The organism is Bacillus sp. AFS018417 (assembly GCF_002560985.1).
Lineage (GTDB): Bacteria > Bacillota > Bacilli > Bacillales > Bacillaceae_G > Bacillus_A > Bacillus_A rhizoplanae.
The window spans coordinates 1-115,343 of record NZ_NTTM01000014.1 but is presented as its reverse complement, the minus strand read 5'-3'; the positions used below and the strand labels follow the sequence as shown (position 1 = coordinate 115,343).

Here is a 115,343-nt window from a genome sequence, read left to right as displayed (position 1 = left end):
ATCCTCCTTAACTATTTTAAGTAAAAATAGAAAACCGACATTATCCACTCCTTACGACATGTCGGTTCTTCAAATAAATTTTCTATAATGTCTTTTAAACCAATTATTTCTCGTACTGCTTCATAATACGAGCTAACTCATCTTCTACCTGCTTATCTCTATTCATATTCGCAAACTCTTCATCTAACGACTTTTCTTTTTTGTATATTTCACCGCTTGCTTCTGCTTCCGCTTCCAGTTGAAGAGCTTTTTCCTCCATACGGCTTAAACCTGCTTTTGCTGTATTGGAATCCAATCCAGACATCGCCTTATTAATATTCTTTTGCGCATTCGCTGCGTTCACTCTTGCAACAAGCGTTTCACGTTTGTTCTTTAATTCCGTTAATTGCTTACGCATCTCTTCTAACTTTGCACGAAGATTATCAGCTGCCAGCTTATTTTGTTCATAACTCGCTTTATACTCATTCATCTTTTGTTCTGCAGTTTTCTTTTCCTCTAAAGCACGGCGCGCAAGATCAATGTTGTTTGCCTGTACAGCCATATGCGCTTGCTCCTCGCGTTTCGTTACGAGTGCAGATTGTTCTTCGTATAATAATTTGAACTTTTTCTCAAGTGCGATTTGAGCAGCTACACTCTTCTCCGCTTCCTCTACATCTTCTTGCATATCACGTAAATATTGATCTGTCATCTTAATTGGATCTTCAGCCTTTTCAATCAATGCATATACATTTGACATCGTTAAATCGCGCAATCTTTTAAACATAGACATAAAAAAATCCCTCCTATGAATGAAATAACAATTCAAATTCAATTGCAGTCAACACAAAATGAAAATATTACTATAAGGTAAGAATATTCACTTTTTCAAAATCATGTGTTTATTATAACAAAATCAACAGTAAAAGCCCGATTGATGAGGACTTTCCATTAGTAGGGGATGCCCCCCACTAATGGAAGTTTCACTTTATACTATTTCGTCGCTTCCCTTAAAGATTCACGCAACACAAACTTTTGCAATTTCCCGCTTGCATTACGCGGCAATTCTTTAGCAAATACGTAATGACGAGGGCGTTTATAATCGGCTAATTCATCACTTTCCTTACAATAACGATCTAACTCCTCTGCTGTTAATGACTCGTCTTTCTTCACAACTACCGCTACTACACGTTCTCCCCATAATTCATCTGGTTCTCCAAGTACAGCAACATCTAGAATACCATCATGGCTATGCAAGAAGTCTTCAATTTCACGCGGATAAACGTTCACACCGCCGCTAATTACCATATCATCAACACGATCCGCCACGTATAAATAACCATCTTTATCGAAATAGCCAAGATCACCGGAATGATACCAACCTTTATACATTGCTTTTTCATTTGCCTCTTCGCGGTTATAGTATCCAGCCATCATAGTTGGTCCGCGTAAAATAATTTCTCCAACTTCGTAAGGCTCAAGTACATCGTCTGGTTCTGATGGTTCATCTTCCTTTGACTTCACGATGCGCAATTCATGGCTAAAGCAAGGTGTCCCTGCTGATCCTGCTTTTGTAAGTTGATCTTCTTCTACAAGAAACGCTACAACAGGTCCAAACTCTGTCATCCCATAAATTTGCACAAGATCGATATAAAGACGTTCTTTACATTCTTTCACAAGCGCCGGCGCCATTGCTGCTCCGCCGTAAACCCCTATCTTCATTGAGGTTAAATCATATTTTGTTAAATCTTCTTGCAGCAACATGTTCCACATTGTCGGTGCTGCAAAGAACGTTGAAATTTTTTCTTCTTGAATTGTTTCTAACACTGTTTTCGTATCAAAATGATGTAGAATAACATTTTTCCCGCCAACTTGAATACGCGGCAGAAAACCAGCGTTTAATTCACCACAGTGATATAGCGGCGCTACAATTAACCCGACGCTATCACGTGTATATTTTAAATAATACGTACAAATCATACTATGCTCAGCCATGTCCCGGTGACGATGCAGCACTCCTTTTGGATTCCCAGTCGTACCGCTCGTATATAGCATAGAGCAATAGTCCATTTCATCAACTTCAATGTCGATTGGTTCTGCCTTTGCTTCGTTTACTTTTTCATGATAAGAAGCCGCATAAGATGGCACATCATCTTCAATGCACCAAAATGAAGTATGCGGAAAATCACGTTCAATCATAGAAATTGTTGATTCAACTTCTTTTTCAAACACAACAACTTTAGAGGAAGCATCTTGCAATATGTAGGAAACTTCTTTTGCTTTTAAACGGAAATTGATCGGATTAAAGATGGCGCCAATCTTCGTACAAGCTAGGTAAACGGTTACAAATTCATGTGAATTATATAAGTAAACGGAAACGCGGTCCCCTTTTCTTACTCCTTCTGCAAGTAGCGCATGTGCGGTTTTATTTACCACCTTATCCCACTGTTTATATGTCCAGCGAATGTTTTTTTCAGGTTCTACTAACGCTTCTTTTTGTGGATATTTTTGCACAGCTAGATCAAAAATTCTGCCAATAGTCATATACATGTCGCATCTTCCCCCTTAAAGTTTTCATAATTTTATGATTTCGTTCACAATTAGACATCTCCTGCTAATTTTTACTTCTTTTTTTTGATTATTCTCGACAGCGTTTTACATAATAAAGTGAAACTTCCCTCAGTGGGGGTTTTCTTCATCCCCCACCTAGCTTCTTCGCCTCTCTCTCAATCTTGAGGTAGGGGTCTTACTGCCCGCGAATAGCGGGATAAAGTGAAGCTTCCCTCAGTGGGGGTTTTCTTCATCCCCCACTGAGGGTTAGTTGAACCAATCGGGCTTTTACGGGCAGTTATCCCCCACCTAGCTTCTTCGATTTTCTCTGAATCTTGAGGTGGGGGTCTTACTGCCCGTTAATGCGGGATAAAAAAAAGAAACTGCCAAACTGGCAGCTTCTTATCCGAATAACTCTTGTAAAATTTTAAGTTTATCTTCTGTATACTTCACATAACCATCATTATACGATTTTGGATCTTTTGGGTTAGCAAAGTGTGTAATGGCACCCGTCTTTGGATGAACAAATTTACTTGATGCACCGCAGCCAAGACCAATGATAGACTGCACTTCTTCCATAATAACAATGTTATAAATGCTTTCTTGACTTGGCATTGCATAACCAACGTTTTCTAAGTTACCTAAAATATTCTTTTGACGATATAAATAATACGGTACGTAATTATGCTCTTTCGTCCACTCTTCTGCTTCATGCATCATCGCTGTAATCTCTTCACGGCCTGCCACTTTATATTTACGCTTATTTTGCGTCATTTCAGAAGCACGCTTAAAGGATAATGTATGCACCGTTAACGATTCTGGCATAAGCTTTTCTGTTTCTGCTAGTGTATGTTTAAAGATGTCTAATCCTTCACCCGGAAGACCGATAATCAAATCCATATTAATATTGTTCATACCCATTTCGCGAGCAAGATGGTACTTTTCAATTGTTTCTTCTACTGTATGATGACGTCCAATTGCTTTTAGCGTTTCTTGATGATACGACTGTGGATTAATACTAATTCGGTCGATATTCCATTTATTTAACACCTCTAACTTCTCTGGTGTAATTGTATCTGGACGTCCTGCTTCTACCGTTACTTCACGAACTTGTTTGACATCTGGGAACGACTCATACATTTCTTCATACAGCATGTCCATTTCTTCTGCTGTAATACTTGTTGGCGTACCGCCGCCATAGTAAATCGTCGTTACTTTCACGCCTTTTTCTTTTAAAAACTTACCAATTTCACGAACTTCATAATGCAAGCCGCCTAAGAATGAATCAACAGATCCTTGGCGTCCATTAATCGCATAAGCTGGGAATGTACAGTATGCACATTTTGTTGGGCAAAACGGAATACCAATATAAATACTTACTTCTTCTTTTAAACGATATAAATCTGGCACAACAGCGAGTTGGCAATCAACAATACGCTGCATAAGCTCAATTTTCTCATCATGAATTAAATAACTTTCACGAAGTTCGTTATGCGCTTCCTCTTTTGTCATACCGCTTTGCAACATTTTATGAAGAAGCTTCGTTGGGCGCACACCTGTTAAGATTCCCCACTTTTGCTCCACACCTGTTAACTGCTGGAGAACAGACAGATATACATAAGACACGACATGCTTCACTTGCTTCATACGTTCTTTTTCTTCCGTAAAGGACGATAAATCTTTAGAAAACGTTTCTTCATACAAGTTTCCTGTCGCGATTTCCGTTAAACGAGCAGAAGCTGTCACATTTCCTTCTATATTTATATCAACAATGATATTTGCATCTTCTTTTTCAAATGCTACCGTACTTTCTTCAAAAAATAAGCCGCTAATATTTTGCAGCGGACGTAAAAAACGATCATCTTGTAACGTTTTAATTGAAATTAACAACAATCATCACCTTTTCTATTTTCAAACTTCCTTTAGTTTACTTGAAGGCTAATAGGAGGTCAATAAAGAACTATTGGGGATGGGACTTCTAATTTTTAGGAACATTTTAAACTAGATGAATACAAATTGAAACACCGGAATAAAACCTTTCTTTTAGGGTGGGCGAGAGCGTCTGGCCATGCTTAGAAGCGGTCAGGGCCTTTTTCTGCCTGTATTGCTCCACAATCGCGCCCTTTAATGGAATAACTTTTTTTAAAATGATTTTAGGTAAACCATCTTTATCGTTTGACAAAGGCTAAATTTGCCATTATCATCAACTCAAACTTATTTACGGGGAGAGGTAAAGATGAAAATTTATGTTGATGCAGATGCTTGTCCGGTAAAAGATATCATTATCTCTGAAGGTACGAATGCTGAAATTCCTGTTATCCTTGTTACTAGTTTTTCTCATTTTTCTAATAAGGAACAACCATCAGGAGTGGAAACCATTTATGTTGATTCTGGAGCAGATGCTGCGGATTATCGGATTATGAAGTTAGCAGAAAAAGGAGATATAATCGTTACGCAAGATTATGGTCTTGCTTCGCTAGGTTTAGCAAAAGGGTGTGCAGTACTTCACCATAATGGGTCTAGCTATACAAATGAAAACATTGACCAATTATTACAAACACGTTATTTGAGTGCAATGGCTCGAAAAAGCGGAAAGCGTACAAAGGGGCCAAAACCATTTACATCAGAAGATAGGGAGAAATTTAAGGGGCTTTTTAAAAGAGCGATTTCACATTAAAAAAGAACCGTTCATTTCTAAGAAAAACCTAGAAAAATAAATTGTCCAAATATTAAACTAACCTGTCCCGTTAGCTTAAGTACAGTTCTTCACAATCTTCTCTATTTACTTTAACAAAATTTCCCTAATTCTCTCATTAAGTGTTATTCCACAAAAGGGCCCTTAACAAACGGGCGCAATTCTTGTTGCAGAATTGCGCCCGTTTGTTGAATAAAGAGTCTAATCGTACAGTGGATATCTATATATTTTTTACTCCGATTATTAAAAATAAGTGATAATATAAGCTGTTATTACAACATATTGCCACTTTCAACTTAGTTGTCATTAGAATGTTGTTCTACAAAATCAAGGATTTTAGCATTAACTTCGTTAGAGAACTCACCATTGATTGCGTGAGATGCATTTTTCCAGTTAACTATATCGATATCTTTAACATATTTTTTCCCAGTTTCAACTGCTTTTGCTGAATCGTGCATTGTACTTTTTTCAGCCATTAATGCAAGAATTGGAACATTGATATTCTTTAAATCCTCTTTAGTAAATAGATCAGGTGCTGGGGTTTTAAGTTTATAATTACGCATACCCGACTCGATTAATTTAGCAATAGGCTCATCGTCATTTGCTTTTGCTCCTCCAGAAACATAGCTTAACATCTTTTCTCTTATAAACTTAGGTACAACAGGTACGGAAGCTGGAATAGATGCAAGAATCATCTTTATGGGCATTTGTGCAAATACAAAGACTGGGTCCAATAAACTAGCCGAAGCAATATGCTCTGGATTATATCTGGCCAAATTCATTGTTGTCCAACCACCAACTGAGACACCCACGATATGCACTTTTTCTAAGCCTAATCCTTCAATCGCTTCATTTAACCATTCTGCTTGTTGCTTTTGGTTTTCAATCACCTTCATTTGCACACTCATACCAGGTTCACCAAGTAAATCTATCGTGTAAACTGGTCTTTCCTCCCTTAGCCCTTCTAAATTCGGTACCCACATTGGAGTAGATGCACCACGGCCAGGGAGTAAGAGTATTGGATCTTTATGTTTGTTTTCCTCTTTAGTAAAGTAATAAGCACGAACTGTGCCATATTTCGTTTTTATATCTTTCGTTTCGTTAGGCTTTGGAAGAAGTGCCATTGATTCATCGTAAGCAATTTGAAAGTCTTCCTTCCCTTCTTTAGATGTAAAGTGACCAATCTTGTTATCATCTCTCTTCATTTTAACTCCTCCTCTTTTGACAAAAATATTGATGAGCTCTATCAATATAATCATCACAATAATCCATTAAAAATTTATCTTCTTCAGGCCAAAACGCACTTTGGTTTAACGATTTAGAAAATGCTTCATAATATATTAGAAAAACCTCAGGTATTCGCCTGAGGTTTTTATTTACCATCTCTTCATTTGTGTATGATTGTTCAAGAACTTAATTGGAAACTGCTTTCGAAAATGTTCTTTAATCATATATTGCACACCGTTTTCATTATTTGAGCGTGTAATCCAATCGGCTGCTTTCTTTAAAGCAATCGGAGCATTGCCCATCGCTACCCCTAATCCAACGCTTTCGATAACATCTAAATCTTCCAGGCTATCTCCAATTGCTACCATTTCTTTTAATTCAATGTCAAGATGCTCTCCCAATAATTGCAACCCGCGTAATTTCGATACATGAGGCGGTAATATTTCGATTTGTTCTTTCCCGCATTCTACAAAATGGACATTTTCAAATGCTTTTTGTAAGGTTGTGAGCGCACGCTGCTTTTCACTTTGAGTCGCAAATGTAACATCAATTTTCGGCGCAGCTACCGGTTGATCGCGAAGTGCATCACCGAGTGAATCTACAAATTGAACCGGGTAAAATAACGGATCAGAAGTTGATAAGACTGTTCGTGCAATTAAATTTGGCGTATGCTGCTGCCGATTTCCAATCGAAAATCTTTCATGAGAAATGCGAATGTTACATTCAAAATGTTCAAGCACCTGTACAATATTAAATGTCACTTCTTCAGATAATCGTTTTTGAATTAACGGTTTATCTAATGAAGATGAAATAAATGCACCGCCATGCGTCACTAATATAGAATTTAATTTTAATGATTTTGCTATTTTATGAGCGGATTGAAAATTTCGATTCGTAAATAGCGTAACATATACACCTTTTCTCTTCACAAATTCAATCGCTTCACGCGTTCCTTTTTGTAATTTCCCATTTGGAAGTAAGAGTGTTCCATCTATATTAAGAGCTAGTAAACGATAAATCATGATGAAGTACCTCCTCTTCTTAGCTGCACTTTTCTATTATTAACTTATGAGACGATACTGTTAATTAGAACGAGTGCGAATTTGTATAATATGTTTGCAATAAAATCATTCAATATTTTTGATTTCTTTCTAGTTAAGGGTATATTCTGTTTGTAGAGGTGATTATATGGGTAACTGCAAAAGGATAATAGCTATTTCCGGAAGCATTCGAGAAGGTTCCTCCAACACCAATATCTTAAAAACTTTAGCAGCGTTTATTCCCAAAAATATTGATTATAATATTTATAACGGAATACAAGACCTTCCTCATTTTAATCCAGATATTGATCGCATTCAGGCACCGACTGTTGTTGAAGATTTTCGAAAGACACTAGCTGAAGCGCATGCGCTCATTATCTGCACACCAGAGTACGCAAAAGGTATACCTGGAGTCTTAAAAAATTCATTAGAATGGCTTGTCTCATCAGCTGAACTTTACAAAAAACCAGTGGCTGTTATAACAGCTTCTCCATCAATTACCGGCGGAGACAAGGCACATGAATCTTTACTACTTACACTAGGTATGTTGGATGTTACTATTGTTCAAAATGGATCGGTTCTCATTCCATCTGTTGGAACTAAATTTAATAATGATGCTACAGTCACAGATGAACAAACAAAGCAAAAACTTATTTCTCTCATTCATGGTATACTGCAAGAATTACATGATTGATTTATAAAACAATTCATTTTAAGCAGCATCCATACGAAAGGATGCTGCTTTACTCATTTAAAGTCTTACGAAAGGAATTTGCTAAATGAAATGGCCACTTTCTTGGTATGAAGGCGATACATTAGACGTTGCGAAGCGATTGCTTGGGCATAAGCTCGTTCACGTTGTTAATGGAGTAAAGCGAAGCGGAATCATTGTAGAAGTAGAAGCATACAAAGGACCTGATGATAAAGCAGCACATAGCTATGGCGGTCGCCGCACAGAACGAACAGAAATTATGTACGGGGCTCCTGCCCATGCTTATGTATATCTCATTTATGGTATGTATCATTGCTTTAATATTATTACGGCACCGGAAGGTATACCACAAGGAGTGTTAATTCGGGCATTAGAACCAGTAGAAGGTATTGAAGATATGAAGCAAGCAAGATACGGGAAAACAGATATTACAAAATCGCAGTTTAAAAACTTAACAAATGGACCTGGCAAGCTATGTAAAGCAATGGGAATTACATTAGAGCAAAAAGGATTGATGCTTACGAGTGATGAGTTATATGTTGAACGAGTTACTCCAGACAATCCCCTTTCTCATACATACGACATTGCTGCGGGTCCCCGCATTAATATTGATTACGCAGAAGAAGCAGTACACTATCCGTGGCGGTTTTACTTTCAAGGTCATCCCTTTGTTTCTAAATGAAATAAAGGGAAACTTCCATCAGTGGAGGTTTTTTCATCCCCCACCTAGCTTCTTCGCTTTTCTCTCAATCTTGAGGTGGGGGTCTTACTGCCCGTTAATGCGGGATAAAAAGGGCACTTCCTAGTTCATCAGGAAGTGCCTCTTTCATATGATTACATGAATGCGTTATATAAGTCTTCAAGCGGCTTCATGATGATTTTATTTAAATCGCCGATTAAGATATTCAGACGTTGCTCTGCCTGCATTAAGTTTGTGATTTTTGCATTTTGTTGTACTAATGCTACAACTGCTTGCGCCTTTTGATTGTCTTCTTCTGTTAATTGCTCACCTTGCATCATTTTTTGTTGAAGTTCCATTTGCATCATACGGAAACGATCAAATAATTGTTTCGCCTCTGCATCTGCTTGCACTTCTGCATAACTTACTTTTAATGCTTGAAAGTCTGGATTTTCTGTAATTGTTTTTTGTAATTCATAAGCAACATCATGCATGTTTTTTGTCATTATATATATCCTCCTTGCAATGTGATACAATATCACACTGTTTATATGTTTTCGATCTTTACATACCCTTCTTACGATATCAGACTATGTATGATATGTGAAGTAAATTCACTTTATGACATTATGAAAACTCCTGCCACTTATCTCCTTCGGATCTTGAAGTGGGGGTTTCTCGTGTATCACCTTCAAGAGATGCTTAACACGAGTGGANNTTTTTTTAAGATGTTATAGGCACCATTCACATCAGCGTTCAGTAGTTTGTTCTCTTTCGTACGATACAAGCTACGTTTGATTCGTTTCTCACATATACATCCCCTTCATTATAACTGCTCTATAATGCTCCAGCAAACGAGACACTAGCCCCCTATCAAAAATACTGCTCATTAGATTTAAAGCAATTGGTATAAGACGCATTTCTTTGAATATTACTCAATTAAACACATGTTTAGTGCTATATAAAAGGAGGAGTTTTTTATGGTTCTCGGAATATTAACATCGCGTTTCCATCACGAGCGAGAATACTACACAGAAATTGCAAAGCGCGCACAATCGTCTCGTACTGTCGTTGTACAGTTTACTCCCTTTAGCATTGATCCGCAAACGGAGCTTGTCAACGGACTTCTCTTTGATACCGATAAACAGGATTGGGTAGAGCAGCAATTCGTCATTCCATCCCACATATACAACCGATGCTCATACAAAGATGAAAAAAATGTTAAAAGGGCACTTCCTATCATAAAATGGCTTCACAGTCGCCCGGATTCATTATTTTTAAATGATGAGCTTCCAAATGAAGCAAATATGTATGAAATTCTTACAAAAAACAAACAACTAGTACCATATGTGCCTGTAATAAAACAAGCAAGTAAAACAACAACGTTACAGCTATTACAAACAAAAAAAGATGTGATTATAAAGCCCTTGCATTCACTTTCAAAACAAAATATGTACCACATTTTTTATCAAAATCGCACGTTTCATGTTACTACATTAGAACGAAATCGCTTTCCAACAAAAACATTCCAAACAAAAGATACGTTTTTACCTTGGTTACAATCATTGCTTCAAACACGTGATTATACAATACAGCCTATATCACCTCACTCAACATCTCCTGTTCATATTCGCTCTATTTTACAAAAGAATAGAGAAGGTACATGGATAGAACAAGAAAAAGTTATTCAAATAGACAACACACCTTATTCTTTCTTATTTCCTCTTACAGAGCAAACAAGATTTACTGCATTTAAAAATTTGCAACATCATCTATCAAAAATTGACCTTACATTATTACAGGATAGTCTACACGTTATTACGAAAGAAACGCCTCGAGCTTTAGAAAATACCTTTTCTCACCTTTTTGAATTAGAGCTCTCTATTGTAATGGATGCAAATGGTGCCGTTTGGTTATGCCACATAGATGCAAAACCTACTTATACAGCCTTTATTCAACATAATACCGATATTGCTGAAAAAGTATACACAGCACCTCTTCGTTATTATCAATCATTACTCCCTTTCAAAGAGAAACAGGAACTGTAAACTGAGGATGGGAAGCCCGCCCAATTGGGCACATACCAGCAGTAGCAGGAGAAATAGGTTATAGAAACTTTCTGTATTACAAAAAATCCGTCTCAACTTCTTGCTGAGACGGATTTTCATATAAGCTGTACAGTTACTTCTGTTTGCTTTTCACATGTAGGACAATATAAAAGATGAAGGCAATATTGCTGCGAATCATGTGCGGACAATCCATCCACTTCCTCTAGCAGTTCTTGGTCCATATAGGCACTATATGGACCAATATAATCGACTGTTTTTCCATAATCTTGGAGTATACTCGTACAAGTAGGACAGGTATAAGCTTTATATTCTAATGCATTACAAAGCGGACATATCGCCATTTTGATTCCTCCAAAAAAGGGACGGTATTCCCGTCCCCTATAGCCATTTTGATTTATTTTTGGAAACCACCTAAATGTTGCTCTGCATAAGATACAAGACGTTTTGTAATTTCACCGCCAACAGATCCGTTTGCGCGTGATGTTGAATCTGGTCCAAGTTGTACGCCAAACTCAGTTGCGATTTCATACTTCATTTGATCTAAAGCCATTTGTGCACCTGGAACTGCAAGACTATTGTTTCTAGCCATGTTATATCACCTCCTTGTATTGGTGTATTCATAGTATGTAAAAGCGTATTCTTTCTATGCAAACAGGACATTTGTAATTTTTGGCATTATTAAATTTTACAAATTTTACAAACTAACATTTCGCATATCTTTCTACGTATCATCCATACTATGATTACAAGCACTCCACACGATGGATTAGTGCCAAATGGGGCAATTCTGGTTCAACTCCAGCTAATCCAACCAAAACTCACACTAAGGAGGACATATCCTATGGCAAACCAAAATTCTAATCAATTAGTAGTACCTGGTGCAACTGCTGCAATCGATCAAATGAAATATGAGATTGCAACTGAATTTGGAGTAACATTAGGCGCTGATGCAACAGCTCGTGCAAATGGTTCAGTTGGTGGAGAAATTACAAAGCGTTTAGTAGCAATGGCTGAACAAAGCCTTGGCGGATTTCAAAAATAAATAGATATGGCAAAAAGGTCTCAAGCATCGCTTGAGACCTTTCTATTTTCTACTGCAGCATTTGTAAAAATTTCTTTGTCCGTTCTTCTTTTGGATGTACCAACACTTCTTCCGGTGTGCCTTGTTCAACAATCACACCGCCATCCATAAAAATAACACGATTCGCAATTTGATGAGCAAAACGCATCTCATGCGTGACAATTACCATCGTCATGCCTTCCTGTGCAAGTTCTCTCATCACCTTTAGCACTTCTTGCACAAGTTCAGGATCAAGCGCTGATGTCGGTTCATCAAATAAAATCACTTGCGGCTCCATCGCAAGCGCACGTGCAATACCTACGCGCTGTTGCTGTCCACCTGAAAGCTGAAATGGATATAAATCCATCTTATCACCGAGTCCAACTTTTCTCAGAAAATACTCCGCTTTTTCTTTTGCCTTCTCTTTTGAAACTTTCTTAACGGTTACAAGGCCTTCCATTACATTTTCACGTGCTGTAAAATGCGGGAATAAATTGTGATGCTGAAACACCATACCTGTTTGAATGCGCAGCTTCACAATATCACGCTTTGTCACATTTTTTGAGAAATCAAGTGTTTCGTCACCGATACGAACTACACCGCCATTAGGGGTTTCTAGTACGTTTAGACAACGAAGCAATGTTGTCTTACCAGAACCAGAAGGTCCAATAATAACAACAACTTCACCTTTTTCTACTGCCATATCAATATGCTGCAAAACGGTGTTATCACCGAAACTTTTTTGTAAATGTTGAATTGAAATCATGTAAACCAAAACTCCTTTTAGCAAGGATTATTTTAAAGTGTAACGCTCTGTTCGTTTTTCAAGAATTTGCTGCACAATAGATAATAAGAAACAAATTATCCAATAAATCAGTCCCGCTTCTGTATACACAACCAAGAATTCATAGTTTGTCGCTGCAATTTCCTGCGCTTTCCGAAACATTTCTGTTACTAAAATCATTGACGCCAGCGATGTATCTTTAATCAAACTAATAAATGTATTGGAAAGAGGCGGAATCGAAACACGTGTTGCCTGCGGTAAAATAACACGGCGCAGCGCTTGCGGGTACGACATACCAATTGTATACGCAGCTTCCCATTGTCCTTTCGGAATCGATAAAATAGAAGCGCGAATAATTTCTGAAGCGTACGCTCCGACACTTAACGAAAAACCAATGATCGCTGCTGGATAGGAATTAATTGTAATTCCTATTGTCGGAAGTCCATAAAAAATAATAAATAACTGAACAAGAAGCGGTGTACCGCGAATAATAGATACATAGATGCGTGCAATCCATTCTAATACGCGATTTCCAGAAATACGGCATAATGCTGTTAACGTCGCTAACACTAAACCAATTATAAATGTAATCAATGCAAGTGGTATTGTAGTGAAAATAGCATCCTTCAGCATAGGCATGAAGGATGCTTTTGTTATATCAGTCCAAACGGATAATCGATCTACATCAAATAAAACATTACTTAGATACATTTTCACCAAACCATTTCTTCGATATTTTGTCGTAAGTGCCGTCTTTTTTCATGTCATCTAAAGCTTTATTTACTTCAGCAACAAGTTTATCGCTGCCTTTACGGAACATCAGTCCACTTTGTGATGCTTCTTTTTCTGTATCAACAATTTTTACTTTCGCATCTGGTTTTGTTTTTAAGTAGTTTAATACAGATAAACGATCATTAATTGTTAAATCAACGCGACCAGAGTTTAATAATTCAACTGCTTGGTTAAAGCCTTCTACACCAACGATTTCTGCACCATTTTTCTTCGCAATGTCAGTAAAGTTACTTGTTAAAGATTGTGCTGCTTTTAAGCCTTTTATATCTTCGAATTTCGCTGGTTTGTCTTTATCTTTCGGAATTACAAGTACTGCTGAAGAAGATACGTATGGTTTAGAGAAATCATATTTCTTTTCGCGATCTGCACGAATCCCAACTTCGTTCGCAATCATGTCAAAACGTTTTGCATCAAGTCCAGCAAATAAGCTGTCCCATTGTGTTTCTTTAAATACTGGTTTCACGCCAAGACGCTTTGCTACTTCTTCTGCAATCTCAACATCAAACCCTGTTAACTTTCCACTTTCATCATGGAATGTGAACGGCGGATATGTACCTTCTGTTCCAATAACAAGCTCTCCGCTCTTTTTAATTTGATCTAACGCATCTTTGCTAGGTTCTTGAGCTGTATCTTTTGTTTGTTTTCCGCAACCCGCTACAACTCCCACAACCAATAATGCAAGTACGAAAAATGAAAGTAATTTTTTCATAATAACAGTCCTCCAAGTATTCTGATAGGAATTTAAGAACAATATTGACTATTGTATTCAATCTTGCAATATTTTTCAATCAAAATGTTCTCACTTAGTGTATCCTATTCGTTCAAAATCAAACAAATACATGGATAAATATAGGAATGAAATTTTATTTAAAGAGGATTCTCAAGCAAAGCAGCTAATACATAATACAATTTTTTGGTGTGTTTTTACAAATGTTATATTATGAAAATGAGAAATTCGTGAAGCATACCTCTATCATGAAAAAGAACTTGCCAGGGCGGCAAGTTCTTCAAGAATCTAATACACAATATCCAATCAGTCCACATAATAACAAAAAGAAAGCAATGTTAAAGGTAACCGATAATTCCTCCATTTGTATTCCCCCTTTATCAAAAAAATATCATATAGACAAAGGAAGAATACGTCCCACTTGTAAACATTATCTTAAAATTTTCCGAACATTCCGTGAACGTTACGCACTTTGACTACCCACAATCTGTGTTTTATACATTTCATAATAACGCCCTTTCTTTGCCATCAACTCTTCATGTGAACCTTTCTCAAGAATCGTTCCGCGGTCCAGTACGATAATTTGATCTGCACTTTTAATCGTTGATAAGCGGTGGGCAATAATAAATGTGGTGCGCCCTTTTTTCACGACTTCAAGCGCCTGTTGAATCATCGCTTCTGTTTCTGTATCAATGCTGGATGTTGCTTCATCCAAAATTAAAATCGCTGGATCAAATGCAAGTGCGCGTGCGAAGGAAATAAGTTGCCGCTCACCTGTTGAAAGCGTACTTCCTTTTTCAGTTACTTCTTCTTGAATGTTGTTTGCAAAGCGTTCCGCTCCAACATCACGCAGCGCCTTCACAATCTGTTCCTTCGAAATTCGTTCTTGCTCTAAACTCACATTTGAAGCAACAGTTCCTGTAAATAGGAATGGATCTTGCAGTACAATTCCCATATGCTCACGAAGTGCTTGTTTTGAGATGGCCTTTATATCATATCCATCAATCGTGATGTTCCCTTTTTGAAATTCGTAAAACTGAAAGAGTACATTCATAATCGAGCTTTTTCCTGATCCGGTATGACCAACTAACGCAATCGTTTCTCCTTGCTTCGCTTCAAAGGAAATGTTTCGCAGAACTTCATCTTTCCCGTTATAGGAAAACGAAACGTTATTAAAACGAACATTTCCTCGTAAACGCGGAACATGCTCTTCCTGCACTGCTTCTCCCTTTTCATCTAACAATTCAAACACACGCTCTGCCGCCACGCGCGCTTGCTCTAAATTTGCTAACTGATTCACCATGTTTGTAATTGGTGAAAATAATCGTGTTAAGTAATCAACAAACGCGTATAGCACACCTAATGAAATCATCCCTGCTGCACTTAATGATGCGCCGCCAAAATGCCAAATCACACCTGTAAACGCAATATTGCGGAGCACCCCTACTAAGTTATGAGAAGTCGCTGCATTTAAACTTAAAATTTTATTTTGATACATATAATACTCTTCATTTAGCTGTTCAAATTCCTGTTTTACTGCACGTTCTTGACGAAACGCTTGAATAACAGGCATTCCTTGAATGGATTCATTGACCGTTCCATTAATATCCGATAACCGTGAGCGCATTTTATGATTGTACACAGATGCATACTTACGGTAAAAAATAGCCCACACACATAAAATTGGAATAAGGATTAAACACATGAGCGCAAGCTTTACATCTAATAAGAACAAGGCAATAAAAATACCAATGATGTAAATAAAACTAGAAAAGAATGTCGATAGTACTGTTACATATAGCTCTCGAATCGCCTCCGTATCATTTGTCACACGAGAAACGATTTTCCCGGCCGGCAAATGATCAAAGTAACGAATCGGCAATGTTTGAATGTGAGAAAACACATCTTCTCGCATAATTTGAATAATTTTATTCGCTGCTTTTTGTAAATAAAATTGTTTTCCGTATGCAAAGAGGGATACAACAAGTAAAAGAGCTAAATATCCGCTGCCAAGTAAGAATAGCCGTTTTATTTCTGGTTGATAAAACGAGAAAATTTCCTCCCCTGTAAGCTTAGTCCCCTTATATACTTGCACCGCTTTCCCTTTCTGAATTGTAATCATATTCCCCTTGACAGAACGCGTTCCTTCAAGGGAAACTTTGTTAGGAATAAAATAGTAGTCGCGGCCAATTTGAACAATGCGAACCTCTTTTCCTTTCTGTTCTCCTGCTTTAAACCGATCGCCTCGCTTATACCAAGCACCGTTATAAAAAACAGTATCGTCTCCTTTTATCGTTTCGTGCCAAGGCTTTTCAATCCCTACGATATGTTCATCAATCATCGTTTTCGCAACAAACGGACCAGCTAATTCAGCAATAACAAAAATAAATAACATCGCTAAAGCTATCCCAATCGTTGCTTTTACTTTCATTGCATATTGAAATAATCGTTTTCCAACGCTCATATTTTCACCTCACCTTCTACTTCTTCCCCTTGTTGCCTTTCAAATTGCTCTGTATACCAACCGCCCTTTTGAATCAGCATGTTATGCGTTCCTTCTTCAATGATTTCACCATCATCCAACACGAGAATCCAGTCAGCATGCTCCGTAGCAGACAGACGATGCGTCGTAATAATCGTCGTTTTCCCACTGCGTTCTTTCCGGATATTTTCAATAATCGCCGCTTCCGTTCTTGCATCAACAGCTGATAACGAATCGTCTAAAATTAAAATTCCTGGATTTTGGATCACTGCTCGTGCAATCGAAATACGTTGTTTTTGCCCGCCAGATAGTGATACACCTTTTTCTCCAACAAGTGTTTCTAATCCATCCGGCAAAAATTCCAAATCTTTCTTGAAAGCAGCGATTTCAATGGCCTTTTGCAACTCTGCTTCACTTGCTTTCGGGTTTCCAAATAAAATATTTTCCCGTGCTGTTTTCGAAAAAAGAATGTGTTCTTGCGGAACATATCCAATCCAGCTTAATACATTATCAATGTGTATATTTTGCAGCGATACACCGGATACTGTAATTTCACCTGTTCCTAGTGGATACTGGCGAAGAAGCTGCCGAACGAGCGTTGTTTTGCCACTTCCCGTTTTCCCAACAATCCCAAGTGTTTCCCCTCTATTTAACGAGAACGAAACGTTTTTCAAATTTAATTTAGAGGATGTTGGATACGAAAAGGATACATCTTCAAAATCAATGCAGTCTGGCTGATGTACACGTGATGGTTTCTTTACATTTTTTACGTCTTGCTTATATGCTAACGTTTCATTTACACGATCAAGTGAAGCATTCCCGCGCTGCATAACGTTTATCAGCTCACCAATCGCAAACATCGGCCAAATCATCATACCAAGGTACACGTTAAACGATACAAGTTCCCCAATCGTTACCTCATTTTTAAATACTAAAAACGCTCCGTACACAAGGCCAATTAAATAACTCATCCCAACAAGCATTTTCACTGTCGGTTGAAAAAGTGAATCAATTTTTGCGACTTTCATATTCTTTGCATACACATCTGTTGTTAACGTATTAAATCGCTTCTCATCTTCTCTTTCCTGTACATAAGCGCGAATGACACGTACACCTGCAATCGACTCCAGCACTTTATCGTTCATATCTCCAAATGCATCTTGTGCAACTGTAAAGCGCTCGTGTAATCTCTTTCCATAAGCACTCACTGCATACGCCATAATCGGAAGCGGCAATAAAGCAGCGAATGTTAACTTCCAACTAATCGAAAAACCCATCATAAGCACAATTGTGAGCATATATAAACTCGAATCAACGAGCGTTAAAATACCAAATCCAGCTGTCATGGCAATTGCTTTTAAATCATTCGTTGCCCTTGCCATTAAATCACCTGTACGATTTCTTTGATAGAAAGTTGGCGTCATCTTCAGCAAATGCCCCATAAATTTGGAACGCATCGTTTTTTCAAGCACAAATGCGCCGCCGAATAAATGATATTGCCATACATAAGAAAGTACATAACCAACAGTTGTTGCTCCCAGTAACATCCACACATAATTCATAATCCCCGCGTTTGTTAAATCCCCAGCTTTTATATCATCAATCGCCAATCCAATTAGTTTTGGCGGAATAATCTCAATCACATTGACAATAAGTAAACAACAAATGGCAATGCTATACCTTTTCCAATGCGTTTTAAAAAACCATGTTAATTTTTGTAATACAGAAAACAATCTAACCTCTCCCTTCCTGTTGCTGTTTAAACATTGACTCATTATCCGCTATCCAGCGTCTCCGTTTTTACCATTCGCACCTCATACTTTTCCATCGTCATTCCTTCCTTTCTTCATTTCATTTATTATTGAAACTATACAAATGTATAGGAACAATCTAAAAAAGAGACAAAAAAAGGCATACCGTCGCTTTGACGATATGCGAAAAACGCATAAAAGCGTACGTCACGACACACGCAACGTACGCTTTCCTTTTCAACTAAAAAGAAGCGTTATTTGTCCGTAGAGGTTGCGTGATGATATTTATTGTTTTCATTGTGTAAAACAACTGAGCCAGTCATATATACGATTACAATCATCACGCACACCTCCTTTTTCTTTTATTTTCCATTTTTAATTGTATAATTTTAAAGACTTTTCTGTCAATTGTTTTTTTATTTTTATGGAAACATAATTATTAAGCAAAAAACGTCCCAGGAATCGCTTTTAAAACTATTTTATTTAGATTTTTTTCAAACCTCATACAATCACCATATACCTCACTCTCATAAAACTCTTGAATCTATGACATGTGAGAAAGTAACATTACTAAATTTAATATAAAGGTGAGTAAAAAATAGTTTCTAACACTATATTTCACACACACTTCCTCTCTATCTTTTTCATATATATATATTAACTTCTGATAGAGAGGTGGTGGTCACATGGCATTCACATTCTCATCAACATTAAACGGCTTAGTAGAAGGCGACAAAATCCGCGTTTTCTCAGCTGGACGTCAAATTGATGGTGTAGGTGTTTTCATCCGCGTAGAAAATAACTTTTTAATCTGGGTTGACAATAATGCTAATATAAACATTACAAGTTTAGATACAATTAGCGTTGCTAAAGTTTCCTAATCACTCATAAAGTGTTCTAACTCCTGTCACCAAAAAGCAAAGTCTATTTCAAAAAGAGTTATTTAAACCTCTTTTTGAATAGACTCTTTTTTTATAATCTGTTTTACACTTTTTATATGACTAATGGTTAGATCATAATCAACGTTAATCCAATATAACCATTCGTTAGTACACTCAATAAAAATCCCCTCTGTACGTGTCTCCCCATCAAATATTTCTATCTTATCTCCTAATGAAAAAAGAGGAGGCAATGCACTCTTTTCTGTTTTTTTACTTAAACTCTTTTGTATATTATGGAGTAGTCTCATACATCGTTCTAAAGAAGCTGCAAGCTCTTCATTTTGCTTTTTTAACTCCTCTATTGGATCTGTCTTCTGGCATACAGGAATTTCCTTCCCACATATAAAGCAGTTTCTCTTAAACCAGCTCTCCATCCGCTATCCCTCTTTACCTCACTACTTATGGGCAGTAAAACTTCCACTAAATTTTTAAGGAAATAAAGCTACCCGTAGTTCAACTAGCCATTAGTGAGGGATGAAAAAACCTCAGTAATAGCAGCTTCGTTTTATCCCTCATTTTATATACATATTATATGATGTGAAGCCTTAAGTTGTTTCATTATCTTAAACATACCCTATTCTCATAATAATCTGATTATGTTTATTTGCATTGACGAATAAAAAACCATTTGTTACCCTTTATTATGTTAACTTTATACATAAATCCTCATTCGTATCTCGGTGAGGTAGAGGTTGCAATTATTAATAGTATGATTTGGAAGATGTGTGGCATCGCTGAACAAATCAGAAAGGAATAGTTGCCGAAGCAAGAAGCACCCACAGCGCTTTCTTGCTGGGACTGCATTGAATAAGTGCAGGACTGTCACAGGCTTTTTGCTTGTGGAGAGCTATCGAGAGGTATGTCCGCGGGTTTCTTAATAAGATTGAAAAGCGCGTGAATATATACGCGTTTTTTTGTTTTGTTTGGAACTTCAAACACATACATATCTCCTCGCTTGACTTGGTTATACTAATTTTGGAGGTAGTTTCTATGCAGCAAAAAAAATGGGGCTTTTGGGTACTTACTGCATTTGTAGTTGGGAATATGGTTGGGGCAGGTATTTTTATGATTCCAAGTACATTAGCACAAACAGCCAGTCCTCTTGGTGTTACATTAGCTTGGTTAACAACAGGATTTGGCGTATTAATGCTAGCTCTTGTTTTCGGTAATTTAGCAATTCGTCGTCCTGATTTAACAACAGGTCCGCAAAGTCATGCTTACGCGCTCTTTTCTTCACAAAAAACAAAAAAAATGGCGGGTTTTAGCATCGTATGGGGCTACTGGGTTGCAAACTGGGCAAGCAACGTAGCCATCATTACATCATTTGCTGGCTATTTATCACTCTTTTTCCCAATTATGAAAGATACTCACGTATTGTTTTCAGTTGGAACTTTCAACATTGAAGTTGGAAAATTGATTACGTTCTCCATTTGCACCATTTTATTATGGGGTACCCATATGATTTTGGCAAATGGCGTAAATGGTGCCGGTAAATTAAACTTTTTAGCAACAACAGCGAAAGTAACAGGATTCCTTCTCTTCATCATTGTTACATTGTTTGCCTTCGAAGCTTCTAAACTTGGACAATGGTATACGCCAATCGTTGATAAAGAAGGTATTTCACACGGACTGCTATCGCAAATAAACTTAGCAGCCTTAACAACACTTTGGGCCTTCATTGGTGTTGAGTCGGCTGTGTTATTATCAAACCGTGCTGTTTCACCAAAAACAGTAAAACGTGCAACTGTTACCGGCTTACTACTAACAGTTGGTATCTATTTAGGAATTACCATCTTAACAATGGGCGTTCTTCATATAGATAAACTACAAGCATCTGAACGACCATTAGCGGATGCGTTAACTGCAGTAATGGGTCATAACGGCGGAAAATTAATGGCGTTGCTTGCACTTACTTCTTTATTTGGATCCATTCTTGGTTGGGTTTTATTAAGCTCAGAAGTACCGTATCAAGCAGCAAAAGAAGGATTCTTTCCATCCTTCTTCACAAAAACGAATAAAAAAGGAAGCCCGATTCATTCGCTTCGTTTAACAAATATTATGTCGCAAGTGTTCCTATTCTCAACACTATCCGGGTCAATTGCCCAGGCGTATACATTTGTTATTACCGTTTCAACACTTGCCTATTTAATTCCATACCTCGTTTCTCCAATCTTCCAGCTTAAGCTTGTTATCACAGGTGAAACATACGAAAATCAAAAGGGTTCTCGTATGGTGGATGGAATCATTGCTGCGATTGCTCTTATTTATGCATTATGGGTTATTAAAACTGGCTCTTCTGATATGAAAACATTCCTGCTTGGCATTGGATTATTTTTAGTTGGATTTGCTTTCTATCCATTAATGAAACGTGACGAGAAAAAAGATAAACAAAACGAGCAAGTTGCCTAGCTAAAGGTAACTTGCTTTTTTATCTTATTAACGGGTAGCAAGAGAAACACTACCCTGCTTATAATAAAGTGAAAGTTCCATCAGTGGGGGTTCTTCCTCCCCCACTGATGGTTAGTTGAACCAATCGGGCTTTTACGGGCAGTTATCTCCCACCTATCTTCTTCGCTTTTCTCTGCATCTTGAGGTGGGGATTTTACTGCCCGTTAAAGCGGGATAAAACAAAGGAGTGATCTCAGTGACAATCGAAACACTTTGGAATGATCGTTTTCAGCAACATCTACAAAAAATCACGATGTACTTTGCGCGTATTGCAAGCGGGCTTATCTATAGCTTCCTTCTACTTCTTTGTGTAGGCGGCTATTATTATGCAAAATTTCTTCGTTCATTTCCATCTGAGTCTGTTGCATTAACCATTGTGACAATTTTACTTACGGTTATACTCACTCGTTCTCCAATTCGAACATTTTTACAAAAACCAGATATCCTATATCTATTGCCAATAGAAGAAAAACTCGCATATTATTTTAAACGCTCTCTTTTGTACAGTTATATCATTCAGCTCTTTCCATTATTATGCGTAGTACTCATCATTACACCTCTCGCGCAGCAATCGTTACATACAACTCCTGCTTTTTTATGCGGAGCCTTTGTCATTCTTGCTTTTATAAAGTGGTGGAATATGTATTTGCATTGGACATATAGAGGAACCGAATCTATTTCACACTGGTTGCTTATCAGGATATTCTGTAATGCAGCCATTACATATACAATGTTTCAATTCACTTCCATTATGATTGTAGGAAGTATACTACTTTTCATAACGCTCTTATTTTTATATACGATTAATAAACGAAAACGGCACATTCATTGGGAATATTTAATAGAGCAAGAAGAAAAAATGGATATGCGCTTTTATCAGTTTATTCATTTCTTTACAGATGTGCCGCAAATAAAACAGCAAGTAAAACAAAGAAAATGGCTGACTGTTTGGATTGAAGGACTACTGTATCAAAAGCGATCTCCTTTTTTATATTTGTATAGTTTATCCTTTTTGCGCGCGAACGGTTACCTTGGCATCTACATACGATTGACTGTAGTAGGATGCATTGTTTTATACTACAGTCCTACGTTCATCGGAAAAGGAATCATTGCGTTATGTATCCTATACATAACCGCTTTACAACTTCGCGCCCTTTGGAATTATTTTTCGGGAAATAGTATTGTAGCATTATATCCAGTTTCACTTAAAGAACGAAAACGCGCTTTTATTACGCTTGTATTTCTAGTAACGATCGTGCAGCTAACGTTCTTTTCAATTATGGTTCTACTTAGTACTGGTTATCTCTTATTTACGTTATTACTACTAGTTGGAAGTATACTGTTTGTTCATTTGATTGTTCTAAAAAAAGCAAAAACATATATTTCTACTTCATAAGTCAAATGATTTACGAAATTCCCCATTCTTATTTAAATCAGCTATATGGCTACTATCGCAAGACTGCGCATAGTAGTCTTTTTCTATTTTTCTAGGCACCAATTCCATAAAACCTTCATATAGATAAGAACAAATTGATCCCCCAAGGGAATGGGAAGAGAAAAGTTCAGTGGGAGATGGAGGCTCACTAACTGATAAAGTGAAACTACCATCAGTGAGAAAAGCGTCACTGATGGAAGTTTCACTTTATTTTCTGTCGAAGCGCCGATATATTTGGTTAAACTTATTTAGTAGCAGTAGTTGGAAGCAAGGAGTAAACATTCGTATCATACGGCACATTATTTTGATACATATAATTTCTAAGAACGCCTTCATTCTGAAAGCCTAGTTTTGTTAGTAATACATTAGATGCTTTATTTTCTGTAAAAACAACCGCTCCAATACGAGTTAATTCAAGCTCATGAAATCCATATGATATAACTTTTAAAGCAGCTTCAGTGGCATACCTTTTTCCCCAATGTTCAGGTAAAAGTACATAAGCGATTTCAGCTCTCTTATGCTCGGAAGACCAGTCATGAAATCCAATCGTTCCAATAATCCCTTCTCTTTCTTTTATTTCAATTCCCCATTTTATTCCTCGTTTTTCTTTGTAGTTATTTAAAAAATTCCTAATTATATTTTTAACCTGTTCTAGATCTGTTAATGGATTTTGCCCGTAGTAACGTAATACATCCTCATTCGAAAAGCAATTCAATATCCCTTGTGCATCATCTTCTATTAGCTCTCTCAAGATTAGTCTTTCTGTTTCTAAAATAGGAAACATTCTCCCACTCCCCTTTTACCCATTAAGTCTTCCCATTAAAATAGTATTATAGTAATTCCCATCCGATAAAACTTTGTCATTTTTCAATATCCCTTCTACTTCAAAACCATATCTTTCATAAAGACTTTTCGCTTTATCATTCGTTTCAAGAACATTCAAAGTGATTTTCTTAATTCCATGTAAGTCGGCCCAATTAACAGATTCTTTTAAGAGGTTCTTTCCAATGCCATATCCCCAGTATTCTTGTAATACGCAGACGCCAAATTCTACTTTATGAGATGTTCTTTTCAATTTGTTCCCTTCACACCTTGAAAAACCTACAATTCTTCCATTCACTTCGGCTACTAAAAATAGATTACTAACACTGTCTGTATCCTCTTTAATGATCTTTTTAAAACCAGCTTCATCTATGTACGCTTCGCCTTTCTCTCTATCTAAGTTTTCTGTTTCGCCATCTATTTGTAATCGTACTTCAGATAAATTTTTTGCATCTTCTTCCATTGCAGACCTAATCATATAACGTATATTACGACTATAAAATTCTTTTGGACTAATCTTCATTACAATTACCTCCTATCCTAACTATTTAACTCTTTTTAAGAAAGCTACTTGTCTCCAAAACAAGCAGCTTTCTCACTATACTTACCCTATCTTCTCTACCTTCTTCTCTTGACGATGATACATATCGACTGCTTTCTTAAATAAGAGAATGCTGCTTATCCCTATTAAACAGAACAATATACTCATTCCCCAAGAGGCAACGATTGAACCAATCATAATGCCCAGCGTTCCGACCATCTTCGCAATTTGAAACACCATCCCGTTAATGGCCATATACGAACTTCTCGCATCATCACGAGCCATATCTGCCCGAATGGATTGGCTCACTGGAACATACATCATCTCTCCAATTGTTTGGAACAAACCTGCTAGTAATAAAATCCATAAACTATTACTTGCTCCAAATAGCGTAAACCCAATTGTATATATAAATAAACCTGTATAAAGTACTTTCCGGTCCTGAAAGTGATTCATGATTTTCACAACAAGAGCTGAAAATAAAACAACTAATACTGTATTCTCAGTAGAGATCCAGCTTAGCATCCGAATCCCTGTTAAATCAAAGTGATTCCCATTCCATAGTGAAAATGTTATCGTTTCAAATTCTTTTTGCAGACGAACTCCAATATAGTTATTAATTTGAAACTCTAGTGATAATGCGCATATGCTTGCCAAACACAATACGATAAATGCTCGATCTTTCACGACAACTCGATAGTTATTTACCATATCTTTTAATACGTTTTTCTTTTCTGCTTTCTTTTGAGCTACATATACTTCTTCCATATAAACTGTAATTAAATACAGTGTTAATAATGCAATACCTGTCAGCAGCATAAATAATTGGAATCGGTAGTGTTCAAAAAGAAGTCCTCCGAAAATTGCACCAATGGCGATAGATAAATTGATTGCCCAGTAATTAATGCTGTACATCATTTTTCGATTTTCCGGTGTACTTACATCAATTAACATTGCTTCTGTTGCTGGGTTCATCACGCCAGAACCGATGCTATTTATAAGTAAAAAGACAAATGTGAGCCAAGGTGAATCTATATAATCTGAGTTCACAACACCCATGCAAGCAATAGAGACTACTTGAATCACCTGTCCAATAATCATAACCTTTTTCCGTCCTAATGTATCGGCAATATAGCCTCCATATAAGCCAACGATAAGTGATGCAATTACATTTAATAACAATAAGAACCCTGCTAATACTGCTCCTAATTTTACGGAAAAATAAATCGCCATAAACGGAAAAATCATCGTTCCTACCGTACGAGTTAAAAAGGATGTAATAATTCTAATTTTAATGTTGCGATGCATAGACCAAAATCCCATCTGTTTCCCCTCCTTCTGTTTCTTCATTTTACTTTGAAAAAGTGGAAGAAAAAGGTTAAAATATTCTGAAGAGTTTCCCCTTTTAGAAAAAGGAGATGTATAACATGAAAATTATGGACCACTATATTCGGCTAAGACTTTCCTTTCCAAATGAACAACATATTCAAAATAGTCTCCAAGAATTGGCTGCCATTCTATTTTGCAGTACAAAAAATGTGAAGATTTTACTAAAAAAAATGAGTGAAGAAAAACTGATTGAATGGATACCAGGAAGAGGCCGTGGAAATAAAACGGAAATTCACTTTCTTCATACATTTGTAGAAGCGATTTTACCGCATGTTGAAGAACTTTTAAAAAATGAGAAGTTAACAGAAGTATTTCTTTTACTCAAAGAACCGCTGCCTTTCTTACTTAAAGAAAAAATAGAAGAACGATTAAATACTTATTTTGGATATACAACTTCAGATGATCTGTATGATGTGCTAAAAATTCCATATAACCGAAAATTACTCCCTATTGATCCAGCTTTTGCTGCTGTGACAACAGAAAGTCATCTTATTAGCCAAGTCGTTGATACATTAGTGAGATATAACGAAAAAACAGACGAAATCGAGCCACACTTGGCACATACTTGGGAAGTAAGCGATGATCAACTTATGTGGACATTCTACCTACGTAAAGGTGCTCGCTTTCATCACGGAAAAACATTATCAGGAAAAGATGTAATCTTCTCCTTCGAAAGATTGCAAGCCGTTCGATCTCCTTTTGACTGGTTAACAGAGGAAATTGCAAAAATAGAAAATCCATCTCCCTTGCAAGTTATCTTTCATTTACGAAAACCAAATCACTTTTTTCTACATTACGTAAGCTCTGTGCAATTATCCATTTTACCGCATGATGTAATGATCCAAAATCACCAGTATATTGGCACAGGGCCCTTTAAAATAAAAAGCCTTACCGAAGACAATATTATTTTAGAAGCATTTCCAGATTATTTTAAAGAGCGGGCACTCCTTGATCAGATTGAATTTTGGTTTATTCCAGAGCGGTCAAAAATACGAACAAATTACGAATTACCAAACATGGGGTGTAAAGAAGAAAAGGCAGTGGAAACAGAAGAAATTGGCTGTATATATTCAGCATTTAACTTTCAAAAAAATGGCCCGCAGCATGATATCTTTTTCCGAAAAGCATGGGCAGAAATACTTGATCCAACGTCGTTAATTCAAGACCTTGGCGGTAAACGTACAATGCCAGCTTATAGCTTCTTTCCCGATAAAAGCCGAAAAATGTATAAAGAAACCTCCTTATATAAAGCGAAAGAATATTTACAACAAAGTACGTATAACGGAGAAATCGTACACATTTACTTCTTTGCGTTTAAAGATAGCGAGCAAGATGCAATTTGGTTACAAAAACGCTGCGAAGCATTAGGAATACACTTACAGCTTCACCCATTTCCAATCACTGATTACTTTAACGAATATATTGTAAAGCAGGCTGATATTATTTTGACAGGAGAAGTTCTCGACGCCAATCTTGAAATGGCCTTCTTACATATCTTTAAAAATAAAAGCTGCTTTGTTCATCGATTTAGACACCCACATTATCAAAAACAGATTGATGAACTGCTCGATCTATTTGTAGCAGAGCCAAATAAAGAAAAACGATATGATTTAATATCTAAAATCGAAAAACTTCTTAGTGACCAGTACCTCCTTGTCTTTTACTACCATGTCTTAAAAAGAAGAAGTTTCCCATCTGCACTACAAAATGTCACCATTGATTCTTTCGGATGGACAGACTTTGCAAAACTATGGATTCGCCCCCATACATAATAAGCGGAGCTAAATAGCTCCGCCATCTTTGCCCTGTAGAGGCAATACAGTAGAATACTTAATCTCTCGCAGTGCTAAACTTGTTTGAATTCTCGTGATACCGAGCATGTTCAACTTACGAATAAAACGTTCCAGCTCGTTTCGATCTCGGTGCACAACTTTTAAAATATAATCATACTCCCCCGTTAAACAATGACATTCTAATACTTCTGGCATTTCGTGCATAGCCTTCTCTAACACTTCTAGCTTCTCCGCTTGATGAATATTTGTACTGACAAAAATAAAGCATAATAAACCAAATCCAAGTTTCTCCTGATTTAAAATTGCTACTTGCCGATTAATAAACCCTTCACTTTCTAATCGTTTCACCCGTGCATGTGTAGCTGGCGGCGAAAGATTAACGCGGCGTGCAACCTCTGCGTTACTAAGCTGCCCTTCCTGTTGCAACACATCTAAAATTTGTATATCTAAATCATCTAACCCTTTGCGAACTACATGTTCCATTTCCAATCTCCCTTTTCGTAACAAACGATTATTCACCAAAACACATTACAACCGCACTTAAAATGAACAATATTCTGTAAAATATCATGGTAACTTTATATTATTTTGAATTTTATCAATTATACAAAACAATATATATGACAAACAAGAAAAATGCTACAATTTACATAGTTTTAAAGTATATATATATCTTACCATTGTGCACAGTGGCTATCTTTCATCAAATGGGCAATGCGCAAGCCCTATTGTAAAGGAGCTAATTCATATGCCTTATGTCATTTTATTACTCATCACAAGCTTATTGTGGGGCGGAAATTTCGTAGTGGGAAAATCTCTTGTTGGGCACGCTTCTCCTATGACACTGACTACTCTTCGGTGGATTATTGCAGTCATTTGTCTTTTCCCGATTGTATGGTGGAAAGAAAAGAAAATTTTCCCGCCGAAAGATGCCATTCTCCCTTTATTTCTTATGGGGGTGACTGGCGTTGTTTTCTTTAACATTTTTCAGTTTTGGGCATTAGAGCATACATCAGCAACAAACGTTGGTCTTATTTCTACATTAAATACAATTTCTATCGCTGTTTGCTCAGCTTTATTTTTAAAAGAGAAAATTAATATATTTCAAATTACCTCTATGGTGATCTCATTTTTTGGAGTTACTCTCGTTCTTTCAAAAGGGAAAATAGATACACTGTTTTCCTTACATTTTAATATCGGTGATTTGTGGATGATGGCCGCGGTATGCGTATGGGGAATCTATTCCGTTTGCAGTAGATGGGCAACGAAAAAAACGACGCCAATGATGTCTACTTTATATTCTGGTATCTTTGGTATCATCATACTCGTTCCTTTTAACATCTCTCATTTTACTATTTCTAACATGAACGCTTCATTCTTAGGATCGATTATGTATACAGGCGTTATCTCAACTGTTTTATGTATGGTTTTTTGGAACATCGGTGTCCAAAAATTAGGTGCGACTACGTCAGGTATTTTTTTAAATTTCAATCCTATTTTCACTGCTATTTTAGCGTTTCTATTATTAGGTGAACAAATGACGTGGATTCAGGTGGTAGGAAGTATGATTGTTATTGCAGGATGTTATTTATTCTCACACTTTAAATCTCATGCGATTTCTAAACAAGAATATACAACTCCGCAACATACAAGCACTCCCCTGGCACGAAGTAACTAAATATCGAGTTTGACAAATCAATCCCGTAGCTTCCTTTTAGAATGAAGCTACGGGATTTCTAATTATATAGAACCCGCATCTAATCTCGTTTACTGATGAAATCTTTGTAAGCGGCAATTTTATGTTCAAGCATCTCATCCGCAGCTTTTAACGTTCTGATTTGTTCCTTAATAGAGTGCTTATGTTCTTCTAAAAGGTTTAATCGCTCTGTTGTGGTATGATCTCCTTCTAAAACTAATGAAGCATACTTCTTTATTTTCGCGATGGGCATTTGTGTTTCTTTTAACTTGATAACAAATTGCAGCCATTTAATATGTGAGTCGTTATATCGTCTGTCTCCACTGGCATCACGAACGGGAATTATAATTTTTTCCTTTTCATAATACCGTAATGTATGTGTGCTTATCCCTAACATTTTAGCCACTTCACCAATAGTGTGCATAAGAAACCTCCACATTAATTTCCTCTTGACTTAGAGTTCACTCTAATCAGTATAATCAGCTCATAGTTCTTTCACAATAAAATTAATTAAATAAAATTCAGGAGGAATTTATATGAAATATACAGTTATTACAGGTGCCAGTTCAGGAATTGGATATGAAACGGCTCTTGCTTTTGCGACTCGCGGAAAAAACTTAATCCTAGCAGCACGCAGAACAGAGGAATTGGAAAAATTAAAATCAAAAGTGGCTGACATTAACGCAGATCTGGATGTTGTCATTCGAACTGTTGATCTATCTGTTACTGCAAATGTTTATGAATTCTACGAAAGTCTTCAGGATTATCAGATTGAGACTTGGATCAACAATGCTGGGTTTGGAAACTTTGCTTCCGTTGGGGAACAAAATTTAAATAAAATTGAGAAGATGCTTCACTTGAATATTGAAGCCTTAACTGTTCTGTCCTCTCTTTATGTACGTGACTATGCAAAGATTGAAGGAACGCAACTCATCAATATTTCTTCTGGAGGAGGATACGTGATTGTTGCCGATGCTGTGACCTATTGTGCAACAAAGTTCTATGTAAGTGCCTTTACAGAAGGGCTAGCACAAGAATTGAAAGAAAAAGGAGCAGCCATGCAAGCAAAAGTATTGGCTCCTGCTGCAACTGAAACGGAATTTGCTAAACGTTCTTTGGATGCAGATGAATTCCAATATGAAGGTGTAATTCCTAAATTTCATACTGCAAAAGAAATGGCTGGATTTATGTTAGATCTTTATGATAGCGAGAAGGTAGTTGGAATTGTGGATGGAGAAACGTATGACTTCGAATTAAGAGATCCAATTTATCCGTATGTGACACGGACAAGAAAATAGTTTTTAAAAATCACCGATTTCCGGTACGTTAAGATGTAGCTTTAAAATAAAGTTTGATTAATTTGATGCTAATAACCTTAATAAAAGAGAAAATATAAAGAGCATGTTATTGAAAAAAGATTGTTCAAAGCATGCTCTTATTTAATGTAATTAGGAATTTTCTTTATAAAAAAGTTTGATCATTTTCAGTTTTAATTGTTCCACAATGGCACCCATTTACTGAAGAGTAACGACCTTATATTGGCCGTTGGTATTGTTGAAGAACAAAAAAGATAAAGATAGAGCTACCTAAAAGGAACAACTACTCTTCAACCTTCACACTGTTTAATAACAACGCCTCAATAAATGATAATTTATTATTAATATCCTCTATAATTTTTGGATCTGCTCATTAATATTTACCTTACTTAATCCTCCGTGGTAACAAACCACGGATTCAATATCTAGGTCTAAATATTTCTTCAAAGACTGTCGAGCAGCCTTTATATCCAAAGTGGTTGGAACATGAATCCCCTCCAGTGTTCCGTTTACACTATACATCGAATCCCCAGCAACAAGCGTTTTACTTTGCTTCAAATATAAACTGATATGGCCAGGAGTATGCCCTGGAGTATGGATAATAAGAATCCCGCCACAATACGGCAGTTCTTGACCGTCAATCAAGGTATCATCCACTTTTCCCTTCGGTGGATTCTCTATATGTCCATCTTTCAAAAGAGGTAAATCCCCCTGGATATAAGGCTTATCTAGTTCGTGAGCATAAACTTTAATATTACTTCCACAATTCTGCAATATTTCAGGAAGACTGCCTATATGATCTATATCCTGATGCGTCAAAATCACGACTTTTAGTTTATCAAACGACACTCCTACCTTATCCATTGCTACGTGTAAATCTTCAATTTGTCCAGGGAATCCAGTGTCTATTAAAACAGCCATTTCCTGATCCCATAAAAGGATTGGATGAATAATATTCCCATGAAATTCAAGGTGCAGCATCTCTACTCCGTTAGAAATTTCCATAACTTTAGTCTCCTTTATAATTAGATTTTATTGCTGTCAAAGAATGGGTTTGATTACACAAGAAGATTGGAAAAATAAAGCTAACCTTGTACTTAAAGTACTATTTTTACTTAGTTCATTAATTATGCATTATTGTACTAACCATCTTCGTTATTTGAATAGCTTAAAGCTTCGATTTGTTTTTAATAAACCCTTTTTCTATTCAAAAAAATAGCCTGACTGCTGAACAAGAAAAATCCTGTATTAAAATACAGGATTTTTGATCAATCTTTTTTTAAAATTATCAAACTTTCTTATAAACGATCAGGCTTTTTTATAAATGACCGAACTTTAATTCAAATCCACATAAGAAGCTGGTGATTCTTAATAGGAGTAATGACAGGGTGCTGTCATTACCCCTATTACACTCTCACACAAAATACTTCTTCAACAAAGGCGGCGTAATAATCGTCGTCAAAATAACAACAATCACAATCGAAGTAAAATTCTCCTTTGCTAATAAATTTGCAGTCAATCCATTTGAAGCAATAATAAGCGCCACTTCTCCTCTTGATACCATTCCCGCTCCAATACTAATAGAAGACCGTAAATCAAATCCTGTTAATCTTGCTCCTAGTCCTGAGCCGACTAACTTTGTTAATATAGCAATAATGGTCATAATGACAATAAACCATATTTGGTTTCCTAATCCTTGAAAGGTAATTTCCATACCGATACTAACGAAAAAGACCGGGACGAAAATTGCATACGCAATTGGCTCAATTTTACGTTCTACTTCATGCTTATACGAAGTTTGTGAAATTGCGATTCCAGCAGCAAACGCCCCAATAATTCCAGCAATCCCCATGACTTCACTGTAATAAGCAAATGAAAAACAAATAATGAGCGCTGCACTAATTAACGACTCTGAAACACGAAGCGGTGACAATATTTTCATAATGAAAGGGACACCTTTCCAACCAATTAGAAAAATCGTAACAAAAAAGATGACTTTCTTAGCGATTACAAGCGTTACACTCACATCTTGTGAACCGAGAAAACTCATCACAAATGCTAACAATATAACAACAATAACATCATCAAATACAGCTGCTCCTAAAATCGTTGTACTTTCCCTCGTATTCATTTTCCCAAGATCTCGCAATGTTTGAACGGAAATACTAACAGACGTAGCGCAAAGAAGTAGTCCTAAAAAAATTGCATGTGCCTGCGACATTCCAAATAAAAGGCCTGCAACATATCCTCCAATAAACGGAAAGATAATTCCCCCTATCGCTACAGCAAAGGACGATGTAAGATTGCGGTTTAATTCCTCTAAATCTGTTTCAAGCCCTGCCATAAACATAAGAAGCAATACACCAATTGCACTTAATTCATCAATAAGCTCAGAACTATTAATAATGCCAAACATAGCTGGGCCAATAACAATTCCAATAATTAATTTCCCTAATACAGCTGGCTGTCCAAGACGAACACTAATATCACCAGCAAGTTTTGTGAAAAGTAAAATAACGGCAAGCTCAAAATAAAATAACATAGTATCTTCTCCTACTTAAAAACGCATTAATTTCTTACAATAGTGTTTACTCAAATATGTCGTTTTATTTGTTATACTTTCCGTTGACGAAATATTCTGAATTATGATAAATTTACTAGTGAAATTACATATTTATCCTAAAAATAACGTACAACTGCACCATTCTCCATTTTATTTATACATAATACTATTTCTACTCTCTACTTAGTGCTCGAAGGGGCTACGTTCAAACTTAGCGGTTGTATCTATTATCCCATTCTAAAGGGAGTAAGATTCCCACTGATGGAAGTTTCACTTTATGGAGAGGAGATTCAAACTTGAAAACACTTTTACGAAAGAAACCCCTTACGACCGAAGCACCACGCCAACTCAATCGAACATTAAGTGCCCTTGATTTAACCTTTTTAGGAATTGGAGCTGTTATCGGAACAGGTATTTTCGTTTTAACCGGTATTGTTGCTGCAAAGCACTCTGGTCCTGGTATTATGCTATCCTTTCTACTCGCTGCCTTTACGTGTGCATGCGTCGCTTTTTGCTATGCTGAGTTTTCATCTTCTATCCCAGTTTCAGGAAGTGTTTATACATATGCTTATATGACGGTTGGGGAAATTGTCGCTTTCATCATCGGCTGGTGTTTAATGCTTGAATATTTGCTCGCAGTTGCTGCCGTTGCCGTCGGTTGGTCTGGTTATTTACAATCCCTACTGCTCGGATTTGGGATAAAACTCCCGGCTATAATCGCCTCTGCCCCCGGTCTAGGAAAAGGAGGCATCATTGATTTACCAGCTGTCCTCATTATACTTTTTATTACCGCATTATTAAGTAGAGGGGTGCGTGAAAGTGCCCGCATGAATAACATCATGGTATTAATTAAATTGGCTGTCATCATCGCTTTTATTGTTGCTGGCGCAAAATATGTAAAACCAGAAAACTGGACACCATTTCTGCCATTTGGTTATGACGGGATTATTACAGGAGCTGCCACTGTATTCTTTGCCTTCTTGGGCTTTGATGCTATTGCAACTGCTGCCGAAGAAACAAAGAAACCGCAGCGCGACTTACCAATTGGGATTATTGGTTCTCTTCTTATTTGTACCGCATTGTATATCATTGTTTCCGTTGTATTAACAGGTATGGTTCCTTACACACAATTAGACGTATCAGATCCAGTTGCTTATGCCTTGAGGTTTGTCGGTGAAGACACGATTGCTAGTTTACTAGCAGTAGGAGCAATGACCGGAATGACAACTGTTATTCTTGTCGTTATGTACGGACAAGTACGTGTCTCTTATGCAATGAGCCGCGATGGATTATTGCCAAAAGCTTTATCTCGCGTAAATGAAAAATTCAAAATCCCTTTAGTAAACACATGGATTATGGGTATCGCCGCTGCTGCACTTGCTGGTTTATTAGATCTACATATACTTGCAAATCTTGTAAGCATCGGTACATTAACAGCATTCACGTTCGTTTGCCTTGCAGTACTTATTTTACGAAAAACACATCCAAACTTACCGAGAGCATTCCGAGTTCCATTCGTTCCTATTTTACCAATTGTTGCAATTTGCTGTTGCCTATACTTAATGTTTAACCTTTCAAAAGAAACATGGATTGGCTTTGGTATATGGTTAACAATCGGTTTATGCGTATACTTTTTCTATTCGAAACGAAATAGTAATCTCCTTATTTCCAAAACACATGATGAAAAAAAAGAAGCGTAAAAAAAGAAAGCTCGCTGTTTCTAGCGAGCTTTCTTTTATGTTCTAAGACTGTTCAATTTACGTAATCAATCACCGGTTAGAAGGTGTACTTTATTTTTGTTTTTCCTTCCTCTTTTTCCAAGTTTCAATACTATCAAAGAAAAAGTTAATAAACAATGTTCCTAGTCCCGCTAATAAAAAAGTGATTAAAAAAAGAACCCACAGACTTTTCTCTTGCAAATATTTATATCCGACTAGGAGCACAACAATAATCCATGTATATTCAAGAATTCTTTTTATGGTTTTTTTTGACATATAATCTGCTCCTTACATACATTATCTATTCTATTGTAACATACTCTCTTCTTCTTTAAAGACCGGTCATGCACGCAGTTATATCCCCAGTCCCTTTTCCTATCAATATTCTGTTCTACTTTTTTTCTTAACCATTTTGGAAATAACCATTCCAATAATAAAAACAAAAACAACTCCTAATATAGGCAACATATACTGATCCACCATAGCGCCAGCCTTCTGCCAATGCGGACCAAGCTTCATTCCAACATAAATATAAAGGGTGGTTACCGGTACCATCGCAATAAATGTGTAGATTGCAAACTGCCAAATATTCATTTTCGCCATACCACATGGAACCGAAATAAGCGTACGTACACCTGGGATAAACCGCCCAGTAAATGCTACCACAGGGCCATATTTTGCAAAGAAATCATCCGCTTTTTGTATTTGTTCTTCTTTAATGAAAAAATACTTCCCATATTTGAGTAATAGCGGACGGCCTCCGTAATATCCGATGGCATACAATGTTAATGGTCCTGTTGTTCCTCCAATTGTTCCCGCTAAAACCGCAATCCAAAAATTCATAGCACCTTCATATACCCAATATCCAACGAGTGGTAATACAATCTCAGCAGGAACAAATTCAAACGTTAAAGCAAAAATAACTCCAAAATATGAGAATTGCTTTAAGTAGTTAATAAAATCTAAAATAAGCTGATCCATCTATCTTTCTCCTACTCTATTAATCCATATTTACCCTGCAAATGAACAGGCGCCATCTTGACAATGCGCTGTAAAATAAACAGAATCACCGCTACATCATCTAGTACACCAAAAAACAATAAAAAGTCTGGAATGATATCGAATGGAAACATAACATATCCACACAAGAATAAGATAGAAAGTACCTTTTTCTTAAATTCCACATCCTTTGATGTAAAGAATTCACATAAAAACGGAATAAATTTACGAACTTGGAAGATTAGACGTATTCTTTTCCACAACTTTCTCATATTCCTTCTCCTCTCTCGGTCTCCTATTACGGCATACAAAAAGGACCTTTACCAAAATGGTAAAGGTCCTAAAAAAGACAATAAGGGGCCCTTACCACGTCTGGTAAAGGTCTCACTAACAACATATTGTTGCTAATAAAGCCGAGGGTTTCTCCCTGTAATGACGACTTTATTATTGAAGTTACTCCCCTTTATATACGTAATTTTATATGGTCATCTTAAAAGTTTTAATAGAAAATGTCAATACTTTCTATCACTGTATTAGTTGATTAACCTAAAACTTTGATGAAAGCCTTTATGTATAAGAAGCCCTCATGGCTAGCATAATATATATATTCATTTTCCTTACATAACAATAATTCTATATAAAGGAGGATATTCTTGTGCATACAATTTGGAAAGGCTCTCTCTCACTTGGGTTATTAAAAATCGGGATTAAATTGTATAGTGCAGTAGAAGAAAAAGATATTAAGTTATTACACCTTCATAAAGATTGTCTTACACCTATTAAATATAAAAAGATTGCTCCCGATTGTTCAGATGAAGAAGTAGAAGAAGCAGAAATTGTGAAAGCTTACGAATACGAACCTCACAAATATATTATTTTAGAAGAACAAGAATTAAATGATTTGAAAAAAGCACATGAATTACGAGCAATCCGCATTCTTTCATTTGTTCAACAAGATGAAGTAGATTCTATTTTTTTCGATCGTTCTTATTTCATTGGTCCTACTCCAGGTTCAGAAAAGGCATATTTATTATTAAAAGAAGCTCTTGAACGAACAAATAAATTAGGGCTTGTCCATATTTCCCTTCGTCAAAAACAACATTTAGCAATCATTCGTAATTTTCACGAAGGTTTAATGCTGCAAACCATTCACTATTCGGATGAAATACGAAACGTTGAAAGCGTTCCAAATCTACCGAAACATGAAGAAACACCTTTGCAAAAGCAAGAGCTCGTTGCTGCAATGAATCTCATTCATCACCTTACAACTCCCTTTACACCAGAAGAATATACAGATGAATATAGAGAAGCCCTCCTTGACCTCATTGAAGAAAAAGTAGAACATCACGAAAAAACCGAAACCATTTTCCAATCTAAAAATATTGTAGATATCATGGCAACATTAAACGCTAGTATTGAACAAACAAAACAACTATCCAAGCAAAAAAGTAAAACTAACAAACGAAAAGCAAAATAAGGTGAAACTTCCATCAGTGGAGGACTTCATTTTACACTGATGGAAATTTCACTATCCAGAAGTAGCGGAATAAATCAGCTTTTCGTACTTCTAAAAAGGAGTACAATTAGGAATCTCTATCCCTGAAGATTGTGCAAGTTTTAACAGGTAATAACACTCTTCCCTTGCCATATGATCTGCCATTCTCGCCGAAAACGAACTTAACACTTGTTCCGATAACTCTAGTTCTTCTAATTCATGAAGAAAACGTGAAAATAAAGTAATCTCTAACGAGACATCTTTTGTAAATTTCTTTAAGGCTGGAAAAGATGTTAATTCTGACCGTAAATAACCAGTCATTTCAACCGCTTTTATATAAAATTGCTCAAAATGCTTTTCGTACGCTTGGCTTTTTTCTTTTAAACGCTTCTCAACAAGATCTAGTTCGCTAGAAATGGACCCTGCATGACCAGCTGCGTCTATTAACCATACGAGATGATAATGTAATTCGTGAAAAAGAGGAGGCACTTTACCCTCCATCAAGTTTTTAAGTACTGTTATGTATTCTTCTACTTCATTCGCCATATGATTAAGAAATGTAGGGGTAAGATGAATGACGATTTTCCCTTCCAATTGCTTACGCAAAATATGCAATTTAAAATTTCTAATTTCATTCGCAGCTTCATTCGCTTCTTTTGCAAATGAAATTAGATTAGCAGTCTGAAGCTTCGTTAACAACTCACCAAATTTTTGCTCAAAATACATTGCCTTTTGAATTTCTTCCTTTTCCTTTGGGGCTAAAGCATCTACCAAAAAGTGTGCGTGATCTTCCAAAACTCTTAACCAAAATTTATGCTCGAATAAGGCACTTTCTTCATAAGCTCGATCCACCATATTCTCCCCCCTCACAGCAAACATTCCCTATTATATATATTCATAAAGCTTTTTCGTATGTGTACTCGGGGCAGAAAAAAGCCCTAGAAGATGTTAAGCTAAATTTTCACTCTTTAATTGTGATTGCAGCTGAATCATATGTTGGTCTGGATCATAAACAGATAGTACTTTTTTCCCCTCTACGTAATCTTCCATTTCTGTATACGTTACATGATAGTAATCTAACTTTTTAAGTAGATTCTCCACCTCACACAATTGCATATTCACTTCTATTTTTGGAAAAATCCCTTCCTCATTCACCGATTGTTTTCTTTTATTTACAATACAACAAATTCGCATCGATCCGATATCATACCATACGCCCGGCAAGTCTAATTGAGGACGCTGTCTACTCGGCTTAAAACCTAATATCCCCTCATAAAAATATAATGTTTTCTTCAAATCTCTTACCTCTAATAAAACAGAATGTACAACCTTGTCCACAATCCAGCCCCCTTTCTTACCTATTAGTTGTTGTATATGAGTCATAAATAGTAATTATGTTCGAATACAATACATAATATCAGTGTTTCATATAGGAGGTGTGCATATTGGATAAATCTGTGAAATCGTATGTACCATTTCACGGTCCTAATGACCCATGTCCACCAATAGGAAAAAAATACTACTTTACTCCGCCGCATTTGTATATGGGATTCCAACCACCAAATTTACCGCAATTCCCGCCAAATGAAGCATTAAAAAAAGGAACTTTGTGGCCTGCCTTATATGATTATTATGAAAATCCGTATAAGAAAGGACGGTGAAATAAATCGTGGCTCAGCAAATGCCAGATGAATTTTATAAATGGATGGAAGAACTGCAGGAACTCGATTTTGTATTAGTAGAGCTCACTTTGTATTTAGATACCCATCCTGATGATGTTGCATCAATTAATCAATTTAATGATTTTTCCTATAAACGTAGATTGCAAAAACAACAAATTGAAGAAAAATATGGTCCTCTTCAACAATATGGAAATAGTTATTCAAAAGCACCTTGGGAATGGAATAAAGGACCTTGGCCATGGCAAATGTAAAGGAGCAAACATATGTGGATATATGAAAAAAAATTGCAATACCCCGTAAAAGTAAGTACCTGTAATCCAAAACTTGCGAAATTTTTAATTGAACAATACGGCGGTGCCGATGGCGAATTAGCTGCCGCATTACGCTACTTAAATCAACGCTACACCATTCCGGACAAAGTCGTTGGTTTATTAACAGACATTGGAACAGAAGAATTTGCACACCTCGAAATGATTGCGACAATGGTATATAAATTAACAAAAGATGCAACACCTGAGCAAATGAAAGAAGCCGGCCTTGACGCTCACTATGCCGATCATGATAGTGCCATTTTCTATCACAATGCCGCAGGCGCTCCTTTTACAGCAACATACATACAAGCAAAGGGCGATCCAATTGCAGATTTATACGAAGATATAGCTGCGGAAGAAAAGGCGAGGGCAACATATCAATGGCTTATTAATATGTCTGACGATCCTGATATAAATGATGGATTACGTTTTCTACGAGAACGTGAGATTGTTCACTCCCTACGCTTTCGAGAAGCAGTGGAAATTTTAAAAGAGGAACGAGATCGACAAATTTATTTTTAAAATATATTAAAAAACGAAGTGACCTCAATTATTAGGTCACTTCGTTTTTTATAAACCCTCTTTTGCTGTTTTGATACATTTCATTAAAATGGTAGTACCTGTGATATTCATTACAATACTTGTTCCAAGTGAAACTGCCCATAATGCAGTTGGTGATGGTACTGTTAATGATAACATTAAGAAAATCAGACCTACTGAAACAAAAATAAATCCTAAAAACTTATTATTCAATTTAAACACCTCTTTTTTTATAGTTTAGCAGTATTTACCTTATAACTATAAGAAATTATTTCATTATTAGTATAATATTTGGCAATTCAAACAAAAACTTGTTCGTGACTCAGTCCACATCTATAACCTTCAATCTTTCTTTTCCGTTCATTTCTACAATCCCCTTCCTCAGAATGATTATTCAACTTAGTGAGTCAATTATTAATTTTTTAAAAATTAACTGTTGCTTTCTAGTCATCAGACCATTAAAATAAAAACATCAATTCGACAAATTATTTGAATTTTCGACAAAAATCATCTAGGAGGATTTTTATAGAATGCGTACAACTTTAAAACCATCCCAAATTCTCTCCATTAGCTTATTGCTATTTGCGATTTTCTTTGGTGCTGGTAATATGATTTTTCCGCCCCTGCTCGGTCTTTCGTCTGGAAAGAATATGTGGGTGTCTATTTCAGGATTTGTGATTACCGACGTTGGTTTATCACTATTAGCAATTGTCGCTGTTGCATTAGCAGGCGGTAGCTTTGGAAAACTTGCAAGCCGTGTTCATCCAAAATTCGCAACGATTTTTTCCATCATTATTTACCTTTCTATCGGTCCGCTTTTCGTTATCCCGCGTACAGGCTCTGTTTCATACGAAATCGGAATTGCACCGCTTTTTCAAACTCACTGGTATTCAATGTTGCTCTTTACAGGAATTTTCTTTACGATTGTATACTTCTTATCGTTAAATCCTTCCAAACTAGTGGATCACATTGGAAAAATTTTAACACCTATTTTACTTATTATTATTGCAGTAATGGCAACAAAAGCGATTCTTTCACCAGCAGGTTCTTTTGCTACTCCTATTGGTGACTATAAAGAAATGCCCTTTTTTAAAGGTTTCTTAGAAGGATTTTTAACATTAGATGCGATTGGAGCCCTTGTATTATCTACCATTGTAGTGAATGCGATTCGTCAAAATGGGGTAAATGATAAAAAAGCAATTACTAAATATACGATTATATGCGGAAGTATTGCAGCTTTGTTCTTAACGATCGTTTATTTCTTATTAGGTTATATAGGAGCATCAAACGCACAGCTCGGCCAATTCGAAAACGGTGGGCAATTATTAGCAGCTGTTATGTACCATTTATTTGGGACAAGCGGTAACATATTATTAAGCTTAGCAATTATTTTCGCTTGCTTAACAACAGCAATTGGTGTTGTTAGTGCATTTGCTAACTATTTTTCAAACGTTTTAACAAATGTATCATACAAAAAACTTGTATTGTGGGTTTGTGTATTTAGCTTTGTTGTTTCTAACTTAGGATTAAGCTTATTAATTAAAATTACATTGCCGGTATTACTTATTCTTTATCCAATTACCATTATCTTAATTTTCGTATCGTTTATTGACAAATATACGAAGAGAAAACCTAGTGTATATATTGGAGCAATGATTGCAGCTTTTATTATAGGTTGTATTCAGGCACTTGATAACATCGCGATGATGCCAGCTGCTATTACATCTATTGCAAATACAATTCCATTTTATGAATTAGGAGTTGGCTGGATTGTTCCAGCGATTATCGGTGGTATTATCGGCTATTTTGTACCACAAACAACAACGCAAGTTTCAACAAATGAATAAGCATCCTTTGAGGGACTTCCTCCCTCACGGATGCTTATTTTTTTATCCCGCCACTTGCGGCTGATAGACGTTTCACTTTATCCCGCATTAACGGGCAGTAAGCGATTCAGAGAAAAGCAAAGAAAATAGTTGGGGGATAACTGCCCGTAAAAGCCCGATTGGTTCAACTAACCATCAGCGGGGGAAAAAGCCTCCCACTGATGGAAGTTTCACTTTACCTTAAAATCTTTTATAATATATGTGCTTTGTTATTTTACGAAAGTATTTCGTTGTACCAGAACGAGATACTTTCTTTTTATTTTTCATTTTTATTTGCTAATTCAAAAACTTGGTGAACGTCTTTATCACCACGACCAGATAAGTTTACAATAATCGTTTGCTCTTTAGATAAAGTAGGCGCAAGCTTCATCGCATATGCTACAGCATGTGAACTTTCAAGTGCAGGAATGATGCCCTCTACTTTTGATAACGTATGAAATGCCGCTAATGCCTCATCATCTGTAATAGATACATATTCTGCACGTCCTGTATCTTTATAATAGCTATGTTCAGGACCAACTCCTTGGTAGTCTAAACCAGCTGCAATTGAATGCGCCTCAGCAATGTCACCATTCTCATCCTTCATCATATAACATTTAAAACCGTGAATAATTCCTGGTTCTCCTGCTGTTAATGGTGCAGCATGCAAACCTGTTTCAATTCCTTTCCCCCCTGGTTCAACACCAACCATTTTTACTTCTGTATCATTATAAAATGGTGCAAACAAACCGATGGCGTTACTGCCGCCGCCTACACAAGCAACGATATAATCCGGGAGACGATTTTCTTTTTCAAGATGTTGTTGCTTCGCCTCGTATCCAATTACAGATTGAAAATGGCGGACAATTGTTGGATACGGATGCGGACCTAATGCAGAACCTAATAAATAAAATGTATTTTCATAATGAGTTGCATAATCTACTAAAGCAGCGTCCACAGCTTCTTTTAACGTGCGTCCTCCTTCTTGTACAGCAACTACTTTAGCCCCCAGTAATTCCATACGAAATACATTTAATGCTTGGCGCTCTGTATCTAATCCCCCCATATAAACCGTACAATCTATTCCAAACATCGCGCATGCTGTAGCTGTTGCAACTCCATGTTGCCCTGCTCCTGTTTCAGCAATAACTCTCTTCGCTCCCATGCGTTTTGCCAATAATATTTGTCCAATTACGTTATTAATTTTATGTGCACCTGTATGATTTAAATCTTCACGTTTCAAATAAATTTTGGCGCCGCCTAATTGCTCACTTAAACGCTTCGCATAATATAACGGATTTGGACGACCTACATACTCCTTTAAATAATATTGAAATTCCGTTATAAATTCTGGGTCATCTTTATACGTATCAAAAGCCTCTTCTAAATGCTTTAATGCTTGCTGTAATGGTTCTGGTACAAAACTTCCTCCATATTCTCCAAAGAAACCTTCTTTCGCTTGTAATAATTCCATCTTTTTGTCCTTCCTTTCAAAGTAAAAACGATGAGAATTTGAGCAATTTCGAGCAAATAAAAAAGCCCTCTACATACCTATTGGTATGTAGAGGGCGATATATTACGATACCGTGGTGCCACCTCTATTGATCTTCTATCCTACTAGAATAAAAGAATCCACTTTTATTGGATACGGAATGTCACATTCGATATCCTCATCCTTGTAACGGCGGAACCCGGGTCGCATACTCCAAGTGTTTCAACGTACCTCTCGTAAGTCCATTCCCTATGATCTGTCGTACTGGTTCACACCAATCCCAGCTCTCTGCAACGCTTCAATTATAGGTACTCCTCTTACTCATCGATTTTTACTATTTAGATTTGATTTTGATTATATATAGCTTGTAAAGCATTGTCAACTAAAACAGAATGACAAGAATCTACATTATTTTAAAATAACAATAGTTCTCGCGATTCGAATACAGCTGGTAAGATAATTTTTTTCATAATTCACCTCATAAATATTAGTTATGAAAATTTATAAAATTCTTGACAACTGAATTTTCTTTCTATATATTAATCCATAACATTAACAGAACATCTTATAAGACAGATAGAATAAACACAATGATTAGGAGTAGTAGAAGAATTCTCATGATGTGCAGAGAGCTGTGGGGTGGTGGAACACAGTCACATGAAACTTCGAACTCGCCTAGGAGTGGAAAAGCTGAACAAAGTAGGATATGTTAGGCTTTTACGGTTAATTTACGTTATAAAATTTAGCATGAATAATGTGCAAAAAGCTGGATTTCCCTGTATGTGAGGAAGTCAATAAGAGTGGTACCGCGGTAGGTTTTAGGCCCATCGTCTCTTCAAAGAGATGATGGGCCTTTTTATATATTTACAACATAGAGAGGAAGGGAAAATCATATGACAAATAAACAAGAAAGTTTAAGACGCACGATAACATCACGGCATATTATGATGATGGCCCTAGGCGGAACTATAGGAGCCGGACTGTTTAAAGGAAGTAGTACAGCTATCGATATGGCAGGACCATCAGTAATTATTGCCTATTTATTGGGAGGAATGATCTTAATGTTTGTCATGAAAGGCATGGCTCACATGGCATTAGAAAACCGACAAGCTAGAACATTTCGAGATTTAATTCAACCCGTTCTAGGTAAATATGCAGGATATTTTTTAGATTGGATTTATTGGAAAATGTGGGTGCTAAACATAGCTGCAGAGTCATTAGTAGCAGCTACATTCCTTCAATATTGGTTTCCAAATATAAAAATTTGGGTTTTAGCTTTCATCGTTTCTATCGCTGTTACTATAGTAAATTTATTTTCAGTAAAACTGTTCGCAGAAACAGAATATTGGCTTGCGTTATTAAAGATTACTGTAATTGTATTATTTATCATATTTGGTTTTATTGTTCTATTAGTTCCATTTCAAACTCATACTGCAATAGGATTTTCTAATCTATCATCACACGGTGGATTTTTTCCAAACGGTATGCATGGATTAATTTCGGCTATGCTAGTCGTAATATATTCATATGGCGGTGCCGAAATGATAGGTGTCACTTTAGCGGAAACCAAAGATCCAGAAAAAGCTATACCAAAAGCTGTAAGAGGAACATTAATTCGAATTATTTCTTTTTACGTTTTACCTTTTTTTATCATAGTCAGTTTGATTCCATGGAATCAAGTAAATGGGGTTCCAGAGAGTCCGTTTGTAATGGTATTTAAAGCTATAGGAATTCCATACGCGGATCACATTATGAATGCAATTATCCTATTAGCCATTATCTCTTCCATGAATGCTGGATTATACGCGTCTTCACGAATCGTATATACACAAGCACAAGATGGACAACTTCCAAAAATATTTACAAAGTTGTCTCGAAAAAAAGTCCCTATTTATGCAATCCTAGCTTGTACATCTTCTTTATATGTAGGGGTGCTTATCTCTATATTCGCCGGAAGCAAAACGTTTAACTATTTAATGGGGTCTCTTGCGTATACAGTATTATGCATTTGGATTATTATTACGCTAGCGTATTTGAAAATTCGCGTGCAACAATGGAAGCAAAATACCTATTCAGCTCGCTATTTTCCTTATACAACATTCGTATCTCTTTTGATTTTAATTTCCATATTAGTAAGTGTAGTTGCTACTACTTCTATAATGGTGACAATTATTACATTTGGTATTTATTTATTGATTACCTTGATTTATTTCAAAGCTTCTTCTCGTTTCACCATGAAACAAGCTGCTTAATGGAGTGGATGTTCCCCGTCAAGGAGCAAAATTCTATTTCATGTTCAAATTAGAATTTTAATTGAGCTCATAGAAACTGAGAAAAAGAAATTTAGAAGGAGATTCATGCATCCGAAAACAGAACATACGTTTCGTTTTATTTCAATCATATTAGTTATGAGCAATTTGTTCAAATTTCAAATGGCTCCTGTGGTATCGAATCCAGAGGTGGGAGTCTTACTTCCCTAAAGTAGCTGGATAAACTCACGAATAGAGAGAAAACATGCAAAAGCAGCTGGATTCATCCAGCTGCTTTTTTTCACTTTCTACAAATGGCCTTCCTCATCAACAACACAGTACTGCATTTACATCGTATGTTTAAACGCAAACAATTCTTCTGTTGCTATAGGTTGTTTCTCTTCTCTCTTCTCCTGATTTGTACTCTCTCCTAGCTTTGCCTTCGCTACTGCATCCTGTATACATTTTACAATTATATTTCCTGAAAAAATGGTTAATCCAAAAAATGTAATAGGTACAAGTGGAATCCACAGATGAACTGTTAAAGACCGAAAATAGACCCCAATTAACCCTGACCATTCATGAGTATATGAATCCACTCCCTCATAAAAAATAACAGTTCCTCCAAAGAATAAACCCAATAAACCGAGATGCAGCAAAATAATAAGCGTTTGCACGAATTGCTGCATAAATACAATCACAAAAGTTGAATACAAGTGCGGAAAAACATGTTTCATGATAATGTGTCGTTTACTGCCTCCTAAAATTCTAGCAGCATCAATAAATTCTTCTGTTAATAACTTACGAATTTCATTAGCAATGTATAAAGAAATTGTCGGAACCGCCAACGCCGTTAATAAAATAATTTCAAACGAAGCTCGTTCAAAAAAGGTAGAAGTTGCTTCGCCATTGTGAAATGGAATTGCATAACGTAGTAAAAGATCCGCAATCATAACCATTGGAATGATTGTAAAACTATCAAAAAAAGCTTCTAATTTTGTAAATCCCCGCTTTATGTATGTTCCAAGAAAAACACCGAAACAAATGCCAAATGCTATGCGTAATAACGCAATAAATACAGATACACCGATTGTCCACTTTGCACCTTCAATGACTAAATTTAATAAGTCAAATCCTTTGTCATCTGTTCCAAGCCAAAACTGAAATGAAGGCGGAAATGGAGGTACTTCAGGTGTTCCGTCTTTATCGAACTGAATGGACACTTTTCGAATATTCCCATCATTAAAAAGGGTGTTTCCAACGCTTAATAGAACAAGTATAACAATAAATGATACACTCACCCAAAACCGTTTATCACGCTTCATATATTGCCACATCTTATAGCCTCTCTTTCATTGCATTAGGCACGAAATAATGAAACAACTTAAAAATAATAAAAATAGGTATATATAGAAGCAACAAACTCACCGTAAAAACAGGAATACCTGCTGCAAAATTAACACCTGTGGCTTCCCTTACAAATACAAACATGCCATACGTATTAAACAGCCATTCAATAATGTACAAATTTGATAGCATAAACCAAATATTTGTTTTTGCAAAAAAGAGCGTACTTAATAACACATTGCGTAATACGTGATGATTTAAAATATAAAGCTTGTTTAATCCCTTTGCCTTTGCAAACAGTACATAATCTTTTTCAAGTTCTGTTTCAAAACGCAGTAATACTAGTTTTACAAACATAATCGTTGTCGGTACACTTAAACAAATGATTGGTAATGCTCGAATAGATCGCTCCCCAATCCCCGAAATACTTACAGCTAAAATACCTGTTTGTTTAAAAATCCAAATGACAAAAATTTGCGAACCAACGATGAGAAGAATATCTGGAATAGATTCAAGAAAGAGTAAAAATGATTTGATTTTTTCTTGAACACTCGTGCTGCTGCGTAAAATAACATAAACAATTAAAAAAGCAAGCAAAAGTGAAATAAAAAAAGAAGCTAAAAAGATAACCATCGTTTCTTTATAATGAACAAATAATTGAGGAAATAGCGGTCTTGGCTGCGGATCTTTACTAATTGGTAAATACGTCATCGACGACATATGTAACAAATTATTACAAACCATTTTTACCGTCTCTATATATTTATGAAAATCTATTTTTAAACCTTGAAACAAACCAGGCAACGCTCCTAAACAAATAATCCCGATAATTGATAAGAAGAATTGCACAAGCACTTCCGAACTATGTATGAAAACCTTCTTTACCATACCCCTGCCCCCATCCGTTTTCTTCCATTTTATATACAGTTTTTATAATTGTAAATATTTTCTGTAAATTACAGATAATAGAATTACTAAACTAATGTATTTTATTTTCATTCTTTTTCTCTATGAAAAACCACCTATTATGTTCCACACTTAACCTTACATTATTTAATCTAAACCTTACAAAAATGTAATTTTGCTGTAAGATAAAACGATTTGTCAGATTTAATCCCCCCCTTATACTGGCAATTACAGAGACAAAAACGACACGAAAAGGTGAAAATGAAATGGTATAACAGTAAAAATTGCTCCTGGTCAAGATAAGCAAGCTGTACAAGATGCAGTTGTAAAATCATTAAATGATGCTAAAAAACCAGAGCACACAGGGAAATTCAAAGTACCAGATCCACAAGAAGCATTAAAAGAGATTGATAACTTCACAGGTATCTTAAAAAGCGTATTCGGTGGTATTGCAGCCATTTCACTATTAGTTGGTGGTATCGGTGTTATGAACATCATGCTTGTATCTGTCACAGAGCGTACACGTGAAATCGGAATTCGTAAAGCACTCGGTGCAACGCGCGGAAAAGTATTAATGCAATTTCTGATTGAATCTTGTATTCTAACAGCATTAGGCGGCTTTATCGGATTTATACTCGGCATCTTCTTTGCATGGATCGTATCAATATTTGCCGCATGGCCACTCGTTGTCTCAGTAAAATTAGGCTTAATCTCGGTTGGACTGTCTATGTTAATCGGTATTGCATTCGGCTTACTTCCAGCAAACAAAGCTGCGAAGCTGGATCCAATTGAATGCTTACGATATGAATAAAAAAGGTTGCTATATATGGCAGCCTTTTTTCTAGATTTGTGTAGTCTTTGCATATATTTTTCGTTTTTCCTCTCTACAAATCATCAAAGAAAAAAAATCTATTACACTAAACTACCACCAAAATAGATAGAAAATTTCTAATATGTAAATAAATTTTAATATTCTTTTTTATAACAAAGAATTATAATTAGTTGATGTAAGCGTTGCACTAGCTTCAATTAGCGATGAAGGAGTATATAAAATGAATCAACAACCAAATTTACGTGAACATAAGCCTAAAAAAAGCAATAAAAAATTAAAAATTGTCGGGTTTGTTATTGTATTATTTTTAATTATCGGGGGAGGTTACACTTGGTTCTTAGTGAATAAAGCATCTTCCGCTGTTCGAAATGCCGCTCATGATTTAGCGCGCGGTGATAAATCCAAATTACGTGAACAAGCTGTCAAACCCATTTCTAATAACGTATCTGTTTTAATTATGGGGATTGATGAAAACCAAGGACGTGAAAAAGAGTACGCTGGCTCATTTCATACAGATGCGCTGCTACTCGCAACTTTTAATAAGGATAGTAAAACAGTAAAACTAGTAAGTATTCCACGTGATACATACACATCCATTCCAATAGAGAAGAAAAAAGATAAAATTGCACATGCATATGCATTTGGTGCTGTGAAAAACGGAAAAGATGGTGGCCCTCAAGCTACTATTGACGCAGTAGAAAAACTATTTAACGTTCCTGTCGATTATTTTGTAAAATTTAACTTTAAATCTTTCATTAAAGTTGTCGATGATTTAGGGGGAATCGACGTAGATGTACCCGTTACGTTTACAGAACAAGATAGTAACGATACAGCTGGTGCAATTCATCTCGAGAAAGGGTACCAGCATCTAAATGGAGAACAAGCTCTTGCTTTAGCAAGAACACGCAAAATCGATAGCGATGCTATGCGTGGTCAACGCCAACAACTTGTCATTGAAGCTACTGTAAAAAAACTAGCGAGTGCTGGTTCCATAACAAAAGTAGGAAAAATCATTGATGATATTAACGGAGACTTTAAAACAAATTTCTCATTTGATGATATGTTATCATTCTACAAATATGGTATAGGGTCTTCAATTGAAAAAGTACAACTAGCTGGCGAAGACTGCTATATGGCAGCAGATAAAGTCTGTAAACCTACTTATGCTCCAAAACATACGTATTACTACATGCCTGATCAAAAAAATATAAAAGACATAACAAAACAACTTCGTGATCACCTTGGACTTCCTGCTGATACAAAACCTGTAGCCCAAGATGAAGATAAAAATCAAAATCAAGACCAAGAGGATAAAGAACAACCTACATCAAAGAATCCAACAAGCCAATCAACAAATAATAATTAATGTAAAAATAAGTCCTATGAAAATAGGACTTATTTTATATGAAAAAGCGAGGTTAGCATACTACAACAACATATCCATCCAAATTTTAACCGATGTTGCAACAATTAATATCGCTAATATCCACTGCAATATTTTTTGATTCATTTTTTTACCGACACTCGCTCCGATAGGCGATGCAAGTAAACTTGCAATGGCAATGATTATAGATGGAAATACAACTACTTGTCCTGTAGAAATTTTTCCAACCATAATACCTATAGAAGAAATAAAAGTAATCGCTAATGAAGTCGCGATTGTCATACGTGTAGGCAATTTGAGGATGACAAGCATAATAGGTACTAAAAGAAAAGCTCCTCCTGCTCCAACAATCCCTGAAGCAGAACCTACAATAAAAGCTAAAACACTAGCTAACCACTTATTATACGTAAGTTCATCTAAAGGGAGATCATCACGATTCTTTTTCGGCACAAACATCATAATGGCTGCAATTGTAGCTAAAATCGCATACACAACATTTACTTGGTTCTCATCTAATACCTTTGAACCAAGACTCCCTATAAAACTTCCTATTAAAATACTCGTTCCCATATATAGCACTAATGTTTTATTTATATAACCACTTTTACGATACGCCCATACACCTGCAAAAGTCGCAAAAAACACTTGTACAGCTGTAATTCCACTTACTTCATGTGCTGTATACCCAGCAAATCCTAATAACGCTGGAATATACAAAATCATGGGATAGTTAATAATGGCACCACCAATGCCGACCATTCCTGAAATAAATGAACCAATAAAACCAATGATAAAGAGCACAACGATAAGGCCAAGGCTCATGTTCATTCTTCCCCCTTTTGAAAAGAAGGTATCCTATTCATAGAATACCCTCATCAATTTCTTTATTTCGATACGTACAACTACCCATTAGAGATTTAAAAGGGGGTGAATTTAAATAAACAAGTTCACATTTCCTTCAGACGCATCCGCTAAATATGCTGCAACTCCTGCAAATTCGACATCTTCCATAATTTCTTCTTCTTTTAGTCCTAATAAATCCACTGTCATTTGACAAGCGACTAGCTTTATTCCTTGTTCTTTCGCCATATCAATTAAATCTGGCAGTGGCATTGCATTATGTTTCTTCATGACATGCTTAATCATTTTCGGTCCCATACCTGCAAAATTCATTTTCGATAACCCCATCTTATCTGCACCGCGGGGCATCATCTTTCCAAACATTTTCTCTAAGAAATTTTTCTTTGCTTTTATCGGCTCATCTTTACGAAGCGCATTCAACCCCCAAAATGTATGGAAAATGGTTACTTCTTGATCATACGCTGCTGCACCATTTGCGATAATATACGCTGCCATCGCTTTATCGTAATCTCCGCTAAATAACACAATTGTTGTTTTTTTCTTTTGTTCCATATTGAATCCTCCCGTCATTACATATACCCGTATAGGTAATTAAAAAATCCGTACAAAGTCCTTTCACAACTGAAAGGACTTTCTGTCTTCTGTTCATCTATTTCATAACTACTCTGTTTTCCCTTCCCAAGCTAACATTCCACCATTCATATTGATAGCTTGGAAACCCTGACTTTCTAAAAATTGAACTGCTCGTGAACTTCTACCACCAGAATGACATACAATCACATACTCTTTATTTTTATCTAACTCATGCATGCGAAACTCTAATAAGCCAAGTGGAATATGAAGTACTCCTGGAATTTTCCCTTCAGCAACTTCTTCTACCTCACGCACATCAATCATGTTTACCGTTTCATTACTCATAAGTTTATGTTCTAATTCTTTCGCAGTAATTTCTTTCATTCTTCATACATCCTCCTTAACTCCAAGCATTCATACCACCTGAGACATTTATAATATGTTTAAACCCTAGCTTCTTTAAAATTTTTGTTGCTTGTTTACTTCTCATTCCACTTTGACAAATTACAATTACTTCTTTGTTTTTATCTAAGCTATTTGCTTTTTGTACTAATTCATTTAATGGCATATTCCGAAAACCTTGAATATGATTGCCTCTAAATTCCCCTGGTGTACGAACATCAATCAATTGCTTATTCTTTTTCTTGATCTCATCTTTTAGTGCTTTTCCGCTTATATTTTTTACTCCCTTAACAGGTAAAAAACGAGAGATAACAAACCAAGAAATAAGCGCAATAAAAACGATGTTCAATGCTACATTCGTACTCATACAACATCCCCTCCGTTCACTTTAAATCGCAAATCCATACTCGTCATGCAATCTCTTATTATTTACACGGACATTTTGTTAAGCTATAGCTTTGTATATGAAAGCCTTTCTTTCTCAAAAAACGTATACTCAAATTTCGATCTAACGTATTATTGACAATAAGATGAATCGGGCTATCTGGAATCTCATGATAATATCTCGCTAAATATGCGTATGGTATTTGAATAGACTCGGGAATGCTTTCCTGACTGCTTTCATTATAATCACGTGAATCTAAAATAACTTTATTACCATATTTTACAGTTCTAGGATGTGAAATGCATGGAACACCTAAGATAGGAAAGTAACGTCTAAAAAGTATACGGGCAAAAACAATCATTAACGCAATACCTATATAAAACATGTTTATCATTATCCCCCTATTTTTAAATTCATTTAGCTCCATACATTTCTCAATATACACATTGAATTCCGCAATAAGACTCTTATTTTTACGCTTTCTTAATCCAGAATTTTAGAACACCGTCTTCTTCAACATGTTGTAATACTTCATGTCCACCTGTTTGTGCCCATGCTGGAATATCTTTTATAGAACCTTTATCTGTTAAATGAACCTCTAGCACCTCTCCAGATTGCAGGGCATCCATCGCTTTTTTTGTTCTTACGATTGGCATTGGGCACGCTAATCCTTTTGCATCTAATACTTGTTTTACATTCATTTTATATACCTCCAGTAGTATATTTAATTTTAAATTTGTTTCATAATAGAAGATAACTAGAATCTCATGTTATTCATGTACTGCACAGCGATTTGGCCCTATTTCCATTTCACGCTGTTCTTCTTCATTTGGATTGATTTTCCCCATATTCGTTTGACGAATTTCTTGATATGCATTCGGCTGTGGTGGTAAGTTTTCTGTAACTGTTTTACGAAACTCTGCCTCATCCTCAATATTTAATCCTGCATTCTGTACAAATAAATCTTTCAATTTTGCGCTAACTACGCCTTGTTCATCCAGTTCACTCACTTTAGAATAATGAGCTGGTAAAACCATTAACTCTTGAGATAGTTCTTTGTAACGTTTATATAAAGTAGTACGTAAATCACTTACCCAGTCTTCTGCCTTACCCGCAAGATCTGGGCGACCGATGGAATCTACAAATAAAATATCACCTGATAGAAGATAAGAATTATCTACGATAAATGACGTACTTCCAATTGTATGACCTGGTGAATAAATTGCTTGAATGTCAATTTTTGTTGTTCCAACTGTAATGACAGTTCCTTCTACAAGCGGCTCATAAGAAAATACGACCTCTTCTGCATCTTTTGGTGGTAACCAATACGTAGCGTTTACCTTCTCAGCTAACTTACGACCGCCAGAAATATGATCGGCATGTAAATGTGTATCCATAACATTCGTAATCACAACACCTTGTTCTTTCACAAAACTTTCATAAGCTTCGATTGTGCGTACAGAATCAATCACTGCCGCTTCACCATTCGAAACAACCATATACGATAAACAACCTTTTCCGACGCGATTGAATTGATAAATGCTACCGCCATCTTTTAAATTACCTACTTTAATTGGTTTAACATACTCACTCCAGGCTTTCATACCACCAACTAAATAATAGACATTCTCTATGCCAGCTTCTACGAGTTGTTCAGCAACAAACATAGAAGACCCTTCTTTCGCACATACAACAAGAAGATCTTGATTTTTTGGCAATTCAGCCAAAATACCGTCTACACCTTCTAATAGATCAAAGTATGGCTTATTAATAGATGCCACTTGCTTTCCTTCAATTTTCCAATCCACATAATCTGCTTCATTACGAACATCTAAAATAAACAGTTCTTCAAACAACACCTTCTCAGCAACATCTTTCGCTTGTAATCCTACAACACCCATTACCTTACCCCCTACGGTATATTTTTATTTAAAAAAATAAAAAACTCTTTATTCCTGCTCCAAATTACCTTGCCACTGCGACATACCAGGGACTACATTTTTCACATTCAAGAAACCTTGTTTTTCTAATAACTGACATGCTAGATCACTACGGTTACCTGTGCGGCAAATGACATAAATCGGTTTTGTTTGATCAAGCTCACTCCATCTTTCTTCTAAATCACCTAACGTAATTAATACAGCTAATGGAATGTGACCAAAAGCAAATTCAGCTGGTTCCCGTACATCTAACACAATGCATTCTTCTTGAGATGTTAACTTATTTTGTAGTTCTTCATTTGTCATTGTATGAGGATACTTAGCCTCTTCCTTCATTTCCTCTTGACGTGCTTTTCGTAAATAATGCTTCAAAACACTGTTCTCGTCTTTCGTACCGAGATATTGATGTCCTACATTTTTCGCCCAAGCTTGAATATCAGCTATCGATCCTTTATCTGTCGCTTCCACTTCAATTACTTGGCCCTCTTCTAATGTATCCATTGCTTTCTTCGTCCGAACAATTGGCATCGGGCATGCTAAACCTTTACAATCCAATGTAGTATTAACTTGTATACTCATGTTTCATTCCTCCTGAAACTATTATCATACATATACCTGTACGGGTATATTAAAATTATTTTTAAAATCTGTCAATAAATTGACAGATTATCTACTTTTTACAAGTAGTTGTACAGCCTCTTTGATTACATCTTCATTAGATGTATCACCTTTTTCAAATTGCTCGCGAAGGCATTTTTCCAAATTCGTTCCGACAATTAATCCAATGGTACGATCCATCGCAGAGCGTGATGCAGTCAGTTGTGTAATCACTTCTTTACAATCTTTTCCCTCTTCCATCATGCGAAGCACACCACGAATTTGTCCTTCAATTCGCTTCAAACGATTTTTCATATCTTGACCATATTCCAATGTATGAGCACCTCCATACTTTCATTTGTTTTATGTTAAAAGTAAAGTGTTTATTTAACCTTATACACGTATATTATACCCTAAGGGGTATTTTGTAAACCCCTCTTTTTTATTTTTTTGTGATAAAGTGAAACTTCTATCAGTGGGGCGTTCTTCATCCCCACTGATAGTTAGTTGAACCAATCGGGCCTTTACGGGCAGTTATCACTTATAATAAACAAGCTTAAGTTATTCATGCGCAACGCGGTTTGGCAAAACTGTCGCATACAATTTAAAACCACCATCAACATTCTTTACTTCATATCCATTTTCCATTAAAATACGTGCCGCTACATAACCTCTCATGCCAAGTTGACACGTAATATAGATTTCTTGATTTGTTGGAATTTCATGCAGTCGATCGCGCAATTCATCCAATGGAATATTCACAGATCCTTTTATGATTCCTTGTTTTAATTCATGCGGTTCTCGTACATCAATTAAATATCCGCCTTTTTCAACGATGTCATCAATTTCATGCCATTGCACTGTATCAACAAGTCCTTCAATCATATTGCTTGCTGCATACCCCACCATGTTTACAGGGTCTTTAGCAGAAGAATACGGCGGTGCGTATGCTAATTCTAAATCAGGTAAATCCATAACCTTTAATTTTGCTTTCATTGCTGTTGCAATGACATCGATGCGTTTATCTACACCATCGCGGCCTACAGCTTGTGCTCCGTAAATTTCTCCTGTTTCCTTGTTAAAGATGAGCTTTAGTAAGATCGGATACGCATTTGGATAATACCCCGCATGAGAGTTTGCTTGTACGTGAACTACCTCATAGGGTATCTCTAAACGTTGTAATACTTTTTCATTCACTCCTGTTGAAGCTACTGTCATTTCAAACACTTTTGCAATGGATGTACCCATCGTTCCTTTATATATAGACTCTGCACGGCCATGAACAATATCCGCTAATAGACGCCCTTGACGATTTGCCGGCCAAGCAAGTGGAATCATTGTTTCCGTTTCCGTCACAAAATCTTTTACTTCAATCGCATCTCCAATCGCATAAATAGACGGATCAGAAGTTTGCAATGTTTCATTTACTTTAATTGTCCCTCGAACTCCTAGTTCCAGTCCTGCATCTTTTGCCAAGCTGCTTTCAGGTTGAACGCCGATAGAAAGAATAATCATATCCGTATGAATTTTTGTACCACTTTTCAGACGAATAACTGTTCCATCTTCTTCGAATGCCTCTACCCCATCTTCTAAAATGAGCTGAACGCCATGCTTTGTCATATGTTCGTGAACGTATGCTGCCATTTCATAATCAATCGGCGGCATTACTTGATTGTTCATTTCAACAAGTGTTACATCAATGCCTCTTTCTCTCAAGTTTTCAGCCATTTCAACGCCGATAAAGCCTCCGCCAATTACAGTCGCATGACGCGGTTTATTTTCATCAATATATCCTTTCATACGATCTGTATCAGGTACATTTCGTAATGTAAATAATGCTTTCGCTGTTTCAATTCCTGGAATTGGCGGAACCATCGGCTTAGAACCCGGTGAAAGAATTAAAACATCATAAGATTCTTCGTAAGTTTCATTTGTAACTACATTTTTCACAACAATTGTTTTTTCTTCTTTATTAATTTTTATTACTTCGCTTAAAATGCGAATATCTAAATTAAAACGCTTTGACATTTTTTCAACTGTTTGCACTAACAACTTTTGTCTTTCTTGAATGACTCCGCCAATATAATAGGGCAGTCCGCAGTTTGCAAACGAAATATATTCTCCACGCTCAAACATAATAATCTCATTATCTTCACTTAAACGACGCAGACGTGCTGCAACTGACGCACCCCCAGCAACTCCGCCAACTACAAGAATTTTTTTACTCATCCTTCTTTTCCTCCTTCATATATGGTTCAATCATTTTCACTTTTTAATTACATATACCCGTATAGGTATATAATAAACATAAAAAAACATTAATGCAATATTTCCATCTCGATATTTCCATTTGTTCACAAAATAGAAATAAAGTTAAGAACTAATTATCGACATAATTTTTGTAATATTCTGTTCATATTCTGTTCATATTTCTATTCTAAAATTTTCCTGAAATTAAAAAAAGGAGGTTATACATGTGATTAATCGTCCTTTACACAAACTTGCTCGCTTCATAAGTAGTCCAAAAGGTGCCAAAATAGTTTTAATTGCTTGGATTCTTGCTATCGGCGTTTTAAGTTTCATCGCACCATCAGCCAAAAAGTACGCAACAAGTAGCGGTGAAGGAAGCATACATGAAGATACGCCGTCTGCTGTAGCGCAAAAGATATTAGACGAACAATTTCCATCTAAAGATGGAGCAGTCGCCCTACTTGTTTTTCATGGAAAAGACGCAATCACTGAGGCCGATCGTGCAAAAATCTCAGAAATTAGCAAATGGCTTTCCTCAGATGATAAACCGAAAAATGTCGCAAGTGCCTTACCATTCCACCAACTCCCCAAAGCCACACAAGATAAAATGTTTTCCAAAGATAACACGACTATTCTTTTAAATATTGCGCTAACGAAAGATTTAGAATCGGATCAAATTTATGAGACATTAGAGCAAATTCGAAACCATGTGAAACAAACAGATATAGGAGATTTACAGTTTGAGATTACAGGTCCAGCTGGAATTGCAGCGGATACGATTACGCTGTTCAAAAACGCTGACTTCGTATTAATGTTTGCAACAATCGGATTAATTCTCATTATATTAATCATCATTTATCGCTCCCCATTGCTCGCTGTCATTCCATTAATCATTGCTGGTATCGTATATGAAGTAGTCGATCGCATTTTAGGATTAGCAGGACAAAATGGATGGTTCATCGTTGAAAAACAAGCTCTTTCCATTATGATGATTCTGCTCTTTGCTGTTTTGACAGATTATTGTTTATTCATCTTAGCTCGTTATAAAGAAGAGCTAAAAAAGACGAGTTCGAAGTACGATGCGATGCAAGCTGCATTAACGCAAGTAATGGAACCTATTTTATTCAGCGGCGGAACGGTGCTGGTTGCGATGCTTACATTGTTCTTTGCTGTTTTTAATGCATATCATAACTTTTCCCCAGTATTTTCAGTTGCCATGGTGTTCATTCTTCTTGGAGGCATCACACTCATTCCCGCTCTATTTGCACTAGTAGGTCGAAAAGCATTTTGGCCTTTCATTCCAAAAGTAGCCGAAAAAGAAGAAAAGTTAAGCGGCTTCTGGACAAATGTAGGCACTTTTGTAAAGAAAAAGCCTTCCATCACAGCAAGTATACTGTTAATTATGCTCATTCTTGCTTCACTGAACGTTGGATCTATGAAATATTCATTTAATTTAATGAAGTCATTTCCAAATGACATTTCATCGCGGCAAGGTTTTGAAATCTTAGAGGAAAACTTTCCACCAGGACAATTAGCACCTGTGACTGTCATTTTGAAATCAGATAAAGAAATTGCATTAGACCAACCATTTGTTGAAAAATTAGCTTCATTATCAAACTCAATCAAAGAACTAGATGGGGTAAATACCGTTACACCTGAAATCACTTCAGGATTATCCGCACCAAATTCGAATTTGCCAAAAAATTTCTTATCAGAAGAAAAGCATGCCATCAGACTGCAATTGACCTTGCAAGACAACCCATACGATAAAGCAGCTTTAAATACAATAAGTACGCTCCGAGACAATAGTAAGGACTTGTTAACGAAAAGTGGCTTCGATTCAGAGCAGTATTCCTTGCATTATAGCGGGCAAACAGCACAGCAATTAGATGTGCAAGCTTTAAATCAAAAAGATACGATCGTGACGTTCTCGCTCATTTCCCTTTTCATTCTCATTATGCTGACATATCAATCACGATCTATCATTATCGCGTTCACAATGATGATAACAATGTTACTTTCTTATTCAGCAACGCTAGGACTAGGTTGGATGATCTTTCATTATATTTTAGGTTATGACTCGATTAGCTATCGTCTACCGGTCTACACCTTTGTATTTCTCATTGCATTAGGGGTGGACTATAATATTATGCTCGTATCCCGAATCAAAGAAGAGGCACAAAAACATGAATGGAAAGAAGCTGTGGCACGCGGGGTTGCTTTAACAGGGGGCGTCATTTCATCAGCAGGTATTATACTCGCAGCTACATTCGGCGTACTCATTACGCAACCACTTCAGGAACTCTTTCTGTTCGGTTTGACGATGACAATGGGGATTTTAATTGATACATTCCTTGTTCGTGGTATGCTGCTCCCTTCGATTCTAATTTTTTTCAAGCCAAACCGTTCCAAGCAAATTTCTTCAATTCCAACAGATTTGAAATAAACTAATGGTTCATCGTTTAAATAAAGTGAAAAGTGTGCTATCAAATTTGCTGACAGCACACTTTTCGTTTTATTCGCAATTGTAATAACGTGTTCATCTTCTGTTCATAAACATTTCTTATTCTACAAACGTAGAACTCCGTCAGTTTTTTCTTCCTCCCCACTTCTCTTCTTTATTTTTTCAAAATTTCAAGGTGGAAGTCTTACTGTCCAAAGATAAAGTGAAACTTCNNCCCCACCTATCTTCTTTGCTTCTCTCTCAATCTTGAGGTGGGGGTCTTACTGCCCGTTAATGCGGGATAGAAAAATGAATTAGAGGTGAAATACTATGCGATCATTATATTCAAGATTTGTCATTATATCGATTTTTATTATGTTAATTAGTAGTGTTGTAGCATTTTTACTTACAAATGTATATTATCATGTGTATTTAAAACCATATAACAGTGAGAAAATTTTAAAGTATGCAGAAGAAGTAAAGCATTTATATGAAAAAAATACAGAACTTAATAAAGATGATTATTTACAATCTATTTCTAGCCTTGGCTTTGAAATTTACTTAGTAGACGATAAAAAACAAGGTAAGCGATACGGTGATGATTTCAAGAAAATGAATGTTAGCGAAGAGACGATTGAACATGTATTAAACGGAAATATATACAATGGGATTTTAACATATCCAAATCATTTATTTGCTACCGGCTTTTTTGACAATACACTTTCGAATAGTATAGGAATTCCTGTTGAAAATAACGGTAAAGTGTATGCGCTATTTATTCGCCCAGATATTCAACAGCAATTTGGAGAATTACGTATTTTCTATGCTGTTTTATTAGGATTAACTATTATAATCAGCCTGATTTGTATCGCGATAGCTACCCGCTTTGTCGTTCGCCCTATTCAAAGATTTACAGGCGCGACAAAAGAAATTGCAAGTGGGAACTATGATTTAGCACTGCCAGAAAATCGGCGCGATGAAATTGGCACACTTGCAACTAGCTTTCGGAGAATGGCCAAAAGATTACGAAATTCAGAGCAGATGCGACAAGAATTTGTTTCGAATGTTTCGCATGAATTTCAGTCACCATTATCATCTATCCAAGGATTTTCCAAAACATTACAAACAAATGATTTAACGAAATCTGAGCAGACACATTACTTAGAAATCATTGAATCCGAAAGTCGACGCATGTCCAGTTTATGTAAACAATTATTAATGTTAGCATCGCTTGATAAAGAAGATCTTACTTTATGTAAGCAACCTTTTGATTTAGGGAAACAAATAAAAGATATTATTTTTATGCTTGAGTGGGAATGGCGAACAAAAGAACTTGCAGTTGAAATGGATGTTCCTAGCATACAAATTTACGGAGATGAAAACTTGCTTCATCAAGTATGGACCAACTTGTTTACCAACAGCATCAAATTTACAGAAAGCGGCGGAACAATTTCATTTGAAGCAGAAGAACTGGAAACAGAGTGGCGTATTTCGATTACTGATATGGGTATTGGTATACCGGAGAATGAAATAAAAAAAATATTTGATCGTTTTCATAAAGTCGATACTGCGCGAAACAGAAATGTAAATGGAAGCGGATTAGGTCTTTCTATTGTAAAAAAAGTCGTTGACCTTCATGGCGGAGCAATAACTGTTGATAGTGAACTTGGAAAAGGAACGACCTTTTCCATTTATCTTCCGAAACCAAAAGAAGAATCTATATAAAAAACTCCCATCAGTGGGAGTTTTTTTCATCCCCACTAATAGTTAGTTGAACCAATCGGGCTTTTACGGGCAGTTATTCCCCACCTATCTTCTTCGTTTTCTCTTAATCTTGAGGTGGAGGTCTTACCGCCCGCGAATAGCGGGATAAACGGGAGACTCTGCTTTTGTAATATTTTGTTCATATTCCGTTCATATTTCCTCTTTATGATAAGAGCATAGAACGAAACAAGGAGGAATGAACGTAATGTTTTTAGCACTTAAAGAATTAAAACAATCAAAATTACGATACGGATTAATCGGTACAATTATGATACTTTTATCATTTCTTGTACTTATCATATCAGGTTTAGCAAATGGTTTATCTCATGATAATGCCTCTTCCATTATCGAAATGAAAGCAGACAAGTTTGTAGTATCAAGTGATGCCGAGGGTAAATTATTACGCTCTCAAATTAAGCAAGACGACGTAGATAAAGTATTAGCACAAGTTGATGAAAAAGATGCGGTTCCAATGCATCTTAAAATGACGACATTTGAAAAAGAAGGAAGTTCAAAAAAAGTTGATGCTGCTATTTTTGCAAGTAAACAAGATTCATTCATTGCCCCAAAAGTGATTGAAGGGAAAAACAGTGCTTTAGCAGACAATGAAATCGTTGCTGATGAATCCATCAAAGAAAAAGGTATAAAGCTTGGAGATGAGCTAGTAGATCCTATTTCTAAGAAAACTTTCAAAGTTGTTGGATTTACAGAAAATCAAATGTTTAGCCATACACCTGTTGTTCATATGAATGAAAATGTATGGAGCAGCATTGCAATGCCAAATGAAAAAGATTACAGTATAATCGCTCTAAATACTGATAAAAAAATCGATAATACAGATAATGTAAAAATCGTTGATAAAAAAGAAGTACTACAAGGTATTCCAGGTTATAAAGAAGAACAAGGAACATTAACAATGATTATTGCGTTTTTACTTGTAATTTCAGCATTATTAATCGGTGTTTTCTTCTATGTTATTACTTTACAAAAAACACACCAATTAGGCGTATTAAAAGCAATCGGAACAAAAAACTCATATTTAGCAGGTAATTTAGTTGTACAATCTATCTTCTTATCTGGTGTCGCTCTTGTAATCGGCATTGGCTTAATCTTGGCAATAGAGACTGTTTTACCAGCTGGCATGCCATTCTTATTAACAACAACAACAATCTTACAATATTCAGGTATCTTTATCGTAATTAGTATATTCGGTACACTAATTTCTCTATATCAAGTATTGAAAGTAGATGCACTAGAAGCAATCGGAGGTGGAATGTAATGGTAACAGAAGTGAAATGGGATAACCCAGCGTCATTATTAAAGCTTGAACAAGTAAGTAAAGTATATGGCGAAGGAGATACAGAAGTAACTGCCCTTCATCCAATTACATTAGATGTAAAAGAGGGTGAATTCATCGGTATTGTTGGTCCATCAGGTTCAGGGAAAAGTACATTGCTTTCCATTGCTGGTGCACTTCTCTCTCCTTCAAAAGGAAACATTTATATTTCTGAGCAAAACGTAACAAATTTATCAGAAAAAGAGATGACAAGTATTCGTCTAGAAAAAATTGGTTTTATATTCCAATTTGCAAATCTCGTACCTTTCTTATCGGTTAAGGAACAACTTTTATATATCGCTAAGTTAAAGGGAGAAAATAAAAAAGAAGCTGACAAGCTTGCAACTGAATTACTGAAAACATTTGGATTATCACATCGAATGAATCATTATCCAAATCAACTTTCAGGCGGTGAAAAACAACGTGTAGCCATCGCTCGTGCTTTTATGAATAATCCAGACTTAATTTTAGCCGATGAACCTACTGCTAGTCTTGATTCAAAACGTGCTAGAGAAGTAGTTGAATTAATGAAGCATGAAGTTAAGAAAAACAAAAAAGCAGCAATTATGATTACACACGATGAAAAAATGCTTGATGTATGTGATCGAATTTTAACACTTCGAGATGGAAAATTACTACGCGAAAACGAAATTTAAGAGCAAAAGTCCAATAAAAGTAATCTTAAAAAAACTTTCTTATTCCCTATCTGACTTGGGAATAAGAAAGTTTTCTTTCATTTAAAGCATACTTTCATTTTCATTTACAACATAACGTAATTTTAATATAATAATTAGACAAATTTCATATGTAATATTGCGTTCATATTCTATTCATAATTCTCATGTAACATGCTTTATATAAAGCAAATGACTGTTAGAAAGGAATGATGAACGTGTTAGCATCTGCTATTACATGTATTACAGCTGCACTCATTTTTTATACAATTGGAGTATGGAGTGAAAAATTTCAAAAAACATTAAAACCTTGGCATGTCATTATTTTTTGGCTTGGATTAGTATGTGATACGCTCGGAACTACATTAATGGAGAAAATGGCTTCAGCAGGATCTCTCCTCAGCTTTCACGGAATAACAGGCTTATCAGCAATTTTACTTATGCTATTTCATGCTGTTTGGGCAACGATTGTGTTAATAAGAAAAGATAAAAAAATGATGACAACATTCCACACACTAAGCGTTATCGTATGGTTCATTTGGTTAATCCCATATATTTCTGGCCTCATATACGGAATGACAAGATAGCTTCTAAATACAGCTCTATTCCCAGAAATAAACATTGCTATTACTACCTTAGGGGGTTATTATGAAAAAGTTATATAATGCATCTTTTGTCTACTTAGTTATCGGTTTATTTTCCGGTGTATTTGCAAGAGAATATGCAAAAGCGCAGGGAATTCAAGGCACTACTCTGCTGAACCTTTTGCACACGCATATGTTAGTTCTTGGATTTTTGTTCTTTTTAATTGCCTTTGCATTATCAAAATCATTTGCATTTCATGAAGCAAAAAGTTTTAATGCGTGGTTCATCGTTTATAATATAGGACTGATTTCAACAGTTGGTTCATTGGCGGCACGCGGACTTCTTCAAATAAATGGAACTGATTTTAAAGGATTAAGTCATATAGCAGGAACGTCTCATACTATCATTGGTATTGCTCTAGTTTGGTTTATGATTTTATTGAAAAAATCATACAAGGGATAACAGGAGGTAAAATATGAACTTAAATATAAACTTAGCTGTTGTAATGAGTATTGTTGCTCTTTGCATGGCTATTGGAATGATGATTATTCGCTTAAAATCAGCAAAGAAACCTGTATCATTAAAAAAAATTGTACTCCCACCGATTTTTATGAGTACGGGAGCATGCATGTACATCTTACCAGAATTCCGATTAACAACATCAGAAATTTGGGAAGCAGTGATCGTTGGTTTATTTTTCTCTATTTTTCTTATTAAAACATCAAAATTTGAAATACGCGGAAAAGACATCTATTTAATACCTTCTAAAGCATTTATAGTTATTTTAGTCGGTTTACTTGCTGTCCGCATCGGTATGAAAGAATATTTAAGTCAATCAATTGACTTAGGACAATTAAGCGGTATGTTCTTCTTACTTGCTTTTGCGATGATCGCATCTTGGAGAGTTGGAATGTATCGTTCATTTATGAAATTGCAGAAGGAAATGGATTTTGTAAGTAAGAGTGTTTAATTAAAAAAGCGCATCTATAAATAACGTGAGTCCGGTATTATACCGGGCTCACGTTATTTATTTTCTATAGTGTTTGGCTTCCCTAGCGACCTTTACACACACTTCCGATGTGAAAAACCAAGAGTAATACTACTTACGAGTTGTAGTATTGCTCTTTAAAGTTGCTTAAATATTGATAAATACAATAGTAAATGCCCCCAAATAAAGTTTTTCAAGTCTAAGAGATTATTCAATAATCCCGTTTGACTAGGCAAAAAGAAAAAGCCGTAGCTATACAAATGCTTACGACTTTTTCTGTGATAATAAAGATGAATTTAACTGTGTGATATAGCATCCTTAATGTAGTCAGAAAGCTGTTTATCAATCTTATCTATTCCTAATTTCTTTCCTACTTCAGGATTTTCTTTATAATAACGTTCAGCTGCTTTGGAGATTTCAGGATCCCTAAAAGTCAACTTATTGAGGAGTTCGTTCCATTGTTTTGCTAATTGTGTTACGTCTAGGTTTTCGGATGGTGTTCCTTTCTCATATTCCATTCGTATTTTTGCAGTTATTTCAGCCCATTCACTTACACATTGTCTTCTTTCCTCTAGTCCCATTTGTTTGAACATTTTATCTTGTTGCTCTTTGGTAAAATAGTTTTCTTTACTCATATTTATCACCTCAATTAAATTTATAAATTGTTCTGCGCTCACTTTTTGTTGACTGTTAAGCAACTCGTATATTCTTTCCAACCGACTGCACAACTGTTCTTGTATTCGAATGTACTCTTTTACACTATCTAGCTGTACTTTTATAACTTCGACTGGATTTAAATTTGGATCTTCTATCATTTCTTTAATCTGACCTAAACCAAAACCTAACTGCTTAAGTGACATGATTTGTTGTAACTTGGCAATATCTGTTTCAGTGTAAATCCTATGTCCCTTATCAGAGGATTCCGAAGGAGAAAACAATCCCATCTTGTCGTAATGATGGAGCATCCGTACCGTAAGTCCAGTTTGTTTAGCTAATTCTCCAACTTTCCAAGTTTTTTTATTCAGAATCAACCCCTCATTTCGTACGAAGTAATTTCACCGGTAAAATTACTATACAACCTGACATCGTGTTAGGTTCAAGTCTCTTTTTAAAACTTTTTTGTTGTTTATATTAATAAAAGTTTTCATAAAAAAAGATGCCTTCCTATTTAAGAATCACATCCAAATTCAGGACTATTGGCGACTGAAAAAAACATTACTTTATTAGTTTTCAAATAACAAGAACAACCGAAAGCTATGGGCTTAGATTGGCAGTTGTTAAAAGAATAATCGATTTGCACCTCGTGGATCATGTAGAAAAGAAAGAAACAACGTTTAAAGTAAAAAAATGAAGTGATTAGTTATGTGAAATTTATTTTTTAACATACGTTAGGTCACATAGAGGACACACAACTATCGTATTCTGATACTTGTAATTGAGTTGAACAATAATGTAGGACAGTGATCCGTACTATTACACAATTTAGAGAACATTTTACCTAAGGAGTGATTATAATGGCACGTGTTTTATTTATTAATGGTGGATCAGAAGGGCATTTCAATCCAACCATTGGTGTTGTACAAGAGCTTATTGCACGCGGAGAAGAGGTAGTGTACTTCACAATAGAAGCTTTTCGGGAGCGTGTCGAGAAAACAGGAGCTACTGTACGAACATTTGATGACCAAAAATTTATAAAAGCCTTTATCTCAGGTGGAAGAAATTATTTATCCGAAAGAATCAATGGTCTTTTACATACGGCGGATATCATTATACCTAGCGTTCTTGAACAGATTCAGGGAGAACATTTTGATTACATCATTCACGATTCTATGTTTGGTTGCGGACGTTTACTTTCTCAAATTCTAAAGATTCCCTCAATTAATTCGTGTACATCTTTTGCTCAGACTGAAATATCATTTGAAAGAATGTTAGAACACCTTTCGCAAAATATCCCAACAGAAATTGCGAAAAGGATAAATAGTGATTTTCAAAACCTAACAACAAAAATTAAAGAAAAATATGGTGTTGAAATCACTTCTCCTTATGAAGTTTTTTGTAACCCTGCACCACTTACAATCGTTTATACAACTAGAGAATTTCAACCTTTTGGAGAAACATTTGACGAAACATACAAATTTGTAGGTCCATCCATCTCTTCACGATTAACGCAAGAAAACTTCGACCTTACTACAATCAAGGGAAAAAGCCCAATTTATATTTCACTGGGTACTGTCTTTAATCAAGCAATTGATTTCTATAAGCTTTGTTTTAAGGCATTTGGGAACACTGATCATACCGTTGTCATGTCTATTGGGAAAAAAGTTCAAATATCTGATTTAGGGGATACTCCTAAAAACTTCATTGTAAAAAATTATGTTCCACAAACCGAAGTACTAAAACACTCTACATTATTTATCACACATGGTGGAATGAACAGTACTCATGAAGGTCTCTATTACGAGGTTCCGCTAATTGTAATCCCACAAAGCGCGGATCAGCCTTTTGTTGCTCAAAGAGTTGCTAATATCGGAGCAGGTATCAATTTAAGTATGCACAGTCTGAGCGCTGACCAACTCCGTGAAACTGCGGACCAAGTATTACACAATCCGTCTTTCCTAAAGGCTGTTGGCAACATTAGTGAATCCTTTCAAAAATCGGGCGGGTATCACCAAGCTGTTGATGAGATTTTTGAATTTAAAAGTAAATATGATATCTAAATATAAATATTTTTCTCCTACACTGCCAATAATAAAAAGCCGCTGGTTCCCCAGCGGTTCTCACACATACTTCCGATGCACCATCTTCCCATCATAAGAAAATACAACATTTTTATTCTCCACAGTCGACTCCATATGCACCGTTCTTCCCCATAACTGATAAATGTACGGCAATACTTTCTCTAAATATTTTAAATCAAGTTCAATTCCCTCATAATAATGCTTAATGTATAATTCTCCGTTCTTTAAATGATCTCCGTCTTCTACCATTAAATATGGAAAGCCGCCATTTGTTCTCATATTTACTAACTGATCACGAACATTTTCCCAATCTTTATCGACGACTTTATAATCCTTCCCTTGCCGCTGGAATAAGTACATATCTTCCCGCATAACAAGTTCTTTGTTTAAGTAATTTCGCAGGAATGATACGTCCCATTCAATTTCGCGCACTTCAAAGATTTTTTCTCTTCCTGAGTTTGGTTTTGCGCCTCGGCGTATCATTTCTTCTGTCGGATTATTGTAGCGTTCTTCAATATCTTCAAACATTTTAATGCCAAGATAGTACGGGTTAATACTCGTCTTCGATGGCTGGACAACACCTGCATTTAACTTTGCGAATTCAATTGCTTCATCCGAGCTTAAGTCCATTTCGCGAAGGATACGTTGATGCCAATACGAAGCCCAGCCTTCGTTCATGATTTTCGTTTCAAGCTGCGGCCAAAAATACAGCATTTCCTCACGCATCATCGTTAAAATATCACGCTGCCACTCTTCTAATTCGCGGCTATATTGCTCAATAAACAGAAGTAAATCTTTTTCTGGTTGCGGCGGAATTTTTCTTTTCTTCCGCACATTAGATAATTCTCGTTTCTTATTTCGATTCTCTAAATTCCATAAATCATCGTACGGCGTGACAGCCTTCTTTACTTCTTCCTCTTCTTGATCATCCGCACTCCACGCAAGCTTCGGTCTCATAAGAGAAGGATCAATGTGCTCTTGAATGGCTAGCACTGCATCTAAAAAAGTTTCTACTTCTTTTTTTCCGTATTTATGCTCATAATTTTTAACTCGATCTGCAGTTGCTGCCATACTTTCAACCATATCGCGTTTAGTGTTAGAAAATCGAATATTGTTTTTAAAGAAATCACAATGCGCCAATACATGAGCGACAATAAGCTTATTTTGAATCAATGAATTTGTATCGAGCAAAAAAGCATAACATGGATCGGAGTTAATAACGAGCTCATATATTTTACTAAGTCCTAAATCATAGTGAAGTTTCATCTTATAAAATTGCTTTCCAAAGCTCCAATGTGAAAAGCGCGTTGGCATGCCATATGCACCAAATGTATAAATAATATCAGCTGGACAAATTTCATAGCGCATCGGATAAAAATCTAACCCAAATCCTGTCGCAATTTCCGTAATTTCTGCAATTGCATATTGTAATGCTTTGTCCTCACTACTTCTCATCTCTGTCCCCTCCTTACACATTCCCTTATAAAAGTGTATGAAGGAAAACAAGCTTTCATGAAAATTAAAGAAATTACCTCAATTTATTTTGTCTTTTAAATGCGATTATCTTGCAAAACATGTAAAATTTCCTTTAGAGAACATTCATTACAAAGGGGATAATCTTATGAATACAATCATAAAAGTGATGACACTGCAAGCATGGGAAATTGCGAAAGAAAAAGGAGTAATTATCGAAACTTCTTTACAGAAAGAGGGGTTCATTCACTGCTCATTTCTCAATCAATCATTACAAGTTGCTCACAAACATTTTGCAACAGAACCTTCTATTGTATTTTTAACAATTGATCTAGAGCGTGTACAAGCAGAAATGAAATACGAATTAGCTGCAAATGGTGAACGTTATCCACATGTTTACGGTGTTATACATACGAGTGCAATCACAAACATTCATATATTAAATCAACATAAAGATGGAACGTTCACCCTTCCAGCAGAACTTGCATAATAAAAAAAGGATGCTTATATGTTAATAAGCATCCTTCTTTCTTTATCCTTCAATAATCTCTAACTTCTCCGTAATTGGTGTACGCTCTTTGCCTTCTGGCGCCTTATCAAAATACCCAACATGTAAAATACCAACAATTCGTTGTCCTTTCGTTAAACCAATTGCTTTCATGAAAGCAGGATTATAAATAAGTCCGCCTGTTTTCCAAACAACGCCTAATTGCTGTTCCCAAGCTAGGAGCTGGAAATTTTGCATAAATGCACATACAGCAGCGTAATCTTCATCACGCTGCGCTTGGCGTGGGTCTTCATCCATATAGACAACAATTTGAGCTGGTGTACTCATAAAACGTTCCGTTAACATTTTTCCGCGTTTTTCTCTTTCTTCTGGTGAAAAAGAGTTTAAAACAGCGTCTACAAACTTTTTACGGCCATCCCCCAAAAATAATTTACATTTCCACGGCTCGCGGTGCTGATGATTCGGTGCCCATGTTGCATTATTTAATAGTTCAATTAATAATGCTTTTTCTACTACTTTATTTGTAAAGGTACGAATAGATCTTCTTTCTTTTATTACATTTGCAATAGACGTATAAGTTGTCATCTGTTCCTCTCCTTCATCATCTTATATCTATATGTATACGTTAATAAATGATAAAGATTATCAATTTCAATTATAATCTAGTTTCCTCATATAAATCAATATTTAATATCAAAAAACACAATGTGACCATTGCAGTAAAACAAAAAATCGCCTTACTTTATGTAAGACGATTTTCATGACCTAGGGAAACGTATGATAAACGTTGTTCCTTTACTTTGTTCACTCTTTACTTCAATCATTCCATTATGCAGTTTCACAAGTTCTTTTACAATCGATAACCCTAATCCAAATTCACCATAACTATTTGTTCTAGATGTATCAGCTTTATAAAAACGCGACCACATTGCCGATACCTCTTCTCGTCCCATTCCAATACCAGTATCTTCAATTTCAATAATTGTCATTTGCCCTTCTTCTTTTCCTCGCAACATAATTGTTCCATTTTCGGTAAATTGCAGGCTATTTTTTGTGATGTTCAGCAAAATTTGCAGCAGCCGATCATAGTCAGCATAAACAAATAAACTAGCGGGGACATCAATTCCAATTGTATTTTCTTTTTCCTCTGCTTGCAGTTCTAATTGTTCACTGATTACTTCAAAAACTTCTTTTACTTCAATCTCTTCTTTTTGAAGTATGATTTCATTAGAAAGGATCTTTTCGTAGTCTAATGTTTCATTGACAAGGCGAATGAGTCGCTTCGTTTCTTGTTCCATCATCTCAAAGCAGCGCTGCTTTTTCTCCTCCGGAATGAGGTCATTTTTCATTCCTTCTACTAAACCATTGATTGTCGTAAGGGGTGTTTTTAATTCATGTGAAACATCAGCAATAAATTGACGCTTTCGCTTTTCTAAACGATTGATTTCCTTCTGTGCTTTATGAAGCTGCTGCGCCATATTATTAAAATCATTTCCAAGCAAACCGATTTCATCGTATTGTCCAATAGGAATATGCACATCATACTGACCTTTTGAAATCATTGCGGTCGCCTGGCGAAGACGCTGCACCCGTTTTACTAAAGAGCGGGAGAAAAAGATACTGACCACTAGTACAATTAGAAATGTAACACCTGCTGCAATTAACAAATATCGATTTAATTCTGTCACAATTTGAAGTGTGCTGTGAATGGGAGCTGTTAACATTACCCCGCCTTGCAGTTCACCATTTCTCATATACGGAATCGCAACAATTGATACAGGTTGTTCAAACCTTTTCACGTCTCGTTTTATTTGCAATGTTTCGCCATGTTGAATTTTCTTCCATTCTGCCTCGCTTAACAATGGATTTTTCTTTACATGAACTGGTGATTGCGTAATTTCTCCCTTTTCATTAAAGATGAAAAACTTCGTGTCACGTGCATGTAATAGACTAGAAAAATGTTTCAATTTCACAACATGAACATTCATTTCCTTTTTCTCAAGCTCATCAATAATTTTAGTTCCGTAAGAAGTAAGCTCGTCTACCTTTGTCTCGTAAGCAAGATTTTCAGCTAAACTTAAAAACATGACACTTAATAGAATAAATGCAACAAGTAAAATAAAAATGTAACTAAATAATAGCTTATAAAAATACTTAACCCTTTTCACAGCCAGCTACCACTTCATCAAATTTATAACCAACGCCCCAAACCGTATGAATCCACATATGCGAGTCAGTGCTAATTTTTTTACGAAGCCGCTTAATATGTACATCCACCGTTCGTTCGTCTCCGTAAAATTGATATCCCCAAATGCGTTCTAAGAGCTGTTCACGACGAAATACTTGGCGCGGGTGCTTCGTGAAGAAAACGAGCAACTCAAATTCTTTTGGCGTTAAATTTTTCACTTTCTCACCGTCTAAAAATACTTCTCTTGTTTCTTCATTAATATGAAAATGATTTATTTCATTTTTCATCTGTTTTTTTGATAAACGGCGTACAACCGCCTTCATCCTTGCGATTAACGTAAGCGGACTAAACGGCTTCGTAACATAATCGTCTGCCCCAATTTCTAATCCTAGTACTTGATCGGCTTCGCTATCTTTTGCCGTTAACATGATGATAGGAACATCACTGCTTTCTCTTATTTTTTGACACAGTTTTATACCATCCATGCCCGGAATCATCCAATCTACAATAAGCAAATCCCAATCTTTCTTTTGAAACAATGAATATGCTTCTAAACCATCTGCGACAAATGTTGCTTGAAATTCTTCTTTCATAAAAAACATTTCAAGCATTGAACACACGCTCTCATTATCCTCTACAATTAATACATGCATCGCAGCATCTTCTCCATTCATTGAACTCTTTTTCTCCATTTTAAAACTCTTATCATATGGAAACAACTTTCTATTTCTCTTTTCTTTCTTACATATAAAAACATAATTTGTTCATAGTTTTGTCATACTTTTTGGATAAGCTATATAACGCAAGCAGTTTACTACTTATAGGAGTGATGAAACATGAAGAAAAAGCTAGTAACAGGAATGTTAGCGTTATCATTATTATGCGGAGCAACATCACTAACGGCATACGCTTCTACCGATAGCTCGCAACCAGAAACAAAACAAGAAACGAAACAAGTAGCGAAACACCACAAGCTCATTTCTGAAGAACAATACAAATCATTAACTGAAAAAGGATATAAAAAACATGAGATTTGGAAAGCGGCACGCATTGCAAAGTTAAGTGGCAAAGATATTAATGCTGTATTAGAGTACTATAAGCAAAAGCATACATGGAAAGAAACTGCGCAGCACTTTGGCGTTGATCCAAAGAAGCTTCATAAATTTCATAAACATCATATGAGTAAAGAAATGGAAGAAAAACTGTTACAAAAAGTAGCAGAGATGCAAAAATCTACTCCAGATCAAGTGAAACAAACAATGCGCGACTATGAAGTATCTTTATTCCACCTTGCTGTACTGAACATTATTTCACAAAAAAGCGGCACACCATTAAATGATGTATTAAAAATGAAAAAAGACGGTATGAATGTAAAACAAATTGCTGAAAAATTAAATGTAAAAAAAGAAGATATTAAAACAGAAATGAAAAAATTAAAAGCATCCTTGAAAGCGGAATAAGCAAAATAAACATAAATAAGGAAGAAGCAAATTCGCTTCTTCCTTATTTACATAAAACAACGATTTAATAGTCATTGTTCTCACATGCCAAGTGCATATCTTCGCCCCCAAAAGCAAGACTTCCAGCAATAAAATTCCCTCTACTATTAATATAGAAACACCTCGAATATTCCAACCTACTTTTCATATATCTTCTCGTATAATTTTTCATTTTTCCCCCAAAAATAACAAAAGCACTTTAAACACCGAAAAGAGGTGAACCATATGTTTCGTTTACAGTTCGGACAAAAAGAAGCGAAACAACAAGTGAACGAAAAAAATAATTGTTCCATACCAGAATTTCTCGAAAAGATGAAACAATCTATGGATTTTCTGCATTTCAACATAACAGATGATGGTAATTTATGTATATTTTATATCAAATCAGTATCAGAAGAAGTTGTACTAAAACATTATATTCTTTCTCCTATAAAAAGACGGCTAGCAAACATTGAAAAAATAGAAGATTTACCTAACATTATCCCAATTGAAGAAATTATCTTATCTCCTTCTATAGAGGAGATTCGTGAAAAATTATTAGGTGGATTTATATTAATACAGCTTCAAAATTCCTCACAAAAGGATAATTATGCTCTAATTCGTGCCGAAAGTACAGTTCCAGGCAGCCGTATATATAATGATACTGAAAATGAATATAGTGTTATTGGACCGAAAGTTGGATTTGTTGAAAGTCTCGATGTCAATCTTCATTTATTGAGAAAAGGAGTTGTAACAGAAAATCTTATCTTTAAAGAAGTTACAGTTGGGTCTATATCAAAAACACAGCTTGCTGTTGGTTACCTCGACGGGATTACAAATAAACAACATGTCAACACTGTAATGCAACGGTTACAAGATATTGATTTTGATGTTCCATTTGACGCAACATTAGTTGAACAACTCATTAGTGATAATAGTAATTCACTCTTTCCGCTTCTGTTATCCACAGAGCGCTTAGATCGCGCTATGTACGCATTAATAGCTGGGCAAGTAATCATTGTAACAAATGGTTCTCCTTATATTTTGGCTGGCCCAACAAATTTATTTGACTTCTTTGTTTCACCAGAAGATTATTATTTACCGTGGATTATTGGATCATTTTTTCGTTTTATTCGATTTTTCGGAGCTTTATTCTCTATTTTTTCTTCAGCGATTTATACAGCTGTTTTAACATATCATTATCAAATGATTCCAACAGATCTAGTAGGCCCTATTATTTTCTCTAGAGCAAATGTCCCTTTTCCGCCTGTATTAGAAGTTCTTTTTTTAGAAATTACGATTGAATTATTACGAGAAGCGGGAGCACGCTTACCGACAAAGGTTGGACAAACGCTTGGTATTGTCGGTGGTATTGTCATCGGGCAAGCAACAGTGGAGGCTGCTTTGACAAGTACAATTTTACTCATTGCCGTTTCTCTATCAGCACTCGCTGCTTTTACAACACCAACAATTAAAATGTCTAACACGATTCGTATCCTACGATTTCCACTTATTATATTAGCTGGTATGATGGGTGGTCTCGGTTTAATAATTGGTTTTACTCTTATTTTGGCTCACTTAATTCGTTTAAAATCACTTGGTTCACCTTACTTATTACCACTTTATCCATTTAGGGGTATTGGTTCATCGGAAGCATTTGTCCGCTATCCGTTCAGTATGTCAGCAAAGCGCCCTTCTCACCTCCGACCAATTTCAAACTGGCGCTTTAGTCCGAAGAAAGCGAAAACAAAACATAATGGTGACAAAACATGAGATACTTTTTCTTTCCATTCCTTATATGCTTACTATTTTTTCTTTCTAGTTGTGCACAATCACAAATTGTAGATGAAATGCGAATTGTTCATACTGCTGGATTTGATCTCACTGCAGATAAAAAAATTAAAGGAACTATTATATACCCTGTTTACAATCTTGGAAAAAATAAAACCCCAAAAACATTATCATCAATCGGACGCTCAGGAGAAGTAGTAGCAGCTAATTTAGCTGCCAAATCTCCTCACAAGATAGTAGTAGGTCAAACACGAATGATTGTATTTGGATCAAGTTTAAGTAAACAGGGAATTTCAAATATAATTGGAAATTTGCAACGCGATCCGAATATTGGACGAGATGTACAAATTGCAATTGTAGATGGCACAGCAGAACGATTACTAAAACATACAGTAAAAAACGGATCTCTATATTTATCAGAACTAATTGATCAAAATGTTGCAAACGAAAGTATACCGACAACAAATTTACACGTTTTTCTATATAATTATTTCTCATTTGGATGTGATCCGTTTCTTCCCTATATCCGAATAGATGGTGAAGATTCTGCTTCTCTTCAAGGCCTTGCATTTTTAAAAAAAGATAAAATTATGATGTATGCGAATAATGAAGACTCATTTTTAATCAAATTAATTATGAATTCAATTAAAAATGGACGATACGAGGTGGATATACAAAGAGGAAAAAACAAAGGTGTTGCTGTCATTCACAGCTTATCGGGAAATAACACCTATCATATTACAGATAACAATTCTTCACCTAAAGTAGAAATTAAAGTGAAACTAAATGGTTTAATTAAAGATTCCCCTAACTGGATTAATTTGGAGAATCCTAAAAATATTTCTTATATTGAAGCACAATTACAAGAACATATTGAGAAGCATTTAACGGTACTCATCAGTCAATTTCAAAATAAAAATATAGATCCACTTGGAGTTCGTGATCAAATTAGAAGTCACTCTAGAAAGTGGAATATGAAACAACTTTCAAACATGTATCCATCTATAGATGTTTCTGTAAAAGCAAAAGTCAACATTGTACAATCTGGAATCGGAGAATGAGGAGGAGAAAAAAATGAATCTACATAGCAAAGAATTTACAGTTTCTCCTTATTTTACGTTTTTTTTAATTCACTCTCTTCAAATAGGAGTAGGAATTTTAGGCTTTCAGCGTATTCTTATTAAACATGCTGGCTATGATGCTTGGATTTCTATTATCATCATGGGAGTCATTACACATTTCGTTTTATTTTGTATGCTTAAAATGCTTGAAAAAGATAATGATTTAATTAACATTCATACTACATGCTTCGGAAAATGGCTAGGTAAAGTCTTTACAATATTCTTTATGCTATATTACGGACTATCTTGTCTTACTATCTTCCGAACATATATTGAAGTTGTTCAAGTATGGGTATTTCCTACTATAAAATTATGGCAAGTCGGGCTTATTATTTTATTCGTCGTGTACTACACTTTAAGTGGAGGATTTCGCTCTATAACAGGTATGTGCTTTGGGGGCGTTATCTTGCCTCTTGTAATACTTGCTTTTTTCGTTTTCCCACTTAAATACGCTCATTTCCGCAATATTTTACCTGTTTTCACTCACTCTTTTTCCGATATTATGCTGTCAGCAAAGCAGGCTTCGTTAGAATTTCTAGGATTTGAAGCATTACTCATGTTTTATCCACTTATTGAAAAAGGAAAAGGCGTAAAGCGATGGGCACATTTTAGTATTTTTTTTACAACCTTGCTATATGTGTTTGTAGCCTTGCTATCATTTGTTTATTTCAGTGAAGGCCTGCTGCAGCATACAGTATGGGGGACATTAACGATGTTCAAAATCATTAAAATCCCTTTTATTCAGCGATTTGAATACGTGATTATCTTCCTTTGGTTTCTCATCATTTTACCAAATCTTTGCTTAACAATATGGGCTTCTTGCCAAGCTGCACACCGTTCTTTTCAGCTACCATTAAAGGTTGCTTTTCCAATATTTATTGGAATCATTTATATTAGCTCCTTATTTTTTATGAATCGTGAATCCATCAACACATTAAATACTTATACTTCTAAAATTGGACTGTATTTAATATATGTTTATATACCTGTCCTTTTTGTTTGGCACTATTTTTGTTATCGGTGGAAAAATAAAGCTACCTCGTAGGAAATAATTAGGGAATCTGTTACAATTTTAGTAAAATTAAAATAAAGGAGAAATGTTGATGAAAAAGCCGCTTTTATTATGCAGCATGACAGGAATACTTGCCTTTACAATGATAGGCTGCACGAATACTGAAGATAAACAGTCAGCAAAAGAAACAAGTTCTTCCACTTCATCACATGAACATAAACAACCAGCAAAAGAAACAAGTTCCTCCACTTCATCACATGAACATCATCCAGAACAAAGGGATATCGCTGAAACAACAAAAGGAATCGATACGCTCCCTTCTTTTTTATCTGAACATGATGCGCAAATAAAACAGGTTTACGCTGTGGCAGCACAACACGCCGAGTTACTACAATGGATTCCATGTTACTGCGGGTGTGGTGAGAGTGCCGGACATAAAAGTAATAAAAACTGTTTCATTCGTGAAATCAAAAAGGATGGTCAAGTTGTTTGGGATTCTCATGCAACAACTTGTGTAAATTGTCTACAGATTGCATTAGACGCGGCAAGGTTACAAGAAAAAGGTAAATCACCACTTGAAATTCGAAACTATATAGATAACAAGTATAAAGAAGGATATGCAAAACCAACACCTACTCCAATGCCAAAATCATAAAGGCGCTATCCGCCAATCAGGCTTTTATGATTTACTTTATAATGTATTAAATTTGAACGAAATAAAAAAGCGAGGGAGATAATCCCTCGTTTTTTTATCCCGCATTAACGGGCAGTAAGACCCCCACCTCAAGATGCAGAGAGAAACGAGGAAGATAGGCGGGGGATAACTGCCCGTAGAAGCCCGATTAGTTCAACTAACCATCAGTGGGGGATGAAGATGGAAGTTTCACTTTATGCGAAATCACTCTCTTTTTCGTAAGAGTACCACCTCCGAAGCGAAGTTCCAACTGTATCGTCTGCATCCTTTATACGAAATGTTATGTTTCTCGCACCCGATTTCACACATATTTTCACATTACATAACGATGCTGATTCTTGAAGTACTGTTTTAGAAACCGTTAACGCCTGTATATGACTTTTTTTTGTATACACCGTTATTCGTCCAATTCGGCGATATATGACAGTAAGCTGCTCTCCCGTAATACACCAACGCGCATCATAGTATCTCCGATAACCTAGAACTGCGCCAACGATGAGAAAAATAGGTGCTACATATTTTACCATTGAAGTTTGAGATAATGTAATCGCTATGAATAAAAGAACAGGCACAATAACTCTTATCATATAGCGCTCAAATGATCGTTTTGGTAAATGTTGAAACGAAGACGGAGCTCGATAATCAGGAAAATAACGCTGCAATAAATATGGAATATGGCTTCGCTTTACGAGCGGAAAACAGACAAGGCGAAAACCTGCGTATTCTTCTTCTTTCGAACTCGAACTCGCACTCACAAAACGAATTGTAGCATAACCAAGCCATTGCCGAATTATATTCTCCTCTACTTTAATTGCTTGAATACGATCAAGCGGAACGATAAGTTTTTTCTTCTCAAATAATCCCCTCGTAATAACAAGTTCATCCTTTTGTTTCACAACTGTAAATCCATGATACTTCTGATATACAAGCAACGTACCGAGTAACCATCCCACTGTAAGAACAGCAATTGCAACTTCTCCGTAAAAAGAAGGTGTTTGTGATTGAAAATTTTCTAGCTTAAAATGAATCGAAACGTACTCATCTATCTCTGTATAAATACCAAGTAACACCGAAAATACAAATCCAATACTGCCTGATGTAGCCGCATATAGAAACGTCTTTTTATTCGATAATGTGAATATCGGTAGCACGGCAATATCCTCTTGTATCATTCTCCTCCTTTCAGAAAGCTGCCCTTGAATATGACTCGCTTCTTCTTTTGTAATTATTTGTAATACTATTTCTGCCCCTTCCCTACTTCCCGCCGTATCAATTTGCAGTTCCGTTAATCCAAACAAACGATGAATTATATTTTGTGATTCATGAATTGCCTGAATTCGTTCTTTCGGAATGTACTTTCGTTTTTTGTTTAACCATCCTTGCTCAAGGATCACTTGTTCTTCAGTAATTGTATATGTAAATCGATACCAACGCATCCAAGCAATAAAGGTGAGAATAAACAAAGGTACAAGGCTAAAAATAATCGTATTCATCAGAATTGAAAACGGTAAGCTATCGCGAAACTTAAATAAGAAAATAAGGTAAAGAGGAAATAATGTCGATGCATGTTTCACAACTGACAATAGGATTGACAACGAATGGATTCTATTTCTTCTATACATCGGCAACCGCCACCTGCGTTAAAGTAGAAAGTTGCTCCCGTAAATATTCTGCATCTTCATATGCAATCGCCGGAATTGTATGAATTGTCGCTGCTGTCGTAATATCCACTGATGCTAATTGATAATAACGTAAAAATGGGCCTTGCCTTACATCTACATGTTGCACACGAATCATTGGAATTAATGTTTTCTCTGTAATAAATACACCTCGCTGTAAGTCAATCTCTTGTCCACGTATCATATAACGCCATCTCTTCCATCTAAGCTTTGGATATATACCAATTGTAAAGATAGCATGTCCACAAAAAAAACAAAGAAATAAGAGTTGCAAGTTTGTCATACCTCGAAATGCGTCAAGCCAATATATCACTCCGCCATAAGCAATCCAAACAATAATATTGATTGAAAATGCCGTTAATCTCCATACTTGAATTGCTCGTTCATCAACCGATTTTAGTAACCTTGGACTCATTGACTCACCCTCCCCACCTCTTCGTTTTCTTAATTTTCTTTCTATTAATTATAAACATATTTCCTTTTCTTTCCCATAACATTCTGTTAACAAATTCTTTCAAGTGTATTTCTTCTTTTCCGTCACACACTATATATAACTCCTCATTAAGGAGGCACACAATGCAAACATACACCGACTACGATAAAGCTCTCTATTACACATATTGCTGTAATTGGGAAAAGCTGCTTGTACTTATGGTACAAACAGAAGATGAGTTGTTTTCAAAACGAATTGAACACTTTCTACATGCTTATCAATACGGTAAAGATTTATCAGAAGTTGATCAAAAACTCCAACTTTTGTTTCAATATATTGATCATGCAACGCAAAAAACATATACAGAACAAGCGGAGCAAGTTCATATGTAAATAAAGTGAAACTTCCATTAGTAAGTAACTTTCTAATGACAACCATTAAACCAATTAGGCTTTTACTACCATAAAACGCTATCCCTATACACTGGGATAGCGTTTTTGTATATTTTTCCAAATCTCTGTTCATAATACTTATTATGAATATTAAGTAGACGGACGTGATTATGTGAAAAAACACATTTACTTATTTTTAATTATTGCATTATTTATGATTAGCTGCCAAAAATCATCCAAACAAAATAATGCTGAACACTTCCAACCATTTCAAGGAGCTAAAGACACTCAAGGAATATTTAACGTACTACTTATCGGAAATGATTCTCGCGGAGAAAAACAAGCTAGGGCTGATACAATCATGATTGCACAATATAATAAAAAAGAAAAAACTGCAAAACTCGCTTCTATTATGCGGGATAGCTACGTAGAAATTCCTACCTATGATAAAAAATATAATAAAATTAATGCCGCCTACTATTATGGCGGTCCTGAATTATTACGAAAAACCATTCAACATAACTTCGGAATTGATGTATCTCATTACGTTACAATCGACTTTGCGGCATTCGAAAAAATTGTAGATACCGTCGCTCCAGAAGGAATTACTGTAAATGTAACGCAAACAATTATCGATGATATGGGATTACATTTACAACCCGGATCCCAACAATTACATGGAAAAGAATTACTAAAATATGCACGTTTCCGTCATGATGCTGAAAGTGACTTTGGACGTGTACAACGCCAACAAGAAGTACTACAAGCTCTGCAAAAAACCTTTACCGAAAAAATTCAATCCGTAGACGGTATATTCCAATTACCCACAGTAATACAAGACCTTCTCCCTTATATTCATACTAGTATGGATACTCAAACATTATTTTCACTCGGTAGCAACGTTTTATTCCATCCTATTGAAAAGATGGAAACGATGCGAATTCCAGTGGCAAATGGATATGAGCCAAAAACATACGAGCATGCCGGGGCAGTATTACAACTTCATCCACAAAAAAATAAAGAAGCAATTCAAAAATTTTTTATCGATTCAACGAAGGCTGTTAATCATTAATTTTGCTCGTTACAATCAAGTAAAAACAAGGTGTACATCACCTTGTTTTTTTTATTCCCAAGTTTTCAGCGCAAAAAACTTTTATTATGTTGAATATTTTCTCTTTCTTTTCCACTCCTCCTCGTACTATAATTTTGTATGTAACTATTATAAGAGAGGTATGGAGAATGGATCGCGAGAAAAAACAAGAAACTTTGTTATTTACGGCTTGGGGAACTTCGTTTATCGCTACACTCGGAAGTTTATATTTTTCCGAAATTATGAAATTTGAACCATGTACATTATGTTGGTACCAACGTATTTTTATGTATCCATTTGTGTTACTACTTGGCATTGCAATTGCACGCAAAGATTATCGCATTGCCACATATTCCTTACCAATCGCAAGCATTGGTGCCTGTATATCGCTATATCATTATGCCATTCAAAAGATACCTGCTTTTTCAGAAGCTGGAGCAGTGTGTGGGCGAGTTCCTTGTACAGGAGAGTATATTAATTGGTTTGGCTTTATCACAATCCCCTTTCTAGCACTAACTGCTTTTATAATTATTGCCATCTGCAGTTTTCTTTTACTAAAAACAAATAAGGAGATGAAATAATGAAGAAAATGTTTCTTTTTGGCGGCATTGTTGTCGTTTTATTAATCGCTATTTTTGCAGTAACAAAAGTTGAACAAAAACAAGAAAACAAAACAGATTACTACACAAATAAAATTTCTTTAGAAGATCTCCAAAAAAATGTAAAAGAAAAGAAAGATCAAACGATTTACTTCTATCAGACAAACTGTGTACACTGCCAAAAAGTATCACCAATTATCGTTCCAATGGCAAAAGATATGAACATTGATATGAAAGTCATTGACTTGGAAAAGTATCCAACTGGATGGGACGAATTTAAAATTACAGGTACGCCAACGATCATTCGCTTTAAAGAAGGAAAAGAAGTAAGCCGCATTGAGGGAGAACAACCGAAAGACAAATTCAAAGAGTGGTTTACAGCAAACAATAAGTAACAAGAAAAGGAAACTTCCTTTATACATGAAGTGAGTACAAAAATCTCACACTACTTGTATAAGGAGGGGATCCTATGCCAGAGGTACGATGTTCTGTCTCCAACTGCTCATTTTGGGGACAAGGTAACTTTTGTCAAGCAAATGCCATCCTCGTTCAACCTGACTCTCAAGAATCTATTCAATCAGAGGACGAGTCATTTACAGATACAATATTATCTGGACAAACGATAGAAAGCTCGGCAACAACAAGTGTAGAAACATGTTGCCATACCTTTCAACCAAGATATTAAACAACTGCCCATCTCGCACTGTATGAGATGGGCTTTCTTTTTTCTCTTTTTCCTTTCATACTATATATGAATAAAATCAGTTAGGAGCGAATGAGATGAAACAAGTTTTCTGTATTGGGGAATTATTAATTGATTTTGTTTGTCGTGATCCAAACGTATCGTTAATGAATGGAATAAGATTCGAAAAGAAAGCGGGCGGAGCTCCTGCAAATGTTGCTGCAGCAATTACAAAATTAGGCGGAAAAGCTGCTTTTATGGGACAAGTCGGAAATGATCCATTTGGAGAATTTCTAGAAAAAACTTTACAAGATGCAGACGTTGATACATCTATGCTTATAAAAGAAAAACAAACTACTCTTGCCTTCGTTTCTCTTGACTCACATGGCGAGCGTGATTTTACATTTATGCGCGGAGCAGATAGTGAATATAAGTTTGAACAAATTGATTTATCAAAAATAAAACGAAACGATATCATTCACTTCGGTTCAGCTACAGCATTGCTGCCAGGCCAATTGAAAGACACGTACATAAAGCTTTTGCAATATGCAAAAGCAAAACAATTATTTATTTCCTTTGATCCAAATTACCGAGCTTCATTAATTACAGACTTGCAGAAATTTCGTAAAGACTGTATCACTTTCATCGCTAACGCTCATTTCATAAAAGTAAGTGCTGAAGAAGCAAGCCTCCTTACTGGTGAAACAAATATGTATAAAGCTGCTGAAGCATTATTATCATACGGAGCAAAAACTATTGCCATTACACTTGGAGAACGAGGTACACTTCTTACAACAAATGAGAATCAAACTATTATTCCATCCATTACCGTACAGCAAGTCGATACAACTGGTGCCGGTGATGCTTTCGTCGGTGCAATGCTGTATCAGTTTGCAAAAGAAGAACGCGTTCATATGGATTTTACAACATTACAACAATATATATCATTTGCAAACAAAGTTGGTGCACTTACTTGCACAAATTACGGGGCAATATCTTCACTCCCAACACTTGAAGATATAAAGTGAAACTTCCATCAGTGGTTTTTTCCCACTGATGGTTAGTTGAACCAATCGGGCTCTTACGGGCAGTTATCCCCACATACCTTCTTTGCTTTCTCTGATTCTTGAGGTGGGGATCTTACTGCCCGTTAGTGCGGGATAAAGTGAAACTTCCATCAGTGGGTGTTTTCCTCATCCCCCATTGATGCCAATCGGGCTCTTAGGAGCAAATGTCTCCCTGGTAGTAGTCAGATAAAAGCGTACGATTAATCGTACGCTTTTATCTTAAAATAACCCCTTTTTCCAGACAGCATGCATCATTGTAATATATACAATAACAATAAAAACCGTACCACATAATGTAATCCAGCGATATATACTATCTTCACTCTCTCTCGCTTCTACAAATGCCCATACAAATCCCACTAATAATAATAAGTCTACATACGGGATATACATAGAAAAAATAAATGAAACAAACAAATATATAACAAATAAACAAAGTGTAATTAAAAAAAGTTTAAATGCAAACGTACTGTCTCCATTTTGCATAGCATATGCCCTCCTCAGCTTTACAATATTATATTCAGAGAGGGATTTTGATGCGATAAAGTGAAACTTTCATCAGTGGTTTTTTTTCATCCCCCACTGATGGTTAGTTGAGCCAATCGGGGTCTTACTGCCTGCGAATAGCGGGATAAAAAAAGGATACCCTGTCCCATCGGTATCCTTTACTTCACTTCATATTTTCGTTTGTATATATTACTCAGTACGGAGTTAGGAATTTGTTCATACCTTACCATTGTTTCTTTTTCATCCATAATATATAAATTATTTCCTATATAATAAAACCCTTTTTTTCCTTGTGAATACACAGGATATACTTCATTCGGTAGTACTGTTTTCATTTCTGTAAATTGTCCGTTCGGTTCTTGCCAATATATTTTCGTCTGATCTACCGTTGTAATCTTCCCAATCTGTTCTTCCTCTAACACACGTCCGTTCCAGCTAACAACCCGGTATCCAAATTGATGCGCCGCATATTCAGGAGATGTATGAAAATGAGCAATAATTACCTTCGTTTGTAATGGAACTCGATCATACAACCATTGAATATCTCGATCATGCATGCGAATACATCCATTTGACTGACGACTGCCAATCGACCATTCACGATTTGTTCCATGAATCCCGTATTCATTTTTATTTAAGCCCATCCACCTAGTGCCGAGTGGATTATTAGGTGAACCGCCCGGAATATTTTTTCTGTGATATGCTTTATTTTTATATTTATTAATAATGCAAAATGTTCCTTCTGGCGTAGGAGTATTTGTCCTTCCTGTTGTTACAGGAAAAGTTCGAACATAATTTCCATCTTCGAAAAAAGATAATTGATTTGTCGTTAGATTTATAAGTAATAAATGATCTGTCTCCTCAGCAGAAATAATTGGTACATATAAAAAAAAGAAAAGAAATAACAATGCAAGTGAACATGCTTTTTTCATCAATGTCACCTCCACATTCTCCTCAAAATCTCACCATGAAATACTATGGTTCATTTAGCTTTTACTATAAATCCAATTCTTATTAATGAGAGCTGACCTTAAGGCACGTATGTGCCTTTAAGAGTCAGTCTCTTTTTTACGTATCCGCAAAAATATCAGCGTTATTCGCGATATATCGGCGCTTCGACAGAATATAAAGTGAAACTTCCATCAGTGACGCTTTTCTCACTGATGGTTAGTTGAACCAATCGGGCTTTTACGGGCAATTTCCTTCCCAGCTCTTCTCCATTCTTTACTGCCCGTTAATGCGGGATAAAGACCCTTCGACACATCCGACATGCAAATAGTCGGTTCACTAGCTAGTCCAATACCACCTAACCATTCACAATAACGCCGCCATTTACATGAAGCATTTGTCCAGAAACATAAGTAGAGTCATCAGAAGCTAAATACACATATGCCGGTGCTAGCTCAGATGGTTGTCCCGGCCGTTTCATTGGTACATTACTGCCAAATTCCGATACTTTTTTCTTATCAAAACTTGATGGAATTAGCGGTGTCCAAATTGGACCTGGTGCAACTCCGTTAACACGAATACCTTTTGGAGCTAGCGATTTTGCCAATGAACGTGTAAAGGAAACGATCGCTCCTTTTGTTGCTGAATAATCGATTAACTGTTCATTTCCTTCATAAGCCGTAATGGAAGCAGTATTCACAATTGTATCGCCTTGTTTTAAATGAGCAAGCGCAGCTTTTGTTATATAAAAATACGAGAAGATATTAACTCGAAATGTCTTTTCAAGTTGCTCTGCTGTAATTTGCTCTAAACCTTGCTGCGGGTATTGCTGAGCAACATTATTTACAACAATATTTAAACCTCCCAATTGCTTTGCAGCCTCCGCTACAACTTGCTGACAATGCTGTTCATCACTTACATCTCCCGGAAATAAAAAACATTGTGCACCTTGCCCTTCTACCCAACGCTTCGTTTCTTCTGCATCTTCATGTTCATCTAAATAAGCAATGGCTATATTCGCACCCTCTTTCGCAAAAGCAATAGCTACTGCTCGGCCAATTCCGCTATCTCCCCCTGTAATAAGTGCATATTTTCCTTGCAGCTTCCCGCTTCCTTTATACTTCTCATCTATACATTTTGGGCGTGGATTCATGATTTTCTCAATCCCCGGCTGTTTCTCTTGATGTTGCGGTGGCAATGTTTTCTTTGGTTGTTCTTGTTGTGTCATACAGAAAAACCTCCTTATCATATATCCTTCTTATGATGTGCGAAATCAAAAAATATACTTATTCTTACAAAAAACGAAATATATACGCAAACAGGGTGTCTAATATTCGAAATTTCAGCGCACAACAAAGAGAAATATGAAACTTTTTATATAAACCTCTTGCAAAAAAATAAAATAACGAATATTATATATAACTGTTGTGACAATTATTCGTAAAAAGAAAGGATGTTTTTATGTTTAACCTTTCAAAACATCAAACTTCTATTAAAACTGAAATTATGGCTGGTATTATTACCTTCTTAACAATGGCATATATTATTGTCGTAAACCCAGTCATCCTTGGTGATGCAGGCGTTCCATTTGAACAAGCATTTACAGCAACAATCATTGCCGCTGTCGTTGGAACATTATGTATGGCGCTCTTTGCAAATTTACCAATTGCAATTGCACCAGGGATGGGATTAAATGCTTACTTTGCTTACTCTGTTGTAAAAACTCATGAAGGTATGACATTTGCAATTGCTTTCTCTGCTGTCTTCGTGGCAGGTATGATTTTAATTTTGCTATCATTAACTTCTTTCCGTACAAAATTACTGGAAGCTATTCCTGAAAACTTAAGACATGCCATTACAGCTGGTATCGGTTTATTTATCGCATTTATCGGCTTACGCCTGACAGGCATTGTTACGAAACATCCCACAAATTTAGTTGGGCTTGGGGATCTTCACTCTCCTCCCGTTTTACTTGCATTAGCTGGACTTGGTATTACGTTAGTACTTATGTCTTTAAACGTGAATGGTGCATTATTTATCGGTATGTTATTAACAGGAGTTATCGCTTACTTTACTGGACAATTAACGTTCTCAAACGGAATTACATCTCTGCCTGGTTTACCTGAAGGCGTGATTGTTTCCAATCCAATTACAGCATTTTCTGATGTTATTAACTACGGATTATACGGCGTTGTCTTCTCGCTCCTCCTTGTAACATTATTCGATACAACAGGTACATTACTTGGAGTTGCACAGCAAGGTGGATTTATGAAAGATGGTAAACTCCCAAATGCTGGACGTGCACTTCTTTCAGATTCTATCTCGGCAACGGTTGGCTCAATGTTCGGTACAACACCAACAACTGCTTATATTGAATCTTCTGCTGGTGTTGCTGCTGGTGGTCGTACAGGTTTAACAACACTAACTGTTGCGATATTATTTGCAATAGCTGCATTCTTTGGCCCGCTTGTCGGCGCAGTATCTGGTGTGGCCGCTATTACATCTCCATCATTAATTATTGTTGGTAGTTTAATGATGGGCGCAGTTCGTCATATTGATTGGGATGCATTTGATGAAGCTTTCCCAGCATTTTTAGTCATTTTAACCATGCCGCTTACATCAAGCATTGCAACAGGTATTGCACTCGGCTTCATTTCATACCCGCTTATGAAAGTGGCAAAAGGGCAATTCCGTGCAGTTCATCCGCTTTTATACGTATTTGGTATTTTGTTCGCTTATCAGTTGGTATTCTTACCACATTAAAAATCACACAGAAAATTAAAATCCCGTATTCAATAAAGAATACGGGATTTTTATAAATCAGTTTATCTTGTTTCAAGTAACACCTAGTCGAAAGAAGTTTATTAGTTAAATATTACTTAGCTAATTAAGAAAAATTCAGTTTCCAGCCCAAACATCTTTTCCGTATCGTCCTTCACGTTGTAAATGATCCAACCAATTTCTTGCCTCTTGTTCACTGACTCCATGAATTTCTTGATATGCGTGACAAAGAGTATTTTCTACATCCGGAGCCATTCGACTTCCATCACCACAGATATAAAGGTAGGCACCGTTATCTAATAACGAAATTAAATTCGCTCCATCTTGTTTCATTAAATGCTGTACATATGTTTTTGGATGTCCTTCCCAGCGAGAAAAAGCTGTGTGTAAAGATAGTAAGCCATCTATTTCATCTTTTTCTAGTTCTGTACGATAGAGGTAATCTTTTTCAGGATGACGACAACCGAAATACAGATGCGCTTCTCCTAAGTTAACACCTTTTTGCTTTTGAACACGACGCGTTTGTAAAAATCCACGGAATGGTGCAACTCCAGTGCCTGGTCCAACCATGATAATTGGTATTTCTAGATCTTCAGGTAACTGAAATCTTGATTCTGGAGTTCGAACAAAACAAGTAATCTCCTCTTCATTGTGACACTGAGCTAAATAGTTAGAAGCGACACCTTTATATTCTCCTTGTCCACTCCATGCAGATCCACTCACTACACCAACCGTGATACTTAGACGATCCTGCGCAACAAGTGGAGAGCTTGAAATAGAATAGTAACGCGGTTTGAGCGCAGGGAGAAGTTCTAAAAAGCGATCAAATGGGATTTCGCACGCTTCATACTTTTCAAGAAGATCCAACATTGAAATGTGTTTCTTTAAGATTTGGTCCTGATAAACTCCATCTTCCAATAATGCTTCCAATTCGTATTTATGAGGAGGACAAACTGTAAATCTTGCCAATTCCCGTATTTGTGCTCGAGTTGCCGATTCCTGAATCTCAACACTATAGCTAAGAAGGTCAAATAAACTAACAGGACGGTCCAAAGGAAGATGAACTGTACTACGTCCACTTGCACTCAGTACGACTTGATCCTTCCCGTTTAATCCAAATCGTTTTAAAATTCGGTTGACATTTTTCCGGCTGTTACTTGGCAGCACTCCAAGATGGTCTCCTTCCTGATAAGTAACTCCTTCCGGCAAGGCTATCTCAATATGTCGAGTGCTCCGTTCACTTTCAGCTGACTGAAGCTCCTGGCCAGCAATCACCGTTGCATAGACAGCTTTGTTATTTTGAGCGATCGGATTAGCAGGAGGACCTGAAATCAACTGAACGGAAAGCGATGATTGATGAGACACTATTTCTGTTCCCTCTTTCATATTTAGGCCAAAAGCATTCGAGACATCCTTCCACATGTTCTTTTGCCATTGAGCGAAATCATTCTCAAAATCTCCTCCGGCGTCTGCCTCTCCTCTTGTGGTAAGCCTCATAGCACCTTTCTGTTCCAGCTCTTTATCAATGAATTTCGGAACACTCTGGTAAGTATTCGCCCAATTTCGATCTCCACAGCCAAAAACTGCATACCTGATCCCTGTACATTCCTCCGTATCTGCTTGTTCCAGCCATTTTACGAACTGAGCGGCATTCTCAGGAGGTTGACCATTGTATGAAGAAGTTACAATAAGCACTGCACCTTCTTTAGGTAACTTTCCGATATAATCGTTCAATATTCCCACATTGCTCTGAAAACCCAGTAACCGTGCATGGTCTGCGAGCTTCCTAGCAAACTCTTCCGCTCTGCCTAAGTTTGAACCATATAATACAAGCAGAGGTACGTTTTCGGCCCCTTCAAGTACTTCTTGTTTTGAATATTGCGAAGTCAGTTTCTTCTTTTCTTCATTTTTCTTCTCATCTGCCAACGAAGAATCCAGTAAAGATGAGACTTGCTTCCCTTCTCTTAATTTAATTCTAATTCTGAAATTTTCCGGTTTTATGGTCAATGTTTGCTTAATCTTCAACTGATAGTTTTCATAATCAATTAATTCAAACTTTTGAAGAATCATCCCAAGTACCAGAGTGGCTTCATAAAGTGCGAACTGCATACCAATACAAGCACGTTGACCATTCCCAAATGGTTTATATGCATGATTTGGTACTTTGGAAGGGTCTGCGAAACGTTCCGGACGGAATTCTTCTGCATCTTCTCCCCACACTTCTTTATCCCGATGAAGGGCGGGAAGAAGCACGGTCAAACCTTCACCTTTTTTCACATGATACTGTCCGCCGATTATAGTATCCTCCTTTGGATACACATCAAAAGATGGAGCGGTCGGCCATAACCGTATGGCCTCGTTAAGAATCATGCGAATGTATTTGAGGTTTAGCACTTGTTTATAAGATGGAGTGGAATCACCAAGGACCTGATCCACTTCTTCGTATGCTTTCTTCAGAACTTCCGGATGTTTCAGTAAAAAATAAGTCGTAAAGGATAATAAACCACTTGTTGTTTCATGCCCAGCAATTAAGAAGGTAATAATTTGGTATCGGATATTCTCATCATCCAACACTTCCCCGGTCTCAGGGTCTTTACTGTTTAACATACGGGCCAGCAGATCTATCTCTCCATTATTTCCATTAGCCTTCCGCTCTTTAATAATTTTATCTACCAACGAAAACATGCTTTGTATATCATCTTGGAATTGTCTGTTTTTTCTAATCATCAGAGTATCCATGCCCTTCGAGCGGGCAACTTTATGCATAGCTTCGTCAAGTGCACGTACCATGCTGTCGATAAATGGATCATGTTTTTCTTTATAAAAACTATTAAATCGGTAGTTAAAACCACAAAGACCGATCGTATCCAAAGTAAGGCGGGTCATGTCTCCCGGTACATCGATATGATCACTATCGTGATTCAACCGAGCCCATTTCTGAATCAGCTGCGAAGCGATGTCTAACATCATGGTATGATATCCCTTCATGGCTTGTTGGCTGAATGTTGGCAGCAATATATTATGGGCTTTTCGCCAGTTTGGCTCCGATGTTTTACTCGTAAACAGACCGTCCCCCGTAAATTCGCGTACATGCACCATATCATTTGCAACATGTTTATCAAAACGATTGATATCACAGACCTCAGTTACCAGTTTGTGTTCAGAGATACATATTGTTTTAAAACCTGGAGCAGTCAACCGAAATATTGGCCCATATTCTTTCGCTATCTCACAAAAAGAAATAGTAGGTTGACTCATGTCGAATAAAGGGTAGTTGCCGAGTGGTCCATATGTTTTGGGTTGTGGAATCCCGCCTGTCTGTTCTTCTCTCATTTTTATCCTCCTTCGAAGTTTGAGATATAAAGGAAATTATTTAATATTCAACTTTAATTTTTTCACTCATATTCTTTAGTCCAACTTATTAATTGTTGAATTACTTTTTGTTTTAAGCCTTCATCAATCTTCCCTATCTTAAAAATTTCCGAATAGCATAATCCATCGATGGCTAATCTAATAATTACAGCCTTTATTGGCTCGATCTCATCCTTTTCCATTTCTTCATATAATTCTTGAGAATCACTTTGGAACTTGGAAAGAAGAAGTGGGTTAGTAAACAAAGTTGCGACATATGCAGAAACAAGCCCGTTTGATAAACCAGTATCGTTTATTGCTGATTCCAAGTAAGCACGATGCCATTTTCCTATGGATTCCGAAGAATTGCTTACTTTATCCCGAACATCCATTAAAAATGCTGACGAATATTCATCAATCATACCTTTTATAATTGCGTCCTTATTAGGAAAATGATAGAGTAATCCTCCTTTACTGATACCAGCCTGTTTCGCGACAGCCTCTAATGTCAATTTTTCCATACCATAATTCTCAATAATAAAAGAAGCAGCAGCTAATATTTCTTTACGTCTTGAATTGCTCATCAAAATGACCTCCATTCTCAGTCAGAAATGAGTGATTCACTCATTTTAAATTTACTATACCGTCTGGACGGTAATTATGTAAAGTGACAATTGTTATATATAACATCGATTATTTTCATCCTAAATTATTCCTCCTAGCATTCGTCTAACAAAATGATAGATAACGAACAATGTGTAGTTTATAATGAAATCATGTTGTTTATATTAAAATTATATCGTTTTTGCTACATAATTCAATTTACATTTAAGACATAAATGTACGATAAGGAACAAAAGGATGAAATCTGTTGTTTATAATGACAATAACGAACAAGGAGATATAAGATGTTGAAAAAAACGGATCTGCGGATTATTCGGACAAAGAAATTTATATATGATGCTTTTATCAAACTGATAGCGGAAAAGGGATACGATGCTATTACCATTCAAGACATCACAGATGAGGCACTCATTAATCGGGCAACATTTTACTCGCATTACAGGGATAAACAAGATTTGTTAACAAAGCTTAGTGAGGAAGCACTAGGAGAGTTGACAAGTAAGATGGTCCTATATGCCCATGTGCAGGGACATCAAATAGATCTTTCGAAATTCGAGGAAATTTTACAATCCATATTTGAGTGTATAGTAAAACATGCAGACTTTTATAAAACCATGCTTGGGCCTAATGGCATTCATGATTTTAACCTACAAATGCAGCAGACTATTATGGATAACCTTGAACAAAATTTCATTGAGCTTAAAATTGAAGACCATGACTTAGATATTCCAAAGGATATGGTATTGCATTTCATCACTTCCTGTGTTGTTGGGATAGCAATTTGGTGGCTTCAAAATGACATGAAATATTCACCGAAATATACTGCACAACAATTAGTGAAGCTTATTACTAAAGGACCCTTGTGTGCAGTTGGTTTTACTTTATTTAATGAGGGCTAGAGTTTTGTTTCATCATTTTTCTCCTTATTTTATTTAGTGTAAGGAAAAAATCAGTAATAAAAAAGCCTTCTTTTAGGCTTTAAATTTGATATTTCAAAAAGTTATTTTGCGGTCTATGACAGCAATCCTGTCACTCCCCCTCCCGATGTGGGCTACGTCCCCTAACCAAAATAAATATGCTTTCCTTAATCATATAATAACGTCTTGTTATGGAGTATATTATATATGAAAAAAGAGGATATATGTCCTATATTAGACATAGTATCCTCTTTAAATTATAGTCTGTTTAAAGTACCTTGAGTCACCTTTTTTATTTACTAAGAAATTGCAATAAATCTTCATACGTTTTCTCAGCATCTTTAAATCCTTGCTCGTACAAGCGTTGTAATTTTTCTGGATTCTTCTCCATACGATCCACTTCTAATTGATCTGTCGGACGAATAACGAATATGTTCCCAGCTGCTTCTTCTTTTTCAATATAATGAAGTGTCTCATTATATACTTCATAACGAGCTAGCATTGTGTTTACTAAATTAGGATATTTTTTATAAGCTTTCGCTGCAACCCATCCAAATTTTGATTTTTTCTTCGTATAGCCTTTATTTCTTGTCAAAATAACAACTGATTTTTGATAACCATCTACCTGTGCCTTTCGAACAGGAATTGGATCTGAAATTCCACCATCCAATAACTTTTTCCCACCGAATTCTACAACAGGTGCCACAAATGGCAATGAACTTGATGCCTGTAACAATGTTAATGCTTCTTCTTGTGTACGGCCTTTTTCAAAATAAACAGGCTGTCCAGTTTCACAATCTGTCGCTCCTACAAGGAAAGATTGCTCATTATTGAAATATGTTTCAAAATCAAATGGAACATGCTGCGTTGGGATTTCACGAAAAATAAAATCCATATCAAAGAGCTGTCGCTTTTTCCAAAGGTTTTTATACGATAAATATCTTGGATGTGTCACATATTCAATGTTTACTGTTTTATTTCTTTCTTTTTGTCTTGAAAGATACGACGCTGCATTACATGCACCTGCCGATACGCCTATCACATATGGAAAATATAAATCGCTTTCCATAAAGTACTCCAATACACCTGCTGTATATACGCCGCGCATACCGCCGCCTTCTAATACTAAACCTGTATTTTCAAGCATCGTTCTCTCTCCTCGTTCTATATATGCTTCTTAATTATTCACATTGTTAAATATCTCTTTCTATTATATATAAAATTTTTAAGAAACCATATTCAGACGACTTATAAAATGGAAAAAATCGTATTCATATACATGAATACGATTCGAGTATGCCCTATATCCGTTGATCTGCTACAATATGAATATCAATATTCTTCGTCTGTCTCATAATTTCATTTACAATTGAACCTTTTCGAATCTCTTCCCATCTTGTTCTTGCCGATTGTCCAAGCAAAATTTGCGTTACCTGTAATTGTTTTGCAACTTGAATAATCGTATCAGCTGGCTTACTCCCTTTTGATTCCTCTAATAAAAAAGTTGCATCAAATTGACTAGTTAAAGCTTTCCATTCTTCGATAATTTGCTTCTTTGCTTCTGATAGAGATTCAATATTTTCTCTTTCTACATTTAAAACATACAACTCAGCATTTAAGCGGTTTGCCATGCGCCATCCTCGGCGAATCAATTTTTCTGCCGTGGAACTGTACTGAACACAAACGAGAATTTTTTCTTTCACTCCAATTGGTTCTTCAGTAAATTGGCTGATTTTCTCATCCATATCATCTGCAACTTCTCGAAGTGATAATTCACGAAGTGCACCTAAATTATTAAGCGTAAAAAAATGATTTAAGCTGCGTTGAATTTTTTCTTCTTTATATATCTTTCCATCCATCAATCGTTTTCTCAGTACTTCCGGTGTTACATCAACAAGCTGAATTTCATTTGCCTTTTGCAAAATGAAATCGGGAATACGCTCTCTTACTTTAACCCCTGTAATTTGTTCTACAATATCGTGAACACTCTCCAAATGTTGAATATTAAATGCAGATAAAACATCAATACCAGCATCCAATAATTCTTCCACATCCTTATAGCGTTTTTTATGTTTAGAACCTGGAATATTTGTATGAGCCAATTCATCAACAATAACAACTTCCGGTGCCCTTTTTATAATTGCTTCTACATTAAGCTCGTGAAACACTTTTCCTTTATAATCAATTTCTTTTAAAGGAACAGCTTCTAAATCAGCGATCGCATCGTCTGTTTCTTTTCGCCCATGTGTTTCAATCAAACCAATGACAATATCAATGCCTTCCTTTCGCATCTCTCTAGCATCAAAAAGCATTTTATAACTTTTTCCGACTCCAGGAGCCGCTCCGACATAAAGTTTTAATTTCCCTCGGTTCTGTTGACGAATATATTCTAAATACTCTTCTGGTGTACGCCTTTGGAACGTTGGCTTATAATCATCTGCATACATCACAAATCCCCCCTATCCCTACCAAACAACGCTACCTCAATCTAAGTGATTGAGGTAGCATCGTTATTATCCCGCATTAACGGGCAGGAACACCCCCACCTCGAGATTCAGAGAAAAGCGAAGAAGATAGGNNTAAAAGCCCGATTGGTTCAACTAACCATCAGCGGGGGGATGAAGCCCCCCACTGATGGAAGTTTCACTTTATTTCATCATTTTTTGTAATTCTAAATTTAACTTCAACACATTGACACGATCTTCGCCGAATAGTCCGAGTGCTTTCCCTTCTGTTTGAGATTCAATAAGTTTATTAATTTTTTCTTTCGGAATATTCGTCATCTTAGAGATACGATCTACTTGTGCGTAAGCCGCTTGTGGACTAATATCAGGATCTAATCCTGAACCTGAATTCGTTACTAAATCCATCGGAACCTCCGAAACAGGAACTGTTGGATTTTCCTTCTTCCAAGTTTCTACACTCTCTTCTACACGTTTTAATAAATCTGGATTAGATGGTGCATAGTTATTAGATCCAGATGCTTCTGCTTTATATTCTATACTAGACACACGTCCGTGGAAATAACATGGATCTGTAAAATTTTGACCAATTAATTCTGAACCAATTACCTCATTTTTTTCATTATATATAAGACTTCCGTCTGCATTATCTTTCATAACCGCTTGTGCAATTCCGGTAACTAGCAATGGATATATGAGCCCGCACACAACAAGAAACGTAAAGGTTATACGAATGACAGGTGAAAGTATCTTTTGTTTTTCAAACATTTTCATTTCCCCTTTTCCTTAAATGAACAATCCTACAATCATGTCAATCAGCTTAATACCAACGAATGGTACAATCATTCCCCCAAGTCCATAAATAAGTAAATTACGTCCTAACAATGCATTAGAGCTCATCGGTTTATAAGCAATCCCCTTCATTGCTAGCGGAATAAGCAGCGGGATAATAATCGCGTTAAAAATAAGCGCTGATAAAATCGCTGATAACGGTGAATGTAATTTCATAACATTCAAAGCTTCCATTTGTGGAATTGCCAAAGTAAACATCGCTGGAATAATGGCAAAGTATTTGGCAATATCATTGGCGATACTAAATGTTGTTAATGCACCGCGTGTCATTAATAGCTGCTTACCGATTCCTACAACTTCAATAATTTTCGTTGGGTTTGAATCTAAGTCAATCATATTTGCTGCTTCTTTTGCTGCTGCGGTACCGCTATTCATCGCAAGTCCAACATCCGCTTGCGCTAAAGCCGGTGCATCATTTGTACCATCACCTGTCATCGCAACAAGTTTCCCTTTTTCTTGCTCTGCTTTAATGACCGCAATTTTATCTTCTGGTTTACATTCCGCTACAAACTCATCCACACCTGCTTCTTTCGCAATTGTTGCGGCAGTCAGCGGATTATCACCTGTACACATCACTGTTTTAATTCCCATTTGACGAAGCTGCTCAAATCGTTCACGCATACCTGGTTTTACAGTATCTTTTAAATAAATTAATCCGTAAATACGATTATCAGCTGCAACTGCAAGTGGTGTACCACCTTCTTTTGCAATTAAATCGGCTTTTTGATTTAAGTCTTTCGGAACTGTACCGCCTTGCGATTGTACCCATTCAAGTACAGCACCAACTGCACCTTTTCTTACCTTTGTACCATCTACTAGGTCAACACCGCTCATTCGTGTCTCGGCTCTAAATGGAACAAACTCACCTTGCTCTGCAAGTGTACCGTTATAAGAGAATGCTTTTGATTGTACGTATTCAATAACAGAACGTCCTTCTGGCGTCTCATCTAACACAGAGCTAAGCGCTGCCCATTTTGCAACTTGTTCAATTGTTTCATTTCCTACTGGTAAAAGCGTATGTGCCATACGATTACCGAATGTAATTGTACCTGTTTTATCTAAAATAATTGTGTTAATATCACCAGCTGCTTCAACTGCTTTACCACTCATTGCTAAAACGTTAAACTTCGTTACACGGTCCATACCTGCAATCCCAATTGCGGATAACAAACCACCAATTGTTGTTGGAATTAAACAAACAAGAAGCGCAACAAGGATGGACATATCAATTTGAAAACCAAGATAATTTGTAAAGATTGGTAATGTAACAACAACGATTAAGAAAATAAGTGTTAAACTCGTTAATACAGTGTTTAGAGCAATTTCATTTGGTGTTTTTTGACGAGATGCTCCTTCTACTAAAGAAATCATTTTATCTAAGAAAGATTCACCAGGATTACTCGTAATTTGAATTGTAATTTCATCACTAACAACAATCGTACCGCCTGTAACCGAGCAAAAATCACCACCAGCCTCTTTCATAACTGGTGCAGATTCCCCTGTAATAGCTGATTCGTCAACAGACGCTAAGCCGCGAATAACTTCCCCATCACTTGGAATCATTTCCCCTTGCTTTACAATAACAATATCGCCTTTTCTCAGTTCAGTTGCTGAGACTTGAACAACATCTCCATTTTCTTTTATTACATTTGCAAATACATCTTTTTTAGATTGTTTTAATGAATCAGCTTGCGCTTTTCCACGCCCTTCTGCCAATGCTTCTGCAAAGTTAGCAAACAAGACAGTGAATAATAGAATAAGAGAAACCGTTATATTGAACCATCCTGGGATATTACTAGATACATTAGGTAGAAATGATAAAATTAACGTTAGGAAAAAACCAATTTCCACCACGAACATAATAGGATTTTTCACCATAACTCGCGGGTTCAATTTTGCAAACGCTTCTTTTATAGCATGTGTAATAATGTCACGATCCATTGTTTTTTCTTGGCTTACTTCATTTTCTGCGCCCGTTTTTGAAGATGCAATTGATTGATTAGGTTGTTTATCTTTTACCACTACAGGTTCCATCATTTACCCTCCATTACTTCAATGTAAGAAATTCTGCGATTGGTCCTAACACTAACATTGGGAAGAACGTCAATGCCCCGACAATCACGATTGTTCCAATGAAAATGCCACCAAATAAACTATTATCTGTACGGAATGTTCCGATTGTTTCTGGTACTACTGTTTTCTCTTTTAATGAAGCTGCTACAGCCAACATTGTAATTAAGCTGAAATAACGTCCCAAGAACATCACTACACCAGTTGTAATATTCCAAAACGCTGTGTTGTCTCCTAAACCTTCAAAACCTGAGCCATTATTCGCAGCCGAGGAAGTATATTCATATACAACTTGTGTCAACCCATGGAACCCAGAATTTGAAATCGCATCTGTTCCTAAATGAGTTGAAAAAGCCAACGCTGAAAATCCTAAAATAAGTAAAGGTTGAAATAGTATTGTTACCGCAATCAATTTCATTTCCTTACCTTCAATCTTTTTCCCTAAAAATTCTGGTGTACGTCCCACCATTAATCCCGATATAAAGACTGCGATCATTGCGTACATAATGATATTGACAAAACCCGCGCCAACTCCGCCAAACACTGTATTTAACATCATATTTACAAGTGGTACTACTCCACCAATTGGTGTTAACGTATCGTGCATTGTATCAACAGCACCTGTTTCCGCTGCAGTTGTTACAGTAGCATACAGTGAAGAAAAGACTGTTCCAAATCGAACTTCTTTCCCTTCCATACTGCCTTGATCATGCTGCATACCTATTTGGTTTAACGCTGGATTTCCATGTAATTCTGCCATCACGATTGTTGCAAATCCCATTAAAAATACGATGAATAAAGAAGCGAAAAGAACACGTCCTTGTTTTTTATTCCCAACCATTCTTCCATACGTAAATGGTAAAGCTGTTGGCAACAGCATCATCAGCATCATTTGTAAAATGTTACTTATTTGACTCGGATTTTCAAATGGATGCGTCGAATTTGCCCCAAAAAATCCTCCGCCATTGTTCCCTAATTCCTTAATAGAAACGAAAGAAGCAACTGGACCGCGTGATATGGTTTGTTTTGCCCCTTCAATTGTATGAGCTGTAACTGCTCCGTCCAACGTTTGTGGTACACCGAGAGCAACGAAGACCAACGCTGTCACAAACGCAATCGGAAGAAAAACCCTTGTTAAAGCACGTATAAAATCTACGAAGAAGTTCCCAAGTTCCTTACCTGCTAATCCTCTTATAAAAGCCATTACAAGCGCTAATGTTGTTGCTGGTGCTGTAAACATTAAAAACGTAATTGCAATTAATTGTGATAAGTACGATAAACCATTTTCACCGCTATAATGCTGTAAATTTGTATCTGTCATAAAACTAATAGCTGTATTAAAAGCAAGGGTAGGCTCCATCCCTTTAACATGAGTTGGATTTAATGGCAGCACTCCCTGTAATCGAAATATGAAATATACAACAACAATCATGAAAGCATTGAGAGCAACTAATGATAGTGCATATTGCTTCCAACTCTGGTTATAAGGCTTAATACCTGAAATTTTGAAAATGATTTTTTCAACAGGGCCAAATACTTTATCCAATTTACGATTGCCTTGGAACGCCTTCTCTAAATAAATCCCCATTGGTTTTGCAACAAGAACAAATAATATCATTGTGATCAAAACTGCAATCCAAACCATAATAAATACTTCCCCCTAATTAAAACTTTTCTGGATTTAATAACGCATAAACTAAGTACACAGTAAGTGCGGCAACAATAATAGATACTGCAATAATCATTCCTTTTTCCCTTCCTTCACAACATTATCCGACCATCTTGCAAGACCAACCATTGATCCAACTAACACGATTAAAATCCCTATCATAGCGATATCTAACATTCTTTATCCCTCACTAAATGTAAAATTTTACCATCAAGAGCATAAAAAAGAACACTGAGGATCTACTCAGTGTTCAAAAATGAACAACACAAAAGTAAACCTCCTCTCCAAACGCTTACGAGGTTAGCTGTCGGATTCGGGCCTAAAGAGTAGCCCTACTTTCGTCATGAAAGATTCACCCCAAGTGACAATGCACAAAATTGGTTCCCCCGCTCCATTTCTGGACTCAGCGATATCAGGTTGTTTTTTGGAAATTTTATGAACAATTTATGAAAGTAAATATACTCCTCTAAATTTCACTTGTAAAGAGGTGAAATAGCTAAAATATGAAAATATAACACCTGTTAAACGCTTACATTAATGGGAAATACTCTTTTATCATCTTTTTTCTTTTGTTTTCTTCTTTTTTCGTAAAATAGACGTTCTTTTGCAAATTTAAAACAAAAAGGTTATCTCAATACATGAGATAACCTTCTAAACACTTAATCTAAATCATGAAAAAAAGAACGTAAATTACGACCTCTAACATATACTTGCACTAATTCCGTATGTTGTTTCTCATATTCGATAATGTCTTGCTCTAAATATAAACAAATATCTTCTGGTGGAATAATTACAGATGGCTTCGGAAAGAGTGGATCATACTCAACTAACTCATGTACTCGTTCTAACGATAGAGCCCAGCGCGTTGCTAAATCACGACAAAGGAATATTTTCATATTCGTTTCCTCCGCTCCTACTCTAAAATCAAAAACGAAATGTTATCACAAGTTGTAAACACCAGTAATTTAACTCCTATCGTTCCATAGAGGCGCTTTGGATATTGTTTATTTCGCGTGACAACCGTAATAGGTGCATGAAAAGAAAAGCGAATACGCTCCGCAAAAAAACTAATTGTGGATAATTCATCTCCTAGTAAAATTACTTTTTTTATTCCTCTGCATATTTTTACAATCATCTTTGATTCATTTGGACAACAATATGCTTGCTGAAATCCACATGCTTTCACTTCATTAACCATATGCTCATTCTCTGTGAAAATGATTATTTTACTTTGTAAAAGCGCTAAATTTTGTAAACTCTTAATTTTTTCCGCTTCTCCTACACAAATGAGTGTGTACTCTTTGTCCTCATCCATGTATTTCATCCTCCCCCGCATAAAAGAATTTTAAATTATATTATTAAAATTCTTTTATACTAGTCGGACCGATGAATTGATGTATTCATTTGCATCATCCTCTCTCAATACGCTTACGGAGTTAGCTGTCGGATTCGGACTTTGAGAGTAGCCCTACTTTCTCTAAGAAAGATTCACCCCTAGTGACAATGCACAATACACAATTGGTTCCTCCGCTCCAGACTCTGGATTTAGCGTTCTAGAAAAATAGATTCTGGCTGATATAGTACTCCTAATTTTGGAAAAAGTAAACAAGAAAAAAGCCAGTTTTTTCAACTGGCCTTTTCAGAAAAATACATATTTATACATTTATACTTCTACGTCTATAAGCAAAATGATTCGTTGGTCCATGCCCGCTACCAATATTAAGCTCGTCTTCAATTGCTATACTAATAAAACACTTTGCTTCACGAACTGCTTCTTCAATTTCATAACCTTTTGCTAATCCTGCCGTTACAGCTGCGGCAAACGTACATCCGCTTCCATGTGTTTGTGTGGAATCAATACGTTCGCTTTTGTACTCAACAAATGCCTTGCCATCAAATAATAAATCTATTACTTCATTTCCTTGATATGCCGCGTGTCCGCCTTTCATGACAACAAACTTCGCGCCTAAATTATGCAGTACTTTCGCAGCTTCTTTACTATCTTCAATCGTATGAATCTTCATTCCTGTTAACACTTCTGCTTCAGGAACATTTGGAGTAATTACCGTTGCAAGCGGCAACAAATATTCTTTTAATGCTGCAACAGCTTCTTGTTGTAATAAAGATGCTCCGCCTTTTGCAATCATAACAGGATCTAGCACAATATTATTCCATGAAAATAATTTAATTTTTTCAGCTACAATTTTAATAATTTCACTACTAAATAACATGCCAAGTTTCACTGCATCTGGCGTTAAATCAGCACCGATAGAATTTAACTGTTCTTGAATACCTTCCACCGGAACAGGATATACTCCTTGTACACCAAGTGTATTTTGTGCAGTAATCGCTGTAATTGCTGTCATTCCGTACACACCGAGCTCTTGAAATGTTTTTAAATCAGCTTGAATACCTGCACCGCCGCCGCTATCAGAACCAGCAATCGTTAATGCTTTATTCACTTTCATTTTACTCACCCTTTTTAACCAAAGTAACGATGATAAATTGTTTTTGCTTCCGCAATATCTTTTGTACCATGTACGAGCACACGGCCATCCTGAAATGCTACTAGCCGTTTATCATCAACAGAAAACGATAATAAATACGGATTAACGGTTAAATCCATTACACGATCTTGTAACAGATTTTTATACATAGAAAGATCGAACTGTTCTTTATATGGGGGACGAATTTGCACTGTATTTCTGCCGCATAAAACAGCTGTCTTAGAAGTATTTTCCTTACTTAAATACGGATAAACTGCTTCCTCTCCGCATGATAGACATTGTTTTTTTCTCAATTTCTGTACATTCATACATGAATATTCATTTTTCCATACATCAAATGAAATGAGTCCATCACGAAGGGCTTCATAATCCTCTACTAAAATCTTTAATGCCTCTGCAATTTGATGCGATACAACGATGGATACAGCAGGTGAAATAATCCCTGCAGTATCACATGTCGCTCCGCCAAGCGGGATAGATTGTAATAAACAAGATAAACACGGTGTCTTTCCTGGTAAAATTGTATAAGAAAGACCGTAACTACCGACGCAGGCTCCATAAATCCATGGCACCGAATGTTTTTGTGATATATCATTTACAATAAAACGGGTCTCAAAATTATCTGTTGCATCGATAATAAGATCTACCCCTGTAACAAACTCTTCTAGTTCTTCTGCTGTTACGTCTTGTACGTAGGCTTCTACAACTACACCGCTATTAATAGCTTGTAAGCGGCGCTTTGCTGCGACCGCTTTGGGTAAATTATTTCGTACATCTTCTTCACAATATAACTGTTGACGCTGCAAATTACTCCAATCAATGTAATCGCGATCAACAATCGTTACTTTGCCAATTCCAGCACGAACAAGCATCTCTGCATTCGCACTTCCAAGTGCTCCTGCACCGATAATTAATACATGCTTTTCTCTTATTTTTTGCTGTCCCTCTTCTCCAATTGGAGAAAACAATACTTGACGGGAATATCGACTATTCAAGAATGCTCATTCCTTCTAACGGGCTACTTGCAGTTGCACAGCGCTTACGTGCAATACGTCCCGCTTCAAAACCTAACCGACCTGCATGAATACTCAGCTTCATTGCCTCTGCCATTTTCACAGGATCTTTCGCTCCAGAAACAGCCGTATTCAGTAAAACACCATCTGCACCTAATTCCATCGCAAACGCTGCGTCAGCTGGACTACCGATACCAGCATCAACAATAACTGGAACAGTTGCTTGCTCAATAATAAAGCTTAAATTCAATGGATTTACAATACCAAGACCAGAACCAATTGGTGATGCTCCTGGCATAACTGCATGGACACCTAATTCTTGTAATTTACGCGCTAACACAACATCATCAGACGTATACGGCAGAACAATAAACCCTTCTTTTAATAGCATTTCGGATGCTTTTAACGTTTCAACTGGATCTGGCAATAACGTTTTATCATCACCGATCACTTCTACTTTAATCATGTCACATAATCCTGATGCTTTTGCTAGTTTCGCAATGCGCACTGCTTCTTCTGCTGTTTTTGCTCCTGCTGTATTTGGAAGAAGTGTATACTTTGTTACGTCAATTTTTTCTAGTAAGTTTGGTTGCTCTGCATTAAAAATATCCATACGACGCACCGCAAACGTTAAAATTTCTGCTTCTGATACTTCAATTGCTTTCTTTTGTACATCAAAATCGGAAAATTTCCCTGTTCCTAATAACAGTCTAGAATTAAAAGTAAATGGCCCAATATTTAACATAATCAACCGCCTCCTACGAATGTTACAATTTCAATTTGATCTCCACCAAAAACAGATGTATCTTGATGATCATCTTTTTGTAAAATGTCTTGATTGCGTTCTACAACAACAATTTTCGTCTCTAATCCTAAATGAGCAAGCAAATCAGCTACCGTCTTAACCTCACTTGGTACCTCTACTTGTCTACCATTAATTTTTAAGTTCAAGCTTTCATCTCCTTACTAAATAGATTGTGAAAGCAATGAATCTAATAAACGATTATCTTGCTTTCCTTCTATAAGATCAGCCATATATTGGCCTGAAATTGGACTTAATAAAATTCCATTTCGATAATGGCCAGTACAAGCGTATAACCCGTTAATTTCTTCATGCATACCAATATACGGCATACTATGATTCGATTGCGGACGTAATCCTGCCCATGCACTTTCCCATTCTGCTTCTTTTAATTCTGGAAGGATACTATAAGCACGCTCTAATATAGAAGTAATACTTTCTGGACGCACAGCTTTGTTATATGTATGAGGTTTCATTGTCGCCCCAATGACATAGCGTCCACCGCGTTTTGGTGCAATATAAAATCGCTCCTGAAAAATAGGGGTTTGTAGCAGTGGCTTACGACTGCGCACCGCAACAACTTCACCTTTAACAGGGTATGTCCCCCACTCACTATGAAAATATTCTAGTAGTTTTGTACTCCACGAACCTCCGGCAATTACTACTTTCTCACATGAGATAGTTCCTTCGGTTGTAAGCAATCCTGTCACGTGATTACCCTCAATTTGAATATCAAACACTTCAGTTTCTTCATATATATCCGTTCCAGATATCGCAGCAGAGTGAGCAAATGCTTTTGTCAACTCAGGTGCAATCACATGGCCATCTTTTGGATGATATACGGCTCCAATAATAGAAGAGGATAAACATGGTTCCTTTTCACGCAGTTCTTCACCTGAGATAAAATGTGATTCTTCTCCTGTTTGTTGCTGCCATTTCATGATATGGAGAAGCCGTACGCTCTCTTCTTCACTTTGAGCAATACGGTAAATTCCTTTTTCTTCATATCCTATATCAATTCCGGTTTTATCACGCAATACACTTGCAAGCTTTGGAAACATCGCGCGGCTTTGCCTACCTAATTCAAACAGCGGATCATATTCATCCCATTCCGCCTGTACACCTAGTAATCCGGCCGCTGCTTTAGAAGCTTCAGAAGCAATCTTTTGTTTTTCAATGATGGCAACTTTATAGCCTCTTTCAGCAAGAAAATGTGCAACTGAACTTCCGATTACACCGCCGCCAACGATGGCAACATCATATATTTTTTTCATGATTCCTCGCCCACTTTCGTATCGTTTCCTTATATAATTTCGCTTGCTCATTCGGTTTTACTGCACTTAAAATTCCGGACATAATTGCAATACCAGTAGCCCCGGTATCAAGTACTTCTGCTGTATTATTAGGAGTAATCCCTCCAATAGCAGTAATTGGGATTGTTAACTGTTTTGCCATTTCTGTAATTTCTTCTAATCCTCTTGGCGGAACTCCTTTTTTGGAGTTTGTTTGAAACAAATGCCCGTACATAAGAGAATCCGCACCGCTTTTAAAAGCAACAATCGCTTCTTCAAGTGAATGAACAGAATAGCCAACATGTAAATAAGAAAATTTTTCTTTGACAGATCTCATATCAGCGCTGCGATAGCCAAGCTGTACACGTCTAATATTTAATAAAATTGCAATATCAATCCGATCATTGATTACAAGCTTAGAAGAGGGAAAGCCCTTATTTAAGAGCTTTTCCACACCTTCATATAACTCTTTCGTACTTTTCTCCCGCTCACGAATGTGCAAATAATCTATTTCACTTTCAATCTCAGTTGCTATATTTGCTAACTCTTCAAACGGCATACGACCATTTGATATGACGTGAAGCTCATCTTTCATATAAATTCGCCTACTTTAAAATGTTCTCAAACAACTCATTTGCAGGAACAATTTCTTTTGCCATCCCTTTTTCTTTCAACCACTTATTTTGTTTTTCCCATGAATCTGCTGTATCTGATAAAAATGGTTCATCTTTCGTTTCCATTTTATCTAATAAAATGTTCATACTTTCTTTTTCAACTTCTGGAATAAGAGGGAAATTTTCTTTTTCTTGATGGTCTAATAAAATGTTTAATGCTTCATCTGGATTTTGCTTCATAAATTCGTAACCTTTTTTCGCCCCGCGTAAAAAAGCTTGCAATGTTTCTTTATCTTTCTTCAATGTTTTATCGCCTGTTACAAATACAAGTTCATGATAATTCGGTACACCGTAATCTGCTGGGTTAAAATATGCTGGGTCAAAACCTTCGTGGCGCAGTACTGGTACTTCATGGTTAATATATGCGCCTGTTACAGCATCTACTTTTTTCGTAGTAAGAGCCGGTACTAAATCAAAGCCAACATCAACTACTTTTACGTTATTTGGATTTCCACCATCTTCTTTAACCATCGTTTTTAAATACTCTTCACTTAACGGTGTTCCTGAATATCCAACTGTTTTTCCTTCCAAATCTTTTGGAGAAGAAATGCCAGCTGATTTTAACGATACGACATGGTTTAAAGGTGAGCGAACAACTGCTCCGATAGACTTCACTGGAATATTTTCATTCGCTCTAGCAATAACAACATCAGGCTGATAATATAATCCGACCGTTACCTTTCCTGCCGCTGCTAACGTTAATGGATCAGTTGGATTTGAAGGGAATTTAATATTTACCTTGATACCTTCTTCTTTAAAATATCCTTTTTCAATTGCTGCATAAATAAAGCTATGCACTGCATTTGGATACCAATCGAGCATTACAGTTACTTCTTTTTCACCTTTTTTCTTTTTTTCACTTTTTTCCTTTTCTGATGCCGAATTGCTAGAACACCCAGCAATCATCGCAATTAATAATGTAAACACAAAAATGCGTTTTAATAATTTCATGCATGCTTCCTCCAACTAATAAACTTCTTCTCTAATATAGAAACAAGTAATACAAAGAAAATAGCAAGTAATGACAATAAAACAATTGGTGCAAACACACCCGCACCATCCATTTGTGTCATCATTCGTTTACTAAAATACCCTAGTCCCGCTTGCGCTCCAAGCCATTCTCCAATTGCTGCCCCGATAACACTGAACGGCAGGGCCACCTTCAAAGCAGAGAAAAAGTATGGAAGTGCGGATGGTAATTTCAATTTTAAGAAAACATCCTTTTTTGTTGCACCATATGTAATCAAAAGCTCTTCCCATTCCTTTTTCGTACTGCGAAGGCCATCATACGTATTCACTGCAATTGGAAAGAACGTAATGAGTACTGTGACAACAACTTTACTCCAAATAGAATAGCCAAACCATAAAACAAATAATGGTGCCAAAGCTGTAATTGGAATCGTTTGTGAAGCAACTAGTAGTGGATAAAATGCTTTCTCAGCAAATGAGCTCATACTCATCACCATTGCTAAACCAACACCTAATACAATGGAAATGATAATACCGATAACTGTAACAGAAAGCGTTGCTGGTAAATGCACCGTAAGCAATATATCCCGTAACTCCCACATTTTTTGAACAATGGCACTTGGGGATGGTAAAATGTACATTTCATCGAGAATCCGTGCTCCTACTTCCCAAACAATAAGAAAAATAGCAGTAACAATAAAAGCTGGAACATAATCTACAATTCTTTTCATACAAGTACCTGCCTTTGTAACAGCCCCATAAGTTCATCTTTTAATGCTAGCATTTCTGGACGATGTAAATCCTTTCGAGATCGTTCTTGTCCAAGAGGTACGACCCGTTCCGTCAATGATGTAATGGGCTGCTCTGTTACGATAAAAATGCGATTGGAAAGATAAAGCGCTTCATCAACATCATGTGTAATAAATAAAATTGTTTTTCGCCAATGTTTCCATTGTTCAAATAGCCATTCTTGCAGAGATGCTTTCGTCAATGCATCAAGTGCACTAAATGGTTCATCTAATAGTAAAAGATCTCCGCCAGTTAACAACGTACGAATAAAAGAGACACGTTGCCGCATTCCGCCTGATAAATCTTTTGGTTGTTTATTTTCATACCCTTGCAGTCCAAACTGCTCCAACAATTCTTGTGCTTTCATTTGTGCTTCTTTTTTCTTCACACCTTGACATTCAAGAGGCAAAGCTGCGTTTTCAATAATTGTTCGCCACGGGAGTAACATATCTTTTTGTGGCATATAACCGACAGGGTGATCGGTTGCTCCTATCACATCAATAGTGCCCTCACTTGCTTTTTCGAGTCCTGTAATGAGCCGAAACAATGTGCTTTTCCCGCAGCCACTTGGCCCAATAATACTAACGAATTCCCCTTCCTGTACTGCAGCATCAAGATTCGTTATAACCTGCTTCTCATCATAATGAAAGGAAACGTTATGAAACTGTAGTATGTTCTTGCTCCTCAAAACCCCACATCTCCTTACGATATGCCATATCCCAGAATAAATATTCAAAACGACTAGAATATAAGAAGATTTCTTCTAAACGATCTAGTTCTTCTTCTGTTTTTCCAATTGCAATTTCATTAAATAACTCAATTAACCATACACAAAGATTTCCGTATTCTTCAGAGCTATACCCTTGAATCCACTCGCCAAAAAATTCATGGTCGCGTGCTCCTGGAATATCATTTAAACGCTTTCCAATCTCCCAATAACTCCACATACACGGAAGCAACGCTGCAATTAATTCAGCAAGTGTACCGTTTTGTGATACAGACATCATATAGTTTGTATATGCTAGATTCATTGCAGACGGCTTTGCTAATTCCATTTCTTCAACAGAAATTCCTAAACGCTTTGCATATTGTTTATGAATCGTCATTTCTCCATTTAAAATCCCATCGATTTGTTCAGCAAACTTCGCCATTACTTTTGGATTTGTTGCTTTTACAACACCAATTGCATATAATTTTGCGTAATCTAACAAATACAAATAATCTTGAACAATATAATATTGAAATCTATCTTTCTCTAACGTTCCATCTCCCATCCCTGTTACAAATGGATGATTATGACTCTTTTCCCAAACAGGCTGCACCTTTTCAAATAATCTTTCACAAAATGTCATCTATATTTCCCCTTCCTATATATATGTATCCAAATAAAAAACCACTTCTATATAAGAAGTGGTTACAGCAAACAAAAGAAAACTTCATTTGTTGTTTCCACTTCCCTACGCTAGTATCACCTAGATCAGGTTATAAGGGTTAAGGTTTCTACCTCTCTCAGCTTACAAGCACCCCTAGTGGTGTTCTATAAAATTTTCAATAAAAAATCCCCGTTTCTATACGCAAAGAAACGGGGACGTTATGTATATCGTCCAAATTGCTTCCCTACGCTAGCATCATCTAGATCAGGTTCAAGGGTCAAAGACTATATGTCTTACTCTCAGCTAGCAACACTAGCCCCCCTAGCATTATATTCATTTAACATAGTCAGTATACCATCGCCATATCTCATCGGCAACTCTTTTGAGTTATAAAGTCAAATTTCCATTGACGGTAATTTTAACCAAAAAATGGTTAGTTAAGTCACTCTATGTCTTACGGGAGTTTTTCATCTTAAAGCCTCTCCCTAAAATATCAACGCTTTGAGCGAGATAAAATATCATTCTATGTATTTTGTAAGTTCAAAAAACGCAAACTTCTTCTATCTATTTCCATAATAGTGATAAATCTGCTATCCTTTTATTATGGGACTTTATAGTATAGGAAAATGTTCATCTATTTTTAATACTACATTTCTATGCGCACAAATCAAGTTTAATATTGTTATATCATAATTTTGAATATAACAATTTATTACATAAGGAGGCCTATAATTATATGAATATGAAAGCCGCAGCAATGACAGCAGCTACTGTAGCAGTTGCTTCTTTACTCCCGTCTATGACAGATTCCACTGTACAAACTGTAGAAGCGCAGCAAAAACCAAAAACGAAAATTGGTTATGTAAAAACGAATACATTACAAGTATATAATAGTCCTAAAACAACAGATTCCGTTATTGAAAACATTGTACGTGACACTCCCGTTACAATTCTTGAAACAACAGACGAATGGTATAAAATTCAAACTCAAAATAAAACTGGCTATGTAAAAAAAGAAGCAATTTCTTTAACAAAACCAAGCAATAGTAAGCAGCAATATATCGTTAATTCAGACGCATTAAACGTTCGCTCTGAACCAAATACGCAATCTGAAATTATTGATGTATTACCAAATGGGAAATTTGTTACTGTCCAAGAAGAAGAAAATGGATGGTATAAAATTATACATAACGGAACAAATGGCTATGTAAAGAAAGAGTTTTTATCTAACGGAACTCAGCCGTTAGTAAAAGGAGTTACGGTACAAGGCGGAAGCTCTTATTATGTTGCTACTCCAGCATTAAAAGTACGCAGCGGTGCAGGAACAAATACGGCTGTTATTGGTTCTTTAAAGAATGGAACACAAGTACAAGTCGTTGGAAAGGTTGGCACATGGTATAAAATTCGCTACGGATCAGGATATGGCTATGTTGGACAACAATATATATTGCAAGGACAACAACAACAACAACAGCAACAAGCTAAACCATCTATTCCAGCTGTATTTAAATATCCAGTTCAAGGGAACGTGAGCTCAACATTTGATGTACGTTGGGGACAGATGCACTATGGCGTAGACTTTGCAGCAACAGGGGATATTCCAATTCAAGCTGCTGCACCTGGCACTGTTGTTAAGTCGTACTATTCTACAAGCTATGGAAATGTTGTATTTGTTGCCCATCATATAAATGGGAATTTATATACAACTGTATATGCTCATATGAACAATCGTGCGGTTAAAAAGGGCGATAACGTAGCAACGGGCCAATTGCTCGGTTATATGGGAAATACAGGACATTCCACTGGTCAACACTTACATTTTGAATTACATAACGGGGAATGGAATTTTGAAAAAACAAATGCAGTAAATCCGCTTCCTTTCCTAGTTAGGTGATGTAAGATGACACGCAATATCCCATTAATTATTGAGTATTTAGCATTTTTCGGTCTCATTTGTTGCTTATTAATTTACAACACAAACATTGTATTTTTAAGCATCGCTATTACGTTCGTTGCTTGTGAAGTGCTGATGGAAGTATTCAAAATTCGTTTAAAACGCCATATTTCACACATATATACTGCACTGTTCATTATAAGTTCTTTACTAACAAACATTATTTATAATGGCCTAAATGCCGCCGCAATTTTCCCTGTATTCTTTATGACTATTCTTCTTATAGTATCTCAATATATATATGTCCCAGAACATCGTAAACATCAATATCAAGAAACATAGAAAGAGGGAAAATGGTGCAACGCTTATCCAAAGCTAGTCTAACAAAATCGTTTTTAGACTTATATGAAAGAATGAATGAATTTTTTGGTATTAAAGAAAATAAAAATGGCCAATTCCTTTTATATGGCATGATTTCTCTCATAATAATTTCTTTTTTTATTTACTATTAAATAAGGATTCCACATAAAGTGGAATCCTTATTTGTATTCTACGCTATTTCTTTTTATTTACTAGACAAAGTATGCTTTCTCAAAGAAATGAACTTTATGTAACCATTAGTTGAAAAAGCATTAAATTAGTGGAAAACTCACTTTATCCGCACGCATATTTTTCATAAATAAAACTTAAGTTATATTTATTTTCTAAGTTCATACGCTGTTCATCGCTACACCAGTAAAATAAAATATCATGTATTGAAGCGTAGCGCTTATTCTTTAAAAATTGCTTAATAAAGGAAGGAAAACAATTTGGTAATTGTATAAATATATAATCACGTAGTAGTTCCTCTTTATACCCTATTCCTTTACATATATACATGAGTTCTTCACAATAATATGCATGTTGTGGAACTTGAATCATCTCGAAAAATGGAACATATGATAATAATTTCCCAATAAAATGCTCATATTTTTTCATAAATTCAAATGACATATATTCCATTATTTCTTTTATAACAAATAAATAATCATCAACATGAGTTGTCTTTAATGGATTAAGATGATCTGATATTTGTGCAATCACCGCATGTTGGCATGCTACAACAGCTCGGCTTGGTTCATAATATGTTAAGAAATCAGTGCATTTTCTATATTTTTTCAATAAATCTAGTGTGTATAAATCATAAATATATGTATTACAATATACTGCTAAATCCATTAGGTTTTCATCTAATTTCTCTCTTGATAATGTCTTTGCTTGTTTACAAAGATATAGAAACATAAATTCCAACATTTCTTTATGCGACAAAAGTGCCTTATACTTTTCAATACACTCTACATTAAATTTAATTCTTTCCCAAATAAAGTAATCATTGCTGTCTAACTCAGCAACTTTTTGTTTTATAATTAAATAATTCCAAGCAACTACTTGTGTAAACACATCCCATGATTCATAATCTAGAGATGTTTGTACGAACTCCTCTAATCCTTCATCAACCATAAAACGATAAGCTTGTTGATACCATCCCACTTCTTGACATAAACGAACAATTCGAACTAAAGTTGGCATTTCATCTTTATGAAACTTTGGTAAATTATGTATTTTTTTCATTCCATATAAAATAAAAGGAATTAAATTTTCTTTCTTATAAAATTCTTTTTCTTTCCAAGCCAGAATAGTTCGTTCTTTTCCTTCTCCTTTTGGACGCTTTGGTATAAGCAAAGAGAGTAAATCCGCAAAATTTTCCGGCTTTTCATACGCATCCGTAACCAAATTCCAATTAGGTTCAGTTTGCATAATCGTCATATAATTCCCCCCCGTTTTCTATATGTATGATCAAATACTTTCATGTTAATAAACCCATTATTATATTAATAATAATATTATTATATTCAAAATAACATATAAGACTTTGTATTTATTAGTATACCATTTTTTTCATATAATACTAGTTGTTAACAATAATTTCAAAAGTAATTTACATAAAGCGAAACTTCCATCAGTGGAGGTTTTCTTCATCTCCTACCTATCTTCTTCGCTTTTTCTAAATCTTGAGGTAGGGGTCTTACTGCCCGCGAATAGCGGGATAAAGTATAACTTTAATCCGTGAGGGCTTTATCCCCCACGGATTATTAGTGAAACCAATCCGGGACATGCTAGCAGTTTACCCCTTACATAATTTGCTTTCTGCTAAATTTTGAGATGGGAGTATTACTGCCCGCGAATAGCGAGATAAAGACTAGCATAAAATATTCTATTCTTTACTTTGTATCCTCTGATATTTCACTTAAGGCAACACCCGCCTGATCATCTGCATATTTAGTTGTTGCTAAATCACCAAGTGATAACATTCCCACAATTTGTCCATGTTCAATTACCGGCAATCTTCTGATTTGGTAACGTGCCATTAACTCTGTCGCTTTTTCAACAGAGTCATCAGGAGACACTGAAACAATTTGTGTTGTCATAACATTTGTAATTTGATTAGAACCTGGATGCTTTTCTGCAATCCCTCTCACAACTAAATCACGATCTGTTACAAGACCAATAACTTGGTCATTCTCTACAACAGGAATCATTCCTATATCTTCTTCTTTCATTTTCACAGCTGCTTCATATACATTATCTAGCGGCGTACAATGTACAATATTCGTGCTCATCAATTCTCGAACGGTTGTCATAAATACCCTCCTTTACACACTTTAGCCTTTCCAATTCTCCTCATTTAAATTCGCGCTTCCTAGAAAGATAAATACAATAAGATACGCTCATTTCTATAAAAACAAAGGAAATTGCTCTTTGCCAACCTCGGAGAATTTTCTAAACAGCACCGGCTAAGGTCACAATTAGACTTTTAGTCACTAGCCATAGAACAAACTAAATGGGGTATTCTTAAATATGACGATCCATCTAAGATCATTAGGATTGAGGAGAGAAAATATTAATTTTATTCATCAGTTTAGCTAAAATAGTCAATTGATGAAATATAATGCACTATATTCTTTCCTAATTATATAAAATAATACAAAATCCTTCATTATTTACAATAAAAAATGAAATATTTCATAACATATTAAAAATAAACTTACTATCAAAATGAGCTATGGGTATTTATATCATCCAGCTACCTTCTTTGACTCCTTTGAGCCTTAAGGTAAATCCGGGAGTAGTAGGATAAACATATTTATATATTTATAAGGAGATTATTAATCAAAGATGTAGAAGGCATAATATATAATATCATTTTCTTCAAATAAAAAAGAGTCAGCATGGTGCTGACTCTTTTTGAAGTGACCCGTACGGGATTCGAACCCGTGTTACCGCCGTGAAAGGGCGGTGTCTTAACCACTTGACCAACGGGCCATGGCTCCGCAGGTAGGACTCGAACCTACGACCGATCGGTTAACAGCCGATAGCTCTACCACTGAGCTACTGCGGAATATGGTGGGCCTAAATGGACTCGAACCATCGACCTCACGCTTATCAGGCGTGCGCTCTAACCAGCTGAGCTATAGGCCCATATTTCTTACAGGGGCAGTAGGAATCGAACCCACACCGGAGGTTTTGGAGACCTCTGTTCTACCTTTAAACTATGCCCCTAAGTGGTGCCGGCTAGAGGACTTGAACCCCCAACCTACTGATTACAAGTCAGTTGCTCTACCAATTGAGCTAAGCCGGCTAGTTTACAAAAAAAAATGGTGGCTCGGGACGGAATCGAACCGCCGACACGAGGATTTTCAGTCCTCTGCTCTACCGACTGAGCTACCGAGCCTTTATGTAAATGGCGGTCCCGACCGG

At 36.2% G+C, this 115,343-nt stretch carries 115 protein-coding genes, 6 tRNA genes, 1 pseudogene, 5 riboswitches and 2 other annotated features; of the genes and pseudogenes, 44 read left to right on the top strand and 78 right to left on the bottom strand.

The genetic code is table 11. From position 1 onward, the window contains the following. Positions 1–103: 103 nt before the first annotated feature. From CN326_RS08585 to CN326_RS08570, 3 genes are all read right to left on the bottom strand, one after another. Positions 104–769, bottom strand: coding sequence for a PspA/IM30 family protein (locus CN326_RS08585; protein WP_098308274.1), 666 nt, complete (start codon positions 767–769; stop codon positions 104–106). Between the two features lie 200 nt (positions 770–969). Next, positions 970–2,526: a fatty acid--CoA ligase gene (locus CN326_RS08580; RefSeq protein ID WP_098308272.1), complete on the bottom strand. Its 1,557-nt coding sequence runs from the start codon at positions 2,524–2,526 to the stop codon at positions 970–972. A 402-nt stretch (positions 2,527–2,928) separates the two neighbouring features. After that, positions 2,929–4,419 (bottom strand): coproporphyrinogen III oxidase, encoded by a 1,491-nt coding sequence (locus tag CN326_RS08570; RefSeq protein WP_098308270.1) that lies wholly within the window; start codon positions 4,417–4,419, stop codon positions 2,929–2,931. A gap of 343 nt (positions 4,420–4,762) precedes the next feature. Here CN326_RS08570 and CN326_RS08565 point away from each other — a divergent pair, with 343 nt between their 5' ends. Continuing rightward, positions 4,763–5,203 carry a YaiI/YqxD family protein gene (locus CN326_RS08565; RefSeq protein ID WP_098308268.1) on the top strand — a complete coding sequence of 147 codons (441 nt, stop codon included), beginning with the start codon at positions 4,763–4,765 and terminating at the stop codon, positions 5,201–5,203. Positions 5,204–5,517: 314 nt separating this feature from the next. Here the strand turns inward: CN326_RS08565 and CN326_RS08560 are convergent, their stop codons facing one another. Both CN326_RS08560 and CN326_RS08555 read right to left on the bottom strand, forming a co-directional pair. Further along, on the bottom strand, positions 5,518–6,426 hold the full coding sequence (locus tag CN326_RS08560) for an alpha/beta fold hydrolase (RefSeq protein ID WP_098308266.1): 909 nt from the start codon (positions 6,424–6,426) through the stop codon (positions 5,518–5,520). A gap of 171 nt (positions 6,427–6,597) precedes the next feature. Beyond that, positions 6,598–7,470: a Cof-type HAD-IIB family hydrolase gene (locus CN326_RS08555; protein ID WP_098308264.1), complete on the bottom strand. Its 873-nt coding sequence runs from the start codon at positions 7,468–7,470 to the stop codon at positions 6,598–6,600. A 166-nt stretch (positions 7,471–7,636) separates the two neighbouring features. On the opposite strand from CN326_RS08555, the gene CN326_RS08550 reads away from it, so the two are divergent. Both CN326_RS08550 and CN326_RS08545 read left to right on the top strand, forming a co-directional pair. Next, positions 7,637–8,182, top strand: a complete 546-nt coding sequence (locus tag CN326_RS08550; RefSeq protein WP_098308262.1) for an NADPH-dependent FMN reductase — start codon at positions 7,637–7,639, stop codon at positions 8,180–8,182. Between the two features lie 85 nt (positions 8,183–8,267). Beyond that, entirely contained in the window at positions 8,268–8,882 is a 615-nt protein-coding gene (locus CN326_RS08545; RefSeq protein WP_098308260.1) for a DNA-3-methyladenine glycosylase, read from the top strand. Between the two features lie 152 nt (positions 8,883–9,034). Here CN326_RS08545 and CN326_RS08540 read toward each other — a convergent pair whose 3' ends face one another. After that, positions 9,035–9,385, bottom strand: a complete 351-nt coding sequence (locus tag CN326_RS08540; protein WP_098308258.1) for a YlbF/YmcA family competence regulator — start codon at positions 9,383–9,385, stop codon at positions 9,035–9,037. Between the two features lie 474 nt (positions 9,386–9,859). Between CN326_RS08540 and CN326_RS08535 the strand changes: the two genes are divergently transcribed. Next, complete coding sequence (locus CN326_RS08535) at positions 9,860–10,927, top strand: YheC/YheD family protein (protein WP_098308256.1); 1,068 nt, start codon at positions 9,860–9,862, stop codon at positions 10,925–10,927. Between the two features lie 116 nt (positions 10,928–11,043). On the opposite strand, the gene CN326_RS08530 is transcribed toward CN326_RS08535, so the two are convergent. Together CN326_RS08530 and CN326_RS08525 are read right to left on the bottom strand one after the other, a co-directional pair. Further along, positions 11,044–11,289: a hypothetical protein gene (locus tag CN326_RS08530; RefSeq protein ID WP_098308254.1), complete on the bottom strand. Its 246-nt coding sequence runs from the start codon at positions 11,287–11,289 to the stop codon at positions 11,044–11,046. Positions 11,290–11,342: 53 nt separating this feature from the next. Further along, the gene (locus CN326_RS08525) at positions 11,343–11,537 is read right to left on the bottom strand and encodes an alpha/beta-type small acid-soluble spore protein (protein WP_098308252.1); all 195 of its coding nucleotides are present in this window, start codon (positions 11,535–11,537) and stop codon (positions 11,343–11,345) included. A 252-nt stretch (positions 11,538–11,789) separates the two neighbouring features. On the opposite strand from CN326_RS08525, the gene CN326_RS08520 reads away from it, so the two are divergent. Beyond that, positions 11,790–11,990, top strand: a complete 201-nt coding sequence (locus CN326_RS08520; RefSeq protein ID WP_098308250.1) for an alpha/beta-type small acid-soluble spore protein — start codon at positions 11,790–11,792, stop codon at positions 11,988–11,990. 49 nt (positions 11,991–12,039) lie between these two features. On the opposite strand, the gene CN326_RS08515 is transcribed toward CN326_RS08520, so the two are convergent. From CN326_RS08515 to CN326_RS08495, 5 genes are all read right to left on the bottom strand, one after another. Then, complete coding sequence (locus tag CN326_RS08515) at positions 12,040–12,774, bottom strand: amino acid ABC transporter ATP-binding protein (RefSeq protein ID WP_098308248.1); 735 nt, start codon at positions 12,772–12,774, stop codon at positions 12,040–12,042. A gap of 27 nt (positions 12,775–12,801) precedes the next feature. Further along, complete coding sequence (locus CN326_RS08510; RefSeq protein WP_098308296.1) at positions 12,802–13,503, bottom strand: amino acid ABC transporter permease; 702 nt, start codon at positions 13,501–13,503, stop codon at positions 12,802–12,804. Continuing rightward, on the bottom strand, positions 13,490–14,293 hold the full coding sequence (locus tag CN326_RS08505; RefSeq protein WP_098308246.1) for an amino acid ABC transporter substrate-binding protein: 804 nt from the start codon (positions 14,291–14,293) through the stop codon (positions 13,490–13,492). The genes CN326_RS08510 and CN326_RS08505 overlap by 14 nt, the downstream gene beginning before the upstream one ends. Before the next feature lie 481 nt (positions 14,294–14,774). Then, the gene (locus CN326_RS08500; RefSeq protein ID WP_098308244.1) at positions 14,775–16,775 is read right to left on the bottom strand and encodes an ABC transporter ATP-binding protein; all 2,001 of its coding nucleotides are present in this window, start codon (positions 16,773–16,775) and stop codon (positions 14,775–14,777) included. After that, positions 16,772–18,526, bottom strand: a complete 1,755-nt coding sequence (locus CN326_RS08495) for an ABC transporter ATP-binding protein (protein WP_098308242.1) — start codon at positions 18,524–18,526, stop codon at positions 16,772–16,774. The genes CN326_RS08500 and CN326_RS08495 overlap by 4 nt, the downstream gene beginning before the upstream one ends. A 704-nt stretch (positions 18,527–19,230) precedes the next feature. Here CN326_RS08495 and CN326_RS08485 point away from each other — a divergent pair. Then, the gene (locus tag CN326_RS08485; protein WP_098308240.1) at positions 19,231–19,425 is read left to right on the top strand and encodes a hypothetical protein; all 195 of its coding nucleotides are present in this window, start codon (positions 19,231–19,233) and stop codon (positions 19,423–19,425) included. 62 nt (positions 19,426–19,487) lie between these two features. Here CN326_RS08485 and CN326_RS08480 read toward each other — a convergent pair whose 3' ends face one another. Further along, positions 19,488–19,859, bottom strand: a complete 372-nt coding sequence (locus CN326_RS08480; protein ID WP_098308238.1) for a hypothetical protein — start codon at positions 19,857–19,859, stop codon at positions 19,488–19,490. A gap of 304 nt (positions 19,860–20,163) precedes the next feature. After that, positions 20,164–20,343: riboswitch (Lysine riboswitch) on the top strand. A 132-nt stretch (positions 20,344–20,475) separates the two neighbouring features. Here CN326_RS08480 and CN326_RS08475 point away from each other — a divergent pair. Together CN326_RS08475 and CN326_RS08470 are read left to right on the top strand one after the other, a co-directional pair. After that, positions 20,476–21,894: an amino acid permease gene (locus tag CN326_RS08475; RefSeq protein ID WP_098308236.1), complete on the top strand. Its 1,419-nt coding sequence runs from the start codon at positions 20,476–20,478 to the stop codon at positions 21,892–21,894. 235 nt (positions 21,895–22,129) lie between these two features. After that, positions 22,130–23,329 carry an ABC transporter permease gene (locus CN326_RS08470; protein ID WP_098308234.1) on the top strand — a complete coding sequence of 400 codons (1,200 nt, stop codon included), beginning with the start codon at positions 22,130–22,132 and terminating at the stop codon, positions 23,327–23,329. 283 nt (positions 23,330–23,612) lie between these two features. Here the strand turns inward: CN326_RS08470 and CN326_RS08465 are convergent, their stop codons facing one another. The 3 genes from CN326_RS08465 to CN326_RS08455 form a co-directional block, all read right to left on the bottom strand. After that, entirely contained in the window at positions 23,613–24,152 is a 540-nt protein-coding gene (locus CN326_RS08465) for a GNAT family N-acetyltransferase (RefSeq protein WP_098308232.1), read from the bottom strand. Positions 24,153–24,167: 15 nt separating this feature from the next. Next, positions 24,168–24,713 (bottom strand): GNAT family N-acetyltransferase, encoded by a 546-nt coding sequence (locus tag CN326_RS08460; protein WP_098308230.1) that lies wholly within the window; start codon positions 24,711–24,713, stop codon positions 24,168–24,170. A gap of 81 nt (positions 24,714–24,794) precedes the next feature. Further along, complete coding sequence (locus CN326_RS08455; RefSeq protein ID WP_098308228.1) at positions 24,795–26,054, bottom strand: MDR family MFS transporter; 1,260 nt, start codon at positions 26,052–26,054, stop codon at positions 24,795–24,797. Positions 26,055–26,158: 104 nt separating this feature from the next. Here CN326_RS08455 and CN326_RS08450 point away from each other — a divergent pair, with 104 nt between their 5' ends. Next, the gene (locus CN326_RS08450; RefSeq protein ID WP_098308226.1) at positions 26,159–27,892 is read left to right on the top strand and encodes an SgrR family transcriptional regulator; all 1,734 of its coding nucleotides are present in this window, start codon (positions 26,159–26,161) and stop codon (positions 27,890–27,892) included. 9 nt (positions 27,893–27,901) lie between these two features. On the opposite strand, the gene CN326_RS08445 is transcribed toward CN326_RS08450, so the two are convergent. Next, the gene (locus CN326_RS08445) at positions 27,902–28,396 is read right to left on the bottom strand and encodes an Lrp/AsnC family transcriptional regulator (protein ID WP_098308223.1); all 495 of its coding nucleotides are present in this window, start codon (positions 28,394–28,396) and stop codon (positions 27,902–27,904) included. A 265-nt stretch (positions 28,397–28,661) separates the two neighbouring features. On the opposite strand from CN326_RS08445, the gene CN326_RS08440 reads away from it, so the two are divergent. Then, entirely contained in the window at positions 28,662–29,591 is a 930-nt protein-coding gene (locus CN326_RS08440; RefSeq protein ID WP_098308221.1) for a DMT family transporter, read from the top strand. Between the two features lie 79 nt (positions 29,592–29,670). On the opposite strand, the gene CN326_RS08435 is transcribed toward CN326_RS08440, so the two are convergent. Then, positions 29,671–30,033: a MerR family transcriptional regulator gene (locus CN326_RS08435; protein WP_098308294.1), complete on the bottom strand. Its 363-nt coding sequence runs from the start codon at positions 30,031–30,033 to the stop codon at positions 29,671–29,673. A gap of 112 nt (positions 30,034–30,145) precedes the next feature. Between CN326_RS08435 and CN326_RS08430 the strand changes: the two genes are divergently transcribed. Continuing rightward, a complete protein-coding gene (locus CN326_RS08430) occupies positions 30,146–30,907 on the top strand; it encodes an SDR family NAD(P)-dependent oxidoreductase (RefSeq protein ID WP_098308219.1) in 762 nt (253 codons plus the stop codon). Between the two features lie 369 nt (positions 30,908–31,276). Here CN326_RS08430 and CN326_RS08425 read toward each other — a convergent pair whose 3' ends face one another. After that, complete coding sequence (locus CN326_RS08425; protein WP_098308217.1) at positions 31,277–31,930, bottom strand: MBL fold metallo-hydrolase; 654 nt, start codon at positions 31,928–31,930, stop codon at positions 31,277–31,279. A gap of 409 nt (positions 31,931–32,339) precedes the next feature. Beyond that, complete coding sequence (locus CN326_RS08420) at positions 32,340–33,467, bottom strand: cation:proton antiporter (protein ID WP_098308215.1); 1,128 nt, start codon at positions 33,465–33,467, stop codon at positions 32,340–32,342. 317 nt (positions 33,468–33,784) lie between these two features. On the opposite strand from CN326_RS08420, the gene bcaP reads away from it, so the two are divergent. After that, positions 33,785–35,188 carry a branched-chain amino acid transporter BcaP gene (gene bcaP / locus CN326_RS08415; protein WP_098308213.1) on the top strand — a complete coding sequence of 468 codons (1,404 nt, stop codon included), beginning with the start codon at positions 33,785–33,787 and terminating at the stop codon, positions 35,186–35,188. Between the two features lie 90 nt (positions 35,189–35,278). Here the strand turns inward: bcaP and CN326_RS08410 are convergent, their stop codons facing one another. From CN326_RS08410 to CN326_RS08400, 3 genes are all read right to left on the bottom strand, one after another. Further along, on the bottom strand, positions 35,279–35,482 hold the full coding sequence (locus CN326_RS08410; RefSeq protein WP_098308211.1) for a hypothetical protein: 204 nt from the start codon (positions 35,480–35,482) through the stop codon (positions 35,279–35,281). A 102-nt stretch (positions 35,483–35,584) separates the two neighbouring features. Next, positions 35,585–36,187 (bottom strand): DedA family protein, encoded by a 603-nt coding sequence (locus CN326_RS08405; RefSeq protein ID WP_098308209.1) that lies wholly within the window; start codon positions 36,185–36,187, stop codon positions 35,585–35,587. Between the two features lie 11 nt (positions 36,188–36,198). After that, positions 36,199–36,477, bottom strand: coding sequence for a YkvA family protein (locus CN326_RS08400; protein WP_098308207.1), 279 nt, complete (start codon positions 36,475–36,477; stop codon positions 36,199–36,201). 383 nt (positions 36,478–36,860) lie between these two features. Between CN326_RS08400 and ku the strand changes: the two genes are divergently transcribed. Then, positions 36,861–37,682 (top strand): non-homologous end joining protein Ku, encoded by an 822-nt coding sequence (gene ku, locus CN326_RS08395; protein WP_098308205.1) that lies wholly within the window; start codon positions 36,861–36,863, stop codon positions 37,680–37,682. Positions 37,683–37,772: 90 nt separating this feature from the next. Here ku and CN326_RS08390 read toward each other — a convergent pair whose 3' ends face one another. Both CN326_RS08390 and CN326_RS08385 read right to left on the bottom strand, forming a co-directional pair. Beyond that, positions 37,773–38,552 (bottom strand): DUF2935 domain-containing protein, encoded by a 780-nt coding sequence (locus CN326_RS08390; RefSeq protein WP_098308292.1) that lies wholly within the window; start codon positions 38,550–38,552, stop codon positions 37,773–37,775. A gap of 96 nt (positions 38,553–38,648) precedes the next feature. Then, a complete protein-coding gene (locus tag CN326_RS08385) occupies positions 38,649–39,038 on the bottom strand; it encodes a VOC family protein (RefSeq protein WP_098308203.1) in 390 nt (129 codons plus the stop codon). A gap of 107 nt (positions 39,039–39,145) precedes the next feature. Here CN326_RS08385 and CN326_RS08380 point away from each other — a divergent pair, with 107 nt between their 5' ends. Genes CN326_RS08380 through cotJC form a run of 3 tightly spaced genes read left to right on the top strand, consistent with a single transcriptional unit; the run spans position 39,146 to position 40,215 of the window. Beyond that, entirely contained in the window at positions 39,146–39,361 is a 216-nt protein-coding gene (locus CN326_RS08380) for a spore coat associated protein CotJA (protein WP_098308201.1), read from the top strand. Positions 39,362–39,381: 20 nt separating this feature from the next. Continuing rightward, positions 39,382–39,633, top strand: coding sequence for a spore coat protein CotJB (locus CN326_RS08375; protein WP_098308290.1), 252 nt, complete (start codon positions 39,382–39,384; stop codon positions 39,631–39,633). Positions 39,634–39,645: 12 nt separating this feature from the next. After that, complete coding sequence (gene cotJC, locus CN326_RS08370; RefSeq protein WP_098308199.1) at positions 39,646–40,215, top strand: spore coat protein CotJC; 570 nt, start codon at positions 39,646–39,648, stop codon at positions 40,213–40,215. Positions 40,216–40,263: 48 nt separating this feature from the next. Here the strand turns inward: cotJC and CN326_RS08365 are convergent, their stop codons facing one another. Continuing rightward, complete coding sequence (locus CN326_RS08365) at positions 40,264–40,446, bottom strand: hypothetical protein (protein ID WP_098308197.1); 183 nt, start codon at positions 40,444–40,446, stop codon at positions 40,264–40,266. 317 nt (positions 40,447–40,763) lie between these two features. Between CN326_RS08365 and brnQ2 the strand changes: the two genes are divergently transcribed. Further along, positions 40,764–42,080: a branched-chain amino acid transport system II carrier protein BrnQ2 gene (gene brnQ2, locus CN326_RS08360; RefSeq protein WP_098308195.1), complete on the top strand. Its 1,317-nt coding sequence runs from the start codon at positions 40,764–40,766 to the stop codon at positions 42,078–42,080. Between the two features lie 295 nt (positions 42,081–42,375). Here the strand turns inward: brnQ2 and trpB are convergent, their stop codons facing one another. Further along, a complete protein-coding gene (gene trpB / locus CN326_RS08355; RefSeq protein WP_098308193.1) occupies positions 42,376–43,572 on the bottom strand; it encodes a tryptophan synthase subunit beta in 1,197 nt (398 codons plus the stop codon). 87 nt (positions 43,573–43,659) lie between these two features. Continuing rightward, positions 43,660–43,924: a binding site (T-box leader), on the bottom strand. A gap of 247 nt (positions 43,925–44,171) precedes the next feature. Then, positions 44,172–44,428, top strand: a binding site (T-box leader). A 55-nt stretch (positions 44,429–44,483) separates the two neighbouring features. Between trpB and CN326_RS08350 the strand changes: the two genes are divergently transcribed. Beyond that, on the top strand, positions 44,484–45,842 hold the full coding sequence (locus CN326_RS08350) for an amino acid permease (RefSeq protein WP_098308191.1): 1,359 nt from the start codon (positions 44,484–44,486) through the stop codon (positions 45,840–45,842). Between the two features lie 344 nt (positions 45,843–46,186). On the opposite strand, the gene CN326_RS08345 is transcribed toward CN326_RS08350, so the two are convergent. After that, positions 46,187–47,176 (bottom strand): ABC transporter permease, encoded by a 990-nt coding sequence (locus tag CN326_RS08345; RefSeq protein ID WP_098308189.1) that lies wholly within the window; start codon positions 47,174–47,176, stop codon positions 46,187–46,189. 1 nt (position 47,177) lies between these two features. Continuing rightward, entirely contained in the window at positions 47,178–48,074 is an 897-nt protein-coding gene (locus CN326_RS08340) for an ABC transporter permease subunit (protein ID WP_098308187.1), read from the bottom strand. Between the two features lie 343 nt (positions 48,075–48,417). Between CN326_RS08340 and CN326_RS08335 the strand changes: the two are divergent. Together CN326_RS08335 and CN326_RS08330 are read left to right on the top strand one after the other, a co-directional pair. Continuing rightward, positions 48,418–48,903: pseudogene (locus CN326_RS08335) on the top strand (ABC transporter permease); the annotation flags it as partial. 241 nt (positions 48,904–49,144) lie between these two features. Next, positions 49,145–50,290, top strand: a complete 1,146-nt coding sequence (locus CN326_RS08330; protein WP_098308185.1) for an LCP family protein — start codon at positions 49,145–49,147, stop codon at positions 50,288–50,290. A 60-nt stretch (positions 50,291–50,350) separates the two neighbouring features. Here CN326_RS08330 and CN326_RS08325 read toward each other — a convergent pair whose 3' ends face one another. The 9 genes from CN326_RS08325 to cdr form a co-directional block, all read right to left on the bottom strand. After that, positions 50,351–51,130 (bottom strand): sulfite exporter TauE/SafE family protein, encoded by a 780-nt coding sequence (locus tag CN326_RS08325; protein WP_098308183.1) that lies wholly within the window; start codon positions 51,128–51,130, stop codon positions 50,351–50,353. 111 nt (positions 51,131–51,241) lie between these two features. Further along, positions 51,242–51,721, bottom strand: a complete 480-nt coding sequence (locus tag CN326_RS08320) for a DsrE/DsrF/DrsH-like family protein (RefSeq protein WP_098308181.1) — start codon at positions 51,719–51,721, stop codon at positions 51,242–51,244. Between the two features lie 108 nt (positions 51,722–51,829). Further along, positions 51,830–52,126: a rhodanese-like domain-containing protein gene (locus CN326_RS08315; protein ID WP_098308179.1), complete on the bottom strand. Its 297-nt coding sequence runs from the start codon at positions 52,124–52,126 to the stop codon at positions 51,830–51,832. A gap of 16 nt (positions 52,127–52,142) precedes the next feature. Further along, positions 52,143–52,511 carry a rhodanese-like domain-containing protein gene (locus CN326_RS08310; RefSeq protein WP_098308177.1) on the bottom strand — a complete coding sequence of 123 codons (369 nt, stop codon included), beginning with the start codon at positions 52,509–52,511 and terminating at the stop codon, positions 52,143–52,145. Positions 52,512–53,002: 491 nt separating this feature from the next. After that, positions 53,003–53,230, bottom strand: a complete 228-nt coding sequence (locus CN326_RS08300; RefSeq protein WP_098308173.1) for a sulfurtransferase TusA family protein — start codon at positions 53,228–53,230, stop codon at positions 53,003–53,005. A gap of 69 nt (positions 53,231–53,299) precedes the next feature. Then, positions 53,300–54,430 (bottom strand): MBL fold metallo-hydrolase, encoded by a 1,131-nt coding sequence (locus CN326_RS08295; protein ID WP_098308171.1) that lies wholly within the window; start codon positions 54,428–54,430, stop codon positions 53,300–53,302. Between the two features lie 48 nt (positions 54,431–54,478). Next, a complete protein-coding gene (locus tag CN326_RS08290; protein WP_098308169.1) occupies positions 54,479–55,048 on the bottom strand; it encodes a sulfurtransferase TusA family protein in 570 nt (189 codons plus the stop codon). Between the two features lie 87 nt (positions 55,049–55,135). Next, positions 55,136–55,399, bottom strand: a complete 264-nt coding sequence (locus CN326_RS08285) for a metal-sensitive transcriptional regulator (protein WP_035432943.1) — start codon at positions 55,397–55,399, stop codon at positions 55,136–55,138. Positions 55,400–55,627: 228 nt separating this feature from the next. Further along, positions 55,628–57,295: a CoA-disulfide reductase gene (gene cdr, locus CN326_RS08280; protein ID WP_098308167.1), complete on the bottom strand. Its 1,668-nt coding sequence runs from the start codon at positions 57,293–57,295 to the stop codon at positions 55,628–55,630. A 247-nt stretch (positions 57,296–57,542) separates the two neighbouring features. Between cdr and CN326_RS08275 the strand changes: the two genes are divergently transcribed. From CN326_RS08275 to CN326_RS08245, 7 genes are all read left to right on the top strand, one after another. Continuing rightward, positions 57,543–59,762 carry an MMPL family transporter gene (locus CN326_RS08275; protein WP_255258107.1) on the top strand — a complete coding sequence of 740 codons (2,220 nt, stop codon included), beginning with the start codon at positions 57,543–57,545 and terminating at the stop codon, positions 59,760–59,762. A gap of 327 nt (positions 59,763–60,089) precedes the next feature. Continuing rightward, positions 60,090–61,484, top strand: coding sequence for a sensor histidine kinase (locus tag CN326_RS08270; protein WP_098308165.1), 1,395 nt, complete (start codon positions 60,090–60,092; stop codon positions 61,482–61,484). Between the two features lie 244 nt (positions 61,485–61,728). Further along, positions 61,729–62,802, top strand: coding sequence for an ABC transporter permease (locus tag CN326_RS08265; protein WP_098308163.1), 1,074 nt, complete (start codon positions 61,729–61,731; stop codon positions 62,800–62,802). Then, positions 62,802–63,515 carry an ABC transporter ATP-binding protein gene (locus tag CN326_RS08260; RefSeq protein WP_098308161.1) on the top strand — a complete coding sequence of 238 codons (714 nt, stop codon included), beginning with the start codon at positions 62,802–62,804 and terminating at the stop codon, positions 63,513–63,515. Before CN326_RS08265 ends, CN326_RS08260 begins: the two co-directional genes overlap by 1 nt. A gap of 236 nt (positions 63,516–63,751) precedes the next feature. After that, positions 63,752–64,120: an HsmA family protein gene (locus CN326_RS08255; protein ID WP_098308159.1), complete on the top strand. Its 369-nt coding sequence runs from the start codon at positions 63,752–63,754 to the stop codon at positions 64,118–64,120. Between the two features lie 61 nt (positions 64,121–64,181). Then, the gene (locus tag CN326_RS08250; protein WP_098308157.1) at positions 64,182–64,580 is read left to right on the top strand and encodes a DUF2871 domain-containing protein; all 399 of its coding nucleotides are present in this window, start codon (positions 64,182–64,184) and stop codon (positions 64,578–64,580) included. A gap of 13 nt (positions 64,581–64,593) precedes the next feature. After that, entirely contained in the window at positions 64,594–65,088 is a 495-nt protein-coding gene (locus CN326_RS08245) for a CcdC family protein (protein WP_301287646.1), read from the top strand. 314 nt (positions 65,089–65,402) lie between these two features. On the opposite strand, the gene CN326_RS08240 is transcribed toward CN326_RS08245, so the two are convergent. Then, positions 65,403–66,137, bottom strand: a complete 735-nt coding sequence (locus tag CN326_RS08240) for a MerR family transcriptional regulator (RefSeq protein ID WP_098308155.1) — start codon at positions 66,135–66,137, stop codon at positions 65,403–65,405. A gap of 483 nt (positions 66,138–66,620) precedes the next feature. Between CN326_RS08240 and CN326_RS08235 the strand changes: the two genes are divergently transcribed. Next, positions 66,621–67,823: a macrolide family glycosyltransferase gene (locus CN326_RS08235; protein WP_098308153.1), complete on the top strand. Its 1,203-nt coding sequence runs from the start codon at positions 66,621–66,623 to the stop codon at positions 67,821–67,823. 60 nt (positions 67,824–67,883) lie between these two features. On the opposite strand, the gene CN326_RS08230 is transcribed toward CN326_RS08235, so the two are convergent. Beyond that, the gene (locus CN326_RS08230; RefSeq protein ID WP_098308151.1) at positions 67,884–69,299 is read right to left on the bottom strand and encodes a SpoVR family protein; all 1,416 of its coding nucleotides are present in this window, start codon (positions 69,297–69,299) and stop codon (positions 67,884–67,886) included. Between the two features lie 166 nt (positions 69,300–69,465). On the opposite strand from CN326_RS08230, the gene CN326_RS08225 reads away from it, so the two are divergent. Next, complete coding sequence (locus tag CN326_RS08225) at positions 69,466–69,807, top strand: DUF952 domain-containing protein (protein ID WP_098308149.1); 342 nt, start codon at positions 69,466–69,468, stop codon at positions 69,805–69,807. Positions 69,808–69,849: 42 nt separating this feature from the next. On the opposite strand, the gene CN326_RS08220 is transcribed toward CN326_RS08225, so the two are convergent. From CN326_RS08220 to CN326_RS08210, 3 genes are all read right to left on the bottom strand, one after another. Next, the gene (locus tag CN326_RS08220; protein WP_098308147.1) at positions 69,850–70,410 is read right to left on the bottom strand and encodes a nitroreductase family protein; all 561 of its coding nucleotides are present in this window, start codon (positions 70,408–70,410) and stop codon (positions 69,850–69,852) included. A 173-nt stretch (positions 70,411–70,583) separates the two neighbouring features. Continuing rightward, on the bottom strand, positions 70,584–71,993 hold the full coding sequence (locus CN326_RS08215; protein WP_098308145.1) for a sensor histidine kinase: 1,410 nt from the start codon (positions 71,991–71,993) through the stop codon (positions 70,584–70,586). After that, entirely contained in the window at positions 71,980–72,666 is a 687-nt protein-coding gene (locus CN326_RS08210; protein ID WP_098308284.1) for a response regulator transcription factor, read from the bottom strand. Before CN326_RS08210 ends, CN326_RS08215 begins: the two co-directional genes overlap by 14 nt. 183 nt (positions 72,667–72,849) lie before the next feature. Here CN326_RS08210 and CN326_RS08205 point away from each other — a divergent pair, with 183 nt between their 5' ends. From CN326_RS08205 to CN326_RS08185, 5 genes are all read left to right on the top strand, one after another. Continuing rightward, positions 72,850–73,473, top strand: coding sequence for a hypothetical protein (locus CN326_RS08205; RefSeq protein WP_098308143.1), 624 nt, complete (start codon positions 72,850–72,852; stop codon positions 73,471–73,473). A gap of 264 nt (positions 73,474–73,737) precedes the next feature. Further along, a complete protein-coding gene (locus tag CN326_RS08200; protein WP_098308141.1) occupies positions 73,738–75,264 on the top strand; it encodes a spore germination protein in 1,527 nt (508 codons plus the stop codon). Next, positions 75,261–76,343: a Ger(x)C family spore germination protein gene (locus CN326_RS08195; RefSeq protein ID WP_098308139.1), complete on the top strand. Its 1,083-nt coding sequence runs from the start codon at positions 75,261–75,263 to the stop codon at positions 76,341–76,343. The genes CN326_RS08200 and CN326_RS08195 overlap by 4 nt, the downstream gene beginning before the upstream one ends. 13 nt (positions 76,344–76,356) lie before the next feature. After that, entirely contained in the window at positions 76,357–77,448 is a 1,092-nt protein-coding gene (locus CN326_RS08190) for a GerAB/ArcD/ProY family transporter (RefSeq protein WP_098308137.1), read from the top strand. Positions 77,449–77,506: 58 nt separating this feature from the next. Continuing rightward, positions 77,507–78,070 carry a PCYCGC domain-containing protein gene (locus CN326_RS08185; RefSeq protein ID WP_253628657.1) on the top strand — a complete coding sequence of 188 codons (564 nt, stop codon included), beginning with the start codon at positions 77,507–77,509 and terminating at the stop codon, positions 78,068–78,070. 233 nt (positions 78,071–78,303) lie between these two features. Here the strand turns inward: CN326_RS08185 and CN326_RS08180 are convergent, their stop codons facing one another. Continuing rightward, positions 78,304–79,731, bottom strand: a complete 1,428-nt coding sequence (locus CN326_RS08180; RefSeq protein WP_098308135.1) for a PH domain-containing protein — start codon at positions 79,729–79,731, stop codon at positions 78,304–78,306. Next, positions 79,724–80,203, bottom strand: coding sequence for a PH domain-containing protein (locus CN326_RS08175; RefSeq protein WP_098308133.1), 480 nt, complete (start codon positions 80,201–80,203; stop codon positions 79,724–79,726). Before CN326_RS08175 ends, CN326_RS08180 begins: the two co-directional genes overlap by 8 nt. A gap of 161 nt (positions 80,204–80,364) precedes the next feature. Between CN326_RS08175 and CN326_RS08170 the strand changes: the two genes are divergently transcribed. From CN326_RS08170 to CN326_RS08145, 6 genes are all read left to right on the top strand, one after another. Then, positions 80,365–80,613, top strand: coding sequence for a YhdB family protein (locus CN326_RS08170; RefSeq protein WP_098308131.1), 249 nt, complete (start codon positions 80,365–80,367; stop codon positions 80,611–80,613). A 172-nt stretch (positions 80,614–80,785) separates the two neighbouring features. Continuing rightward, positions 80,786–81,685 carry an LCP family protein gene (locus CN326_RS08165; RefSeq protein WP_098308129.1) on the top strand — a complete coding sequence of 300 codons (900 nt, stop codon included), beginning with the start codon at positions 80,786–80,788 and terminating at the stop codon, positions 81,683–81,685. Positions 81,686–81,852: 167 nt separating this feature from the next. Beyond that, the gene (locus CN326_RS08160) at positions 81,853–82,284 is read left to right on the top strand and encodes a disulfide formation protein C (protein ID WP_098308127.1); all 432 of its coding nucleotides are present in this window, start codon (positions 81,853–81,855) and stop codon (positions 82,282–82,284) included. Beyond that, complete coding sequence (locus tag CN326_RS08155; protein WP_098308125.1) at positions 82,284–82,697, top strand: thioredoxin family protein; 414 nt, start codon at positions 82,284–82,286, stop codon at positions 82,695–82,697. The genes CN326_RS08160 and CN326_RS08155 overlap by 1 nt, the downstream gene beginning before the upstream one ends. A 74-nt stretch (positions 82,698–82,771) precedes the next feature. Then, positions 82,772–82,987, top strand: coding sequence for a DUF1540 domain-containing protein (locus CN326_RS08150; RefSeq protein ID WP_098308123.1), 216 nt, complete (start codon positions 82,772–82,774; stop codon positions 82,985–82,987). 95 nt (positions 82,988–83,082) lie between these two features. Then, positions 83,083–84,012, top strand: a complete 930-nt coding sequence (locus CN326_RS08145; RefSeq protein WP_098308121.1) for a carbohydrate kinase family protein — start codon at positions 83,083–83,085, stop codon at positions 84,010–84,012. 258 nt (positions 84,013–84,270) lie between these two features. Here CN326_RS08145 and CN326_RS08140 read toward each other — a convergent pair whose 3' ends face one another. The 3 genes from CN326_RS08140 to CN326_RS08130 all read right to left on the bottom strand — a co-directional run bounded on the left by CN326_RS08140 (position 84,271) and on the right by CN326_RS08130 (position 86,734). Continuing rightward, the gene (locus tag CN326_RS08140; protein ID WP_098308119.1) at positions 84,271–84,537 is read right to left on the bottom strand and encodes a hypothetical protein; all 267 of its coding nucleotides are present in this window, start codon (positions 84,535–84,537) and stop codon (positions 84,271–84,273) included. 179 nt (positions 84,538–84,716) lie between these two features. Next, complete coding sequence (locus CN326_RS08135; RefSeq protein ID WP_098308117.1) at positions 84,717–85,490, bottom strand: L,D-transpeptidase; 774 nt, start codon at positions 85,488–85,490, stop codon at positions 84,717–84,719. Between the two features lie 374 nt (positions 85,491–85,864). Then, a complete protein-coding gene (locus tag CN326_RS08130; protein ID WP_098308115.1) occupies positions 85,865–86,734 on the bottom strand; it encodes an SDR family oxidoreductase in 870 nt (289 codons plus the stop codon). Positions 86,735–86,967: 233 nt separating this feature from the next. Here CN326_RS08130 and CN326_RS08125 point away from each other — a divergent pair, with 233 nt between their 5' ends. Continuing rightward, positions 86,968–88,269 carry an NCS2 family permease gene (locus CN326_RS08125; RefSeq protein ID WP_098308113.1) on the top strand — a complete coding sequence of 434 codons (1,302 nt, stop codon included), beginning with the start codon at positions 86,968–86,970 and terminating at the stop codon, positions 88,267–88,269. 135 nt (positions 88,270–88,404) lie between these two features. On the opposite strand, the gene CN326_RS08120 is transcribed toward CN326_RS08125, so the two are convergent. Continuing rightward, the gene (locus tag CN326_RS08120) at positions 88,405–91,620 is read right to left on the bottom strand and encodes a bifunctional cytochrome P450/NADPH--P450 reductase (RefSeq protein ID WP_098308111.1); all 3,216 of its coding nucleotides are present in this window, start codon (positions 91,618–91,620) and stop codon (positions 88,405–88,407) included. A 62-nt stretch (positions 91,621–91,682) separates the two neighbouring features. Beyond that, positions 91,683–92,222 carry a TetR/AcrR family transcriptional regulator gene (locus tag CN326_RS08115; RefSeq protein WP_176524551.1) on the bottom strand — a complete coding sequence of 180 codons (540 nt, stop codon included), beginning with the start codon at positions 92,220–92,222 and terminating at the stop codon, positions 91,683–91,685. Positions 92,223–92,546: 324 nt separating this feature from the next. Between CN326_RS08115 and CN326_RS08110 the strand changes: the two genes are divergently transcribed. After that, entirely contained in the window at positions 92,547–93,161 is a 615-nt protein-coding gene (locus CN326_RS08110) for a TetR/AcrR family transcriptional regulator (protein ID WP_098308107.1), read from the top strand. Between the two features lie 310 nt (positions 93,162–93,471). On the opposite strand, the gene CN326_RS08105 is transcribed toward CN326_RS08110, so the two are convergent. The 19 genes from CN326_RS08105 to tenA all read right to left on the bottom strand — a co-directional run bounded on the left by CN326_RS08105 (position 93,472) and on the right by tenA (position 109,630). Beyond that, entirely contained in the window at positions 93,472–94,326 is an 855-nt protein-coding gene (locus tag CN326_RS08105) for a patatin-like phospholipase family protein (protein WP_098308105.1), read from the bottom strand. A gap of 154 nt (positions 94,327–94,480) precedes the next feature. Then, positions 94,481–95,626 carry a KdpD-like non-kinase potassium sensor gene (gene kdpDN / locus CN326_RS08100; RefSeq protein WP_098308103.1) on the bottom strand — a complete coding sequence of 382 codons (1,146 nt, stop codon included), beginning with the start codon at positions 95,624–95,626 and terminating at the stop codon, positions 94,481–94,483. A gap of 201 nt (positions 95,627–95,827) precedes the next feature. Further along, positions 95,828–96,409 (bottom strand): K(+)-transporting ATPase subunit C, encoded by a 582-nt coding sequence (kdpC, locus tag CN326_RS08095; protein ID WP_098308101.1) that lies wholly within the window; start codon positions 96,407–96,409, stop codon positions 95,828–95,830. Positions 96,410–96,427: 18 nt separating this feature from the next. Further along, positions 96,428–98,527 (bottom strand): potassium-transporting ATPase subunit KdpB, encoded by a 2,100-nt coding sequence (gene kdpB / locus CN326_RS08090; protein WP_141525003.1) that lies wholly within the window; start codon positions 98,525–98,527, stop codon positions 96,428–96,430. 13 nt (positions 98,528–98,540) lie between these two features. Then, the gene (gene kdpA, locus CN326_RS08085; protein WP_098308097.1) at positions 98,541–100,208 is read right to left on the bottom strand and encodes a potassium-transporting ATPase subunit KdpA; all 1,668 of its coding nucleotides are present in this window, start codon (positions 100,206–100,208) and stop codon (positions 98,541–98,543) included. Positions 100,209–100,227: 19 nt separating this feature from the next. Next, the gene (kdpF, locus tag CN326_RS08080; protein ID WP_098308095.1) at positions 100,228–100,308 is read right to left on the bottom strand and encodes a K(+)-transporting ATPase subunit F; all 81 of its coding nucleotides are present in this window, start codon (positions 100,306–100,308) and stop codon (positions 100,228–100,230) included. Further along, positions 100,305–100,409: a hypothetical protein gene (locus tag CN326_RS08075; protein ID WP_098308093.1), complete on the bottom strand. Its 105-nt coding sequence runs from the start codon at positions 100,407–100,409 to the stop codon at positions 100,305–100,307. The genes kdpF and CN326_RS08075 overlap by 4 nt, the downstream gene beginning before the upstream one ends. A gap of 98 nt (positions 100,410–100,507) precedes the next feature. Beyond that, a riboswitch (cyclic di-AMP (ydaO/yuaA leader) is annotated at positions 100,508–100,651 on the bottom strand. Between the two features lie 240 nt (positions 100,652–100,891). Continuing rightward, positions 100,892–101,128 carry a hypothetical protein gene (locus tag CN326_RS08070; RefSeq protein ID WP_098308091.1) on the bottom strand — a complete coding sequence of 79 codons (237 nt, stop codon included), beginning with the start codon at positions 101,126–101,128 and terminating at the stop codon, positions 100,892–100,894. A 17-nt stretch (positions 101,129–101,145) separates the two neighbouring features. Continuing rightward, a complete protein-coding gene (locus tag CN326_RS08065) occupies positions 101,146–101,547 on the bottom strand; it encodes a hypothetical protein (RefSeq protein WP_098308089.1) in 402 nt (133 codons plus the stop codon). 94 nt (positions 101,548–101,641) lie between these two features. After that, positions 101,642–101,793, bottom strand: a riboswitch (cyclic di-AMP (ydaO/yuaA leader). A gap of 94 nt (positions 101,794–101,887) precedes the next feature. Then, positions 101,888–102,709, bottom strand: a complete 822-nt coding sequence (thiD, locus tag CN326_RS08060) for a bifunctional hydroxymethylpyrimidine kinase/phosphomethylpyrimidine kinase (protein WP_098308087.1) — start codon at positions 102,707–102,709, stop codon at positions 101,888–101,890. A 5-nt stretch (positions 102,710–102,714) separates the two neighbouring features. Then, positions 102,715–103,734: a thiazole biosynthesis adenylyltransferase ThiF gene (locus CN326_RS08055; protein ID WP_098308085.1), complete on the bottom strand. Its 1,020-nt coding sequence runs from the start codon at positions 103,732–103,734 to the stop codon at positions 102,715–102,717. Further along, positions 103,727–104,497 carry a thiazole synthase gene (locus CN326_RS08050; RefSeq protein ID WP_098308083.1) on the bottom strand — a complete coding sequence of 257 codons (771 nt, stop codon included), beginning with the start codon at positions 104,495–104,497 and terminating at the stop codon, positions 103,727–103,729. Before CN326_RS08050 ends, CN326_RS08055 begins: the two co-directional genes overlap by 8 nt. Before the next feature lie 2 nt (positions 104,498–104,499). Continuing rightward, positions 104,500–104,703, bottom strand: a complete 204-nt coding sequence (thiS, locus tag CN326_RS08045; RefSeq protein ID WP_098308081.1) for a sulfur carrier protein ThiS — start codon at positions 104,701–104,703, stop codon at positions 104,500–104,502. Positions 104,704–104,718: 15 nt separating this feature from the next. Then, positions 104,719–105,828: a glycine oxidase ThiO gene (gene thiO, locus CN326_RS08040; RefSeq protein WP_098308079.1), complete on the bottom strand. Its 1,110-nt coding sequence runs from the start codon at positions 105,826–105,828 to the stop codon at positions 104,719–104,721. Continuing rightward, positions 105,812–106,441, bottom strand: a complete 630-nt coding sequence (tenI, locus tag CN326_RS08035) for a thiazole tautomerase TenI (RefSeq protein WP_141525002.1) — start codon at positions 106,439–106,441, stop codon at positions 105,812–105,814. The genes thiO and tenI overlap by 17 nt, the downstream gene beginning before the upstream one ends. 10 nt (positions 106,442–106,451) lie before the next feature. Beyond that, entirely contained in the window at positions 106,452–107,471 is a 1,020-nt protein-coding gene (locus tag CN326_RS08030) for an ABC transporter substrate-binding protein (protein ID WP_098308075.1), read from the bottom strand. Beyond that, positions 107,468–108,220: an ABC transporter permease gene (locus CN326_RS08025; protein ID WP_098308073.1), complete on the bottom strand. Its 753-nt coding sequence runs from the start codon at positions 108,218–108,220 to the stop codon at positions 107,468–107,470. The genes CN326_RS08030 and CN326_RS08025 overlap by 4 nt, the downstream gene beginning before the upstream one ends. Continuing rightward, the gene (locus tag CN326_RS08020) at positions 108,217–108,966 is read right to left on the bottom strand and encodes an ABC transporter ATP-binding protein (RefSeq protein WP_098308071.1); all 750 of its coding nucleotides are present in this window, start codon (positions 108,964–108,966) and stop codon (positions 108,217–108,219) included. Before CN326_RS08020 ends, CN326_RS08025 begins: the two co-directional genes overlap by 4 nt. Next, a complete protein-coding gene (tenA, locus tag CN326_RS08015; protein WP_098308069.1) occupies positions 108,935–109,630 on the bottom strand; it encodes a thiaminase II in 696 nt (231 codons plus the stop codon). Before tenA ends, CN326_RS08020 begins: the two co-directional genes overlap by 32 nt. A gap of 85 nt (positions 109,631–109,715) precedes the next feature. After that, positions 109,716–109,816, bottom strand: a riboswitch (TPP riboswitch). A gap of 59 nt (positions 109,817–109,875) precedes the next feature. Then, a riboswitch (TPP riboswitch) is annotated at positions 109,876–109,984 on the bottom strand. Positions 109,985–110,387: 403 nt separating this feature from the next. On the opposite strand from tenA, the gene CN326_RS08010 reads away from it, so the two are divergent. Together CN326_RS08010 and CN326_RS08005 are read left to right on the top strand one after the other, a co-directional pair. Then, positions 110,388–111,545: an SH3 domain-containing protein gene (locus CN326_RS08010; protein ID WP_098308067.1), complete on the top strand. Its 1,158-nt coding sequence runs from the start codon at positions 110,388–110,390 to the stop codon at positions 111,543–111,545. Positions 111,546–111,551: 6 nt separating this feature from the next. Continuing rightward, positions 111,552–111,887 carry a hypothetical protein gene (locus CN326_RS08005; RefSeq protein ID WP_098308065.1) on the top strand — a complete coding sequence of 112 codons (336 nt, stop codon included), beginning with the start codon at positions 111,552–111,554 and terminating at the stop codon, positions 111,885–111,887. A gap of 312 nt (positions 111,888–112,199) precedes the next feature. On the opposite strand, the gene CN326_RS07995 is transcribed toward CN326_RS08005, so the two are convergent. The 8 genes from CN326_RS07995 to CN326_RS07960 form a co-directional block, all read right to left on the bottom strand. Continuing rightward, complete coding sequence (locus CN326_RS07995) at positions 112,200–113,351, bottom strand: DUF3965 domain-containing protein (protein WP_098308061.1); 1,152 nt, start codon at positions 113,349–113,351, stop codon at positions 112,200–112,202. Positions 113,352–113,806: 455 nt separating this feature from the next. Further along, entirely contained in the window at positions 113,807–114,226 is a 420-nt protein-coding gene (locus tag CN326_RS07990; protein ID WP_098308059.1) for a CBS domain-containing protein, read from the bottom strand. Positions 114,227–114,836: 610 nt separating this feature from the next. Further along, a tRNA-Glu gene (locus CN326_RS07985) sits at positions 114,837–114,908 on the bottom strand. 1 nt (position 114,909) lies between these two features. Next, positions 114,910–114,984, bottom strand: a tRNA-Asn gene (locus tag CN326_RS07980). Positions 114,985–114,987: 3 nt separating this feature from the next. Next, positions 114,988–115,064 (bottom strand) — tRNA-Ile (locus CN326_RS07975). Between the two features lie 10 nt (positions 115,065–115,074). Next, a tRNA-Trp gene (locus tag CN326_RS07970) sits at positions 115,075–115,145 on the bottom strand. Between the two features lie 3 nt (positions 115,146–115,148). Next, positions 115,149–115,224: transfer RNA gene (locus CN326_RS07965), tRNA-Thr, on the bottom strand. Positions 115,225–115,241: 17 nt separating this feature from the next. Continuing rightward, a tRNA-Phe gene (locus tag CN326_RS07960) sits at positions 115,242–115,317 on the bottom strand. Positions 115,318–115,343: the final 26 nt, after the last annotated feature.

Bases quoted from the DNA above. Each gene is read 5' to 3' on its own strand.
- CN326_RS08245 (WP_301287646.1), top strand. From the start codon at position 64,594: ATGAACTTAAATATAAACTTAGCTGTTGTAATGAGTATTGTTGCTCTT.
- CN326_RS08145 (WP_098308121.1), top strand. From the start codon at position 83,083: ATGAAACAAGTTTTCTGTATTGGGGAATTATTAATTGATTTTGTTTGT.
- CN326_RS08375 (WP_098308290.1), top strand. From the start codon at position 39,382: ATGCCAGATGAATTTTATAAATGGATGGAAGAACTGCAGGAACTCGAT.
- CN326_RS08455 (WP_098308228.1), bottom strand. From the start codon at position 26,054: ATGGGATTTTGGTCTATGCATCGCAACATTAAAATTAGAATTATTACA.
- CN326_RS08540 (WP_098308258.1), bottom strand. From the start codon at position 9,385: ATGACAAAAAACATGCATGATGTTGCTTATGAATTACAAAAAACAATT.
- CN326_RS07990 (WP_098308059.1), bottom strand. From the start codon at position 114,226: ATGACAACCGTTCGAGAATTGATGAGCACGAATATTGTACATTGTACG.
- CN326_RS08340 (WP_098308187.1), bottom strand. From the start codon at position 48,074: ATGGTAAAGAAGGTTTTCATACATAGTTCGGAAGTGCTTGTGCAATTC.
- CN326_RS08435 (WP_098308294.1), bottom strand. From the start codon at position 30,033: ATGCACACTATTGGTGAAGTGGCTAAAATGTTAGGGATAAGCACACAT.
- kdpF (WP_098308095.1), bottom strand. From the start codon at position 100,308: ATGATTATTGCAGTATCTATTATTGTTGCCGCACTTACTGTGTACTTA.
- CN326_RS08405 (WP_098308209.1), bottom strand. From the start codon at position 36,187: ATGGATCAGCTTATTTTAGATTTTATTAACTACTTAAAGCAATTCTCA.
- CN326_RS08065 (WP_098308089.1), bottom strand. From the start codon at position 101,547: ATGGATGAGGACAAAGAGTACACACTCATTTGTGTAGGAGAAGCGGAA.
- kdpC (WP_098308101.1), bottom strand. From the start codon at position 96,409: ATGTTTGAAAAACAAAAGATACTTTCACCTGTCATTCGTATAACCTTT.
- CN326_RS08160 (WP_098308127.1), top strand. From the start codon at position 81,853: ATGGATCGCGAGAAAAAACAAGAAACTTTGTTATTTACGGCTTGGGGA.
- CN326_RS08190 (WP_098308137.1), top strand. From the start codon at position 76,357: ATGAATCTACATAGCAAAGAATTTACAGTTTCTCCTTATTTTACGTTT.
- CN326_RS08005 (WP_098308065.1), top strand. From the start codon at position 111,552: ATGACACGCAATATCCCATTAATTATTGAGTATTTAGCATTTTTCGGT.
- CN326_RS08105 (WP_098308105.1), bottom strand. From the start codon at position 94,326: ATGCTTGAAAATACAGGTTTAGTATTAGAAGGCGGCGGTATGCGCGGC.
- CN326_RS08320 (WP_098308181.1), bottom strand. From the start codon at position 51,721: ATGGAACAAAAGAAAAAAACAACAATTGTGTTATTTAGCGGAGATTAC.
- CN326_RS08075 (WP_098308093.1), bottom strand. From the start codon at position 100,409: ATGTTAGATATCGCTATGATAGGGATTTTAATCGTGTTAGTTGGATCA.
- CN326_RS08325 (WP_098308183.1), bottom strand. From the start codon at position 51,130: ATGAGCCTTGGCCTTATCGTTGTGCTCTTTATCATTGGTTTTATTGGT.
- thiO (WP_098308079.1), bottom strand. From the start codon at position 105,828: ATGAAAAAAATATATGATGTTGCCATCGTTGGCGGCGGTGTAATCGGA.
- kdpDN (WP_098308103.1), bottom strand. From the start codon at position 95,626: ATGTATGCAGATGATTATAAGCCAACGTTCCAAAGGCGTACACCAGAA.
- CN326_RS08225 (WP_098308149.1), top strand. From the start codon at position 69,466: ATGAATACAATCATAAAAGTGATGACACTGCAAGCATGGGAAATTGCG.
- trpB (WP_098308193.1), bottom strand. From the start codon at position 43,572: ATGGAATTATTACAAGCGAAAGAAGGTTTCTTTGGAGAATATGGAGGA.
- CN326_RS08290 (WP_098308169.1), bottom strand. From the start codon at position 55,048: ATGAGTATACAAGTTAATACTACATTGGATTGTAAAGGTTTAGCATGC.
- CN326_RS08545 (WP_098308260.1), top strand. From the start codon at position 8,268: ATGAAATGGCCACTTTCTTGGTATGAAGGCGATACATTAGACGTTGCG.
- CN326_RS08315 (WP_098308179.1), bottom strand. From the start codon at position 52,126: ATGAAAGAAATTACTGCGAAAGAATTAGAACATAAACTTATGAGTAAT.
- kdpA (WP_098308097.1), bottom strand. From the start codon at position 100,208: ATGGTTTGGATTGCAGTTTTGATCACAATGATATTATTTGTTCTTGTT.
- CN326_RS08230 (WP_098308151.1), bottom strand. From the start codon at position 69,299: ATGAGAAGTAGTGAGGACAAAGCATTACAATATGCAATTGCAGAAATT.
- brnQ2 (WP_098308195.1), top strand. From the start codon at position 40,764: ATGCGTACAACTTTAAAACCATCCCAAATTCTCTCCATTAGCTTATTG.
- CN326_RS08185 (WP_253628657.1), top strand. From the start codon at position 77,507: ATGAAAAAGCCGCTTTTATTATGCAGCATGACAGGAATACTTGCCTTT.
- CN326_RS08125 (WP_098308113.1), top strand. From the start codon at position 86,968: ATGTTTAACCTTTCAAAACATCAAACTTCTATTAAAACTGAAATTATG.
- CN326_RS08345 (WP_098308189.1), bottom strand. From the start codon at position 47,176: ATGTGGCAATATATGAAGCGTGATAAACGGTTTTGGGTGAGTGTATCA.
- CN326_RS08450 (WP_098308226.1), top strand. From the start codon at position 26,159: ATGAAAATTATGGACCACTATATTCGGCTAAGACTTTCCTTTCCAAAT.
- CN326_RS08030 (WP_098308075.1), bottom strand. From the start codon at position 107,471: ATGAAATTATTAAAACGCATTTTTGTGTTTACATTATTAATTGCGATG.
- CN326_RS08430 (WP_098308219.1), top strand. From the start codon at position 30,146: ATGAAATATACAGTTATTACAGGTGCCAGTTCAGGAATTGGATATGAA.
- CN326_RS08515 (WP_098308248.1), bottom strand. From the start codon at position 12,774: ATGATTTCAATTCAACATTTACAAAAAAGTTTCGGTGATAACACCGTT.
- tenA (WP_098308069.1), bottom strand. From the start codon at position 109,630: ATGACATTTTGTGAAAGATTATTTGAAAAGGTGCAGCCTGTTTGGGAA.
- CN326_RS08155 (WP_098308125.1), top strand. From the start codon at position 82,284: ATGAAGAAAATGTTTCTTTTTGGCGGCATTGTTGTCGTTTTATTAATC.
- CN326_RS08505 (WP_098308246.1), bottom strand. From the start codon at position 14,293: ATGAAAAAATTACTTTCATTTTTCGTACTTGCATTATTGGTTGTGGGA.
- CN326_RS08485 (WP_098308240.1), top strand. From the start codon at position 19,231: ATGGCATTCACATTCTCATCAACATTAAACGGCTTAGTAGAAGGCGAC.
- CN326_RS08140 (WP_098308119.1), bottom strand. From the start codon at position 84,537: ATGCAAAATGGAGACAGTACGTTTGCATTTAAACTTTTTTTAATTACA.
- CN326_RS08130 (WP_098308115.1), bottom strand. From the start codon at position 86,734: ATGACACAACAAGAACAACCAAAGAAAACATTGCCACCGCAACATCAA.
- CN326_RS08115 (WP_176524551.1), bottom strand. From the start codon at position 92,222: ATGAGCAATTCAAGACGTAAAGAAATATTAGCTGCTGCTTCTTTTATT.
- CN326_RS08210 (WP_098308284.1), bottom strand. From the start codon at position 72,666: ATGCATGTATTAATTGTAGAGGATAATGAGAGCGTGTGTTCAATGCTT.
- CN326_RS08510 (WP_098308296.1), bottom strand. From the start codon at position 13,503: ATGTATCTAAGTAATGTTTTATTTGATGTAGATCGATTATCCGTTTGG.
- CN326_RS08565 (WP_098308268.1), top strand. From the start codon at position 4,763: ATGAAAATTTATGTTGATGCAGATGCTTGTCCGGTAAAAGATATCATT.
- CN326_RS08410 (WP_098308211.1), bottom strand. From the start codon at position 35,482: ATGTCAAAAAAAACCATAAAAAGAATTCTTGAATATACATGGATTATT.
- CN326_RS08170 (WP_098308131.1), top strand. From the start codon at position 80,365: ATGCAAACATACACCGACTACGATAAAGCTCTCTATTACACATATTGC.
- CN326_RS08120 (WP_098308111.1), bottom strand. From the start codon at position 91,620: ATGAGAGAAGAACAGACAGGCGGGATTCCACAACCCAAAACATATGGA.
- CN326_RS08445 (WP_098308223.1), bottom strand. From the start codon at position 28,396: ATGGAACATGTAGTTCGCAAAGGGTTAGATGATTTAGATATACAAATT.
- CN326_RS08520 (WP_098308250.1), top strand. From the start codon at position 11,790: ATGGCAAACCAAAATTCTAATCAATTAGTAGTACCTGGTGCAACTGCT.
- CN326_RS08420 (WP_098308215.1), bottom strand. From the start codon at position 33,467: ATGTTATTTTATTTTGAGCTTGCCGTTATTTTACTTTTCACAAAACTT.
- CN326_RS08300 (WP_098308173.1), bottom strand. From the start codon at position 53,230: ATGAATGTAAAACAAGTATTAGATGCAAAAGGATTAGCGTGCCCAATG.
- CN326_RS08440 (WP_098308221.1), top strand. From the start codon at position 28,662: ATGCCTTATGTCATTTTATTACTCATCACAAGCTTATTGTGGGGCGGA.
- CN326_RS08250 (WP_098308157.1), top strand. From the start codon at position 64,182: ATGAAAAAGTTATATAATGCATCTTTTGTCTACTTAGTTATCGGTTTA.
- CN326_RS08180 (WP_098308135.1), bottom strand. From the start codon at position 79,731: ATGTATAGAAGAAATAGAATCCATTCGTTGTCAATCCTATTGTCAGTT.
- CN326_RS08200 (WP_098308141.1), top strand. From the start codon at position 73,738: ATGTTTCGTTTACAGTTCGGACAAAAAGAAGCGAAACAACAAGTGAAC.
- CN326_RS08175 (WP_098308133.1), bottom strand. From the start codon at position 80,203: ATGAGTCCAAGGTTACTAAAATCGGTTGATGAACGAGCAATTCAAGTA.
- CN326_RS08465 (WP_098308232.1), bottom strand. From the start codon at position 24,152: ATGTTTCCTATTTTAGAAACAGAAAGACTAATCTTGAGAGAGCTAATA.
- CN326_RS08265 (WP_098308163.1), top strand. From the start codon at position 61,729: ATGTTTTTAGCACTTAAAGAATTAAAACAATCAAAATTACGATACGGA.
- CN326_RS08330 (WP_098308185.1), top strand. From the start codon at position 49,145: ATGAATCAACAACCAAATTTACGTGAACATAAGCCTAAAAAAAGCAAT.
- CN326_RS08500 (WP_098308244.1), bottom strand. From the start codon at position 16,775: ATGAGCGTTGGAAAACGATTATTTCAATATGCAATGAAAGTAAAAGCA.
- tenI (WP_141525002.1), bottom strand. From the start codon at position 106,441: ATGAAAGATGAGCTTCACGTCATATCAAATGGTCGTATGCCGTTTGAA.
- CN326_RS08400 (WP_098308207.1), bottom strand. From the start codon at position 36,477: ATGAGAAAGTTGTGGAAAAGAATACGTCTAATCTTCCAAGTTCGTAAA.
- CN326_RS08260 (WP_098308161.1), top strand. From the start codon at position 62,802: ATGGTAACAGAAGTGAAATGGGATAACCCAGCGTCATTATTAAAGCTT.
- CN326_RS08350 (WP_098308191.1), top strand. From the start codon at position 44,484: ATGACAAATAAACAAGAAAGTTTAAGACGCACGATAACATCACGGCAT.
- CN326_RS08220 (WP_098308147.1), bottom strand. From the start codon at position 70,410: ATGACAACTTATACGTCTATTGCAAATGTAATAAAAGAAAGAAGATCT.
- cotJC (WP_098308199.1), top strand. From the start codon at position 39,646: ATGTGGATATATGAAAAAAAATTGCAATACCCCGTAAAAGTAAGTACC.
- CN326_RS08110 (WP_098308107.1), top strand. From the start codon at position 92,547: ATGTTGAAAAAAACGGATCTGCGGATTATTCGGACAAAGAAATTTATA.
- CN326_RS08010 (WP_098308067.1), top strand. From the start codon at position 110,388: ATGAATATGAAAGCCGCAGCAATGACAGCAGCTACTGTAGCAGTTGCT.
- CN326_RS08205 (WP_098308143.1), top strand. From the start codon at position 72,850: ATGAAGAAAAAGCTAGTAACAGGAATGTTAGCGTTATCATTATTATGC.
- CN326_RS07995 (WP_098308061.1), bottom strand. From the start codon at position 113,351: ATGACGATTATGCAAACTGAACCTAATTGGAATTTGGTTACGGATGCG.
- CN326_RS08460 (WP_098308230.1), bottom strand. From the start codon at position 24,713: ATGAAGATTAGTCCAAAAGAATTTTATAGTCGTAATATACGTTATATG.
- CN326_RS08580 (WP_098308272.1), bottom strand. From the start codon at position 2,526: ATGTATATGACTATTGGCAGAATTTTTGATCTAGCTGTGCAAAAATAT.
- CN326_RS08310 (WP_098308177.1), bottom strand. From the start codon at position 52,511: ATGAGTACGAATGTAGCATTGAACATCGTTTTTATTGCGCTTATTTCT.
- CN326_RS08270 (WP_098308165.1), top strand. From the start codon at position 60,090: ATGCGATCATTATATTCAAGATTTGTCATTATATCGATTTTTATTATG.
- CN326_RS08535 (WP_098308256.1), top strand. From the start codon at position 9,860: ATGGTTCTCGGAATATTAACATCGCGTTTCCATCACGAGCGAGAATAC.
- CN326_RS08025 (WP_098308073.1), bottom strand. From the start codon at position 108,220: ATGAAAAGAATTGTAGATTATGTTCCAGCTTTTATTGTTACTGCTATT.
- CN326_RS08475 (WP_098308236.1), top strand. From the start codon at position 20,476: ATGCAGCAAAAAAAATGGGGCTTTTGGGTACTTACTGCATTTGTAGTT.
- CN326_RS08555 (WP_098308264.1), bottom strand. From the start codon at position 7,470: ATGATTTATCGTTTACTAGCTCTTAATATAGATGGAACACTCTTACTT.
- kdpB (WP_141525003.1), bottom strand. From the start codon at position 98,527: ATGGAACCTGTAGTGGTAAAAGATAAACAACCTAATCAATCAATTGCA.
- CN326_RS08050 (WP_098308083.1), bottom strand. From the start codon at position 104,497: ATGTTAAATATTGGGCCATTTACTTTTAATTCTAGACTGTTATTAGGA.
- CN326_RS08480 (WP_098308238.1), bottom strand. From the start codon at position 19,859: ATGGAGAGCTGGTTTAAGAGAAACTGCTTTATATGTGGGAAGGAAATT.
- CN326_RS08525 (WP_098308252.1), bottom strand. From the start codon at position 11,537: ATGGCTAGAAACAATAGTCTTGCAGTTCCAGGTGCACAAATGGCTTTA.
- CN326_RS08235 (WP_098308153.1), top strand. From the start codon at position 66,621: ATGGCACGTGTTTTATTTATTAATGGTGGATCAGAAGGGCATTTCAAT.
- CN326_RS08585 (WP_098308274.1), bottom strand. From the start codon at position 769: ATGTCTATGTTTAAAAGATTGCGCGATTTAACGATGTCAAATGTATAT.
- CN326_RS08550 (WP_098308262.1), top strand. From the start codon at position 7,637: ATGGGTAACTGCAAAAGGATAATAGCTATTTCCGGAAGCATTCGAGAA.
- CN326_RS08135 (WP_098308117.1), bottom strand. From the start codon at position 85,490: ATGAAAAAAGCATGTTCACTTGCATTGTTATTTCTTTTCTTTTTTTTA.
- CN326_RS08150 (WP_098308123.1), top strand. From the start codon at position 82,772: ATGCCAGAGGTACGATGTTCTGTCTCCAACTGCTCATTTTGGGGACAA.
- cdr (WP_098308167.1), bottom strand. From the start codon at position 57,295: ATGAGTAAAAAAATTCTTGTAGTTGGCGGAGTTGCTGGGGGTGCGTCA.
- CN326_RS08425 (WP_098308217.1), bottom strand. From the start codon at position 31,930: ATGGAAATTTCTAACGGAGTAGAGATGCTGCACCTTGAATTTCATGGG.
- CN326_RS08560 (WP_098308266.1), bottom strand. From the start codon at position 6,426: ATGAAGAGAGATGATAACAAGATTGGTCACTTTACATCTAAAGAAGGG.
- CN326_RS08195 (WP_098308139.1), top strand. From the start codon at position 75,261: ATGAGATACTTTTTCTTTCCATTCCTTATATGCTTACTATTTTTTCTT.
- CN326_RS08530 (WP_098308254.1), bottom strand. From the start codon at position 11,289: ATGGCGATATGTCCGCTTTGTAATGCATTAGAATATAAAGCTTATACC.
- CN326_RS08295 (WP_098308171.1), bottom strand. From the start codon at position 54,430: ATGGGTGTTGTAGGATTACAAGCGAAAGATGTTGCTGAGAAGGTGTTG.
- CN326_RS08070 (WP_098308091.1), bottom strand. From the start codon at position 101,128: ATGAAAATATTCCTTTGTCGTGATTTAGCAACGCGCTGGGCTCTATCG.